Consider the following 115,343-nt stretch of genomic DNA (forward strand, 5'->3'; position numbering starts at 1 on the left):
ATCCTGGATTTATCCGGTCGGGGAGCGGGTTTTCTTTTCTTGCAGGCATGGGGCAGGGCAAACCCCTTGAATCATACCGTAGCCCGGATATTTCACGAGTCGGGTGCGCTCATGTGCAAGGCATCAGAGCAGCAGATGTAGTTTTTTACCTCAAGGCTCTGATAACGCAGCAGATGAGTGCACCCGTCTCGCCCGAAGGGTGAGAAAATCAAACAGCAAATCCTGATTTACATTTTGCATTTTCAGAATAGCTGATTTTTCCGTTGTAACATCCTGAAGTCATGTAGCTTTCATCTTGGGTGTTTGTTTTCTCATGAAATATCCGGGTTAGGCCGCGATGCCCATAAGCTGCTTGGCCATCTCAACGCACTTGGAGGCGTCTGCGGCGTAGCCGTCGCAGCCGGACTCTTCAGCAAACTGGGGGTTCAGGGGGGCACCGCCCACGAGGACCTTGTAGTTGTCACGCACGCCCTTGGATTTGAGGAGCTCAACGAACTCGGGGATAAAGGCCATGCAGGTGGTCATGAGGGTGGAGAGGCCCACGATGTCGGCGTTGTTCTCTTCTGCTGCGGCAAAGATCTCTTCCTTGGACTTGTCGCAGCCCAGGTCGATGACCTCAAAGCCGGCGGAGCGCAGCATCAGGGCCACAATGTTCTTGCCGATGTCGTGGAGGTCGTCCTTGACGGTGGCCATGACCACCTTGCCCAGCTTCTCATCGGCGTTGCCGGAGGCGAGCATGGCGGGCTCGATGATGGCAACGGCGGAGTCTGCAGCGCGGCCTGCCAGCATGAGCTCGGGCAGGAAGCAGTCGCCGTTGGTGAACTTCTCGCCCATGATGTCGAGGCCGGCGCGGATGCCGTTGGTGATGAGGTCCACGGGCTCTACGCCCTCGGCAATGGCCTGGGTGGCGGTGTCGGCAGCGGCGGCTGCGTTGAGGGAGGTGATGGCATCGCGAAGGTTGTCAAAATGGGTCTGGGACATGGTGTACTCCTTTGTTTCTTACCTGATCGGGTGTTTTTTTATTTATGGCCCGGAATGGGGTTGGGCATTCCGGTATGCCGTCTGTGGTCTGAAGGGGCCAGGCCGCCGGGCCGGCCCCTGAGGGTTGTGTGTCGGTCTTACTTGATGGGCACGCCCAGCTCCACGAGGTCGGCTTTCACCTCCTCGTACATCTTCTGGTAGAACGCCTTGGGAGTATTGGTGTCCAGGTCGAAGAGCTCGGGGTAGGTCATGCCCAGGTCGGGAGTGTCCAGGGTGTGCTCGTATTTTTCAAGGAGCTTGGCCACGATGGGGCTTGCCTGGGCCCTGGTGAGCTGGCTGGCCGCATCGGCCATCTCGGTGTGGAATCTGGCCTCAAGGGGGGTCATCCCGTCCATTTTGACGCCCGCAGCGGGGAAGGGGGTGCCGGTGGTGACCCCGGAGGTGACCCCGGTGAGGATGTAGGCGGCTGACTGGTAGAAGTACTCCTTGGTGCCTGCCCCTGCGGCTGAGTAGCCGGAGTTGTAGGTGGGCAGGTAGATGTTGCGGGAGATGGCCTGTGACCCGAGGCCCAGTCCCCAGAGGAGCGGGCGTGAGGTGGAGATGGCGCCTTTGAGGGTTACGGGGAAGTTGAGGAAGTACTGGGCGCCCAGCATGCAGGACATCATGGCGTAGGCGGTGACACCCACAGCGATGCCTTCGGGGCCGCCGCAGTAGCCGCCCAGAAGGGTGCTGGCCTCACCGGCGATGTTGCCGCCGATCTCCTGAAGGAAGCAGATCTTGTTCAGGGTATCCATCTTCAGCTTGTACTCGGGGTAGAAGGCGCAGAGCCAGCCGTCGGAGGTCCGGGTGCCGCAGTTGGGGTGACTGGCCGCCAGGGTGCTGACCGGGCCGCCGGAGGCGGGAACCACGTTGAATACGGGGAAGCCGGGACGACCGGCGTTCTCGGTGGCCTTGCGGGCCAGTTTCATGTTGTGGATGCAGGCCATGACCTCGGAGGGGTGAAAGGGCACGTTGGGGTCGCCCTGGCCGTCGGGGTCGTTCATCAGCGTGGGGATGGCCATGGAGTCTGCTCGGTCAATGCGGGCATACCCTTCCACAAGCTTGAGGAAGAGGTCGTCGTTGCTGGTGTAGATGCCGGAGCCGATGTGGCACCAGGGTCGGGAATTTTCGTCGGGCTTGCGGCATCGCCACTCCCTGCGGCTCTCCTTCTCACCGCCGATGCAGCGGGGGCGGGCCGACTCGCTGATGGCATAAAGGACTTCCTCTTTGGTGAATTTCACCACACGGCCCGTGTCCTGGCAGTACATGCCGGAATTGACAAAGAACTCAAGGGCAGCCTCGAAGACGCGGTCGGCCAGGTCGTCATCGGACGAGACGGGGTCCTCGGGGTTGTACTTGATGTTGTATTTCTGGGCCATCTGCATCATGGCAGGGAAAACGACATTGATATCGTAATCGTTTTCATTCATTTCTTCGCCGTTGAGGCATCGTCGGTAGATGTCGATGATTTTCATGGGCCTGTCTCCTCCCAGAGAGAGTGTTGAGTCTATCCAGCCGGTGTCCGTACGGCCTGATTTTTACGGCAGTGGACCGCTTCCACTGTCGCATGGTCGCTGCTGGGTGTGTCCTGCCGAGATGTCTCCCTCTGAAGTTGAGGGGGAACGGGGCTGCCCGCCGTTGTGTCGCGGAGTGTCCGGCGCCGCGAAGGCGAAGGGGCTGGCCGGAGGGGCCATGCCGGGTCCCTTCTCACGTGGCTGGGCGCTTGGTTGCCGTCTCTCGGGGACGGTTTGTTTTTTTATGAAGGATTTTATAAAATAATCCCTGTTTTCTTGTCAAGCAATTCGTTGCTTAAAATAGATATTTTTTTGTTTTACGATTTGGGCAACAGAATATGCAATTCACCTTATATCAATGGTTTATATGAATAAGTCATAGCAATGCAGAAATTGCTTAACCATTGGTCTTTGTGTGCTCTTTGTGAGTGATATTGGGGGCCCTTACGGGCCCCCAATATCGTCAGCCGTCGGGGTGTCCTGCCCTCCGGTGTCGGGGTGGCCAACACCGGGAGCTCGATAGTGGGCATGGGTGCTGCCCGTTGCCGACGGGCTCCCTATGCTTCGCTGAGCTTGCCTTCCACAAAGGCGTTGACCGCCTTTTCCCGGTCTGCGTCCAGGAGGCTTTCCGGGGCCTCGGCAAGGAGTTTTTCCCAGCGTTCACGGGCCATGGTACTGAAATCTTTGGCACCTGCGTCGGCCCAGTTCTGGTAGGCCTCCTGGGTGGAGACCGTGGGGCGCCAGGTGTTTCGAAAGTTTGTCACGGTGGTGGGCTCCATGAAGTAGGTTCCCCTCGGGCCCGCGTGGACGATCTCGGAGACCGTGGTGTCCTTGTCCCACTCCTTAAGGCCCTCCAGGAGGCGAAGAACCCTGGAAAAGGCTTCCTCTCCGAGCATGATTTTTTCAAAGGAGGTGGAGTTCAGGGAGTCCAGGGATCCGAAGCAGCCGTGGATCCAGTGGGCACCGGCCATGACGGCGTGAATGAGGGTCTGCATGGTCTCCATGCCGGCCTGTGCGTCCACCACCTTGGCGTCGGTGATGCCTGCCATGATGCGCACGGGGATCTTGTAACGCTCGACGGCCATCTGGATGCTGAGGCCGTTGATCATGTTGGCTTCCGGGGAACCGTTGGCGTAAAGTCCGGACTTCATATCCGGTCGGCAGGAGGCAGGGCCCATGATGTAGGGCGTTCCCGGGTTCACGAGTTGAAGCAGGACGTTTCCGGCCAGCATCTCTGCGTTTTGCATGACCGCAGCGCCCATGATGCTCATGGGGGCGGAGATACCGCTCATGGCGCAGGTCAGGGTGCAGATGGCCTGCTTTTTCTTGGCGTGCTCGATCATGGTCTGCAGGGGAAAGGCCGCGTAGGTGAGGGGGCTCACCGGGTTGATGCTGGCAAACATGCAGGTGTGGTTGTCCAGGTAACCCTTTTCGCCCTTGGCGATCTCAAAGAGCTCAAAGTACTCCTGGACCTCTTCGGTGGTACCCACAAAGCTGCGAAGGGGCTTGTCCGTGTGGCGGACCATTTCCCGGAAGACGTGCAGGTGGGGCTTTTTCACCGGAATGTCCGCCGGTTCCACGGGCCACCCGCCTCCGATGTCACAGATGTCGCTGGACTGGATGAGGGTGAAGAATTTGGTCAGGTCGTCCATGGTGCAGTCGCGGTAGCCGGTCTTGATGTCGTGGATGCGCACCGCGCCGAAGCTGGGGTCTGTGTGGGGGCGGGTCTGGCCTTCGCCCACCAGGAAGGATTTCTCTTCGTTGCGGCCGTGGAACATAAAAGAGCTGGGGGCCTGTTCAATGGTCTTTTCAAGGATGGCCCGGGGGATCTTGATGCGCCATCCGTCCACCTCGCATCCCCCGTCTTTCATGATCTGGCGGGCGGTTTCATCTTCAAAGTCCACGCCGCAGGTCTCAAGGACCTCCACGGTGGCTTCGTGGATCTGGTCGAGCATTTCATCATCCGCAAGTCTGAATCTGTTGGCTTTCAGCATTTAAAAACAACCTCCTCCTCAAATGGTGCGCGGGGTGTGTCGGCTTTCTGGGGCGTTGTTGCCGTCTCCGCGCTGATGAACGTCTTTTTTATAAAAGTTCGCAGTCGGATCCAGTCTGCGGGAACCACCGGCATCGTTGGCGGTCTGTTCCTTACTCCTGCTGGCTCCGGTTCATCCGAAAGGGTCTTCCCGGTGGTGCGTATGGGGGAAGTTGAAAAGTTTCGAAGTTTTACTACAAACTCGAATCTGTCTCCCATGGTCGCCGTGGCTCGCTGGATGGGATGCGTCGGCCCAGTGTGACTCTGATCGGGACCCGAAGCTTGCTTTTTCCAGTGTTTACGTGCCTTCGGCCGGTTGCTGCCGCCGGGATGACCGAGGCCCTCTTTATTCCTTTGTGGCGGTCTCGGTGTTCCCTTGGTGTTTGACTATTTTATATGAGCAACAACCATGCCAGAAATGGGTGTTTGAACATCTTTGTGGCAATGGAAAGGGAGTAAAGGGTCAGAGGGCACAAGGGCTGATGAAAAGGCGCTGGGGTGCTGAGGGATGCGGCGCAATGGCATCTGGGGATTTTTGCAAGGGAGGGGGCGAAAAGAGGAGGGGGGAGATGGGCTCTCCCCCCTTTGGTCAGGACGGGGTGTGCGGCAGGTGCCGTGCTTCACTGGCAACGCCCCTGCGGCACATCACCTTGGGTGGGTTACTTTTTACCGAGGGCCTTGAGGACCATGTCCAGGTTCTCTTTGCCGCCGATGAAGTCGTAGTACTCGGGCCATACGTTGTCCATGGCCAGTTTTTTCCACTGGGCTTCGTCTTCGAGGGTGCTGACTTCAACACCGCCTTTGATCATGCCCTCTTTGGCGTTGGCTGCTTCCAGGATCTGGTAGGCGATCCAGTACTGCTGAGTCTCCTGGGCTGCACGGGCGATAAGCTCTTTGGTTTTGGCGTCCCACTTCTTCCAGGTGCGCTCTCCCACGAGCATGGGCTGCAGGGAGTACTGGTAGTGCACCTCGGTCAGGTAGCTCTGAACTTCGTGGAACTTGGAGGTGTAGTTAACGATGTAGGGGTTGTCCTGGCCGTCAACAACGCCCTGCTGCAGGGCGGTGAAGGTCTCGGACCAGGCCATGGGAACGGGGTTGGCTCCCCAGGACTTGTAGGTGGCCATGAGGATTTTGTTCTGGGGGATTCGAATCTTCATCCCCTTGATGTCAGCAAGTTTCTTCACGGGCTGCTTGGAGTTGGTGATGAAACGGAAGTTGGAGTATCCCCAGTGCAGGATACGGAATCCGCCTTTTTTGGTACACAGCTCGTTCCAGTGGGTGGCAAGGCCGCCGGTGGTTGCCTTGATGGCATCGTAGTGGTTCTCGATGAGGTACGGCATGGTCAGGGTGCCGAGCTCTTTGACAAAGGGTACGGCGTTGCCGATACCCACGTAGCAGAGATCAAGGGTCCCGCGACGGACGTTCTGAAGCATTTCGGTTTCCGTGCCGAGCTGGCCCCCCGGAAAAAGCTGCACCTCAATTTCGCCATTGGACTCGGATTCCACCGCCTGCTTGAAGAACCGGGCACCGTAGCCCTGGTCCGAATCCGGGGCATCTCCCATGCCGACTCGGATTACCTGTTTGGCGGATGCACCCTGTGCGGTCATGACCATGGCGAATACTGCGATGGCAGCGATACATAATTTCCTGAACATCACTTCCTCCTAACGTAGTTGTTGACTCATTGCCTTACCGGGGAACCGGGTGATTCCAGGCACCCAATCACGCATCTTGCCTGGGTGCGTGCCGGGGAGTCCGGACTTCCGGAAAAAGGCCTCCGGTCCTTGGAATGCCAAGGACGTCTTCCCGTGCGGGCCAGCCCCGCACACAGGAAGGGTGGAAAAAGGTTCGAAAAGCTGAACGGCCGGATTCGAAGATCGTTTCGTGGTGGCGTGCATCACGGGCAGTCTGGATGCATGAAAACGATTGTGAATCGAGGCGGCGTGCCAGCCGAACCTGACCATCAGCGCCTGCGTGCGCTGAATCTTCGTTGAGTGCGCCGCAGGCGAAAAGGCAGTTGCCGGGAGGTGAATGGCCCGGCGTCCTTCCTAAATGGATAGCTTGATAGTGAGCAATATCCGTACCAGGGGAACATTATTTGTCCTTCGTACGGGTGTGTCGGAGGGGGTGGGGCTTGACAGTTCCCGGAGCCGGTCATGGGAAGCGACAGTGAATATGAGTCAAAACAGGGTTTCGGGCGTAACGGGTCTCTTTGGCAGGATGGCGGGGAGTGCCTGGAAACATGCGTGTTTTCAATGGCCGCCCCCAGCCGTGGTTAAGGGCCGGTAATCCTTGATGTAGTAATTCTTCTACTATTTCGAAACGCCCCTAAGTTCTGTCGCGTGGCCGGAGATTCTCGGGGTGAGGAAACGTCGCAAATTCATGGTGCGGGAAGCGCCCTGCCGATTTTGTGTGCCGTTTTTTGTCGCGGGGGGCGTCGGGGTTCAGTGGCATGTGTCAGTCTGGGAAGGAAAGAAGAAACCCGGCCTCTGGGAAGGGGCCGGGTTTACTCAGCGGGTCGCTTTGGATGTGCATTGGAAGACGGGGGTGTGTGCACCGGGGGAACTTAATCCTCGATAAAGACCATGCGGTTCATGTACTCGCCGCTGAATCCCTTGTGGGCCGACAGCTCGATGTGGCGGGTGTTGCGGCGGATGGCATCGGCCGTCTCCACGGCCCTGGCTTCGGTGACATAACGGAGGGCACCGAAGGAGGCGGCGTTGCCCAGCACCGATATCTTGTTGAGAAGCCCGTGGGGAATCATGCCGATGCGTGCGGCGCTCTCCGGGTGGATGGCCGATCCGAAGCCGCCGGCCAGGTAGAGGGTGTCGATGTCGTCACAGGTGATGCCCGCCTCCTGCATGAGGATCTCGATGCCGGCCCGCAGCGCGGCCTTGGCCAGCTGGACCTCCCGGATGTCCTTCTGGGTGAGGGCCACCTCCGGGGTGAGGTGAAGGCGAATTTCGTTTTTCTCTCCGTCGATGCTTTCGGCCAGGGAGCCTGTTGCCTGGAGCCGTCCCGTGGGGTCCATGGCCCCTTCCTCCAGAAGCAGGGCGATGGCGTCGATGACGCCGGAGCCGCAGAGCCCTGTGGCTTTGCGGTCGTCAATGACGGTGAGGCCCACGCCCTCGTCGGTTTTGAACACCGAGTCGATGGCGCCGGGCTGGCCCGGCATGCCGCAGCTTAAGTTGGCGCCTTCAAAACAGGGCCCGGCCGCAGCGGAGCAGGCATAGCAGACGCCGTTTGCGTAAAGGACGGTCTCGGCGTTGGTACCGATGTCGGCCAGCAGGAAGGTCTCTTCCTTGCCAATGGCCCCGGTGGCCAGAAGCGAGGCGACAATGTCGGCACCGATGTAGGCGGAGACCCCCGGAAGAAGGAAGGCGCGCCCGTCCGAGAGGATGCCCAGGTCCCGGGCGGGCATGTGCATCCCGTTTAAGGTGGCGGGGATAAAGGGGGCCTTGCTGATGAACTCCGGGGAGATGCCGCAGAGCAGGTGCATCATGGTGGTGTTGCCGGCCAGGGCGATGAGGCTGACGTCCCTGACGCCGGCGGCGGAAAGAAGCCCTGCCAGTAGGGTGTTGAGTTGGTCGGTCACGGCGGCGGTGAGGGGTTCGGTGCCGTGCTCCATGCTGTACTGGATGCGGGTCATCACATCGGCGCCGAAGGGGGCCTGGGCGTTGTGGGAGCCGCTGACTCCCACGGTGCTTCCGGTGTTCAGGTCCACGAGCATGGCAGCAACCGTGGTGGTTCCGATATCCACGATGAGGCCCAGGTGGCTCTCTTCGTCGCTGATGCCCACCAGGGTCTCTCCGTGGAGGACGGCCTGCCCGGCGAATCCGTGGCGGCGAAGAAAATCAGGGAGCGTGCACAGCTGGGACAGGGGCAGGGCATGGTCCCCGGCGCCGGCGGCGGCCATGAGGCGGTCCAGGTCCGGGGACTGATCCAGGATGGCCGGGGCCTCTGCCCGGAACGGGCGCTTGGTCAAGACAGGCACATGGTCGTAGGTTTGCGTGCGAAAGCGGGTCAGGACTTTGAGGTTCTGGCGGTCCGCAACGGTGATGCGCATGCCCTCTTCGGGCCAGGTGTAGCAGGCAAGGCGAATACCGGCGTCCAACTCCATGGGCGTTAAAAGGCTTCGCTCTTCGTCCGTGGGGCTGGTGCTGCAGATGATCTTGCACTTTCCGCATTTGCCGATACCGCAAGGGGCCACGATGAGCCGGGCTTCCCGCAGGGCGGCGACGAGGGGTTTGTCTTTGGGGACCTCAAGGACGGTCTCTTTTTTGTCGTGGGAGACGGTGATGGTAACGGTCATGGTCGTATTCCTGGGGACACAAGGTCCTTGGGCGGGATTCTCGGTCGGAAACGGCCACGGTAGAGCAGGTGTGGGGCTTGGGATGGAGAATGCCCTTGCGTTGTGCGGGTGGTGCGGGCTTGGGTCTGCCCTGGTACGCCACACCCGTCGGTCGGTAAAACGAAACGTTCAAGAACGCCGCGGGGGCGCAGGGCCTCCCGCGGCGTGGTACGGTTACTTCATAGCTGCGTTGATTTCTGCGGTCAAGGTCTCACTGGTGGGAATCAGGGAGATGTGCTTGATTTCGCCGTGAACGAGCATGGCCGGTGCGTTGGCCAGGCCGATTTTGCTCATGAACGCCACGTTTTCAGGGTACATGATGGAGCGCTCCACCACCTTGACCTTGTCGCCGAAGGGGGCGGCGGCATCGTTGGCGGATGCCACCATGTACCCGCAGGCAGCACAGGTCTGGGAGTCGATGGTGACCACCTCGATGAGGACGTGGTCCAGGCTGTCGTAGTCGGGCAGCTCAACTTCCGGAAGTTCATCTTTTTTGATGTAGGTGGAAAGGGCCTTGCGTACCGCCTCTTTGTTGTGGACGGCCATGCCAACGCCCACGATGTTTTCCGGGGGCACGCCGAAGGGCATGTCGCAGCCCGGGGCGAGGATGAAGTCTTTGGTGCCCAGGGAGTCCATCAGGTCGATGGCGGCCTGCTGGTTGTCCTGCTGGGTGCCGAAGAGCATGGTGATGGTGAGCTGGAGGTTGCCGGAGATGAGGATGCCGTGCTCGTCGGTGACCTTTTTGGCTTCCACGATGTCCACGTTCTCGTCGATGGCAACCGCATCCGGGCGGGTCTTGCACATGGCCGGGATGTTCTTGGTGGCGTCACCGCAGACAAAGAAGCTTGAGGGGACCTGGCGCTCACGGGCCTTGGCAAAGAACGCGGTAAAGGGCTCGGTCAGGTACTGCTCAAAGGAGGCCGGAGAGATCTGGGAGACCAGGGGGTCCACGGCGCCGATGACATCACATCCCGCATCGATGAGAAAGCCTGCGTACTCGCTGACCACCTCTTCACAGTAGTTGATGAGCTCTTTCACCTTTTCGGGCTGGTCGTACATGTCCATGAAGATGTTGGTGCCGCGAAGGTGGGACGCCAGGGTGAAGGGGCCGCAGACCAGGCCGTAAAGGGCGATGTTGGGCTTGGCTTTCTTGAGGCGCCTGGTGGCCTCCATGATGATGGGGATGCGGCCGTCCTCTTTGGTCAGGCGTTGTGTGGGGACGGTAAAATCGTTTGCAAGGGGGTGGCTGCAGACCGTGGGGGGGGTGTTGGGGTACCACTTGAGGTCGCATCCGAGGATTTCGGCCTCTACCTGGAGGTCGAACATCACGGGCAGTCCGTCCGGTGCGTATTGCGCTTCGGCTTCCAGAAGGCATTCGACCAGTTTGTCGACATCTTTGAAAATTTCATCGGCAGCATACCCTTTGAGGTTTGCGATCTGGGCGCCTGTGTAAGGGACCCAGGGTGTGCGGGGAACCTCTTCGTGGTTGAGTGCTTTTAAGATAAGAGATTTGCCGTCCATACTACACCTCCTGAAATCTAAACGTGTTGGCTTTTTTGGTCACATCCGACGCCGATGGGCGGGCGGTTGAAAATGTTCCCTCGGCTCGTTTGACTAAGTTTATGAGTCTTTTTTCTGTGGCCGTCAAGTTCTTTTATGAAAAAAATCTAATAAAATGTTAAAACATTTTTTATAAAATATTTTACGCAAATCTTAAAGGGGTTGCGCGGTGCCTCGACGGTTTGTGGTGCTGGCGCTTAACTGAATATCTCCTTCTGAATATCTGTTCTTGTGGGCTCTCTGTCTACTCCTGTCGGTCGAATTGAGTACATGTGCCCGCCCCTTCGCTGGAATGGGGTAGGGGTGTTTCGAAATGTTCGAACAATTTCGAGGCCGGTGGGCCATGCCGCTGACGCTGTTTCATTCAAGGGGCCCCATGGTGGAGCCTCATGCGTGTACCCCACCGGAAGCGGCTATGGACCCGGGACGGCTTGGCTATCCGTCGATTCACCCTGAGGGCCCTTCTGGTGTCCGAGCCATTACTGTACCTCCGGGGAGGTGGCTCTTCCATGGTTCGCCTATTGGGATATTCAAAAAATGTGCCGAAAATCTCCGTAAACGTGGTCCAGCCCCTGGTGAAAGGTTGGGGAAATTCCTTTATGGTGGTATGTATATTATAATATGGGAAATCTTGAAATGTTTTTCGCAATATAGAAAGCAGGGTCGCTTATACCATTAAATATATGTGGTGGGTGGGCCATGTGGTATGATGTTCCTCTAGCGCTGTTGCTCCTGTGGGCAATGGGAGGTGGTCCGGAGCGGAAATGGAACGTGGATCGCTGTTTCGTGTTCGGACAGTCGCCGTACAGGGGAGGGAACGTTTCGCATGTCGGTAGCATCTGTCTGGATCTATTCTGGATATTTCGTTCTGAATTTGAAGCTGATCAAAATGTTTTAACGAAAGTTTAAAGAAATTTTTAAAAAGATTTTATAAAATCATTGACAATGTTCATCTGGACTGGCTAATTTACTCCATACCGACGGGAAATTTCTGACATCCAATATACAAAGCGATCTACTTACGGAGATTTTTTGCAATGGAGTACATTAAAAAAGCAGAACTCAGCTTTGAAGAAGTAAGCGACCAGAAGCGCGTCATCGTTGAAGGGATCCTCAAGGACATTGAGGCCCGCGGCGAAGAGGCGGTTCGCGAACTGGCCAAGAAATTCGACAACTGGGAAGGTGATTTCATCCTTTCCGAAGAGAAGAAGCAGGCCCTCATCGCCCAGGTTCCCCAGCGTGTTAAGGACGACCTCAAGTTTGCCTACGATCAGGTGTTTGGCTTTGCCCAGGCCCAGCGTGAGAGCATCGTTGAGTTCGAGAAAGAGACCCTCGAAGGCGTTCGCCTCGGCCAGAAGGTCATCCCCATGGAAGTGGCCGGTTGCTACGTTCCCGGCGGTCGTTTCGCCCACGCCTGCTCCGCCATCATGAGTGTGGCCACTGCCAAGGCTGCCGGCGTCAAAACCGTTGTTGCCTGCTCCCCCCCCCGTGGTGAGAGCATCGCTCCTGCCGTTGTTTACGCCATGGAACTTGCCGGCGCTGATATCATCATCGAGATGGGTGGTGTTCAGGCCATTGCCACCATGGCCTTCGGTCTCTTCAGCGGCAAGCCCGCAAACATCCTCGTAGGCCCCGGCAACGCCTTTGTTGCTGAAGCCAAAGCCATTCTGGCCGGTACCGGCCGCTGCGCCATCGACGTTTTCGCCGGCCCCACCGAGTCCTCAGTGATCGCCGACAAGACCGCCGATCCCATGACCGTAGCCATCGACCTGGTTTCCCAGGCAGAGCACGGCCTCGACTCTCCCGTATGGCTCCACACCGACTGCCGCGAGCTGGCCGAGAAGGTCAACGAGCTGATGCCCAAAGTCATCGCCGACATGCCCGATCCCGACACCCCCGCCACCTCCTGGAGGGATTTCGGTGAGATCGTTCTCTGCGAAGACCGTGAAGAGGTTGCCAAAGTCAGCGATCAGTACGCTTCCGAGCACGTACAGGTCATGGCCGAAGACCTCGACTGGTGGACCCAGCGTCTCACCAACTACGGTTCACTCTTCCTCGGCGAAGGTTCCACCGTACCCCAGGGTGACAAGTGCTCCGGCACCAACCACATCCTTCCCACCAAGAAGGCCGGTTACATGTCCGGTGGCCTGAACGTACACAAGTTCCTGAAGATCATGACCTACCAGGAGATCAAGCCCGAGGCCAACAAGGTCGTCAGCGGTGCTGCTTCCCGTCTCTCCCGCGTGGAGGGCATGGAAGGCCACGCCCGCGCCTGCGACTGGCGTCTGCGCAAGTTCTTCCCCAACGAAGAGTGGGACTTTGAAGTGTACAACCAGACCAAGTACTAAGGTCTGTTCGGCTTTGAGCCGATGGTAGACGATATGGGGCGGGGAGCGTTGGCTCGCTTCCCGCCCCTGATTTTGAGATATTCAGGAGGTCGCATGGGAAACGCATCCGTCAAACGGTTTACCAAGGAATTTACTCAGCAGGAACCCATCAGTGAAGCGTCCATTGAACGTGCCGTGGAGATCATGCGCACGGGCAAGCTTCACCGTTACAATGTCAGCGCCGGTGAGAAGGGCGAAGCCGCTCTTCTTGAAGAGGAGTTTGCAGCCTATATGGGCGCAAAGTACTGCCTCTCCTGCGCCTCATGCGGCATGGCCATGTACCTCGCATTGAAAAGCGTTGGGGTTGAGCCCGGAGACAAGATCCTCTGCAACGCTTACACCCTGGCTCCGGTTCCCGGCGCCATCCACAACGCCGGTGCCGAAATCGTTCTTGTCGAGATCACCGACGACTACACCATTGACCTGGTGGACCTGGAGAAGAAAGCGGCAGACCCCGATGTGAAATGGTTCCTCATCTCTCACATGCGCGGTCACCTTACCGATATGGATCGCCTGATGGAGATCTGTGAAAAGCACGGGCTTGTCCTCATCGAGGACTGCGCTCACACCATGGGAGCGTACTGGGACGGCAAGAAGTCCGGCTCCTTCGGCAAGGTGGGCTGCTTCAGCACCCAGACCTACAAGCACATGAACTCCGGGGAAGGCGGCCTGTTGACCACCGACGATCCCGATGTCATTGCCCGCGCCATCATCCATTCCGGTTCTTACATGCTCTACGAGAAGCACACCTCACGTCCCGGCATGGAAGTGTTCGAAAAGGTCAAAAAGCTTACCCCCAACTATTCAAGCCGCATGGACAACCTTCGGGCCTCCCTCCTTCGTTTTCAGCTTCGCGACCTGGACAACCAGTGCAAACGCTGGAACGAGAGGTATCAGGTCCTTGAAGAGGGATTCAATTCAATCCCCGGGATGACCTGCCCCAAGCGTCCTGAAAAAGAGACCTACGTAGGAAGCTCCATTCAGTTTTCCCTTGTGGGACAGGACGAGACCACCATCCGCAACTTCCTTGCAGCTGCCCTGAAACGCGGCGTGGAATTGAAGTGGTTCGGTGATTCCGAGCCCGTCGGATTTACCAGCGCCTACGGGAGCTGGAAATACTTCGGCAATCTTCCGGAACTCAAAGAGACCAACCGCGTTCTCGCTGTTATGTGCGATATGCGGGTACCCCTGACCTTTGACCTGGACGACTGTCGGCTGATTGTAGAGATTCTTCGGGATGTTGCCGAAGAGACCCTCTCTTAGATCAGCAGTGTGGGACAGGAAGGGCTCCCCCCTTCGCCCCTCCTGTCCTAATTTGTTTTTGATTGAAAAGGGTGGATGCGTGATCCTTGCTCGATTGGGTGTCTGAGGATCCGGTGATTGAGTTTTTTGCATGCTGATGCGGACATGTGGGGCCCGGTAAGGGTCACACGGCGTTCCCCTGGATTTGAGGGGCAGCGAAACCGCCTCAGCTTAACATAGGGTACCGTCCACGTTTTTGCCGCCCGGCCCCGAAGTCAGTGGCCAGGCCGGCAGAGACCATGGCGATGGCGCAAACGCCATATGAGACGGCACCTGTCATGCGGCAGCATCATGGTTGATGATGTCTCGATCCGCAGCACGGGTCGAGGGCAGCATGAAAAAAGAAAACGGTCTTTCCACAAGGGGAGGGCCGTGCAGGCGAAGTTGGAATGGGTTGTTTCCCGTCTCCGTTTTTAAGGGCACTGCGTGATTCACCACAGCATGCACAGCCCACGGCGTAAAAAAACGGTAACAAAACGCTTGCCAGCTGAGACTCAGCATGTCACGTTTTGCGTGCGGGGGTGGCCCGCATGCGAAGATGTCCCCTGGCAACAGGGGACCCGTCTCCTTCATTGGGGTCCAGGGACCGGATTACTCTATATGTGTCAAATGTATACATTTGATATGTGTAACTTGAGCTCCGGCCTCCAGGGAAGGGTGGCGGAACCTTTGACACAACGAAGTTAGGAGGAAGTGATGTTCAGGAAATTATGTATCACCGCCATCGCAGTTCTCGCCATGGTGATGACCGTTCAGGGTGCATCCGCCAAGCAGATTTTCCGAGTAGGGATGGGCGATGCCATTGAATCCGATCAGGGCGCTATGGCTAAGCAGTTCAAGTGGATTGTCGAGTCCCTTTCCAACGGTGAAATCGAAGTTCAGCTGTTCCCCAACGGTGCGCTTGGAACCGAGACCGAGATGCTCCAGAACTCTCGTCGCGGTACCCTTGACATGGCGTTCATCGGTGTGGGCAACGCTGTGCCTTTCGTGAAGCAGCTCGGTACCCTCACCATGCCCTACCTTATCGAAAGCCACTACGATGCCATCCAGGCAACCACCGGCGGCCTCGGTGCTCACTGGAACGAACTGGCTATTAAAAAAGGTGGTTTCCGTATCTTGGGTTGGACCTACTCCAACTTCCGCTACATCACCAACTCCAAGCGTCCCGTTAAGAAGCTTGCTGATGTGAAGGGCCTCAAGATCAGGATCCCCCAGAACAAAATCATCATGGCAACCCTCAAGTCCTGGGACGCAAACCCCGTTCCCATGGCTTGGTCTGAGACCTTCACCGGCCTTCAGCAGGGTGTAGTCGACGGTCAGGAAAACCCCTACATCGTAAACTACACCACCAAGTTCCATGAAGTTCAGGACTACCTGACCGAAGTACACTACCAGTACTCTCTGCAGCCCCTCATCGTGGGTGAGCGTTCCTGGAAGAAGTACGACGAGAAGACCCGTGCACTCCTCACCCGTGCAGGTATCGAAGCGCAGCAGTACTGCATCGCTTTCCAGATCCTCGAAGCTGAGCATGCCAAGCAGGGCATGATCAAGGGTGGTGTTGAAGTCAGCACTCTCGAAGACGAAGCCGAGTGGAAAAAACTGGCCATCGAAAAAGTATGGCCTGAGTACTACGACTTCATCGGTGGCAAAGAGAACGTCGACCTGGTTCTCAAGGCTCTCGGTAAGCAGTAGTAACTGATTAGAAAAGGCGGCAAAAGGGACTCTACTATCCCTTTTGCCGCCCGGAGCTCAACCGGGTGAGGAGATGAAGCCCCATGTTTGCAAAGCGCTTGCTTAAATTTTTAGATAATATTGAAAGCTATATATGCCAGATTTTGCTTAGCTTCTTTGTTGTCATTCTTTTTCTTCAGATCGCACTTCGAGTCTGTTTCAACTACGTTATTCCCTGGAGTGAAGAGATTTCCCGATTTGCGTTTGTCTGGTTCGTCTTTTTCGGCGCAGCCTATGCAGCTCGACTGGCAGCTCACAACCGCGTGATGATTCAGTTCAAGCTGCTTCCCAAGGTGGTGCAGGACATCGCCATGGTGGTGACAGACCTGATCTGGATTTGTTTCAACGTGGTGATGATCAAAAAGAGTATCGAGGTCATTCGAGATCTGACCGAGTTTCCCTTTCATTCTCCCGCCCTTGAATGGTCCATGGCCTATGTCTACTGGATTTTCCCCATCAGTTTTGCCCTGATGACCATTCGAATCATCCAGGTGGACATCATGAAATACATTCTCAAAATCGAAATCAAGGATGTTGATTCCGTGGATCTTGAAGAAACCCAAAAAATGCTCTCTGAAGCAGAAAAGTCTTAGGAGGAAAAGGACATGTCGGCTGCAGGTATTCTGTTCATTTCTTTCGCTGCTCTGCTTTTTATGGGCGCGCCCATCATGGTGTCACTCGGCGTGGCAGCCATGGCGGCTTTCTTTACGGTGGGGCAGGACCTTTCTACCCTCGTACAGGTTGCATTTTCTTCGGTTAACCAGTTCCCCATCATGGCCCTTCCGGCCTTTGTGCTCTCCGGAGCGCTGATGGAGAGTGCGGGCATCTCACGTCGACTCGTGAAGGTGGCCGAGTCCATGGTCGGGTCCCTTGACAGTGGCCTTGCCATCTCCACCACGTTGGCCTGTATCTTCTTCGGTGCGATTTCCGGCTCCGGCCCTGCAACGACAGCGGCTGTGGGCATGCTCATGATTCCGGCCATGATCAAGCGCGGGTACGATCCCGGCTACGCATCGGCTGCAACCGCCGCATCCGGCGGTGTGGGCATCATCATTCCCCCCAGTATCCCCATGGTTATCTATGGCGTTACTGCCCAGGAATCCATTACCGAGATGTTCATGGCGGGCGTTGTTCCCGGCCTCCTCATCTCCGTGGGCCTCATCATCGTTCATGTGTTCCGCTGCCGCGGCAAAGGGTACGGCCAGGGCATGCCCAGCCTCTCTATGAAGCACGTTGGCAAGACCATGAAAGAGGGCTTCTGGTCCATCCTGGCGCCCGTGGTTATTCTCGGCGGCATCTACTCCGGTATGTTTACCCCCACCGAGTCAGCCATTGTGGCCATCTTCTACACGCTTTTCGTGGGCATCTTCATCTACAAGGAGCTCACCATCAAAGGACTCATGGAGTCCCTTGAGACCACCAGCTGGCTTACCGGTCGAGTGCTTGTGATCATGTTCACCGCTTACGCCTTCGGTCGCCTCCTGGTTCAGTACCGAATTCCCGACATGATTGCCGAGCTGCTGCTCTCCGTGACCTCCGACGTCCATGTTATCTGGCTGTTGGTTGTTCTCTTCCTCCTCTTCATGGGGATGTTCATGGAGACCCTGGCCATCATCATGCTGGTAACACCTGTTCTTCTGCCCATCATGACCGGCCTCGGCGTGGATCCCATCCACTTCGGTATCGTTCTGGTCTGCTGCTGCGGCGTTGGTTTCTCCACACCGCCTCTGGGAGAGAACATGTTCATCGCCTCCGGTATCGGCGGGGTGACACTGGAAGAGATCTCGGTGAAGGCTCTTCCCTTCTGCGCCATTACCATCGGTGTGATTCTCATCATGGCTTACTGCCCCAGCATCGTGATGTGGCTGCCCCGGGCCATGGGATTCTAATCCACCGGGCCTTTTCTTTGATAACACGCGCCGACTCGGTCGGCGCCTATATATAACGTGCAACCAAAACGTGTTCACGCGGCTTTAGCGGAACAACGTACAACATGGAGTGAACCCATGAGCAAAAAAGCAATTCATACGGACAATGCGCCCGCCGCAGTCGGTCCCTATTCCCAGGCAGTGGTTGCCGGTGGACTTCTCTTTACTTCCGGCCAGCTTCCCATCGACCCTGCCACCGGCAAAATGCCCGAAGGATCCATCGAAGCGCGCGCCCATGCTTCTTTCAAGAACCTGGCCGCCATCGCTGAAGAAGCCGGCACCACCCTTGCCAAGACCGTGAAGACCACCGTCTACCTGGCAAACATCGCTGATTTCCAGGCGGTAAACGCCGTCTACGCCGAGTACTTCCCCGAGCCCTTCCCCGCTCGCAGCGCCTTCCAGGTTGCTGCGCTGCCCTTGGGCGCCGATATCGAAGTCGAAGCGATCATCGCACTGTAAAAAGAAAAAGAGTTTCGGGCGACGATGGTGTTCATCTCGCCCGACTGACGGACCTTGCAGATAGATCCGGTAAATATTCATTACTTATTAGTAAGGACTAAACGAAAATGAATTTCACTAAATTTCCCCGTCGTGGTTACCTCCAGGGTCAGACTCCCATTGAGCCCATGAAAAACCTCAGCAAAGCCCTCGGCGGCAAAGTGAACCTTTTCGTCAAGCGTGACGACCTGCTCCCCGGTGCTTCCGGCGGCAACAAGACCCGTAAGCTTGACTTCTGCATTGCCGACGCTCTGGAAAAGGGTGCTGACACCATCATTACCTGTGGTGCCATCCAGTCCAACCACTGCCGTCTGACTGCTTCCTGGGCCGCCAAAGAAGGCCTCGAGTGCCACCTCGTCCTCGAAGAGCGCGTTAAAGGTACTTACAAAGAAGACGGCAGCGGCAACAACTTCCTCTTCGAACTCCTTGGCGTTAAAACCAAGCGTGTTGTTGAGGGTGGTTCCGACATGATGGCTGAGATGGAAAAAACCGCAGCCGAGCTCAAAGCTGCCGGTAAAAAACCCTACATCGTCCCCGGCGGTGCTTCCAACGCCATCGGCGCCCTGGGTTATGCCGCATGTGCCGAAGAGATGATGGACCAGCTCAACACCATGGGCCTTACGATCGACCACGTGGTTGTTCCCTCCGGCTCCGCTGGTACCCACGCTGGTATGGTTGTCGGTATGACCGGCACCAACGCCAACATCCCCGTTTCCGGTATTGACGTATCCAAGCCTGCAGCCGATCAGGAGCCTGGTGTTTACAAGCTGGCTCAGGAAACTGCTGAGCTGCTGGGCATCAAAGGCGGCATTGAGCGTGACGCCGTTAAGTGCTACGGCGAGTACGTTGGCCCCGGCTACTCCGTACCCTCCGATGCCATGGTAGAAGCAGTGAAGCTCTTCGCTGCCGAGGAAGCCATCCTCCTCGACCCCGTCTACACCGGTAAAGTTGCCGCAGGTCTCATTGACCTCGTACGCAAAGGCGCCTTCCCCGAAGGTTCCAACGTGCTGTTCCTGCACACCGGCGGTTCCCCCGCCCTCTACGCATACCTCGACACGTTTCGTGCGTAGCGTGTTAGGATGACCACTGTTCCGTAACGGATCAGTGTGCAGCCTGTGCTTTTCCTGCCGGGGCGGCTTTGGGCCGTCCCGGCATTTCGTTTATGGGGCTTTGGTTTGTATGGGAGACCATACGACGTGATGCCGGATGGCTGCCAAGCGGCCGATCCGGTCTTTGGGAGACAAGATGGAAAAAACGTGTCAGCAGCCCGGAGCGGAGAAAATTCCGGGAATCCTGGGAGGCATGGGGCCTGAAGCGACGGTTGACCTGATGCAGCGCATCATCGCCCTGACCCCTGCTTTGGATGATGTCGATCACCTGCGATGCATCGTGGACAACAACCCCAAGGTGCCTTCACGCATGAAGGCCATCATCGACGGGGACGGGGAAGATCCCGGTCCCTGCATGGCCGACATGGGCAAGCGCCTCGAAGCCTGGGGAGCCGATTTTCTCGTGATCCCCTGCAACACGGCTCACCATTATTATTACAATGTGGCCGATGCGGTCTCTATTCCCGTGGTCCATCTCGTGGACCTTGTGGTGGAGACGGTGGTGACCAACAACCCCGGTATCAAAAAGGCGGGGGTCCTTGCCTCCACGGCCGTTTTGATCACGAAACTCTACGAGACCCGCTTTGCCGCGCGTGGCGTGGACGTGGTTTACCCCGACGCACCGGTCCAGGATCAGCTCCTGGGGGTGATCCGTCGTGTCAAGGCCGGTGAGACCGGCGACAAAGTCCGGCAGGACTTTTCGGACATCTGTGCCCACCTGGCATCCAAGGGCGCTGAGGTCGGAATTCTCGGATGCACGGAACTGGGCATCATCGGCGGGGGCGAGCTGCCCATTCGCAGCGTGGATGCAGCCGATGTCCTTGCCCGGGAGATTGTGGCCGTTGCCCGTGAGGGGAAGATGCCCCACACCGAGTTATCCGCACCTTGACAAAGAGGGCTGTACGAAATAAACAAGGGTGTGTTAAAAAGGAGAGTTTGACGCAATCTATCTTGCCCTTGCGACCCTTTCTCACACCCTTGTCGTTTGCCGCGTTACCAGCGGCGGGGTAATATGCTCCCTGGGGAGTAACCCATTTTTTCCGGGCCGCCTGTTCCGGGCAGGACCCTTTTTTGTTTTACTTACGTCGCGTATTTAAGATTCCGACTGGCAGGAGAAAAGACTTTGGACAACAATGTATCTTCGATGAAGTCCCTTGTGGCTTATGAAAAGATTCGTGATATGATTCTTACGGGTGTGAAGTTGCCCGGCACCCGGCTCGTGCTGTCGGACCTTGAAACGGAGTTGGGCATCGGCAGAGGGCCCATCCGGGAAGCCCTGATGCGCCTTGACCGATCTGGTCTGGTGAAGAACATTCCCTACAAGGGCGCCGTGGTGGCCAGCCCGCCTTCGCGCAAAGAGATTTCCATTATCTTCGACATGCGCGTGGACCTGGAATCCCAGCTCGCCGTGGAGGCGATGCACAACATCACCCCCGAAAAGATCGCCGAACTCGAAGAACTCCACAGCCGCATGGCCAGTGTGGACGCGGATTTTTACACCCTGGATCGCGAGTTTCACAAGACCATCTACGAGGCGTCCAATCTTCCCCACCTCTGCTCCATCGTGTACAAGCTCATCGAATCCGTGGAGACTTTTCTCAATCTTTACCGCCAGGAGATCACCGACTGCCACAAGTTCTCTTTCGAGCATGGCCAGATCCTTGCGGCCATTAAGGCCAAGGATGAGGAGCAGGTTCGTTCCGTGCTCCAGAGCAACATCCGAAGCGGCCTTGAGGTAGTGGAACGCTCTTTTTCCCGTCTCATTCGAAAGCCGGTATAACCAGTCTTCCCGGGTGCGCCTGACGTGCGTCCGGTTTTTATCGGCTGCTGCCGCTCCTGCACGTTACGCTATGGCAATGGCGGCACCGACCGGACCATTGGAATGTTTTTTGCCGTTGCTGTCTGCTGAACCGTTGCTTCTTAAGTTGGCAGACCTTCCTTTGAAAGATGTGCTGAACGGGTTGCCCTGGGGCAGCCCTGATTGGGGGCGGCCATGAGCAAACGCATCCTCTTCATTGCCATCGTGCTGGTTCTTGTTGTCGCTGTCTGGTCTCTCCGCAGGCCGGGCACGCACCGGTCTGTCCGCAACGCCCCTCCCATCCATTCCACCATCGTGGCCTTCGGCGACAGCCTCACCTCCGGGGTCGGCGCCGGGCAAGGCGGCTCCTACCCTGACCAGCTTTCAGCACGTATCGGACGGGAGGTCATCAACCTGGGGGTCCCCGGGGAGACGACCCGAAGCGCCATGGCACGGCTTGATGATGTGCTGGGGTACGAACCCGGCATCGTGCTTATCACCCTTGGGGGCAATGACCTGAAAAACGGGGTGGACAGGGATCAGGCCTTTCAAAACCTGGCGTCCATCATCGGGGTGCTCCAAGAGAGCGGGGCCATGGTGATCCTGGGAGGCATCGACATCCCTTTCTGGGGGCGCGACTTTGGCGCGGGGTACCGGGAGACAGCCGACGCCATGGGGGCGGTGCTGGTGCCCGACATCTTCGAGGGTATTCTGGGCAAGCCAGGCCTCATGAGCGACAGGATTCACCCCAACGACAAGGGGTACGGCATCATGGCAGACCACTTTTTTAAGGCACTCAAGCCTTATCTTACCCGGTAAGTTTTCCACTTACGCGACGACAGCCATTGAGCCCTTGACCTTATATCTTCCATTTTTTATCCCTTAGCCCTTAGCCCTTAGCCCTTAGCCCTTAGCCCTTAGCCCTTAGCCCTTAGCCCTTAGCCCCTTTCCTTCTCCGCTTTTTCCCCCAGTTTCCTTTAACCCGCTTTCCTTTTGCCATTTCTATCTGCTCTTCCAGGGGGACGGTGCGGTCGTGCTGTTTAGCGATATCGTAGCCTTCCTGGGTCAGGTACGAGGCATACCCCATGGTGTCGTGGTCGGTAATGCCCAGGGTGGACAGTCGCTTCAGGGCCACGGCCACCGCAGCCTTGCCCAGGCCCAGGGCTTCTGCCAGGTCCTTGTTTTCGACGATTCCCGGTGGCCCGTTCCGGTCCCAGGCAAGGGCCAGGTGCCCCAGGACCTCCCATTGCACCACCCGTCCTTCGTCCTCCAGCATGGCGGCGAGGCTGCGGACCTTGGCTTCCAGCTCTTCGTATGTGGGTTTGTTTTCCATGGTTTCAGTGTATCACAGGAGGCAGGGGCGTTTCCTGGCTGTTTTTCAGGTTAAGATGGCAGCCTCCGGCGGCCCTGCCGGGGGCAACTTATTTTTTGAATGCATTGGCCCTGATAAGCTTTGCCCTCAGGTGACCGGGCAGGGTACCCCATGGTATACTGGGCGTATCATGCGCCCGGAATTGGGCAAAGGGAGGCTTTCAATGAACATCAGATGGAAACGAGTATGGGCCTTTGTGCTGGCCCTGGTTATATGGAGTGCCCCGGCATGGGCGGCCCAGGTGGAGCGCAGGGGAGACCGTGTGTGGATCGTGGACCGCCTGGGCGACCGGTGGGAGGTGACCCACGCCGAGACCCTGGGCTTTGAGCCGGAGAAGTTCCAATACGGCATCGGAAAGGATGCCATCGTTCCCCTGGATGAGAGGGCTTTCTCCTCGGCACCGGCTGATGTCCGGGACCGGGAGAGGGTCATCGGGTTTGGTTCGGATGAGGAGGCCCGGGCTGTTTCGGTGAGGATCCTGGCGCGCCATGAGATCCTGAATACCAGACTGAAAGACGTCTGGGTTGCGGCGGCATACTGACCGCTCGTGGACCTGTCGGCTGTGTACAGCCGAGAACTGAACGGAGAGCCCCTGACCCTTGCCCCTTCGGGGTGGACCTATGGGGATACCTTTGTTCTCTATGACAAGGAGAGCGGCAGCCTGTGGTACCCCGACGGAAAGGGGCTCCTGGCCATTGACGGGCCCCATGCCGGAAAACGGCTCCCGGAGATTGGCCATGAGGACACCTCGTGGTACCTGTGGGAAAAGGCCCACCCCAAGACCCGGATCGCCGATTGAGGCGAACGGCGTGGTCGGACGGAATAAAAACCCGTCCCCTGAGACAGGGGGCGGGTTTTTTCGTGTCAGTGCCCTTAAGGGCTACTTCCTGTAATGGTTGTCGAAGTAGTCCCGGGTTTCGCTGATGATGACGGGGGTCAGTGCCAGAAGGGCGATGAGGTTGGGGAAGGCCATGAGGCCGTTGAAGATGTCGGCCAGGGTCCATACCAGGTCGAGCTTCAGGGTGGCCCCGATGCCCACGAAGATCACGAAGATCACGCGGTAGGGCATGATGGCTTTTTCCCCGAGCAGGTATTCAATGGATTTTTCACCGTAATAGCACCAGCCGAGGATGGTGGAGTAGGCAAAGAGGATGAGGCCGATGGTGACGATGAGGCCCCCGCCGGGCAGGGCGCCCTGAAAGGCGAAGGTGGTGAGCTCGGCGCCGTTTTTGCCGCTGGACCAGGTGCCGGTGATGATCAGGACCAGGCCGGTCATGGAGCAGACGATGATGGTGTCGATGAAGGTCTGGGTCATGGAGACCAGGGCCTGGGTGACTGAGTGCTTGGTCTGGGCTGCGGCGGCTGCGATGGGCGCGCTGCCGAGGCCGGATTCGTTGGAGAAGACCCCGCGGGCAACGCCCATGCGGATGGCCAGCATGACGCCCGCGCCGAGGAACCCGCCGGTGGCGGCGGTGGGGTTGAAGGCCTGGGTGATGATCAGGGTCAGGGCCGAGGGGATTGCCTTGGCGTTGAGGATGAGGATAACAAGGGAGCCGACAATGTAGAAGACGATCATGATGGGAACCAGCACGCTGGTGACCTTGCCGATGCTCTTGATGCCGCCGATGACCACAAGGCCCACGAAGATCATGAGGATAACGCCGGTGACGCCTACGGGGATGTTAAAGGTGGCGTGTACCGCATCGGCCACGGAGTTGGACTGAACCATGTTGCCGATGCCGAAGGCTGCAATGGAGGCGAACAGGGCAAAAAGAACCCCCATCCAATTCCATCCGAGGCCGTTGGCGATGTAGTACATGGGGCCGCCGCACATGTTGCCGTTTTCATCCTTTTCACGGTACTTCACGGCGAGAACGGCCTCCGCGTATTTGGTGGCCATGCCCACCAGGCCGGTGACCCACATCCAGAACATGGCGCCGGGGCCACCCACGGCGATGGCCGTGGCCACACCCGCGATGTTACCGGTGCCCACTGTGGCGGAGAGTGCCGTCATCAGGGCCTGGAAATGGGAGATGTCACCGTCGCCTTCATCTCCTTCTTCCCTGCGCTTGACAAGGGCCAGGTAGAGGGAGTGAAGCAGGGTGGTGAACTGAATTCCCCGAAGGGAGATGGTCAGCCACAGCCCTGTGCCCACGAGCAGGACAAGCAGGGGGACGCCCCAGATAATGCTATCGATTTTGTTCAGTAACTCGATAAAGTTCTCCATAAAATTCCTCCAGTGGTGGTGTGAGATTGCCTATATGCACCGGGCGGTGCCTCCCGTCCGGGATATATGGTGCCTTAGCCATGGCGGCTTCACAACCCGCAGAAAGAAAAAGAAGTTATCGGAAGGCCGGGTGCCGGAGCGTTAACTTCTCGCATGGAATAGAGAAATGAAATATGTGAGGTGGGCGGGCGGAGAGCCTGTCGTCTCCATATGAGAAAGAACTGTGTTGCGGCGATGTTCTTAAGGGAAACGGAAGTTAGTAGACCATGAATTGAAAAAATAATCAATATCCGCTTTTAAATATGGATAAAATTGCCGATGGGGGGGCGGCCAGGCAGGTGGCTGGTTTGTCTTTGTGAGCAAGTCGGGTGCGCTGACTCGCATGACGATATGCTCGCTTCGGGTAGAGCCCGGTATGCCCCAGGGGCGGGCCCCCTGTGGGGGGGGCCGGCCCTGGGGTCTGGTGGGGGGGATGTCGGTTGGTTATTTCAGGAGGTCATCGGCCGGGGTGTACGCCAGCCCAAAGGCGTCGGAGACCCCTTTGTACGTGATTTTGCCCTCGGCCATGTTAAGCCCGAGCTTGATGCCGTCGTTGTCCCTGCACGCCTGTTTCCAGCCTTTGTTTGCGATTTCCACCGCGTAGGGCAGGGTGGCGTTGGTCAGGGCGATGGTGCTGGTGATGGGAACAGCTCCGGGCATATTGGCCACGCAGTAATGGATGATGCCGTCCACCTCGTAGATGGGGTTGCCGTGGGTGGTGGGTTTGGAGGTTTCGAAGCATCCGCCCTGGTCGATGGCCACGTCCACGATGACGGCTCCGGGTTTCATGGTGCCGAGCATCTCACGGGTGATGAGCTTGGGCGCCTTGGCCCCGGGAATGAGGACGGCTCCCACCACCACGTCCGCCTCGCGGATCAGTTCACGCACCGTTGCCGGAGAGCTCATCATGGGGAAGCAGTTTTTGGGCATCACCTCGCCCAGATGGCGGAGGCGGTCCAGGTTCATGTCCAGCAGGTAGACCTTGGCACCGAGTCCGCAGGCCATCTGGGCTGCGTTGGTGCCCACGATCCCCCCGCCGATGACCACCACCGTTGCCGGGGGCACGCCCGTGACCCCGCCCAGGAGGATCCCCCGTCCCCCATGGACCCGCTCCAGGTACTTGGCAGCCTCCTGGACGGACATGCGTCCCGCCACCTCGCTCATGGGGGTGAGAAGGGGCAGCCCCCCCGAGGTGTCTTCGATGGTTTCGTACGCGATGGCGACGGAATCTGTTTTGAGAAAGTCCCGTGTGAGCCCCTCGTCGGCGGCAAAGTGCATGTAGGTGAAGACGATCTGACCTTTTTTCACCATGGCGTATTCGGACGGCTGGGGCTCCTTGACGTGCATGACCATGTCGGACCGGCTGAAGACTTCGGCCGGGGTGGCGACGATCTCCGCCCCGGCTTCCACATACATGGCATCGGAAAAGCCGCTGCCCACGCCGGCGCTTTGTTCCACGAGCAGGGTGTGCCCGTTGGCGGTCATCACTTCAACCCCGGAGGGGGTCATGGCGACACGATTTTCCTCTGACTTGATCTCTTTGAGGATACCTACGATCATTGAAACCTCCATGGGACCGGCCACGGCCGGCCTGTTGTTCGGCGGGGATGAGCCCCGCCGGGGATTGTGAACGTCGGGTGAGGACGGCCCCGCAGGGGAGGGGGGCGTCCGGTCATGGAAACAGAGAAGAGCAAAAACGCTGCCACGAATGAACAGAGTGGAAAAAAAGAGGCTGCAAGGCGGGAATACCGCCCGGTGTATCGGAGCCAATGGGCGGGCGCAAGGCCTGAGAACAGGGACGTTGCGTCCGTCGCCAGCCCAGGGATAGGAGAACCGGAAAAAAGCGCAGAGGGGCTTCCGGGTGGTGGTGGGGGCAGGGCTAAGATGGTTTGAAATCGCACCGTATTAGCTCCATTTAGATCGGTTATTCTTTGAAAACAATATGTTGCGTTAGTGGTACGAATACGTTCCGATGGATTGTTTTGTTTCCACGCGGATGCCGTACTTTTTGATCCTGTTGAGCAGGGCGGTGTGGGTGAGGTTGAGGTGAGCGGCGGCTTTACGGATGCTTCCGGCATCCTTCAGGGCCCGGATGATCAGGTCGGTCTCAAACTGGGCGGTGAGCTCTCGCAGCCCGCCTTGGGGATCGGGAGACTCGGCATCGGCTGCGGGGGCAAGGTTGGCCTCGTGGCTGAAGAGGATGTTGGCGTGCTTGACGATGCGGCCGTCCCCTAAAATGGCGCCCCGCTCTATGACGTTTTTCAGTTCGCGGACGTTTCCCGGCCAGTGGTGGCCCATGAGTTTTTCCATGGCCGCTTCGGAGATGGTCTGGCGGGGGTTGTTGAGTTTTTCGGTGAGCAGGTCGAGGAAATGGGGGGCAAGGAGGCCAATGTCCTCCCGGCGCTCCCGCAGGGGAGGGATGTGAACGGGAACCACGTTGATGCGGTAGTAGAGGTCCTCGCGAAAGAGGCGTTTTTGGACCATCTCCTCTAAATTTTTGTTGGTGGCGGTGATGATGCGGGTGTCCACGGGGATCTCCCGGGTACCCCCGATGCGCCGGACCAGGCCCTCCTGTAGCACCCGGAGGATCTTGGCCTGCGGACCGGGGGGCATCTCACCGATCTCATCGAGAAAAAGGGTTCCCCCGCTGGCCACCTCAAAGAGGCCGGGTTTGCCCTTTTTCCGGGCCCCGGTGAAGGCCCCTTCGGCGTAGCCGAAGAGTTCGCTCTCTAAGAGGGGCTCGGGCATGGCCGCACAGTTGATGGCGATGAAAGGGCCGGTGCGGCCGCTTTCAAAGTGGATGGCCCCGGCAAAGAGCTCTTTGCCTGTGCCGCTCTCGCCCCGGACGGAGACCGTGGCGTCGGTGGGGGCGATGCGCCGGGCCAGCAGCACGGCGTTCTTGATGCCCTGGCTGGTGCCCAGGATGCAGTTGAAGCTGGCGGTGGTGGGGGAGGCGACCTCGCGTGCCATTTTCTGCACCTCCCTGAGCTCCTTCATGAGCACCACGGTGCCCACGGAACGTCCCCCTGCATCGTGGATGGGTTGGGCCGAGGCGTAGAACTCCACACGCCCGTCGGGGGTGACCACGGACTCCCGGCGGCTCAAGGGGCGTTTCTGGGCCATGCACTCCAGCAGGATGTTGCCGTCGGGCTTGATGTCCCGGATGTTTTTGCCGAGGAGCTGGGCCGCGTCGTGGCCCAGGATGCGGCAGGCCACGGGGTTGATGGTGGTGACAAGGCCCTTTTCGTTGGTGGCGATGATGCCTTCGGAGACCCCGTCAAAGACGGCCTGGTGGTGTTTTTCCCTGCGCTCCCGGGGGAGGGTGCGGACAAGGCGGACAGACAGGGCTCCGGGCAGCCCGTGGAAGGCGGTGACCAGTGAGGCCGAAGACGGGTGGGGGCCTGTGGGGCGGGTCAGTTCGATGTAGACGATGGCGGCTTCTCCGTCCTGGATGACTTCCATGGACAGGATGTTGAGCCCTTTGTCCGTGACTTCGCGCGTGAGATCGGCCACGACGCCGATGCGGTCGGAAAATTTAAGCTCCAGTTTCAAACTCTCAGCAGAGTGGGTCATGGGCCGCCGTCTGGTTGGAGGTTGGGTGTTATGCACTTTAAAAAATTCTGTTTTTTACTATAGCACAGACGCGAAGGGCCGCAAGCTTTAGGTTTTTGGGAGAAACGGGCAAGGATTTTTCGCTATCGTGGCACCTCCTCCCTTGCCGCCGGAGGTGCTCAGATGAATTCTGATTCCGAGAATGTTACGACACTGAGTCCACACCGTTACAGAACGTGTGACAATACCCGTATAGTCACACGCTTTGGTGGCGGGCGCAGCCCGCGGCGAACGCCATTGCGATTTGCCCTGAGGAACGAAGGGCGAAGCGCAATGGCAATCAGCTTTCGAGGTGGCTCACCTCGCCGCCGGAGGCATGCTTTTTGTGTTTTTCGACTACCCGTGCAGGGCGTTGCCGGACGCTTTTAACGCGACTTCCAGCATGGCCTCGGTCAGGGTGGGGTGGGCGTGGATGGTTTTGGCCAGGTCCGTGACGGTGAGCCCTTTGTTGACGGCAAGGGTGCCTTCGGCGATGAGGTCGGTGGCGTGGGGCCCTGCAATGTGGACGCCCAGGACTTTTCCGGTGTCTGTCTCCGAGACGATGGAGGCCTGGCCCGCGAGTTCGCCTAAGACCTGGGCCTTGCCGATGGCGCGGAAGAGGACGGTGTCGGTGCGCACGTCGAGCCCTTGGTCGCGGGCCTGGGCTTCGGTGAGGCCGGTGCAGGCCACCTCGGGCATGGTGAAGATGGCGTTGGGAACGGCCGTGTAGTCCATGGTGCGATCCTCGCCCATGATGTTTTCGGCAGCCACCATCCCTTCGGCCGAGGCCACGTGGGCCAGCATGATGCGCTCCGGTCCGGTGATGTCGCCGATGGCGTAGATGGACGGGTCGCTGGTGCGCATGCCGTCGTCCACCCGGATCCAGCCGCGCTCGTCCACGGTGACCCCGGTGTGTTCCAGGCCGATGTCCGAGGAGTTGGGGCTGCGGCCCACGCAGAAGGCCACCATGGCAACCTCTTCGGTGAGGATCTCCTTTTCTTTGGCTGTGGGGCTGTCGGCAAAGGGGGAAGGACCGATGGTGACCCGGGCGCCCTCGCCCGTGGTGTCCACGCCGATGACCGTGCGGTTGGTGTAGAGGGTGATCTTTTTCTTTTTCATCTCCCGGGTGAGGAGTTTGGAACATGCGTCGTCCACGGAGTCGATGGGCAGGACCCGGTCCATGCCTTCGATGAGGGTGACCTTGGACCCCAGGGCGTTCAGGATAAAGGCAAACTCACAGCCGATGACGCCCCCGCCTACGATGGCGATGCTTTCCGGGACCTCGGAGAGGCTCAGGATCTCGTTGCTGGAGACCACGCGTTTGCCGTCGAAGGGAAAGGCTGACAAGGCCATTGGCACGGTACCCGTGGCGATGATAAGATTATCCCAGTACAGATCGCTGGTTTCACCGTTTTCATCGGTTACGGCGAGGCTTCCTTTTCCGGTAATTCTGGCCGAACCGCGGACCCAGGTGACCCCGGCCCGTTGGAAAAGCGCCAGAATGCCCTTCTGCTGGGTGGCGATGATCGAGCGCTTGCGCTCCATGAGGCGCGCCATGTTCACGGTGACGCCTCCCACCTGTTCAAGCCCGAAGGTTTCGCTTTGGGCCATCTTCTCCATCAGGTCGGCACTGGTTTTCATGATTTTCGAGGGGATGCACCCCCAGTTGAGACAGGTGCCGCCGGCGCCCTCTTTTTCAACGACAGTAACCTCGGCGCCTAAGGCCGCGGCTTTCAGGGCAGCCACATAGCCGCCGGGTCCGGCTCCGATAACGATGATTCGTTTTGCCATGCCTTTTCTCCTTGGTGCGGATGCCCCGCTTCCTGTCATCCCTGGGATGTGCAGGCCGCTGTGGGGAGGGGAACGGTCGGTGGGAAGCGGCTCGGCCCGCGGGGCATCGGTTGAGGAAATCTGAACTTGTTGCTTTGAGTGTTATTAGGGAATACATCAAAAAAAGTCAACATCATTGCTGGAAACATGAATGTTCTAAAAAATTATTGACAGAAAGTGAAAAAATTATGTTTACTGACGAGCGAAAGAACACAACGGACAAGCGAGAGTCTATGAACATCGACGAGACCCACATCGCCATCATGAAGCTGCTTCGGGACGGACGGCGCTCTTTCAAGAAGATCGCCGAAGAACTTTCCATCACCGAAAACACGGTCCGGGCAAGGGTCAGGCGCCTTCAGGATGAGGGAGTCCTTGATGTAACCGGTCTTGTGAACCCCGAATCCCTTCGGGGGCACCGGGTGGTGATTGTGGGGATGAACATCAGCCACGTCAATCTCGTGGACAAGGGAGAAGAGATCAGTCGCCTCAAAGGGGTGGTGTCGGTGAGTGTTGTCACCGGCCGATACGATCTGATCGTTCAGGTTCTGTTTAAGGAGGGCTACGGGCTCCTCGAATTTTATACCGAAGAGCTCTCCAAGGTAAAGGATATCCAGTCCGTTGAAACCTTTGTGGTGTACAAGGGGTACAACTTAAAGGTGCCCTATCTGTTGTAAATGAATCAGAAGGTGGTGGCCCGCCATGGGGCGGACCCACCGGGCGGTCCGGGGCGTTCCGGCGGAAGGAGGGTGGTTCCCCTTCAGCCGGTGTGCCGCCTTCGAGAACTCTGGCAGGTGGTGATGATGTCTCGGGTTTTCAAGAAAAGGACAGGTTTCATCAGGTGGTTTACCGCTGTATCCTTTCACGCTTTTATCCTTTCCCTCTCTCGATTTTTCTCCTCTCTCGGCGTTTCAGCGATTGACTCAGCATGTCTCCTCGTTACTGACCCTGCATTGCATTTGTCCGGGGTGGATTCCGTGTCACGATGATGTCAACCGGAAAGGAGATGCGTATGGATTCGACGGTGAAAAAGACCCCCCTGCACGCCTGGCACTGTGACCATGGTGCCAATATGGCCGATTTTGGCGGCTACGAGATGCCTCTGTGGTACGGAGGCGGAACCCGGGAGGAGCACATGGCCGTGCTCACCTCTGCCGGGCTCTTTGATACCAGCCATATGGCCGTGATCCTCGTGGACGGCGGGGGGGCTCGCGACCTGCTCCAGGAGTGCTTCAGCAAAGACCTCGACCACTGCATCGGAAAGGATCCGGGGCCCCTGGTGCCGGGCAGGGCCGTGTACGGTGCGTTTTTAAACGAAAAAGGCCATGTCATCGACGATGCCCTGGTCTACAAGATGGCGTCCGATCGCTTTATGGTCTGCGTCAACGCAGGCATGGGCGGTGCCATCGCCATGGAGCTGGAGCGGTTTTCAGACGGGCGGCTGAGCCTCATCACCGATCTTACCGACAGCCTGGGCAAAATCGACATCCAGGGCCCGGGCGCCGCAAAAATCCTGGGGGCCGTCCTCAAGGACCCCGAAGCGGTCTTTGACTCCATGCCCTACTTCTCTTTTAAGGGCCATTTTGATGATCGCGCTCCCCGTGCCGGGCAGGTCAAGCTCCTCGACGGCACGCCCATTCTTCTCTCCCGTACCGGTTACACCGGTGAATTCGGATTTGAACTCTTTGTGATCCCGGAGAAAACCGAGGCCGTGTGGACGGCCCTTCTTAAAGCCGGAAAAGACGCAGGCATTCGCCCCTGTGGCCTCGCCTCCCGGGATTCGTTGCGCACCGGGGCCGTGCTCCCCCTTTCCCATCAGGACATCGGAGGGTGGGCTTTCATTAATCACCCCTGGGATTTTGCCTTACCCTGGAACGCTGAAAAGACGGCGTTTACGAAAGGCTTCCGTGGTGATGGCGCGTTGCTTGCCCCTTCGGAGGTATTTTATACTGCGGCCTTTGCAGGCTTTGACCCACGGAAGGTTTCCGCCGGGGAGGAGAGCTGCGTGCTCACCGAGGACGGAGAAGCCATCGGCACCATCCTTACCTGCACCACAGATGTGGCCCTGGGACGCCACCAAGGGAACATCGTGTCATCGGTTTCGGGCTCGTTGCCCGAAGGTGCAAAGGTACGAGGGCTCTCCTGCGGATTCGTAAAGCTTACCCGGGCCCTGGCCCCCGGGACCACCGTGGTGCTTACCCACGGCAAACGCAAGGTGCCGGTGGAGATTGTCTCGGACATCCGCCCCGGACGCACCGCACGGCGCCCCATACGCGAGATGCTGTAACGACGGGACTCCGGATCGCCGGAGCCCTGTCTCGATCCCGGGCCCCTGGCTCGGATATATCACCCACATGAGACAACCCGTTCGCCGGACCGGCCGTGTCACCCGTCGGTTGGCCCGGGGCAGGACGCAAACCCTGCAAAGGAGACCCCATGAAAGAGATCAGTCAGCTTGTGTTGCCGGAAGATGTCAAGTACGCCACCGACCACGAATGGACCAGGACCGAGGGTGACGAGGTTGTCATCGGTATCACGGATTACGCCCAGGACCAGCTCGGCGACATTGTGTTCGTGGAGCTTCCCCAGGTGGGGGACAGCTTTGAAAAGGGCGAGGAGTTCGGCACCGTGGAGTCGGTGAAGGCTGTCTCCGAGCTGTACATGCCCATCGGCGGTGAGATCGTGGCCGTCAACGAAGCCCTTGAAGACGACCCGGCCCTGGTCAACGGCGAACCTTACGGCCAGGGGTGGCTGATCCGCGTGAAACCGGCGGACCTGTCCGAGGTGGAGGCGCTGCTCGACAAAGCTGCGTACCTGGGGCTTTTCGACGCCTGAGGGGCTGGCAACACTGTGTCACCCCCATGAACGGCGCGGGCCATCCCGTGGCTCGGGCCGTGCATGGGAAGGGGGAGTGCCCCTACCCGGATTTTTCCAGCATAAGAGGAGTTTTGCGATGCGTTATTTGCCCCATACCCCGGAAGACATCCACGAGATGCTCAAGGTCATCGGTGTCGATACCGTGGACGACCTCTTCCACACCATTCCTGCCGCGTGCAGGAGTTCAAAACCCATGGACCTTCCCCCGGCCATGAGCGAGTGGGACCTGAATGCCCACATGGATTCCCTGGCCGCCACCATGGCATCCTCCAGTGAATACCGCGTGTTCATCGGGGCGGGAAGCTACAACCACCATATCCCTTCGTCCGTTCCCTACCTTCTCTCCCGCTCTGAATTTGCAACGGCCTATACCCCCTACCAGCCTGAAATCAGCCAGGGGACCCTCCAGGGAATCTACGAGTTCCAGACCCTGGTCACCCGCCTCCTGGGCATGGACGTTGCCACGGCATCCCACTACGATGGCGCCACAGGACTCTCCGAAGCCCTGTTGATGGCCGTGAAAAAGACAAAACGCAAGAAGGTGGCCGTTTCCACCCTCTGCCATCCCTTTCATCGGGAGGTGATCCGCACGTACATGGATCCTGCCGGGGTGGAGGTGGTGGAGGTGCCCTATACCGCGGAAGGGCGCACAGACCTTGCGGCCCTTGAGGCCATGGGTGATGTCGCCGCTGTTGCCGTTCAGTCCCCCAACTTCTTCGGGGTGGTGGAAGACCTGAAGAGCTTTTCCGATGCCATCCATGCCCAGAAAGGCGTGATGATCGCCTCCTTTACCGAGGCCATCGCCTGGGGCCTGATGAAAAATCCCGGCAGCCAGGGCGTGGACATCGTGGCAGGAGACGGCCAGAGCCTGGGGATCCCCAAATCCTTCGGCGGGCCCGGCCTGGGCCTTCTGGCCAGCACCAAGGCCCATATGCGCCAGCTCCCCGGACGGCTCGTGGGGACCACCACGGACTTAGACGGCAAACGGGGCTTCGTACTCACCCTGGCGGCCCGTGAACAGCATATCAGGCGGGAGAAAGCCACCTCCAACATCTGTTCCAACAATGGCCTCTGCGCCATGAACGCGGCCATGTACATGGCCTCCCTGGGGGGCAGCGGTTTCCGGCGCCTGGCCCAGATCAACCACAACAAAGCCGAGTACCTGAAAAAGGCCCTGGCCGGGGCAGGAATAGAGATTCCCTTTGCATCACCTACCTTCAATGAGTTTGTAGTGAAGTTCCCGGAAGGGTTTGAAGCCACCTACGAGCGCCTCCTGGCCAAGATGGTGGTGGCGGGCCTTCCCCTGGAACGTTTTTACCCGGAACTTCAAGGGCACTATCTCCTCTGCGTGACGGAGACCCTCTCGAAGACCGATCTGGACCAGCTGGTCAAGGAGGTGACGGCATGAGCGGCTACAGACAAGGCGATTCCGGCCTGATACTCAACGAGCCTTTGCTCTGGGAAAAAGGGAAGAAAGGGCGCTGCGGGTATTCCCTGCCCGAGTGCGATGTGGACGAGGTCTCCTTTGAAGGGGAGCTGGCAGGGGACGGCCCCGACTTTCCCGACCTCTCCGAGGTGGAAGTCGTGCGCCACTACACCCGCCTGTCCACCTGGAACTTCGGCGTGGATACCGGCATGTACCCCCTGGGGTCCTGCACCATGAAGTACAACCCAAAGGTGAATGAGCGCCAGGCAAACCTCACCGGCTTTGCCGACGCCCACCCCCTCCTGCCGGAGGTGCGGACACAAGGGGCCTTAAAGCTCATGTACGACCTGGAGCACTTTCTCAAGGAACTCACCGGCATGGACGCGGTGACCCTCCAGCCCGCGGCCGGTGCCCACGGCGAGCTCACCGGCATCCTCATGATCTACGCCTACCACAAGAAGAAGGGGCAGGTTCGCACGAAAATGCTGGTCCCCGACACCGCCCACGGCACCAACCCGGCCAGCGGCGCTCTCTGCGGCTACACCCCGGTGGCGGTTCCCGTCAACGGCGAGGGGATCATGCGGGTGGAAGACGTCCGGGAACTCATGGACGAAGACACCGCAGGCATCATGGTGACCAACCCCAACACCCTGGGGCTCTTTGAAGAGAACATCCGGGAGATCTGCGAGATCGTCCATGACAAAGGCGGCCTGGTTTACGGGGACGGCGCCAACCTGAACGCCATCATGGGCTATGTGAAGATGGGCGAGATCGGCGTGGACGTCATGCACTTCAACCTCCACAAGACCTTTTCCACGCCCCACGGCGGCGGCGGGCCCGGCTCCGGCCCCGTGGCCGTCAACAAGACCCTTGAGCCCTTCCTCCCCGTTCCCCGGGTGGAAAAAATCAAGGACACCTATCGCCTGGTGACGGACTATCCCGACTCCATCGGGCGCATGATGACCTTCTACGGCCACTTCGGTGTCATGGTGAGGGCCTACAGCTACATCCTCTCCATGGGAGCCGAAGGGCTCAAAGAGGCCAGCGCCCACGCCGTCCTCAACGCCAATTACATCAAGGAGCGCCTCAAGGACACCTTCCACCTGGCCTTCGACAAGACCTGCATGCACGAATGCGTCTTCTCCGATGCCCGCCAGGAAGAGCACGGCGTCACCACTCTGGACATCGCCAAACGGCTCATCGACTACGGCTTCCATCCCCCCACCATCTACTTTCCCCTGGTGGTGCACGGCGCCCTCATGATCGAGCCCACGGAGACGGAGACCAAAGAGGACATCGATAACTTCATCGATACCCTGAAAGCCATCGCCAAAGAGGCCAAGGAGTCCCCCGAACTCCTGAAAAACGCCCCCACGCGAAGCAAAGTCAGGCGTCTCGACGAAACCGCTGCGGCTCGAAAGCCGTGCCTTTGCGGATAGCTTAGAGGCGTTGAACTGCAGAAAAGCAGCCTCCGGCGGCGAGGTGAGCCACCTCGAAAGCTGATAGCCCTTGCACTTTTTCCTTCGTTCCTCAGGAAAAAGTGCAAGGGCCTTCGGCTCGGGCTTCGCCCGACTCATAGGGTGGTGATATCCTGAATGTTTATGACATGCGTAACGAACCCGCTTATGACTCGCGGCCCTGTTTAGCGGCGTGATCTAATAAACGGTGAAAGGTCGATAGAAATGGAGCGCCGCACTCCTGTGCGGCTTTTTCGCCCGTCGGGACCCGTGCCGCACAGGAGTGCGGCGCTCCAGGGGATAAGGGGGCCGGGGGGGGCTTGATGCGGTTGTGGGAGGGGCGAGTGATGAATAACGCAAAAATCCTTGAGTTGCCGTTAACCGCCTATGAAGAGGTGTATGGCCTGCAAAAGCGGTTGGTGTCCATGCGCCTTTCCGGTGAGCTTGACGACGATGTGGTGATCCTGGTGGAGCACCCGCCGGTGTACACCTTGGGAAAACGGGGCGGGCGCGAGAACATCGTGGTCTCCGAAGCATTTTTGAACGAGCAGGGAATCTCCGTGGTCCAGACCGAGCGCGGTGGCAACATCACCTGGCACGGTCCTGGGCAGCTTGTGGCCTATCCCATCGTGAACCTGGATGAGGCGCGCATGGGCGTGGCCGATTTTGTGGGGGCCCTGGAGCAAGTGATGATCGAGACCCTGGATGCCTTGGGCGTCTCTGCCCGGTCCGATGCGGTGAATCGCGGTGTCTGGGTGGGAGACGCCAAGATCGGGAGTGTGGGGATCCGGGTGAACCACGGGGTCTCCTTCCACGGGCTGGCCCTCAACGTGGCCCCGGACCTTACCTTCTTTTCATGGATCAACCCCTGCGGGCTTTCCGTTGCCATGACCACGGCCGAACAGGAGCTGGGCTGCAAGGTGAGCATGACCGTTGCACGGAGTGAGATGAAGCGGGTCTTTGGGGCGCTTTTTTCCGAAGGGTTGGTTGAAATGACTCTTAATGAGTTGAATGGCTACTCGTCGGCTTTATGTGGGGCTTGGACTTGAGAGGGAAGCATGTCGAGTAGGACGTATCCTGTTCCTTTGAAGCTTGTGAGTCAGTCCGCACAACCCGTCAGCTTTTATGTCGGGCGAAGCCCGAGCCGAAGGCCCTTGCGCTTTGCCCCGAGGAACGAGGGACGAAGCGCAAGGGCAATCCGCTTTCGAGGTGGCTCACCTCGCCGCCGGAGGCATGTTTTTTGCGCTTTTGTTTTTTTGATGAAGGGAGATGGGTATGGACAGAGATGTGTGTCGGGATAGTGTAAAGGCGTATCAGCGTAAGAGAAAGCCGGTGTGGCTCCGGCGCAGCCTGCCCACCTCGCCGGAGTACGAGAAGGTGAGGCGGCTCATTGGGTCGTCGTCGCTCCATACGGTGTGCCAGGAGGCGAAGTGCCCCAATCAGTGGGAGTGTTTTTCCAGCCGTACGGCCACCTTCATGATCCTTGGGGAGGTGTGTACCCGGGGGTGCCGGTTTTGTGCGGTGGCAGGGGGCAAGCCGTTGCCGCCGGACCCGGAAGAGCCCGGGCGTGTTGCCGAGGCGGCCAAAGAGCTCAACCTCTCCTATGTGGTGGTGACTTCCGTGACCCGGGACGATCTGGAGGATGGCGGTTCCTCGGCCTTTGCGGCCACCATCCGTGCCCTGCGGGAGGCCATTGACGGGGTGTATGTGGAGGTTCTGATTCCGGATTTCCAAGGAAGCGAAGAAAACCTGCAGTGCGTCATCGACGCAAAACCGGACGTGCTCAACCACAACATCGAGACCGTGCCCCGGCTTTACGATACGGTTCGGCCCCAGGCCATCTACCAGCGGTCCCTGGATGTGTTTCGGTATGCCGCCAAGGCAGCCCCCTCTATGCCGCTGAAGTCGGGCATCATGCTGGGCCTGGGGGAGACCGACGCCGAGGTGGAGGCCACCTTGTCCGACCTTCTGGCCGCCGGGTGCTCCATCCTCACCATTGGCCAGTACCTGCAGCCCTCAAAGGACCACCTTCCCGTGGAGACCTACGTCACCCCGGAAGCCTTTGACGCATGGAAAACAAAAGCCCTTGCCATGGGCTTCGCCGATGTGGCCAGTGGTCCCTTTGTGCGCAGCTCCTACAAGGCAAAGGAGTTGTTCCAAAGCAACGGATGATCGCAAATGCTCCGGGGCTTCGCCCCTTCACATTTGCTGACGGGCTTCGCCCGTGTTGAGTATCGAGGCCAAGGGGCAATACGTTGGATCAGTGGCTCTTTCGTTCCCAGGCTCCGCCTGGGAATGCTATACGGAGGCTCTGCCTCCACGCTTGAGATCGCTTCCCTGTACATACTGCCAGTACGCCGCTATGCATCACTCCGGCAAGGCGGAGCCTTGCAACCGACACTCCCAGGCAGAGCCTGGGAGCGAGAAAAAGAATAAAAACGATGCCTCCGGCGGCCAGGGGATAAATCCCCTGGACCCCAGGATCGAAAATGCTCCGGGCTTCTCCCCTTCACATTTGCTGACGGGCTTCGCCCGTGTTGAGCATCGGGGCCAAGGGGCAATATGTCGGATCAGTGGCTCTTTCGTTCCCAGGCTCCGCCTGGGAATGCTCTACGGAGGCTCTGCCTCCACGCTTGAGATCGCTTTCCTGTAGATACTGCCAGTACGCCGCTATGCATCACTCCGGCAAGGCGGAGCCTTGCAATCGACACTCCCAGGCAGAGCCTGGGAGCGAGAAAAAGAATAATAACAATACTCCGGTGCTTCGTCCGTGAATCAGGGCAATGGGCTTTTGATGCTTTTCATGGATAAGAAAACGCCATGAAGATCGCAGAATCTTTTCTTTAAAACCTGTTTATCCAACTTTTCAAAAGTTGGGCCCCCGGCAGGGCCGCCGGAGGCAGCCATGACATCCAAAAATCCCCCTGTCGCACAAGCGGCAGGGGGATTTTGGTTTGGGTGCGGATCAGGCTGTTTTGGGATAGCTTTCGGTACTGAAGGGGGCGACCCAGGACTGGAATCGTTTGATGAGGGTTTCGCCTCGGCTTAAGGGAAACCCGTCTTCCGTGGGTTCGGGGCGGACGGTGACGCCGTCCACGCAGCCGTTTTCCACCAGCCAGTGGGTGGTGGGTGCGGGGTCGCAGAGGTCGAGGAGTTCCTCGCCGGTGAGGGCTTCCATCATGGCGATGACGCCGTAGACGCCCCAGTTGGAGACCGAGGAGACCACCAGCTCGTGGCAGGGGGTCACCGAGGGAATGATGGGAAGGGACGAAAGGGAGGTAAGGACATTGCCCATGCCGATCTCGTTGCCGCCGTCGCCAAAGGCCACGGAGAAGAGGTCGTCTCTGTTAAAGAGGCCGTCCACCTTGGCTGCATGGGCGGTGATGTCCGAGCCGCGCATGTTGTGGTAGCTGCCCTGCGCGGACGCACCGGGGCGCTCAACGGAGACGACGGCTCCGGGGCGGTGGGTGTCCATGAGCTTTGCGATATGGGGTGCGGTCTCTTCCGGGGTGGCAATGGGCAGTTCGGTGATCTGGAAGCGTTTTCCGAGGAGGGTGGACAGGGGCGGCGCCCCGACAAAGACGGGGCATCCGTTTAAATACTCAAGCACGCGGTAGAGGGCAATGGCCCCTACGGGCCCGTCGGTCTCAAATGTGCCTGAGACGGGAAATCCGGTGGTGATGAGCACCGGGCCGGGGCTGTCCAGGATGCCCTGGGCGGCCCGGAGCAGATAGCCCGGGTCAAGGGCTTGGGCTGCCTGCTCAATGCCCCGCGCCCCTCCTTTGAGGAGCTCTTCTTCCATGCGTGTCGACAGGTTGTCCAGAGGTGTCATTCCAGCTCCGGGTTTGGGTGGTTCATGCCGCCTGTGGTCACTTTTTGAAAAAAGCGTGCCGCTTTATTCCTTTGATCCAGCGCTAAAAACAAACCCACGAAGTCTCATATATCAACATCGTTTTCAATATTTATTTTGATCTGTTTGTCAAACTTTTCAAAAGTTTGGCCCCCGGCAGGGCCGCCGGAGGCATTTTTTGCTACAGCAAGGCGTCGGCAAACTCTTCGGCGTCAAAGGGGCGCAGGTCGTCGGCCTGTTCCCCGATGCCGATGTACTTCAGGGGCACGCCCAGGGTACTTGTGATGCCGATGACGATGCCGCCTTTGGCGGTGCCGTCGAGTTTGGTGAGGGCCACGCCGTCGATGCCCACGGCTTCGTGGAAGAGCTGGGCCTGGGTGAGGGCGTTCTGGCCGGTGGTGGCGTCCACCACCATGAGGGTCTCGTGGGGGCCGTCCTCAATGGTTTTGGAGACGCTGCGCCGGATTTTCTTGAGCTCTTCCATGAGGTTCTTTTTGGTGTGGAGGCGCCCTGCGGTATCGATGATGACGATGTCGGCGTTTCGTGACACGGCGGCCTGGACCCCGTCAAAGGCCACGGCAGCCGGGTCGGAGTTGTCCTTGTGGCGCACGATGTCCGCGCCGGAGCGGTCGGCCCAGACGGTGAGCTGCTCCGAGGCGGCGGCACGGAAGGTGTCCCCTGCCACGATGATCACTTTTTTGCCTTCGCGGACAAAGCGAGTGGCCAGCTTGCCGATGGTGGTGGTTTTGCCCACGCCGTTGACCCCCACGACCATCATGACGTGGGGTTTTTTCATGGTCTCTTCAGGGGGCACATCAAAGGAGATGCGCTCCAGGAGAAGGGCTTTCAGGGCTGCTTTCAGCTCGGCGGAGTTGGAGATCTCCGAGGCTTTTTCCGAGAGGGTCTCGATGATCTCCATGGTGGTGCGCACGCCCACGTCGGAGGTGATGAGGAGCTCTTCCAGCTCTTCGAGGAGGTCGTCGTCCAGGACGCGTCCCCCCTTAAACAGGGCATCCACGCCGCTTGAAAGGGCGTTGCGGGTTTTGGACAGGCCGCTCTTGAGGCTCTTCATCACCCCGGTTCCCTCGGGGGCAGGCTCGGGAGCTGCCGCGGGTTTGGGGGCCGAGGCTTTGGGCGCTGCCTGGGGTTCCGGTTTTGCCGTGACTGCTGGTTCGGCAGGGGAAGGGGTGGCTTCCGCAGGCATACCGGGCTGTTTTTTCGGGGCCTTGAGGGCCGCTCTTACCACCAGGAGGAAGAGGATGAGAATCACCGCGCTTGCGGGGATCATCCACCAGAGGGCCTCTTTGTAGGGGGCAAGGGCGGGAATGGCCGCGGCAACTGTTTCGGCAAGGCGTTCAAGGGCTGATTTTACCGGGGCAAAATAAGGAGACACTGTCTCCGTAAGAACCGTCATATCCATATCCATCGTCCTGTGTTCTGATTCGGGGCGTAAAAAAAGGGGCTTGGAAACACATGGCAGCACACGGGCGCATCCCTCGGGGCGCCGGGGATGCCGACGGCCATGGGGGCGGATCGGCTGATTTCCAGGACCCTGTCATAAATCCCGGTAATGTATCAGGGGAGGCAGCTCTTGTAAATATCCGCAACCTCGCTTTGGTGACTCAAGGAGCTGATAAAAAACAAACGGGCAGGTCATCGGTAAATGCCGCAGTGATTTTTCCCGAGGAACGAGGGGGAAAGCGCTGCGGTAACCAGCTTTCAAGGTGGCTCACCTTGCCGCCGGAGGCATCGCTTTTGCTAAACTGATGCCGTGTCCAGCTCTTCGAATTCCGTGGGGAGTTCTTTGCCGCAGAGGTTGACGGAGACCACCTTGGAGACCCCTTTTTTCTCCATGGTGACGCCGATGAGAATGTCGGCGTGCTCCATGGTGATCTTGTTGTGGGTGATCACCAGGATCTGGGATTTTTCGGCGATCATGGTCACCAGGTTGTTGAACCGCTGGACGTTGGCGTCGTCCAGGGGGGCGTCGATTTCGTCCATGACGCAGAAGGAGGAGGGCTTCAGGAGAAAAATGGAGAAGACAAAGGCGATGGCGGACAGGGCTTTTTCCCCGCCGGAGAGCAGTGAGAGGCGCGCCTGTTTTTTACCCGGGGGCTGGATCATGAGCTCCACGCCGGTCTCCATGGGTTTGGTGGGCTCAGTGAGGACCAGCCGGGCGGAGCCCCCTTCAAAAAGACGGGGGAAGATCTCGTCGAGTTTTTCGTTGATGCGGTGAAAGGTGTCGATGAACCGCTCCTGGGTGATGCGGTTGATCTTGCGGATGATGGCCTCAAGGTCGTCCAGGGAGGCGTTGAGGTCCGTCTGCTGTTCCGTAAGGAAGCCGTGGCGTTCGTTGACCTCGTCGTACTGGGCCACGGCAGCGGGGTTGACGTCTCCGAGGCGGGCAATTTTTCGTTTGAGCCCGGCCAGTTTGTCCGTAAGGTCTTTTTTGTCGGAGGTGCCGTCGAGGACGTCCTGGATGGCCTCTTCAAAGGCGGGGATGAGCTGGTCGATGGGGGCACGGTACTGTTCGGCGACCCGCGTTTTCAGTTCGTCTCCCCGGGTAAGGACCCCGGCCAGCTCCACCTCTTCTTTTCGGAGGGCTTCGGCCAGCTCGTCATGGAGCCCGGCCAGTTCCCGGGTCTCTTTCTCTTTTTCGGCCATGTCCGCTTCGATGCGGGACAGGCGGTGGCGGGTGACGGCAAGGGCTTCTTCTTCAGCGGTGACATTTTTAAAGGCCTTTTCAAGGCCCGCTTCCAGTTTGGCGGCCCGTTCCAGGGAGGCGGCGGACTCCCGGGTCTTTTTTTCAATTCCCTGGGTGAGGCGGAGGGATCGCTCTTCGCCCTCCTTGAGGAAGTCGGTGAGGCGCTTTAAGGTGGCCCGATGGTTTTCGTGTTTGGCCTCTTCCCGGGCCAGGGAGAGTTTCAGCTCCACGATGGCCTGTTCAGCCTCAGAAAGATGTTCCCGGGCCTTGGCGAGTTCTTCCTTTGCCGCCTCCTCTCCCTTGGTAAGGGCAGCCAGCTCTCCCTGGACGGAATCGAGTTTTTGGCGGGCCTCATCCATCTCCTCTTCCAACTCCCCCAAGTCGCCTGAGAGCTGTTCGGTCTCCAGGTCCATGAGGGTGAGGTGCTTTTTGCCCTGCTTGATCTGTTCATCGGCCAGGAGGCACTCCCGCTCCTTTTCGGAGCGCATGCGAAGCAGCCCGCCCATTTCGGATTCCGCCTGCTTCAGGGCCTCTTTTCGCGCATCAAGCTGTGTCTGGAGCCCGCTGCGAAGGCTGCGGGCCGTGTTTAGCTCGTTCCCCACGACAGAGAGTTTCTCCCTGGCCTCGGCCATGTCCGATCGCCGCTTGAGAAGGGACGCGGAGGTGCCGGGCGTACCGGCGATGACCGCCCCGGTAAAGTCCACGAGGCTGCCGTCCGGTGTGGCCACGGCCACCCAGTGGTCGCAGGCGGCCCGGGCTGAGGCGGCAGCGGCCAGGTCATCGGCCACGAAGAGCCGGGAGAGAAGGGCAGGCAGGGGCGCTGAAAGGGGGCCGTCTGCGACCATGAGTTCCGTCAGGGGCCGGCAGCCCGGCAGGGCGGGGCCGTCATAGGCGGACATGGCGTCATGGCCCGGGGGAAGAAAGCCGCAACGGCTGCCGCCGTTTTCTTCCATGGCGTGGGCGCCGTGGAGGGCGGTGTCCCGGGAATCCACGAGAATATAGGTGAGGAGGCTTCCCAGGGCGGCCTCGGCTGCGGCTTCGTACCCTTTTTCCACCTGGAGGAGATTTGCCACCACGCCTTGGGAACTTGATCCCAGGGCTTCCAGGCGATTCATGCCCTCTTTGACGCCGTCCCCGTATCCGTCGAAGTTTTTAACCATGGCTTCCATGGTATCGAGGTAGGAGCGAACGCGGCTCTCTTCAATCTCTTTGGCCTTGATGGTGTCGTCGGCCTGGTCCGCCTCTTTTTTCAGGATGTTGATGCCGTCCCGGAGGTCGTCCATGTGTTCCCGCAGTTCAGCGGTCTGGCCTTTGAATTCGGCCATTTCAGCTTCCAGGGCCCGGCCTTTTTCCGTGGCCGTGGCCAGGGCGGTCCTTGCCGAGGCCATGTCTTCGTCTCGCCGTTTGAGCTTTCGGTCGGCGTTTTCGTGGAGTTTCTGCGCGGAGGTGAAGGCGTGGCGCACCGAGGCTTCACGGGCCACAAGGGCCATGTGTCGGGATGAGGCCTTGTGGCTCTCCTGTTCAAGGTCGGAGAGGCGAGAGCGTGCCGTGTTTTTTCGGTGCTCGGCTTCCTCCATCTCTTTGTCCAGGCCGGTGACCACCTGGTCCAGGTCTCCGTGGGCAAGGCGCAGGGACCGGATCTCTTCGGTGAGTTCGCGGGTTTTCCGCCCGGCCTCGGCCAGGAGGCGGGTGTCCTCTTCCACTTCGGTTTTGAGGGAGGCGGCCCTGTCTTTCTGGTGGCCGATTTCGGTTTCGTCCCGGTCGGCAACTCGCTTTAACTCATAGATCTTTCGGTTTGTGGCCTCAATGGTGTCGGTGGTCTCCTGGGCGTGGAGTTTCAGGCGGGACATGGCGTTTGCCAGGGCATCCCGTTTTGTCACCGCGGCCTTGGTGCGCTCTTTGGTTCGCTCTGTGGAGGAGACCAGCTCTTTGGCCCGCTGGCCCAGCTGGAGGTACTCCACCCCGGCAAGGGTGAGGTCCAGGTCCCGGATGTTTTGCTGGAGTTCTTTGAAGAGCAGGGCTTTTTTTGCCTGGCGCTTGAGGGAGGCGAGCTGGTTTGTAAGCTCTGCGAGGATATCGCCCACGCGCTCCAGGTTTTCCCGGGTGGATTTGATTTTGGATTCGGTATCCCTTTTGCGCGCCTTGTATTTGGTGACGTCCGCCGCCTCTTCGATGAAGACCCGGCGCTCCTCGGGGCTGGCGTCGGTGAGGGCGCCGATGTTGCCCTGCTGGATTACGGCAAAGGCGTTTTTACCGGTGCCGGTGCCCAGAAAGAGGGTCTGGATGTCTTTGAGCCGGGCGGGTTGCCGGTTGATGAGGTAGTTGCTCTCCCCGGTGCGAAAGATGCGCCGGGTGACGGTGATCTCGCTGTACTCGTTGAAGGGGCCGACCACGCTGCCGTCTTCGTTGTCGATGGTGAGGGAGACCTCGGCCATGTTCATGGGGGCGTTTCCGGCAGATCCGGCAAAGATGATGTCTTCGGAGGTTTTCCCCCGGAGCTTTCGGACGTTTTGTTCGCCCATGACCCACCGCAGGGCATCCACCACGTTGCTCTTGCCACACCCGTTGGGCCCTACCACCCCGGTGGTTCCGGGAGGGAACACAATGCGTGTTTTTCCCATGAACGATTTGAACCCGGTGATCTCGAGTTTTTTGAGTTTCATTGGTGGTGATGATTCCGTGGGGTTGGTGAAATGAGCGGCTCGGCTCAAGGGCCGGGCGAGCCGAAGGGTTGCTGCCGTTACGTCAGCTATCACATACCATTCCCCCGTGGGGATGTAAAGCTGGCGGAACCGCCTGAATCTCTTCGATGATTTATTTTAAAGCGCCTGGCCTCGGCCCCGGTGACAGGCCAATTTGATGGATTGCTTCTTGCATCCTGTTTTAACTGTCTGCTATAGCAATACTTAATAAAGCAGGCCGGAATGTATTGTGCCTGCCATAAGACTGGCCCCCACACGACTCGAACGTGTGCGGGTTTTTACTTTATGATGCCCACAGGGGCGGTGATGCGCCGCCCCTTTATACGGATCGGCCTGTACCCGCCGAATCGAGCGATTATACGGAGACACTTATGTCTGAAAAACCTGTGATGAGCCTGGATGACCTCCTTATAAACGACTGCGCAAGACAGATCATTGACGGAGACAGCCTGGATGTCATGGAACGACGAGCCTACACCCCGCCCCAGTGCGAGGTGTTTGAGAACGGGCCCACCGCCCTGGAACCCCAGAACCAGTATCGGTTTGACATCAACAAGGCGGCGAGTGAGCAGTTGCCGCACCTGATTGACAACCGGGTGGAGAAGGTTGTTCCGGCGTCCGGTGGCGAGGTTGACGGGTACACCCGCCCCAGGACCATCGGTATTGTCTTTTCCGGTGGGCCGGCCCCCGGGGGCCACAACGTCATTGCCGGGCTGTACGACGCCGCCAAAAAAGCGAACCCCGAAAACCGGGTTTACGGCTTCATCCTCGGCCAGGACGGGATCATTGAGGGCAATGTCTGCGAGCTTACCGACGAGAGGGTGAACAAGTATCGGAACCTGGGCGGCTTCTGCATGATCAAGACCGGCCGCACCAAGATCGACACCCGCACCAAGATGCGCCTGTCCATTGCCACCTGCAAGAAGCTGGGCCTTGATGCCCTGGTGGTGGTGGGGGGGGACGACTCCAACACCAATGCCGCGTTCATGGCCGAGGCCATGATCGATGAAGGCATTCAGGTGATCGGGGTGCCCAAGACCATTGACGGTGACATCCAGGTCAAAGATGCCGACGGCAAGAGCCTGTGTGCCATCTCCTTCGGCTTTCACAGCGCGGCCCGCTCCTTTGCCAGAAATATCGGTGATCTCTGCACCGACGGAAGCTCCGATGTCAAGTACTGGCACTTCTGCAAGGTCATGGGTCGTGTGGCCAGTCATCTCGCTTTGGAGGTGGCCCTTCAGACCCACGCCAACCTGACCCTCATCGGTGAGGACCTGGCCGAGTACGTGGATCACGACCGTGTTGAAAAAGCCCGTGCCGAAGGCACCGTGGATTACACCGCCTACGGCATGACCCTGCGCCATCTTTCCCGCGTGGTGTGCGACGCCATCGTCCGCCGCGCTGCCGTGGGGAAAAACTACGGGGTGGTGGTGATCCCCGAAGGGGTTCTGGAGTTCATCAACGAGGTCCAGGTCTTTATCATCAAGCTCAACACCATCATCTCCGAATACAACGACGTCCACGACACCGACTTCCATTCGGACTTCATCAGCCTGGACGCCAAGCTGGAGTACCTGAGGCGTCTGGTGAGGGGGATCCGCAAGACCGGCCCCGCGACCATCTGGAACGCCCGTGACGACGAGCTTTTCAGCGATATCCCCGAGTTTTTCAAGGCCGGTCTCCTCATGGAACGGGACAGCCACGGCAACTTCCAGTTCTCCCAGGTGGAGACCGACCGGGTGATCCTGGAGCTTGTCAAGGACTACCTGGGCATCCTCAAGGAGAAGGGGCGCTACAAGGTGGGCATTGAAGACTCCTATTTCAGCAATACGCTCGCCCGTGCCGGCCTCAGCGATGAATCCTACGGGCCCGTGCTGTTCCGCAACTACGGGGTGGGGCGCTTCCTTCTGGTCAAGGAGGAGCTGATCTCCCTGAAGACCCTGAAGCAGGCCCTGGTGAGGGCGGAACTTCTGGAGGAAGAAGATCCGGTGCCCGCAGCCATCGTGAAGATCTACGAAAAATCCGTTCCCAAGCTCAAGGTGCAGACCCATTTTTACGGCTACGACGGCAGGGGCTCGGACCCCACCAAGTTCGACTGCACCTACACCTACAACCTGGGGCTCACCGCCTTCAGCCTCATTGCCGGGGGCAGCACCGGGCAGATGGTGGGGATCAGGAACCTGGAGAAGCCCTTTGAGGAGTGGGAGCCCATCGGGATTCCCGTTGCTCCCCTCATGCATCTGGAGGAGCGGGGCGGAAAAATGAAGCTGGTGCTGGAAAAGAGTGTGGTGGAGCTGGACTCCAACGCCTTCCGCCTGGTCAAGGCCATGCGGGAGAAATGGATGGCCGCCAGCACCGGGCCGGATCCGTACAGAAAGCCCGGGGCCATTCGGTTCAGGGGGGAACTGGAAGAGGATAAACCCATGACCCTCAGCCTGAACTCCCTGTAGCCTGGCGCATTGCCATAGATAAAAGATGTCTTCGGCGGCCCTGCGGGGTGTCGGTGGCATGGCCTGTATGAATGATAAGAAAGCCCCTGGAGCCGGTTTGGTTTCAGGGGCTTTTTTTGTATGGCGGAGAATTGCTTTCCCCTACGCTTTGTGAAGATAAAGGACGATGGCGGTTTTTCTTGGGTTTTGTCTCTGGAATTCCTGACTGAGTCAAGGGAATCGTTGCCGGTGAATCGTCTCTTTCCACGGGGGAAGGCACGGAGGCGCGGCCCTGGTTTTGCAAGGGGGGTGTTGGTTTCGAAAAATGGAGTGGCAGGTTGTTTAACAATACGAAAGCAGGCCGGGCCCGAGCTTTATTCTTGACATTTTTCCGGGGGCTTTATAGATTCCGTCTTACTAAAATCGATAAATATATATAAAAACAGTAGACGATTCCTTATCCCGTGCTTTCGCATTGTTTGATCTGTTTTAACGTGCAGGCATGGGTTTTGTGCGTTTGTCGTGCGAAAAAAGGTATTCTGGTTCGGTTGCGGCTGGAGCCTGCTGTTTTTCATGATTTCACTATATTGCGCTGTTTGATCCGGTCCTGCCGGGTGGGCAGGCAGGAGCGACACCCCCATGAAATCCATTGATCTGAACTGCGACATGGGCGAGAGCTTTGGCTCGTATCGCATCGGGGCCGACGAAGCGGTCATGCCCCATATTACATCGGCAAACATCGCCTGCGGCTGGCACGCCGGGGACCCCTCCGTCATGGAACGAACCGTCCGGATGGCTGTGGAACAAGGCGTTAAGACCGGAGCCCACCCCGGGTATCCCGACCCCATGGGGTTCGGGCGGCGCTTTATGGAGCTTTCCTTTGAGGAGCTTCGCAACGCCATCGTCTATCAGGTGGGGGCGTTACGGGGCTTTTGCTCCACCCACGGAATCGATATTAGCCATGTGAAACCCCACGGCGCCCTTTACAACAACGCCATGGTCGACGAGACCGTGGCCCGGGGCATTGCCGAGGGTGTGGCCTCTATCGACTCGGGCATTCCCGTTTTTGTCCTGGCCGGGAAAAAGGGGCAGAACATGGCCCGCATCTGCCGGGAGAACGGTCTGCGCGTGGTTTTTGAGGCCTTTCCCGACAGGGCGTACACCCCGGAAGGGAACCTGGCGCCGCGCACCATGGAAGGGGCGGTGAAAACCGATCCTTCGGAGATCGCTGAACGGGCCCTGATGATGGCCGAAGAGCAGCGGGTGGTGGACACCGACGGCAACACCATCGAGATTGAAGCAGAGACCCTCTGCCTTCATGGCGACACGCCGGAAGCAGCAATCCTGGTGCGCTCCATTCGCAGCACCCTTGAAACATCCGGAGTGATCGTAAAAGCAGTATGAGTACGTGTGAAGATACCCAGCCCGACGGGTTGTTGAATAAACCGATTTTCCGGTGCGTGGGGGACCGGGGGCTTCTCATGGAGCTCTCCGCCACCATCAACCCGGAGGCCAGCCAGAAGATCCGTGCCCTGTGCGAGTCCCTTGCCATCTGTGCGCCGGTGGGCGTGGTGGAGGTGATTCCCACCTACCGATCGCTGATCGTCTCTTATGACCCCGTGAAAAAAGGCCCCGAGCTCCTTGAGAGATACCTCAGGGCCCTTCATGAACGGATGGGGCAAACCGAAGCCCTTGAGCCCAGAGTGGTGGAGGTGCCGGTGTGCTACGGCGGTGATTTCGGGGAGGACCTTGCCTACGTGGCATCCCACAACGGGCTTTCCGAAGACGAAGTGATCCGGATTCACGCCGAGCCCCTCTACCCGGTCTACATGCTGGGGTTTACGCCGGGGTTCCCCTATCTGGGGGGGCTTTCCGAGACGATCCACACACCGCGCCTGGCCACGCCCCGCACCAGGGTACCGGCAGGGTCCGTGGGGATCGCCAACAACCAGACCGGGATCTACCCCATGGAGAGCCCCGGGGGGTGGCAGCTCATCGGCCGGTGCCCCATTCGCCTTTTTGACCCGAACCGGAGGGACCCCTTTTACATCAAGGCGGGGGATATGTTGCGGTTTGTCCCTGTTTCCGCAGCGGTTTTTGCGGCCATGGAAGCCGGGGAGGTGAGGGCATGAGCACTTCCGTTGCAGTTTTCCGCGTCAAGGAGCCCGGTCCCATGACCACGGTCCAGGATCTGGGGCGATACGGATATCAGCGCTTCGGCGTGCCGCCTTCAGGGGCCCTGGATACCCGCGCGGCGGTGTTGGCCAACCTTCTGGTGGGCAACCCGGACGGTGCCGCTGTTCTGGAGATGACCTTCTGCGGTGCCACCCTGGAGATTCTTTCTCCCTGCACCCTGGCCCTTTGCGGGGCCACCATGGACGTGAAGGTCAACGGTGCCTCCGTGCCCTGCTGGCGATCCTTTGCTGTTTCGTCCGGCGATGTGGTGGCTGTGGGCATGGCCTCTTCGGGCTGCCGGGGGTACCTGGCTGTCTCCGGGGGTATTGACGTGCCTGAGGTCATGGGCAGCCGCAGCTGCTATGTGGGGGGCAAGTTCGGGGGATACGAAGGCCGGGTCCTGGCCCATGGGGACATGATCCGCGGGTTTGTTCCCGGGGCGAAGGTGCCCCTGCGGCAGATTCCCGAGGCCTTCAGACCCGTATACGGCTCCTCCATTGAACTTCGGGCGGTGGCCGGGCCCCAGGACGACTTTTTTGATGAGGGGCTGTCCCTGTTTTTCAGCCGGGAGTTTACCGTCACCAACCAGGCAAACCGCATGGGGTATCGTCTGGAAGGCCCCAAGGTGATCCGAAAGGAGGGGATGCCCAAGAGCATCATCTCCGAGCCAAGCCTTCCGGGTGGCGTCCAGGTGCCCGAAGGGGGCGACCCCATTATCCTCCTGCGGGAGCAGACCGTGGGGGGCTACGCCAAGATCGCTTCGGTGATCTCCGACGACATTTCCCGGGTGGCCCAGGCGCTGCCCGGACAGACCATCCGATTTCAGAGAGTTTCCGTGGAGGAGGCCCACAGAATTACCGTGGCGCGCCATGAGAAGCTCTTGGCCCTCAAGGGAATGGATTTGGCCCTGTAACGGGGCGGGCTCGGAACAGGCATGAGATGACAAGCCCCGAGCCCTGTGTGACCGTAGTCGATGCACAAGCCAAGGCCGTGCATCGGGAAGAATGAACCCATTAAACTGAACATTTAAGGAGTGTTTGATTCATGAAGAGTATAAAGACACTGTTTGTTGTGACGATTTTCGTCCTTTTTACCGGCAGCGCTGCCATGGCCGAAGCCATGAAGCTGGATTTAAACGCCGTCTACGGCGCCACCAGCTTCCATACCCAGGGTGCCATGGATTTTGCCAAGCGTGTTGAAGCCCACTCCAACGGTTCTGTTCTCATCACGGTTCACCCCGGCGGCAGCCTTGGTTTTAAGGGGCCCGAGCTTTTGAAGGTGGTCAAGGACGGCCAGGTTCCCATGTCCGACATCCTTATGGGTGTTGTGGCCGGCAGCGCCCATGTGTTCGGCGTCAGCTCCCTTCCCCGCCTGGTCAAGTCCTATGACGAAGCCAAAGCCCTGTACGCAGACTGCAAGCCCCTCTATGAAAAATCCGCCCGCAGGTGGAACCAGAAACTTCTTTATGCCGCGCCCTGGCCCCCCAGCGGCCTGGTCACCAAAAAAGCCATTGTCACCCGTGCCGATATCGACGGCATCAAGACCCGGACTTACGACAAGAACGGCGCCGAGTTCCTTCGCGCCCTGGGCGCCATGCCCCTGTCCATGCCCTGGGGCGAGGTGTACGCCTCCCTCCGCACCGGCATGATCGATTCGGTCCTGACCTCTTCCGAATCCGCCAAGAATGGTAAATTCTGGGAAGTCCTCAGCCACTTTGAGCCCATCAACTACGCCTACCCCCTGAACATGGTCACCATCAACCTCGACTACTGGAATGCCCTGTCCAAGGACCAGCAGGCGGCCATGCTGAAAGCCGCGTCCGAAACCGAAGCCGCCCAGTGGGCTGCCTCCCAGGCGCGAAGCGAAGAGGCCCTGAAGGCGATTGCCGCCGAGGGCATCACCGTGACTCCCGAGAGGCCCGAGCTTACCGCCGAGCTGGATGCCGCCGCCCTGGCCATCCAGAAGAAGTTTCTCAAGAAGGCCAAAAAAGCCGAGAAGGCCCTTTTAAACACTTACATAAAGTAGACCATGAAAAAACTCATCTCACTTAGTGATGCGTGCTCCAAGGCCGGGGGCTATGTCTCCGGCCTGTTCATGCTTCTCATCGTGGCGCTGATTACCGTGGAGATCTGTGCGAGGACCCTTTTTGACGCCTCCACCCTCATCGGTGACGAGTACAGTGCCTACTTTTTTGTTGTGGTGGTCATGATGGGGCTCTCTTTTTCCATGAAAGAGGGGGCCCACATCCGGATCTCCCTGTTGCGGGGTAAGCTGCCCGAACCGGCCCTTACGGTGCTGGACCTGGCAGTGTTGGCCGGGGCCATTGCCCTCACCGGTTTTGCGCTTTACCATGCCGTTCTCATGACCTATGACGTCTGGGACCTGGGCATGACGGCCGACTCCATCTCCGAAACCCCCATTTATATTCCCCAGCTGGTCATCCCGGTGGGCCTTTTGCTGCTGATCCTGCAGCTTACCGGTGATTTTTTGAGGAGGTTGTCATCGTTTCAGATCCGCTAATTCTAACCTTTTTGCTGTTCGGAGTGATGTTTCTGCTCCTGTTGTCCGGCCTCTGGATCGGCTTTTCCCTTATGGGGGCCGGGGTGATGGGGATGTTGATGTTCAAGCTCAATCTGCCCCCCACCATTTCAGTCTGGGACAAGATCGGCGGCCTTCTGGCCAACTCCATCTGGAACAGCACCAACTCCTGGTCCCTGACGGCCCTGCCGCTTTTTATCCTCATGGGGGAGATCCTCTACCGCACCCAGATCTCCACCCGGCTGCTCAATGGCCTTCAGCCATGGCTGGCAGGGATTCCCGGACGCCTGCTCCACATCAACGTGGTAGCCTGCTCGCTCTTTGCCGCGGTGTCTGGGTCCAGTGCCGCCACCACGGCCACCGTGGGCAAGATCACCCTGGATGAGCTCTCCAAGAGGGGCTACGACCGCAGCATCGCCATCGGCTCTTTGGCCGGGGCCGGGACCCTGGGGTTTCTCATTCCGCCCAGCCTGATCATGATTATCTACGGGATCCTTTCGGATACCTCCATCGGCAAGCTCTTCATTGCCGGGGTCATCCCCGGCCTGTGCCTGGCATCGGCCTACGCCGCCTACATCATGGTGCGCGCCATGATCGACCCCAACGTCATGCCGAAAGAAGAGGAGAGCCACACCTTCAAAGAGAAGATCGCGGCCTCCCGGGAGCTGTTTCCCGTGCTGCTGCTCATCATCGTGGTGTTAGGCGGAATCTACATGGGGATCACCACCCCCACGGAGGCAGCTGCCATCGGTGTGGTGGGGGCCCTGATCCTTGCGGTGTGGTTCAAGAACCTGACCGTGGAAAACTTCCGGGAGGCGGTGCTCTCCGCCGTGAAGACCACCTCCATGATCTCTTTTATCATCGTGGGAGCGGCCTTTCTCTCCCAGGTGGTGGGGTTTGTGGGTATTGCCCGTGCCTTGAGTCTTTACATCACGGGCCTGGGGCTCTCTCCCTATGTGCTGATCTTTGTCATCGCCATCATGTACCTCTTCCTGGGCATGATCCTGGACGGGATTTCCATTGTGGTCATGACCCTTCCCATCGTGCTGCCCATCGTGGTGGCCGCAGGATTCCACCCCCTGTGGTTCGGGATTTTTCTCGTTTTCATGGTGGAACTCTCCCAGATCACGCCCCCGGTGGGCTTCAGCATCTTTGTCATCGAAGGGATCTCAGGCGAGAAGGTGGGGGACATCCTTAAGGCCACCTTCCCCTTTTTCGTCATCATGATCCTCATGGTGATCGCCATTACGGCCTTTCCGGATATTGTCTTCTACCTGCCCAACCAGATGGTGGACTAACCGTCAAGGCAGTCTGGCAGTTTAAAAAATCAAAAGGGAGCGTCCCTGGTTTTCAAACCTGGGAGCGCTCCCTTTTTTTGTGTCAGTGCTTTGAAGGGGTATTCAGGCAGGTTGAGGTTCGGACCATGAGGTCAGTCCGGATTTTCTCACAGCAGAGGCCGATATTCTTCCGGGTGAGCCTGATGCCGAAGCCTTCCGGCATTGAAGGGGAGGGCGTCCCAAAGATCCTGTCGAGGATCAGGTTCCCCACCTCGGGTTTGTAGTGGCTGGCTTCAAAATACCAACGCATGCCATCCACCGAGGTTGTTTCGGGAAATGGGTCCGTTGTGATGGGGTTGTATCCACAGAACTGCCATACCTCCACATCGGATCGGTTTGCGCTGGGACCCCCATGGGCGATGTCCACCACTTTTCGTATCCAGGTTTCAAAATCGTCGTAGACACCGCATGCGGCCATGCGATCCAGGATTTCTGCGTGAAAAGGGGACACGAAGAGGATGAGCCGGATATTCCGGGCCCGGCATTCGTTGACGATGCGCTCCAGATAGAACCAGCCCCTGCCTTGGTCCACGGGGACGGTTGACACCTCTCGAAAGGAACGTTCGGCCTGGTCCAGATAAGATAGGTACTTTTCGGGCGTCTGCCGTTTAGGTGGGGTTGGCCTGAAGCCGTTGGACAGGACGCGGTGAGATTGAGACCATTTTTCTTTATGGGTCGCCAGGGAATCTTTCAGGGTCTGGAAGCCCAGGGCGCTTTGCAGCGCACTGACCGGTGTAAAATCATCGTTGGTTAAATCGTTTACTTTTCGTTCCATGGTAAAGTCCAGGCCGATGATGATGGTGGACAGTGTTTTTTTGTCCCACATGAACCGCAACACCGTGTGCATGTTTTCCAGGGAGCACCCGGAAAAGGAGGCATTGTAGATGTTGCCGTCCGGTGCGGGATAGTCTGGGTTAATGCCCATCCAGGCCCTGGAATTTCCCATGACCAATGTCTGATAGTCCCCATGGCGTACCCGGTTGATGGTGACGTTGGCCCAGGTCCTTCGGGAAGGAAACACCACCAGCCGTTCTTCATCCGTTCCCTTTATTCCCAGAAACACTTCATTGGGGTCTGCCCGGAAGTTAATGGCCCCGATGCCTCCGAGAAAAAGGGCGGTGAGCAGGCACAGGCGTGTCAGGTAGGAGGTGAACATGGGGGACTCTCTTTTCAAAAATGGAAATAGATGAAATCACCGCTGCCGCAGCCACCCGGATCCACCACCTGGCTGATCATCAGCGCCAGACCAAGGGCCATCCCAACGAGCACGGCTGCAGAAGGTTCCCTGTACCATCGGCTCCATGAAGATCCGTCATGCGTTCGGTGGGGGGGGCCGGATCCGATGCGGGTGGAAAGGTCATAGACATTGGGGCAGGCAAAGGCTATCCCCAGGGCCATAATCAGGGTGCCGGAGAAAACCCATTTGGACTGGGCCAGGACGATGCCGTCAAAAACCCCGTGGAATTTGATCCCGAAAACTGAGAGCCACCCCAGGGCAGGCTCCAGGGCTCTGGGCAGGGACACAAGGCCACACCCTGCCATGGCCTTGAAAAGAGCCATGGCCTGGTCCAGGCTCTGGCACCGGAACACCACGGATACAACAAGGCAAAAAAGAGCCGTTGCGGCTGTTCCCCAATATTTATGTGTCTTCGTTGCTTTCTTTTTGGGGAAAACCGATCCGTGGAGGAAAAACAGAACCATCATCACTCCGTTAAGAAACCCCCACAGAAGAAAATTCCAGGAGGCGCCGTGCCAGAGGCCGGAGAGGCAGAATGTTAGAAGGGTCGCCGTGCACACGGACCACCGCGTCCTGGCCATCGGGCTTCCTATGGGCATTTTTTTCATGGCTGCCATCATGGGAAGCATCAGGTAATCGGCGAGGAAACGATAGAGGCTCATGTGCCAGCGTAAAAAGAGCTGGGGCAGGTTCCGACTTCGGTAGGGGGAGTCAAAATTTACGGGCAGGGTCAGGCCGAACATCCGTGCAATGCCCAGGGCCATGTCTGAATAGGCGCTGAAGTCAAAGTAGAGCTGAAGGTAAAACCCCACGCTGCCCAGCCAGGCAGCGCCCATGGATACCTCCTGCCCCAGGGCTGCGGCGTTAAAGATGGATCCCACCATGGGTGCCAGGCTGTCTGCAATGAGCACTTTTTTCAGTACCCCCAGGGTAAAGACAAAGGAGCCCACGGCAAGATGCTCAACATGAAACCTGAAGGTCTCTTTCCGCTTCAGCTGGGGAACCAGCTCCTGGTACCGGACAATGGGGCCGGCAATGAGCTGGGGGAAAAAACTGACGAACAGGGCGTAACGAAACAGCCGCGTCTCTTTGATTTTTCCCTTGTACGTGTCCACGAGAAAGGCGATCTGCTGAAGGGTAAAAAATGACAGGCCCAGTGGAATAAGGATGTCCATAAAGGCGCTCCGGCTGCCCGAAGGGGCCTCAACGAAGAGCAGCCCCTGGCACTTGTAATAGACCAGAACGCCCAGGTTCAGCACGATCCCTGACCACAGCAGCCCTTTTTTGACCTTGGCCCCGACCCTTTCTCCTGCAAAGGCCCTGGCCAGGTAAAAGTTGGCCCCGATGGATATAAGGAGAAGGACCAGGTTGGCGGACGTGCCCAGGGTATAAAAGACGAGGGAAGAGGCAAGCAGCCAGCCCCGGGCATATCCGGCGTTTTTCCGGCCGAGGAGAAAATAGCCGGTTAGGGCCACAGGCAAAAAGAGAAAGATGAATTCAGGAGCGTAAAACAGCATCACGCCTCTTTTCGGATGAGGTAATCACCGATCACCAGGGCATCCAGGCCTGTGGTAAAGAACAGGCCCACGGCATCCTCCAGGCTGTGAACCAGGGGCTTTCCCATGATGTTCATGCTGGTGTTTAAGACCAGGGGGATGCCGGTCAATTGATGGAAGTGGGTGATGAGGCCATGGAATGCCGGGTTGGCCTCCCCATGGACCGTCTGCAATCTTCCGGTGCCGTCTTTATGGACCACGGCCGGAACATCGTCGACCTTGCTCGATTGAAAGGGCAGGGTAAAAGACATGTAGGGGGACTCCATTCCGAACTGAAACCAGCGATGGGTTTCGGACGCCAGCACCGCCGGAGCAAAGGGCCTGAAATCCTCCCGAAACTTGACCTCCCTGTTGATGCGGTCCTTGAGGGTGCCGTTGCGGGGATCCGCCAGGATGGATCTGTTCCCCAGGGCCCTTGGGCCATACTCGGCCCGGCCCTGGACCCAGCCCAGGATCTGGCCCCGGGAGAGGCGTTGGGCTGCTTTTTCATGGATGGTGCCGGGGTGGTGGGAGATCCTGCCGGGGGGGAAAGAGCGTGTCAGCCGTGTCATGGCTTTTGGGTCCATCTCGGAGCCAAGGTAGGGGGAGGCCCAGGGACCATGGTTTTTTTGTGCTTTGTGTCCGCGGCGATCGTTCATAAAGGCCAGCATTGCGGCACCGGCGGCATTGCCGTCGTCTGCCGGCGAACAGGGAACATGGACGGCTTCGAACCCGGTCTTCCGAAGGATTTTGCCGTTGAAGGAGGAGTTCAGCGCGCAGCCGCCCCCCAACACCAGGTTTGTCGATCCGCCACGGTGATATACCCCCTGGAGTAGCGCCAGCATCCGCTCTTCAAACACCTGCTGGCCGGTACAGGCCATATCTTCCCTTGTAAACCCGCCCCCGCCTTCAAGGCGACGGAGCACTTGGGCCAGGTCCCGTTTCCTGCCCTGGAGCAGTTGCCCGTTGTCGTAGCGGACCAGGGAGGCCAGCTCCTTTTCCAGCTGGGCGCGGTGTTGACCGTAGGCGGCCAGTCCCATGACCTTGCCCTCCTCGCCCTTGCGCCAGTCAAACCCGCACCACTCGGTCAGTTTGGCGTAATAGGCTCCGAGGCTTCCCGGTCCCCAGGACCGTCCCAGGGGGGTTAAGGCCTCCTGATCGTAAAGGTAGCTGGAAACCGACCCGATCTCCCCTTCACCATCGGCGATCACGCATAGGGCCCGGTTAAAGGGGGAGGTGAAGCAGGCATTGGCCGCATGGGTCAGGTGATGGTCATAGGAACGGATCTCGATTTTGTCACAATCGAAATAGTGGGACAGAAGATAGGACAGGTGAGTGCCGCAGCCTTCATAGGCTTTTTTCTGGGACCACATCAGCCATTGGCCGTCTGATTCCCGGAGCAGAGACTCTCCTTGTCGGTTGCCCGGGCTGAGGGAAGGGGGCGCATCAAATGGTTTGCCCAACAACCCGGGGGTACGCCAGCAGGTGGCGACGACCACCCCTTCACGGGGGTCGCAATGGGCCCGGAGGACATCCCGGAGGTATCCCCCGTGATCCGGGGGCAGGTCCCAGGCCCTTTTCTGCTGAAAATAGCGCTCCAAGGCCTGGGCAAAGACCAGGTCTCCTTCCGGCGAGACAACGGCAACGGCCGGGTCGTGGCAGGTGTTGGCAAGGCCGATGTAATAGGGCATGGTCAGGCCTCTTCTCTTTGAGGGACGGCCAGCACCATTCCCCGAAGGGTTCTGGTTTCGAACAGGACCGTGGGGTCCAGCTCCAGGCCCAGCCAGTCTTCCAGCCAGCCTCCAAGGGCTAATAGATCCATGGAGCTCAGTCCGTAATGGGTGTCCAAAGGGACGTCAACAAGGATTTCATCCGGTGTCACTCGCAATTGTGCTGACAGTCGATTTTTGAGGAACTGCAGGATTTCCGGCTCTGTTTTCATCTCTCCTCCCATGTGAACTGTGTCTGGCAATGAATTCCCAACGTACCGCAGAGACCCTTTACGGCAGCGGTCTCAAAGGCTTTCTAACCACAGTAGTCTTCGCAACACGTTTCAAATACCGTGATATCTTCTCCTTTTTTGACGTGTTCAAGAAGGCACGACGGCACCAGCTTGCCCTGGTACACCATGGCATCGGGGCAGCCCCGGCACAGGTTCCATCCCTGGGAAAGCCGGACCGGAAGATTCACCACAATCACTGTCTGAATGGATACACCCTGGTGATCGAGTATGGGGGAACGCTTATCAAATGGGGTAAATTTATACCGGCCCCGGGTTTGAAAATGGTTCTCCTGAATGGACTGAAACATGCTTGGCGTCACGGTTTTCCAGGGTTTCCCGTTTCGAAAAACCGTGGATGCATACAGCCATCCGAAGTCATCATTGTACAGTTTGGGGATCCAGGCACACCAGATCAGGCGAAGTTCTTTGCGGATCTTCTCCAGAAGGCCATGCAGGTTCTCCTGGTGACGCTCCTTATCGGGGCTCAGGATCTCCTCCCTGTAGACGGTCAGGGTGACCGTATCGATGATGTCGGCATGTTCTCTGAAAAACGGTCCCAACACCTCCAGGTCGGAGACGGTTTGTTCGGAAACAGGCATGATGAACCCAAGATGAATATCGGAGACCTTTCGAAACATTCGGCAGAAGTCGGCTCGGAGCTGATTGACCTGGGCTTCGTCCTCTCCCCGTCCCTGGAATTTGTCCACATGGAGCTGAATGCAATCCACTCCGATCTTCTTTAAGTGGTTCAGCTTGGCTTCATCCAAAAGCAACCCGTTGGTCAAAAGCCCGACCTTCACATCCTGGCTTTTGATATGGGCCACCAGGGCATCCAGCTCCGGGTAGAGCAGGGGTTCTCCCCCTGCAATGGAGATGGTCTGGACGTTTCGTTTCTTTATGAGGAACGCAACCTGCTCCTTGAGGTCGTCAAGATCCGCATGGGAGGGGGCATACCCGTTTTCCGAAACGCCCCGATAGCAGCCGGGGCAGCGGAGCTGGCACTGGGTTGTCGGTTCGATCCATCCGTTTGCATTGTTACGGCCCGACCAGGGAATCGTGTAAAGACCTTTCGGGTGAAAGGCTTTTTGGGCAGTCATGGCTCTCCTCCATTCGGTTTTTTGTAAGGCAGGGATGGGACGACGGGCCAAAGGGCAGGGGCAGGCGGCGATCCATGTACTGCTGGCGGCACCGGTGCCTTTTGATTTTTCCGCTGGTTGTCCTGGGTAACTTTCCTCGCAAGCTGAATACCAGGTCATATAAGGGGATTTCGTGGGTCTCCATGACGGCACGGCAGGCTGCATCAACCATGTCCTGCCGTGTCTCCGGTGATGCCTCCGATGCGATTTCACAGGCCGCCACCGGGTGCTCGCCATGGCCTGTCTCGACCGGGAACAGGGCGCATCCCCCCGACCGAAACCCCTCATGGCACATGGAAATCGTGTGTTCCATGTCTTCGGCAAAATAGTTTTCTCCGTTGATGATGAGAACATCCTTGAGCCGCCCTGCAACATAGAGTTCTCCGTCTTTTAATAAACCGAGATCGCCGGTGCGAAACCAGAGGCGTGCCGAGTTGTCCCCCCTGACGAAGAATTGCGCCGTAAGCCCCGGATTCTTCCAGTATCCTCTGGCAACGCTGCTTCCGCTGACCCAGATCTCTCCAATCTCACCATCGTTCAAATCGACTCCGGAGTCGGGGTCGACGATCCTGATCTGGTGATCTCCCGTGGCAGATCCGCAGCTTACCATGTCCCCGGAAAGGAACAGGTGCCCCTTCCCGGGTGCTTTGCGGGCTTTGGAATGCGGACGTGATACGTAGGTTTTTCCTGCGGGTTTAACCGAGACAATCAAGGTCGCCTCGGCCAGGCCGTAACCTGGAGAAAAGGCGGAGCGTCTGAACCCTGCCGACTTAAACCTGGCATAAAAGAGTTCAAGGGTGGAACGCCTCACCGGCTCGGATCCGGAATAGGCAGTGCTCCAGGAGCTTAGATCCAGTCCGGCAACATCCCGGTCCGGGATTTCCCGAGTGCAGAGTTCGTAGGCGAAATTCGGCGCCCCGGAAAACGTGCCGCCATGGGTTGACATGGCCCGAAGCCAGGACACCGGTTTCATGATAAAGGACAAGGGGTCGAGAAGTACCGACGTGCAGCCCAGGACCACAGGCTGGACAACGTGGGCCACAAGTCCCATGTCATGGAACAGGGGCAGCCAGGAGACGCTGACACTTTGGCGGGACAGCCCGAAATGGCGGGAAAAGGCCAGGGTGTTTTCCAAAAGGTTGCCGTGGCTGATCATCACCCCCTTGGGGGTGCCTGTGCTGCCGGACGTATACTGGAGGAAGGCCAGGTCATGGGGGGCAGGGGCGATGTGCGTCCATTGGCCAGTTCCTTCCGATGCAAGGTCCTCCACCGATATCCAGCGATAAGTTCCTGGGGAAAAAAGGCTCTCCTTTTCACTCCGGGCAATCCGGTCCACGATATGACGGTCGGCAAGGAGGTGATCTGCCCCGGAGTCGCCGGCCACTGCCCGGACCCTCTGCCAGGACCTTCCATGGCGGGGTACTGGCATTGGCACGGGGATCACACCGGCATAGATACATCCCAAAAAGCCCACGACGAGGCTGATCCTGTTTTCCATCAGCATGACCATGGGGCGACCGGACAGGCCCATGGACTGCAACCTGAAGGCAACGCAGCGTGCCTGGGCATCCAGTTCCCTGAAGGAAATGGATGCCAGCTCACTGCCGTCTCTGCCAAGGGATACAAAAGCCTTTTTCTCCGGCATGGAGACGGCCTTTTCCTGAAGTGCCCGGATCAGGTTACTCACCTTTTACCTCATCACATATTCAGTTGATGAAAGGAAACCTTCTGCCAGCGATAAACATGAGGCGTAGGTTATGGCCCCATGGCTTTACGGGAGGATGAGAAAACAATCCTTACCAGCGTATATCTACAGCTCCGGAGATGGCCGGCGCGCGCTGTTGAAAAATATGTGGTTTACGATGTGTAGAAAACTATGTCCGTTCTGGCGTTGTGGACAGTTCATCTGTCCTGGGCGTAACGGGCCTGCAGCTTCTTTTTACTTGGATCCGACAGAGTTGAAGGAAGGAGGTCAGCGGTCGGAACGTCTGTATGGCTTACCATATCGTCGCCTGAGGTGAATTGATTCGCTGCGTGCTACGGGTCGAAAAGAGAACAAGGAAGCAACTCGCTTACGTGAATATATCCGAGACATGCGAAGGGTATGGAGAATATTTTCCGGATTTGCGAGTCATGGTTAACGTATGGCTATCAAAGCAAATGTAGTTTTGTGTTGTCAAGGAAAAATCCCTGTCTGCCCATGAGGAAAAAGGCGTCGAAGTAGCAGGGTGACAGGAATTGTTTGTTTGAAATCAAGTATTCTTCTGAATTGCTTCTTCCACCCTTGAATGGCCTGAGGAAATAGAAATACTCCATCCGTTTCGGCCTTTGCCTGGAGGCTTGTTAATACGTGAAAATCTCCAGCTTTTTTGCTCGGCCTCTCTAATGATAATTTTCTTTTTTTGTTGATTTTTTTTGTGTTGTGTGCTTTCATGGAGAACATAAAAATACTTTTCGAGTAAATGCCAAGCAACCCTCGTTCCGTAGCTTTTGAACCCTTTCATTATGCGAACGGAACACGATTTATGCCCTCCTTATTCGTCTCTTCAAAGGTGACGATGTGATGCAACCCAGTTCTTTAGTGTCTGCTAACGAAGGCCGCTTCTCTTTTATGGTGGAACCTTCACTCGCAGGGTTGCCTCAGGTGAACCTTCTGTAAGTCACACCTTTGAAATGTTAGACAAACAGCCCTCAAGAAAAAATTAAGCTAAACTGCGCCGATAGAACCGGTGCGTCCAAATCCTGCGGTTTTTTTACGGCGTGTCTCTTTTGCTTTTTTCTTTGAAGAGGCCGCGTATGAAATCGTCATGATTCTGTTACTTTACTTGATCCGGATGCTTCACGGGTCGAGTGCTCCCTTATTCAAGGCATCAAAGCATGAGATCCCGTGGTTTATCTTAACGCTCTGATACCGCAAAGGATGGGTGCACCCGGCTCGCCCGAAGGGTGGGAAAATCGACCAGGAAACGATGAACGCCATGTTGCATGTTTCACGAGTCTTAACTTTTCTCATGAAATATCCGGGTTCGCGTCCCGCCGAAGATGGGCCCAATGGTCTGTCTTCCTGACAAAAACAACGAATGAATCAGGTTTTTTCAAAAGGGGGTGAATGCATGGATCCTTACATAGGAGAAATTCGACTTTTCGGAGGGAACTTCGCGCCCAGGAACTGGTTTCTGTGCGACGGGAGACTCCTTGCGGTGTCACAGTACGTCTCTTTGTTTTCGATTATTGGTAACGCGTACGGTGGTGATGGCGTGAGTAGCTTTGCCCTTCCGGATTTGAGGGGCAGGACTCCGGTGGGCCTGGGCCAGGGGCCGGGCCTTTCCATCTATTGGACCATGGGCATGAGTGCCGGCCAGGAAGCGGTCACCTTGAACCAGGCAACCATGCCGTCCCACGGCCACAGCACCCAAAATTCCATTTCAGTGGCCTTGAAGGCAACCAGGTTAAAAGGGCAGGACACTGCCCCTGATAACGGCAGCTTTCTGGCAGCAGGCGACAACGTGGAAACATCCCCGGCCCACAGCATTGAAAACTACATCTCACCCCCCGGTCAGGACAAGCAGGTGGCATTGAAGGGGGCGGCGATCAACAGCCAGGTTGTGGCATCGGATACCGGTGGAAGCACCGCGCATCAGAATATGCAACCGTGGGTAGCAACAACCTATATCATTTGCTGGGATGGCATCTACCCACCCAGATCTTAGAAAGGAGGCCCCATGTCTGAACCGTTTATTGGTGAAATACGTTTGTTCACAGGTAATTATGCGCCGAGATACTGGGCCCTATGCAACGGTGCCATCCTCAGCGTCAGTCAGCACACCAGCCTTTTTGCCGTGCTGGGCAGCTATTTTGGAGGAAATGGCCGGACAACCTTCGCGTTGCCCGACATGAAAGACAGGGCGGTGATTGGCACGGGCATGGGGCCCGGGCTCAGTGACCGACGAATCGGGTTTACTGGAGGGCAGTTCACAGCGGGCATCGCCCAGAACCAAATGCCTCTCCATTCGCATGATGTGGACGTCAACGCCGGAATCCTGTTCCATGCGGGAACGGAAAACGGCGTAAACCACGAACCCGAGGAGGGGAACTACATCGCCGTAAGCTTTGGAGACGAAACCGGAACACAGGTGAACTGGTACTCGGAGACCGATGATGACCTTGTGCAGCTTGGCGGCGTAAAGACTTCGGGAAGCACAACGGTCTTGAATACTGGCAGTGGTCAGAACCATGTCAATGAGCAGCCTGGGCTTGGAGTGAACTTTATCATCGCCCTGGAAGGTATTTTTCCCACTAGGTCGTAAAGGAGGTCGGTATGGCTGATCCATTTCTTGGTGAAATACGCATGTTCTCAGGTAGTTTTGCTCCCAGAAACTATGCCTGGTGCGACGGGAGCCTGGTGACGATATCTGAATTTCCTGCGTTGTTCGCGGTTTTGGGGACGCGCTACGGCGGTGATGGAAGGACGAACTTTGCCTTGCCGGATTTAAGGGGTCGACTTCCCGTGGGGTGCGGAGATGTTTACTCCCTGGGGCTGGCAAGGGGGCTGGAGTTCGTTAAACTGGCCGAGAATAACCTGCCTCCCCATAACCACGGCGTCACAGAACAGACCGTGGCAAGCATCCAGGCAACCACCCAAAAGGGCGGCCAGGCCGTTCCAACCACGAATTCACGTCTCGCAGCCGGTTGGAGTTCAACTTTTAACTTGGATCTGGAGAATTACCTGAACGCAGGGGCCACGGAAGACGTTTCCCTGGGAGGCATCGATGCTTCTGTTACTTCCGTGCTGAGCTCATCCGGTGCGTCCCAGAAGCATCACAACATTCAACCCTGTTTGAGCATGGGATATATCATTGCGGTCAAGGGTACCTTTCCGCCCCGGGCCAACTAATGGGAGGTGATATGAACTCTTCAAAAACAGTGAAAGAACTGGCCGAACTGGCCCATACGGATTTCGCGGAGGGCGTGGAGGTGTCTATTCACCATCCCAACGGCCTTATTCAAGGGGTGTTAAAAGAGATCAACCCGTTGCGGTGCTCGGAAGAGTCACCGGGAAGGAAGCAGCCTTTTTCACTTCTTTTTCAATGTGACAAGGCCTCCCCTGCGTATCAGGCCACAGTCCAGCTGAACCTCGGCGAATTCTGTCTGGAGCATGTGATGATCACCCCTGTCCAGGGAGAAGAAGACAGCCCGTACATGTTTTACGAAGCTGTGTTTAATTGATCTATAAACAAGCAAACACAGGTGCTGAAAAAGATCATGATGCGTACCATGCCTTCACAGGCCCTTTCCTTTCGTCCGGTGGACAAAAAGGATATGGAATTCCTTTTCCAGGTCTACGCCTCCACCCGGTTGGAAGAGATGTCTTCAACCGGGTGGGGCGAACCGGAGATCCATGCCTTTTTGCGTGACCAGTTCTCCCTCCAGCATGCCCATTACACACGCCACCATACCGAAGGGAAATTTTCCGTCATTCTTTTGGATATGGTGCCTGTGGGGCGTTTGTACCTGGATGCTTCCGGGAACGAGATCCGGATCATGGACATCGCTCTTCTGCCCCGGTTCAGGAAACAGGGCATCGGCACCCGGATTTTTCAAGATCTTATCGCCCGGGCAGACAGGGAGGCCCTTGGGCTGAGTCTGCATGTGGAACGGCATAACCCCATCCTGGCCTGGTATCACCGACTGGGGTTCGAAACCAGAAAGGATCTTGGCGTCTATCTTTATCTGGAACGGGTTCCCAAGGCTCGTGCAGCACGATAGGTGACATTTTGCCGGCTGTTTTTCTGTTCTGAATGGCATTGTACTACGTGAAAGTGGTCTCCCGGTTCAACCCTGGGGACCGCTTCTTTTTTTACGCCCGGCAACGTTTTCACACCCTTGGCGATGCCGTGAGTGCTGAGTTAAACCCGTCACTTCCTGGAGACACATTCCACCACGCCCATAAAAAGTACGATGGTACAGAGCAGTTTTATCCACAAGTGTGTGTAGGCCATGTGGAAGTGATCAAAGGCAAAGTGCATGGCAAGGGCAGAGAAGAGGAACAGAAGGACAGAAAAGGCCATGCCGAAGATCTCCTCTTCCCGGATGCGGAACAGACCGGAGACCTTGCCGCCGATTTGCATCAGCGGGGTCCGGACAAGCATGAAAAAGAGAATCAGCGGAACGATGCACGGCACGAGAAGGAGTACGCGAAAGGCCTGTGTCGCGATGTCCCGGGGAGAGCGCCTGATAAGCCAGTACAATGCGGAAAAGTAGATAAAGAAAAGGACAATCATACGAGTGTTGCTCTCTGGTTGCATGTCAAAGGGGCCTGGTTCACCGCGCGGGATGCCCTCTCGCCGCTTGCCAGGGCCCCTTCCAGGTACCCGGCCAGGTGGTGGGCGGTTTCGGTGCCGGCAAAGTGGAACCGGTTGTCCCAGATGGTGGTTTTCCCAGACGGCAGATGAAACTCAGGGTGGTTGTGGGCGGCTCTGAGGTCGTATTCGGTGGCTGTAAAGGGCTCCCTGGACCAATCCTGATAGTAAAAGGCCGTGGGGTGTGCTGCCTTCTCTCCGAAAAGTGTGCCCAGCTGAGCCAGCATGGAGGGTACCATGGCCTCCTTCTCTTTTCTCCGAAGGGCGGGCGTGGCAAGGAAACCGGTGAGGCCGAAGGGGGGCCCCGTTTCAGTGGAACCGTCGTGGATTTCCCCCAACGGGCCATAATAACTGAACCCCTGGCCGGAGAGACCCAGTTGTCGCCAGGCGGCTTCGTCATACAGGGCAAAGAATTTGGCGTGGCCGGCCATCCAGGTGTTGGCCCGGAGCATGGATTGGGTGAGGTCGTGGGGCAGATCCGGTGTAAAGAGGATGGACCGTGCGGCCAGCCGGGGCGGCATGGCCAGAATGACGCGGGAGGCTTTGATGCGGCACTGAGGCGGCTCATCAAGCACGCCCACGCTCACAAGGATGCCGTCTTCCTGCCTTTCGATGTCGCACACCGGATGGCTTAGCCTTACCGTCCCTTGGGGAAGGCGTTTATACAATCCCTCCACAAGGGCGCTCATGCCGCCGTGAAGTCGCCAGCCCGGAGGATCCATGGGCTGTCCCTCCATGGTGATGACCTTACCGTCCCGGGTCTGGAAACGGCAGTACCCTGTTTCAAACTGGGGGTAGCCCGTAAGGTGAAGGGCGTTGATAAGGGCACAGACCCTCGGGTTGAGGGCGGGCCAGTACCACGAGGGGCCGAGGTCCGCCGAGAAACCGTTTGGTCCGGTGCAGAGGATTCGCCCCCCGATACGGCCCCGGGCTTCCAGCAGAAGCACCTCTTTCTTCTCGGCAGCCAGGATACAGGCTGCGTAGAGTCCGCTTAACCCTCCGCCGATGATGAGGGTGTCTGTTTCTTCTATGACGGTTTTTTTCTCAATGACCATGGGAGCAGTTCTTTGATAGTGACGTAATTCGTCATGCGCTTAGACCGGATGTTTCATGAAAAAACGATGGAGCCAAAGTGATAAGAGATCATTTCAGCTTATGCTTCCGGTGCCCCTTGCGGGGGCAAGCTTTTGAAAAGTTAAACAAACAGGCCTTGATGGTTTTCCTTGACTAACGTTTGGGCCTTGATCTTCAAAGAAATCGAGAAAGATCGACTGAACCGGAGTGCGGCGCTCCAGAGGATCATCCCTTAATCGCCAGGTTCCTGCGTAACACATGCTGACGGGTGGTAAAATCTCTAAGTGGAAAAAAGGGGCTTTGTTCCCTGGCCCGTGGCTTTGGAGGCCGATTTTCAGCAGGGAGTCTCCTGAAGGGCCTGCCACAGGGTTTGGTAGACGCCTTCCTGGGACACCAGCTGGCGATGGGGCCCCTCCTGGACAATGCCCCCTTGGTCCATGACGAGGATTCGGTCGCATGACGTGAGGGTGGAGAGTCTGTGGGCAACGGCAATGATGATGCGGTTTTTCCGAAGGCCCATCAGGTTCGTGTGGATGATGCTCTCGGTTGCCGGGTCCACGGCCGAGGTGGCCTCATCGAGGATGAGCACCTCGGGGTCCCTGAGCAGGGCCCGTGCCAGGGAGAGACGCTGCTTCTGCCCTCCGGAAAGGGTGTCTCCCTGATCTCCCAGGATGGTGTGGAGCCCCTGGGGAAGGGCGCGGACCATTTCTTCGGCTCCGGCCTGTCGAAGGGCCTGTTGGATCTCCGCGTCTGTGGCTTCGGGGCTTCCCAGGCAGAGGTTGTCCAGGACCGTTCCGTGAAAGAGAAAGGGGTGCTGGGAGACGTAGCCCACATGTTTGCGAAAGCTGGCGGCGGCAAGTTCTTCCAGGTTCTGTCCATTGATGGCGATTTGGCCGGAATTCGGACCGTAAAAGCGGAGCAGCAGCTTGATGAGGCTGCTTTTGCCTGCGCCGGTGGGGCCTGCAATGCCAATGAATTCGCCCTTGTTGATGGTAAAGGAGAGGTCGGAGAAGAGTTCCGGATGGTTGGGGTAGCGGAACCGGATCTTGTGGAAACGGACGGTCTCGGGGAGGCCCTGAAGGTCCGTGGCGTCGGCCGGGTCCGCAAGGCGGGGCTTAACGAAAAGAAGCTCGCGGACCCTTGTGGCCGCGGCCTTGGCCTGCTGAAACTGGTTGATGAGAAAGGTTAGGGTGAAGATGGGGACCACAAGGCGCATGCCCATGAGGACGCAGGTGGTGTAGGCGCCGAGGCTGGGGCCGCCGGGCTGCTGCGTCAGCCAGCCACCTCCGCCGATGAGAAGGGCAAAGGAGAGCCCGGCGATGCCGTAAATGACCGGGATAAAGTTTCGTCTGGTTTTTGCCGCGGCCACGGCCGTGTCACGATAGAAGGCAGACTCTTTTTTCAGGCGTTCCGTTTCTGCCTGCTCTGCGCAGTAGGCCCGGAGCACGGGAATACCCTGGAGGCTGTTTTCAAGGGTCCCGGCAAAGCGGCCCACGGCCCGTCGTGATGTAAGGTACTGGGGCTGGACTCTGCGAGAAAAAAGGCGCATGGCCAGAAAGGCAAGGGGCAGGGGAAAAGCCAGGATCAGGGCCAGCCGGCCGTCGAGCCATAAAAGGTAACCGTAGGTGCCCGCAAAGGAGATGACCACGCGCACCAGATTGGCGATGGTCTCTGAGAAAAACACGTTGAGCACGTCCACGTCGTTGGTGACAACCGAGAGGAGGTCCCCCTTGCTGCGCGCATCAATAAACTCGGTGTCCACGGAGAGGATCTTGGCAAAGAGCTTCATCCTGATGTCGTGGCGGATGAACTGGGCCACGGCAGCCAAAAGGTAATCACTTGAGCTTTGAAAGATGGCCAGGCCGCCAAAGGCGCAGAAGATCGCCAGCCCGTATGCCAGAAAGCCGGTTGCTCCGTCGGGGCTCGACGTGATGTGATTGACCGCATATCCTGCTATAATCATGGGCAGAAGATCGCAGACGCGGGCAGCCGTGCTGCAGCCGATACCGACGGCAACACGGGTTCGATACATGGAGGCGTACCCGGCAAGAAGGCGCAGCCAGGGCGGAAGAGAGAAGAGGCGCATAACGTGAAAACCTGTGTGTCCTGAGGTTCAAAAGGTTGGCCTCGGCAGCAGGGCCGCCGGAGGCATCAATGAACTGAACCGTTATCTGTATTTTGATATTACATGTTGTCAAATGGTGGCGGATTGACTAATCACCATTGCGGAGTACCAACCCCAAGGAGAGATCATGATTACAAAAGAGACCCCGCTGACATCTACCCTCGAAGATTACCTTGCCGCCATTTTCAGACTGGTCCAGAAAAACGGGGACGCCCGCTCCAACGCCATTGCAGACGATCTGGGGGTCACCCGGTCCACCGTGACCACGGCCCTGAAATCCCTTGCCGCCCGGGAGCTGATCGAATACAGGCCCTACAGCCCCATCACACTCACCCCCTCCGGCTGGGAACTGGGTAAGCGCATCGCCCACCGCAACGTGATCCTCCGCGACTTTTTCGGGCGCGTGCTGCAACTCCCTGATGAGGAGGCCGAGGCCACAGCATGCCGGGTGGAGCACGCCGTCACCGACGACGTGGTGCTCCAGCTTGGCCGCTTTATCCTCTATTTAAAGGAAGCAGGCTGCGACATCGACACGTGGCAGGAAAAATTCACCCTGCCGGAGAATCACGCGTCCAAGTCTTCCTGAAGGAGTTAAAAACAAGAAACGCCTCCCGCCGGAGGCTTTTTTGTTCGCTCCCAGGCTCTGCGTGGGGGTGTCGGCTGCAAGGCTCCGCCTTGCCGCTGTGAAGCATCGCGTCCTAATGGATAAAACGTTCAGAGTGAAGCGATTCCAATCGCGGAGGCAGAGCCTCCGTGCATCATTCCCAGGCGGAGCCTGGGAAAGAAAGTCCTTGAATCTGTCTTGACTTCACCCGGAATAACTCTGGCGGGTCGCTTTTTGAAAAAAGCTCCGCAAAAAAGTTCCGGTCTCTTACTCGTTAAGCCTAAAGCCGCTGGTAAATCAAGGTACTAGAATAAAACGAAATAGCACTTAAAGCCTGTTTGTCAAACTTTTCAAAAGTTTGGCCCCCGGCAGGGCCGCCGGAGGCGTTTTTTTGGTTTTTATACGTTCAAGCACTGCCGAAAAAACGCTTTGGCCTGTTCAAAATCCTCTTCGTTGGGGTGTTTTTTCGCTTCTTCGATGCGCGCCTTGCGCTCGTCTGTCATGGGATGCTGGTCTGAGGCCACCTTGGCCATCATCTCCAGCACCTTGGGGTCCACACGGCCCTGGCAGAGAAACTGCCCTATCACCTCGTTTCCTTCCATGAGAGTTTCTGCCTTTGCCCGGCAATCGTTTGCGTGGTCCGAGTCCGGGTAGGCCCCCAGGGTCCCGAAGAGTCCCACCTTTTTCCCTTTAATTTTCTCCATGAACGCCTTGGCCTTTGCATCGGGCATGCCTTTGTCCACCCAGTAGCCGATGGCGATGACATCGTAGTCGTCCACGGCGGGTGCCTCTTCAACGGGGGCCAGGGTGCAGGGCTCGGGAAACGCCTCTTTGACGGCTTCGGCAACGGCTCGGGTGTTTCCGGTTCGGGATGAATAGACGATGAGTGATTTCATGGCTTTTTACTCCTTGCTGGTCAGTTGGTTGCGAAGGGCGTGGAACCCGGCTTTTACAGAAGGGATGAGGGTGCGCTTCTCCCTTCCTGCGTAGACGGCGAACATATGGTCGCCGTTGGTGTCGTAGAACTGCACGGAGAGGCTCTCCAGGCCGAAGAAGGGTTTTTCGAGAAAACAGATGGCCCCGAGTTTTTCCACTTTAAGGTGCCCGCCCAGGGGGTTCTTTTTTTCCATAAGGTTGAAGTACCCGTGGCCGTATGTGCCTTTAGGGAGCTTTCCCTTTACCTCGATGACGGATGTGGGGCTCTGGCGGAGAAAGGTGATTTTTTCCCAGCCGGTCATGGCCTCCCAGACGGTGTCGAAGTGTGCGGCCTCCACAAACGTGCCCATGGGGGCAGGAAGGGCCGAGACCACTGCCGCCTCGGAGATGTGGAGTTGGGCTGCCATCTGGCTGGGCATGGTGCTGGGGTTTTCGTCGATCATTTCCTGAATCCGGGCTTTGATGTCCGGGGTTACGCTGTCTTCAAACATGGTGAGGACTCCTGTTGGTCTTGTGAAAAGGGAAGGCGCAGGGCCACATCGCAGGCGAGGTGGAGAAGCTCCAGATCGTGGGTGATGACCACCACGCTGGTACCGCTGTCTGCCGCTTCGCGCATCATGGCCGCGATGCGCTCCATGTTGTGGCCGTCCAGTCCGCTGGTGGGCTCGTCTAGGATAAAAATATCCGGTTGTTGGGCCAGGCCGCAGGCAATGACCAGTCGCTGCTTTTCTCCGCCTGATAGGGACTGGGGATGGCGTTTCGCCAGGTGGGCGAGGCCGAAGCGGTCCAGAAAGGCGATGAGCGTGTCGCGATTTTCGTTGCGGATCCGGTGGGTGCCCGAGGCCATGGCCACCTCCTGGAGCACCGAGTTCATGTGGAGCTGGTGGTCCGTGTTCTGAAGGACAATGCCCGCGTGGTTCAGCAGGTGTTTTTGTTTGATCCTGTCTCCGCCGATGGCGATGTTTCCGCTTCGGGGCTTGGTGAGGCCCGTGAGAAGCCGGGCAAGGGTGGTTTTGCCGGTGCCGTTGTCTCCAATGATTCCCGTGACCCCCTGGGGCAGGGCAAAGGAGGCGTTGTCGTAGAGGGTTGGGCCGTTTCCATGGCCGAAGGTGAGCCCCTGGACCTCCAGGTGGCCGCTTTTCGGAAGGGGGGGCAGGCTCTGCCTGGTATCCGGGACATGGTGGGCGCGCAGGCCGTAGCGGGCACGCAGTGCCGCGTCCCCCAGCATGTCGAATTCTCCTTGGGCAACGATTTCCCCATCGTCCATCACCACCACGTGATCGGCCACACCTTCCAGCCAGTAGAGTCGGTGGTCCACCACCAGCACGGCGATTCCCCTGTTTTTGAGGTCGCGTATCAACTGGGCCAGGGCGTCGGTGCTCTCGGGGTCCAGGTTGGCCGAGGGCTCGTCCAGTACCACCATGGAGGGGGACAGGGAGAGGATGTCGGCCAGGGCCACTTTCTGTTTCTGGCCCTCGGAGAGGTCGTGGATGGATGAATCCAGGATGTGTGTGATGTTGAGCTGCTCAGCGGTTTGTTTCACGACCTCTTGGATCTCTTCCGGCGGTTTGCCGAGCCATTCGTGGGCAAAGGCGATCTCGTCGTCCACGTTGAGGGCAAAAAACTGCATCTCCGGGTCCTGGAACACGGTGCCCACCTCAGCGGAGAGTTGGGCCAGGGTCTTTCCTGTGCTCGATATCCCGTTTAGACGGATTTCTCCTTCCAGTGTGCCCTGGAAAAAGTGCGGGCAGAGCCCGTTGACCAGCCGGATGAGGGTGGATTTTCCGCAGCCGCTGGCGCCGGTGACCAAGGTCACTTCGCCCGGGTTGACCGCAAGGGAGAGGTCCCGCACGGCGGGTGTCTCCTGAAATGGGTAGGTGTAGCTGACGTGTTGCAGTTCGATCATGGCATGAATCCTGTGGTGGCTGTTCCCCAGCGCAGTTGAAGATACGCGCCGGTGAGGAGGATAAGGACAAGGCCGATAAACGCCACGGCATCTGCCCGGGAAAAGGCCTGGGTTTTGTAGCTCACCATGGTGTTGGTCCGGGAGACGCCCTTGAGCTCGGCGGCAATACCCAAATCGTCGGAACTGCGCAGGGCCCGGAAGAGAATGGGGGCCACCAGGAGCCGGACGGAAAGGACCGGGTGCCGGGCGATAAAAGAGGGGCGCAGGTGATAGCCCCGGATGCGCATGGATTCGTGGATCTGCTGCACGTCCCGGATAAAGGTGGGGACAAAGCGGATCATCACCGCTGCCGGAATGTAGATCCAGATGGGAAGCCGGAAGCTCTTCAGGGCCGTGAGAACCGTCTGGATGCGTGAGGAGAGGGCCAGGGCCAGCACCGTATTGATCATGATGACCGTTCGCAGGAACGGCACCGCCATGGCACCGATTCCGGAAGCGGGGATCATCGGGGCCATGTGGTGAATAAGGGCCATGAATCCCAGGGCCATCACCCACATGAGTCCGATGGCCACGTAGCAGACGGCCACGACCCCGTATCGGCCCAGCTCCAGAACGTAAAGGGCGCTTGCCAGGGCGAGGAAGCCCATGGCAAGGGGCGAATTGATAAAGATGACGGCCACTGAGGCCACCAGGCTGATGAGGATTTTGGTGCGGACGTCGAGCCTGTGGACATGGCTTTTCGCCTGCACGGCATCAGCTGCGAATAATGCACGCATGGCGCAGCTCCTTGACGAAAAAGGCACCGGAGAAAAGGCCCAGGAAGGCCCCGATATACCCGATGCCGACAATGATGGCGGACATGATGACCATCTCCTGCTGTTCTCGCATGTAGAGCCAGGAAGCCCCCACGGAACTCACCTTGAAGACGATGTCGTAGAACCCTACCCCGATGATGAGATTGGCGCTTCTGGCGTATCCTCCTAAAATCATGATAACGGCTTCGGCCACGATCCCTGCCAGGACCATGGCGGGGATGAGCACCAGGGAGCCGCCCATGAGCAAAAGGGAGACCAGGATGTTGACCAGGAGGAACAGGGTGAGTGCACCGAATTTTCTGACCTTGTAGAGAAGGACGATGGCCAGCGTGGTGAACAACAGGTTTTTGAGAATCAGGGTGATGGGGTTCATCCCTCCACCCACAAGGGCCACCAGCAGGCTCGTCACCTTGGTGACGGCGGCAAAGATACCGATGGTCACGAGGTCCCGCATCTCCCAGTAGGGTGTTTTTTCCATGGGTGTCCTTAAAGCCTCCCGGTTTTTTGACAGAGCCGGGAGGTGGTGTTTGAAGGTTATCAGAAGGAGACGCCCACCCGGGCCACGGCGTGGAACCCGGCCTCTTCAAGGCTGTTGCGGGCCGTCTGGTACGACTCGTCCAACAGGTTGTTGAGGTTCAGGGAGACATGGTACTGCCGGTCTTTTCCGAATTCGCTGCCAAAGGCGATGTTGAGGGTCTGCCAGGAGCCTTTGGTTTTAATTTCCGTTTTTCCGGGGTTGTCGTCGTCTGTTTGTTCCAGCTCGGACTCCGTTGCCGCGCGCATCCAGAGATCGGCCCAGACGGTGGCGGGGCGGGTGGCAAGGTTTGTCTCGTAGCGCAGGCCGAAGCGTCCGGAAAGCTCGGGGGTGTCGGTTTTCCAGGTGGAGAGTTCCTCGGTCTCAAATTTTCGTTTCATCCAGGCACCCGAGGCATAAGGCGTAAGGTGAAGGGGCAGGATGGTGTAGTCGATGGTGGCTTCGACGCCGTGGGTTTTTGCTTTGTCCACGTTGTCGTATGTGTAGATGTTGCCGCTGACGGGTGTTGAGTGAATGTAGTCGTCGGCGAGGTTGTAAAAGACCGCGAGGTCCATGCCCCAGGTATTGGTGTCTAACCGAGCCCCGATTTCGTAGTTGGTTGAGGTCTCCGGGGAGAGGTCGGGGTTGGCCAGGGTGGTTCGGCCGCCGTGGTTTGTGCCCATGAAGAGCTTGTCAAGGCCGGGGAACCTGTACCCCTGGGAGATGTTGCCCCGCAGGGTCAGGCCTTTGATACCGTTCCAGGTCAGGCCACCGCTGAAGACCGGGTGGCTGTCCCTGGTGCTTCCGATCTTGGCACCGGGGGCGTTGCTCTCTTCCAACTCCGACTCCACCCAGGTCTGGCGACCGCCGAAGGTGAGGAGAAGATCCTTTGGCAGGATCCATTCATCCTGGAGGAAGAGGGCATGGGTTGTCATGTTGGCATCGTTGGTGGTGGTAGCGGGGTCCGTGGAAGGCCCGGCAGGACCCATGGGAGGCGGAGGAAGGATGCGTCCGCCCAGGTCATCAAAGTCCAGGGTGCTCTCGGCGTCCAGGGTGTCGTGGGTGTAAGCATACCCTGCGATGAGGTAGTGGTTGGGCGACGGCACGATGTCGACCTGGGCGGTGGCCCCGTAGGTCTTCTGGTCGTTATAGGTGTCCAGGGCCTGTTTGTAGGTGCCCATGGGGCCCATGTTGATGACCATGCGCTGCTCGAACTCTTTTTCCGTTTTCTGGGCATAGGCATCCATGTGGATCTTGGGGACGGCGGTTGAAAGGTCCTTGATGTCAAAGGTCACAGATGCTTTTTGCCTGGTCCATTCGGGCAGGTGCAGGTCAAAGGGGTTTCCGTCTGATACCGTGGGCGGGGACTCGATTTCACTGGTGTAGTCTTCCACCTTAACCCCCATGGCAAGCTTGCCTGTTTCGTAACCCAGGAACACACTGCCTGCCGTGGCTTCGGACCCGGAGTCTTCAGTGGTGCCGCTGGGTGTTTCCCGGTCACCCTGGTCGGAGCGGGTGCCGTTGATACGATAACTAAAGCTGTCCTTGCGTCCGTACAGGGCCAGGCTCTCTTCAAAACCTTCCGTGGAGGAGTTGTAGGTGACGTTGGCTGACGCCTGGATGGGCCTGGTGCCCCCTTTTTTGGTGATGATGTTCACCGCCCCGCCGATGGCCTCGGAACCGTAAAGAACCGAGGCCGGCCCCTTCATCACCTCAATGCGCTCAATCTGGTTGGGGTCGATGAGAAGGGGCGCTCCGTCCATGGATTTCTGTTCGGTGATTTTCTGGCCGTCAACCATGATGAGCACCCGCGACCCGGATTCGCCACGGATATTGATGCGCTTGGCCCCGGACAGGCTCTGGTCGTAGATCTCAACCCCAGGGACATCCTGGAGGATGTCCGCGACGGAGGTGTAGCCGTGGCGGATGATCTCTTCTTCCGTGACCACGCTCAGGGATGAGGGGATTTCGCTTAATTCTCGTTCGGTTCGGGTGGCCGTGACCTTCATCTCCGAGGTGGTCTCCACAGGCTCGGCAAAGGTGGAGACCGCTGTTCCCAGGATAAGAGATGCGCTCAAGGCACCGGTTATCAGGGGAGAGCGCAAGACTGAAAACAATCGCATCATGATTCCTCCGTAAAAATAGTGTCGTACAGGTAGTTGATGGTTAGCTGCGCCATGGTGACCTGCCAGAACTGCCCGGCGGTCGTCAGGCGACACCATCCGTTTCGGTGGGTGAGGAGCCCGGCACGTTCCCACTGCTCGTAAAGGGTGCCCAGGGTCTCAGCCAGGGGGAGCCCGAACCGTTTTCCGAGGTCTCCAAGGTTGATCCTGCAGAGTTCCAGCTCGCTGGTAATGGTTTTTTCCAGTTCGGCGTGGGCGGTCTGGCGCTGCATCGTGACAAGGGGCTTTCGTCCGTCGTCGAGCACTGCCTTGCGCCATACGTCGTAATCCGTTTCCAGGAAGAAGAAATGGCCGTGGGCGCTGCCTCCGGCACCGGGCCCGAAGGGCAGGCAGCAGGAGGGGCTTTTCATCATGTGGTTGTAGATGTTCCGCTCCCGTGGGGTGCGGCCCCAGTGGTTGACGGATAGCCGAGTGTACTGGGCGTCGGCCATGAGCTCCGTACCCCGTGCGTACATGCGCGCCCGGGTGGCCAGATCCGCCCCCGGGGGGAAGCGCCCTTTGTCGATGGCCTTGCTCAAGGGGGTGCCGGGAAAAACCTTGAGCTGATAAAGGTCCACGCCGTCGAGCCCGAGGCCCTGGAAGATGCGGATGTCCTCTTCCCACAGCTCCATGGTCTGGTTGGGAAACCCGTAGATCAGGTCGATGATGACGGCGGCCTGGTCGTAGTCCCTCAGCCGTGCAAGGGCGGTGAGGGCCGTGTCCCGGTCTGCCAGGCGGTGCATGGATTGCCGAAGCTCCGTGTCAAAGGTCTGGACCCCGATGGAGAAGCGGTTGGCACCACCCTCCAGGCAAGCCTCCATTTTTTCCGGCCCGAAGTTCCAGATGCGTCCTTCAACGGTGAGTTCACAGTCGTTTGCAAGGGGAAGGTTTTCCCGAATGGCATCAAGGATGCGCTTGAGGTCCGGGGCTTCCAGGGAGGTGGGCGTGCCCCCGCCGATGTAGACGGCATGGATGGGGGCGCTTGCCTGAAGGGGGCTCTCTGCCCGAGCCCGGAGCTCGGCGATGAGGGCGTCTGCGTAGGCCCTGCTCTGGCCTTCGTCGTAGCGTTTTCGGTAGAATCCGCAGTAGAGGCAGTGGCTTTCACAGAACGGCACATGGATGTAGGCCGCGGTTTTGCCGTGTCGGGATTTTTGTGTCAGTGACGCATAGGTGGCGGCAATCTCTTCCTCTGCCACGGGTGTTGCCTTGCCTCCGGGGTGGACGGTGGTGCTCGTTGAAAAGGCATCGGTAAGGGGATTGCCGGTTTCGTTGGCGTGGTAGCTGTCGATGTCGGGCAGTGCGGTCCCGAACGGGGATGATTGGACAAGTGGTGTCATGGCGGGTTTCCCTGAAGGCTTCTATGTGATTGCGAGTTAGAGTGTTCAAACTTTTTGGAAGGGAGCCTACAGAGGGTAAGAATATCTGTCAAGAAGAAATTCGTGCCATTTGTAAAAAATTACGGCAAGGCTAACTTTTTATGTAAAAAGCTTCACAGGTTGGTGCCATCACGTCTTGAACGGTTGACTCCTTTCGAGATGCCTCTTGCTTGTAGGGTGTACTCTGTGCACCATGTTCGGATACCAAGGGCGTTGGCGTTGCCGAGGGTATGGGGGATTGGGCGGTGGTTTTTTGTGCACGGAGTGCACTCTACGGTCCGTCGTATTTCGAGGTGCTCGGATTATTCAGCCGGGGTCGTGGTTCAGCTCTTTCGAGAGACCACCGTGGGGTGTTTCATAAACAAAAAACCCCGCACGCTAAGCGTGCAGGGTTTATTATTTTGGGGATGTACCTGGCGGCACATGAAACCGGAAAGGACCTTTGCGTGGGGCGCTATTTCTCCATGCGCGGCGGCTTGTAGCTGCAGAGGGGCTCTTCGGTGAGGTAGCTGCCCGTGGCCTCGAAGGCCCTGGCCCGGCACCCGCCGCAGACCCGCTTGTATTCGCAGGGGCCGCATTTGCCTTCCAGGAGGTCGTAGTCCCGGAGCTCTTTGAAGACCTTGGAGTTATTCCAGATCTCGGCAAAGGATTGCTCCTTGACGTTGCCGCAGTCTGTATGGAGGAACCCGCAGGGCTGCACCGTACCTGTGTGGGAGACAAAGCAGAACCCGATACCACCCAGGCAGCCGCGTGTCACTGCATCCAGGCCGTGGGTCTCGAAGGTGACCTTTTCTCCGTCCTCTTTGGCCCGCTGGCGAAGGATCCGGTAGTAGTGAGGGGCGCAGGTGGCCTTGAGCTGGAGGGAGGTCTTGTTCCGCTGGTCGTAGAACCAGTTGAGGGTCTCCTCGTATTCCTTGGCGTTGATCTCGCTGTCGGCGATGTATTTTCCCCTGCCAGTGGGCACCAGAAGGAAGATGTGGTGGGCCACGGCCCCGATCTCCTCGGCCTTGGCCAGGATGTCCGGGATCTGGGAGAGGTTGTCCTTGGTGATGGTGGTGTTGATCTGGAACTCCAGGCCCGCTGCCTTGGCGTATTCCACTGCCTGCATGACGCTGTCGTAGGCGCCGTCCACGCCGCGGAACCCGTCGTGGAACTCCTTGGTGGCGCCGTCCAGGCTCAGGCTGATGCGCACAATGCCCGACTCCACCATCTTTTTTGCGTTCTCAGCGGTGACCAGGGTGCCGTTGGGGGCCATGGTCATGCGCATGCCGAGCTTGTTGCCGTAAGCGGCGATTTCAAAGATATCCTCGCGCATGAGGGGCTCGCCGCCGGTCAGGATGATGATGGGCTTGCTCACCTCGGCAATCTGGTCCAGGAGTCTGAAGGCGGCTTCGGTATCCAGCTCCCCGGGGTAGGGGCCGTTTTCGGCTGCGGCGCGACAGTGCACGCAGGTGAGGTTGCAGCGCCGGGTCGTCTCCCAGGCCACCAGCCTCAACTCCGCCTCTTTTTTTCCGTGCCCGCCGCCGTGACCGTGGGGGGCTCCGTGCTTCATATGCTCATGCATCTTGGTCGTGTCCATGTTGTATCGTGCCTCCGGCGGGTCGCTTTTTGAAAAAAGCTCCGCAAAAACATTCCGGTTGCAACACCGAAGTAAGCAAGTCTGATGCGCGCAGTGTAACGGCATAGGTAAACAGCCGGCATCGCGCGTGCTTAAGTCCTGTTTGTCAAACTTTTCAAAAGTTTGGCCCCCGGCAGGGCCGCCGGAGGCGCTTTTTCAGGCCTCTATTTCCCGCCAAGCTCCCGGGCAGCTTCCAGGGCGTGGTAGGTGAGGATGATGTCCGCTCCTGCCCGTTTAATGGAGGTCAGGGTTTCCATCATCACCTTGGTGCCGTCGATCCAGCCGAGCTGGTCCGCGGCCTTGATCATGGCGTATTCGCCGCTGACGTTGTAGGCGGCCATGGGCAGGTCCACCTCGTCCCGGACCTTGGAGATGACGTCCAGGTAGGAGAGGGCCGGTTTTACCATGATGATGTCCGCGCCTTCCTGCACGTCCATGGTGGCCTCCCGGATGCCTTCCAGAACGTTGGCCGGGTCCATCTGGTAGGTGCGCCGGTCACCGAAGGTGGGGGCGGAGTGGGCGGCGGCCCGGAAGGGACCGTAGTAGGCGGAACAGTACTTCACGGCGTAGCTCATGATGGGAATCTCGCCCATGTCTTCCTGGTCCAGGGCGTCCCGGATTTCACCCACGCGGCCGTCCATCATGTCCGAGGGGGCCACCATGTCGGCACCGGCCTTGGCATGGGAGACGGCGATACGGGCAAGGAGATCGAGGCTCATGTCGTTGTCGATCTTTCCCTTTTCCACCACGCCGCAGTGGCCGTGGTCCGTGTACTGGCAGAGGCAGACATCGGTGATGACGGTGAGCTCGGGGACCTTGTTCTTCACCTCGCGCACCGCCTTCTGGACAATGCCGTTTTTGGCGTAGGCTGAGGTTCCCAGGGGGTCTTTCTTGTCGGGGATGCCGAAGATCATCACTGCGGGGATCCCAAGGTCACAGGCCTCTTTGGCCACCTTGACGAGGTTGTCCACGGAGAACTGGTAATGTCCGGGCATGGAGTCGATGGGGTTTTTCACGCCTTTTCCGCCGATGGCGAAGAGGGGCAGGATCAGGTCGTCGACGGAGAGGGAGGTTTCGCGGATCATGCGGCGCAGGCTGGATGACGCTCTCAGGCGTCGTCCTCGGTATTGGGGGAACAGCATCGGGTACTCCTTACGGCGAAGGCGAGGGCCGGTACTCCGGCTCTCAAGGTGACGGCGGCTCACCGGAAGTGGCCGCCGTTTGCTTGCCGTCGCCTTCGGCATGGGGCTTGCGGGTCAGAGACGGCAGCCTCTGCCCGGGCCCGGTATGGTTATTCGGTCAAGCCGATCTCTTCATCGGTTAAGTAGCATTCGGGATCCGGGGCCCAGACATCGCCGGTGGCGGCTTCGGCGCGGACGCGGAAGTTGCCGGCACAGATATCGAGCCACTTACACTTGGCGCACCTGCCGGTGACGTGCTTTTTCTTCTCCTTGAGTTTCAGGAGAAGGTCGTCCTCGGGGTTGGTCCAGATTTCGGAGAAGGGGCGCTGGCGCACGTTGCCGAAGCTGTGGTGACGCCAGAACTGGTCGGCGTAAACAGAGCCGTCCCAGCTGACGCAGCCGATGCCGTGGCCGGAGCTGTTGCCTTCGTTCATCTGGAGGAGTTCAAGCACTTCCTTGGCGCGCTCGGGGTCCTCTTCCAGCATGCGCAGGTAGATGTGGGGACCGTCGGCGTGGTTGTCCACGGTGAGGACTTCCTTGGGCTTGCCAGCATCGTGGAGGCGCTTGGCTTCGGTGGCGATGAGGTCCACGGCCTTTCGGGTCTCTTCGTGGGAGAGCACCTCGTCGCCGATCTTGACACCACGTCCGGCGTACACCAGGTGGTAGAAGCAGATACGGGGGATGTCCATCTCTTCGAGGAGCTTGAAAACCTCGGGGATGTCCCGGACGTTCATGCGGTTCATGGTGAAGCGCAGGCCCACCTTGATGCCCGCCTCCTGGCAGTTTCGTATGCCCTCAAGGCTGGCCTGGAAGGCGCCCTTTTCTCCGCGGAAGTGATCATGGGTCTCTTCCATGCCGTCCATGCTGATGCCCACGTAGGAGAGGCCGATGCGCTTGAGGTTCTGGGCCACCTCTTTGGTGATGAGGGTGCCGTTGGTGGAGATGACGGCGCGCATCCCCTTGGAAACGGCGTACTCGGCAAGCTCCGGCATGTCCTTTCGCATGAGGGGCTCACCGCCGGAGAAAAGGATCACCGGGGCACCGAAGGCCGCCAGGTCGTCGATGAGGGCCTTGCCCTCTTCGGTGGTCATTTCGTTGTCTTCGCCGGTCGCCTTGGCCTTGGCGTAACAGTGGATGCATTTGAGGTTGCATGCCCGGGTGCAGTTCCAGACCACCACAGGCTTTTTGTCTTTGGAAAACTGAAGCAGGTGGGAAGGAAGGCTCCCGGAATGGCGTCCGTAGCGCAGGGCGTCTGAGGGTTCCACGGTTCCGCAGTAGAGTTTGGATATTCCGATCATCTACGTATACTCTCCGGTTGTGACAGCAAAGGCCCTCAAAACGGGGCCTTTGTTGGTATCTCGTTTGAATGGTGTCGAATCCCAGGGCGAAACGAGGGCTGCCGACAGGGACTCGTTATGTCTTAGTGTTGTCGGGAAGGCGGATGGCGTCGGTTTTTCCCACGAGCTCCTCTTTGATGAGGTCGTCCAGGAAGGTTTCCGGCGACAACAGGGCCTCCCGTGTGATGAAGAAGTGAGTCTTGCCGGTTTTTTCCCGGATCAGGGAGAGGCCGAGCTCAAAATCTCCACTGATTTTAGCAAACAACTCGTCGAAGGTGGCTCCGGATGTCAGGATCTGGTCCATGAGGAAATCCACCGCCTCTTCATCAAACAGGACATGCATACCAAATTTCGAGAAAAAATTCACCTCAAGTTTTTTAACCTCTTCATAATGTGAATGAATTTTCTCAATGGCGCGTCCCGTGGAGATTCCGCTTGCGATACAGAGCGTTGACGCCAGGTCTGTTCGCCAGGGCGTCATGGGCAGCAGGTGGCCCACGGTGAGTTGATCCCAGTGGTTGGTGATGTACCCGGACAGGGATTCTGTTTCCAGTGCCTCCAGATGCCGGAAGCGTGCACTCCACTCGTCGGCCATGGCAGGGTCCGACAGGGATCGCAGGGTCTCCTCGGGCTCCAATGCGGCTTCGACCGTGGCGGGGAACTCTTTCAGGCCCGTGGAGGGCAGGCGGGTCTCAAAGGGGAGGAGCACATCCTCCACAGCGCTCACGAGGCCTCGGGCCCCGGTGTTTTCAAGGTGGGCACGCCGCGCGATCTCCCGGAGGATCTCATCGTCGAACCGGATGCTGATGCCGTAGGAGGAAAAATCGAGTTTTTTGCTCAGGATCACCGGGTTGTTGGGATTTTTGAGGATCTCAAAGAGATCGTCCTCGGAGAGGGACTCCAGGGTGGTGCGTACGGGCAGGCGCCCCACAAACTCGGACTCGAAGCCGAACTCCACCAGGTCTTCGGTGCGAAGCTCGCGGAAGATGGCGTCGGTGTCCGCGTTGTCGTGGAGGGTGGCGCCGAACCCGATGCTTTTTTTCCGGTTGCGCTTTTCGATGATCTCGGACAGGCCGTTGAAGGCGCCGCTCATGATAAAGAGGATGTTGCCGGTGTTGATCACCTGCTTTTCCAGGTTGCCGGTCTTCTGGTAGCGCTCCATCTCCTTGAGCATGGAGACGGGGTCATGGGGGACCTTGAGCTCCACGTCGGTCTCTTCCATGGGCTTGAGGAGAGCCCTCTGGACACCGGTGCGGGAGATGTCGGCTCCGACGAGGTTGGGGGAGGAGGCGATTTTGTCCACTTCGTCGATATAGACGATGCCGCATTCGGCCCGCTCAATATCATCGTCGGCTTCACGCACGAGGTCCCGGATCAGGTCCTCGACGTTACCGCCCACGTAGCCCGCCTCGGTGAACTTAGTGGCGTCCCCCTTGACAAAGGGGACCCCGATCTTGTCGGCGATGAGCTTGATCATGTAGGTCTTGCCCACGCCGGTGGGGCCGATCATCAGGACGTTGTTTTTGATGCCCCCCACAATTCCGGAGGTCTTTCGCCCCTCGTCCCCTAAATGGCGGATTCGATTGAAATGGGTACAGATTTTTGTTGCCAGAACGGCTTTGGCCCTCTCCTGACGGATGATGAACTGGTCCAGATAGGCCACCAGGTCTTCAGGCTTCATGTCGAAGTCGAGTTGAAAACCCTTCTTCTCCGCTCTGACGCTCTTGCCTTCGGTTTTGTCCCGCTCGGGTTTCGAGAAGGGAGAGACGATCTTTACGTTTCCGCCAAACTTTTGATTGAGGAAATTACCGATCTCCTTTTCGAGTTCCTTGGGGTCGGGTATGTTTTCATTATAATGGCTCATGGTCACACCAATATAAACACGGGCTGGTGAATTGCAAGGGGGCGGGGCGGCCCTGGCGCCCCTGGTTCTGTTTCTCAAGAAGGCGATCTGCTGTAAAAACAGGCTTGAAGGGGAGCCCTTCACTCTTTGACGGGGGTAGCCCGGATATTTGCCGGGTCGCGTGCCCCTCATCTTTAAGGCGTCAGGGCTGCAGGAGGTGTGACCTGCCTCAAAATCCTGATAACGCAAAAAAGGTGGGGGCCGTTTGGGATGTCTGGCTTTATCTCGACAATTACCAGGAATGACCCGTGTCTTGTGTTGCCGGCGGCGCTTTTTTATGGACTGTTCGGGTAAGGGCCGCATGGGGTGGTAAAAGAGGCGGGCAGGGGTGGTGCTGCCGGGACAGGTGTGTTAGAAACCCTCGTTGAACGTGTCGTGATAATCAAATGATCCGGCGGTGACACGGCTGAGCCGAATCCCATGCAGAGCAGGGGAGAGAGCCGCCGTCGCAAGATGCAATATGCACGGGGAAAGGCAGCTCCTTTTTTCCCGGAACCCACCGTTTTGGCATAAAGATAAACTGCTCGCGTGCCGATATGAGTAGACATATGTATGTGTGCACTGCGTGATAACCTCTTCCAGAAAAAGAGAAAAGGGGGTGGCATTGAACCGGGACTCTGACCGAACGGTTCTTGTAGTACATGGCGATGAACAGAGCCTGGCCCGTGCCCGGCGGCTCCTCGAATCAGAAGGCATCCATGTTGAAGAACAGGTGCCTGAAAGGGGTTCGTCCGATGATCGTGTACGATATGAAGAGTTGTTCAAGACAAGCCGCGACGGCATTTTGTTTACGGACTTGAACGGGCGCATCGAAGATGCCAACCCTGCGTTTCTCGACATGGTCGGATACCCCCTTGAGGAGGTATGCGATCGCTTCGAGCAACAGATAACACCGGAAAAGTGGCGACTGCTGGAGTCACGCATCGTGGCACCGGCTCTCCTTGCCAAGGGCGAATCCGGGGAGTACGAAAAGGAGTACATTAAAAAAGGGGGGAGCCGGGTGCCTACCCAGGTTCGGAGCTGGCTGTTGCGCAACAGCCAGGGGGAACCCTTCCGAAAGCTGACCCTGGTCAGGGACACCTCGGCCCGTAAGTCCATGGAAGAGCAGCTCAGGCAGGCCCAGAAAATGGAAGCTCTGGGGACCCTTGCCGGGGGCATCGCCCACGACTTCAACAACGTGCTGGCCGCCATCCTGGGGTACATTGAGCTTGCCCGTTTCGATGTGGACGAGTCCAACCCGGCGCGAAAGAGCATCGACCAGATCTACAAAGCCTCCCAGCGCGCCAGAAACCTGGTGGGCCATATTCTCTCCTTCAGCAGGCAGACCGTCCATGAGAAGAAGCCTGTCTTTATGCAGCAGATTATCGGGGAATCCTTAGAGCTCCTCAGGGCAAGCCTTCCCAGCACCATCGAGATCAAGCAGTCCATGACCTCCAAGGTCTACCCCATTGACGCAGACTCCACCCAGATTCACCAGATCCTCATGAACCTGTGCACCAACGCGGCCCACGCCATGGCCGACGGAGGGACCCTGTCGATTCTGTTGGACGTGGTCACCTTAAATGAGGTGGACGTGCATGAGTTCATCGAACTGGAGCCCGGTGCGTACATGAAGCTCTCCGTGGGGGATACGGGATGCGGTATGAATCTTGAGGTGAAAAAACGCATCTTCGATCCCTATTTTACCACCAAAGGTAAGGGGCAGGGGACCGGCATGGGACTCTCGGTTGTCCACGGCATCCTCAAGGTCCACGGCGGGGCGATTCGCGTGGAGAGCGAGGAGGGAGAGGGCAGTGTATTCCACCTCTACTTTCCGGTCTCCGAAGGACGTGCCGGTGAAGAACCCAAGGTTGCGGCGGGGCTTGCCCGCGGCCAGGAGAACATCCTTTTTGTGGACGACGAGCCGGACCTGGCCGAGATGGTCGGGGCCATGCTGGAGCGTCTGGGCTACACGGTAACGGCCGTTACGGACAGCCGGGAGGCCCTCGACCTTTTTTCCGAATCCCCTGAAGCCTTTGACCTGGTGGTGACGGACCTGACCATGCCCAAGATGACGGGGGTCGCCCTGGCACGCAAGGTCAAAGCCCTGCGACCGGAGGTGCCGGTGATTATCTGCACCGGGTACAGCGACAGCTTTTCGGCAGGGGAAGTGTCGGACGCGGGGATCGATTTTCTACTCATGAAGCCCCTTGAAATCAGGGAGCTTTCCGCATCCATCCGCAATGCCCTTACAGGCAGGGGGACAGATGAAACCTTGTCATCTCATTAACGGATTGGTTTGTGCCCTGGGCCTGTTGCTGGCCTCGCGAAGCGCGGTTGCGGAGAGCTTTGACTTCCGCAGCGTTCGCTGGGGCATGAACCGGTTCGAGGTGATGGCCTCTGAAAAAATCGCCCCGAAACGCATGGGGCGGCACGAACTGCTTTACAGCGTCTCCCTGTTCAGGCGGCCCGCGTACCTGGTGTATCGGCTGGCCGGGGATCGCCTCGTGGGCGTTCGCTATGTTCTTCCTGTTAAGATATCGGATTCCCTTGATAAGCTCGAAGGACTTGTCTCCCTGAAATACGGCGTGGCCCGCCGGGAGACAGGGAAAGAGGGGGCCCAGAGGGTCTGGGCCGTAACGGATCGGACCGTCCGCCTCTTTATTCCCAAAAAAGGGCAGGCCGTTATCGATATTGTCTCCAGAGGGGCTTCCGCCGCCTCATCCGCAGAGCTGGCAAGCCTTCGAAGCGCTGCGCGTGATGCGGTTGTGAGTAGTCTGTAACACGAACGGTATTGACACCTTGGGAGGAAATTAGTAGTGCACAAAGGATAACAATGTTAATTCCATACGGTTGGTATTCTGTATGTGCACAATTTGTTTGGTAGTGCTGAGTGATGATTTTCACCACGAAAGGAAGGAAGGAGTGCAAGGAATGATGAGAATGGTTCTAAGGGGCATGTTGGTTGCTTCGATTCTCTGCCTGGTCGCGGGCAGTGTATCTGCAGAGCAGTTGAGAGTCATCGGCAATCGAAGCGTTCCCGTCGCTTCTCTTGAACAGCGGGAAATTCGGGATATCTACCTCGGGAAGAAGAAGGTATGGGAAAACGGCATGCGTGTTCAGTTTGTTATCCTTGGGAAAGGTGACACCCAGGACGCGTTTTTGAACAAATACCTCAAGAAAAATCACAGCACTTTTACGCGGTATTGGAAAAAGAAGGTGTTTACCGGAGGAGGCCAGGCACCCAAGAGTTTTGATAAAGAGCGGGACCTCGTGGAGTATGTTGAGAAGACAAAAGGGGCCATCGGCTTTGTCACTTCCGGTGCTGCCACGGACCAGGTGAAGATCTTGAGCGAAATGACCATCTAAACGTGTTTACGATTATATTTCACATACCTTTATCGATGCGGAGGCTAACAACAATGATGAAAAGAACGGCCATTTTGTTTACCGTGATTTTGGTGTTTCTATCGGCGCAGTCTGCCGGTGCCCTGGAGCTGGGCTCTGAGGGGCAGGTGAGTATTCACGGTTTCATTACCCAGGGGTACCTTCTCTCCTCGGACAACAAATTCTTCGGGGATACCGATAATGGCGGCACCTATCATTTCAACGAGCGCGGCATCAACTTCACCTCGGACGTCAGCGACCGGCTGCGTCTGGGTATCCAGTTCTTCTCCCGAGATTTCGGGTTTCTGGGGGATAACGAGGTAACCATCGATTGGGCCTATGCCGATTACTCCTTCACTGAGTGGGCCAACTTCAGGGCCGGTAAGCTCAAGATGACCCATGGTCTTTACAACACCAGCCGGGACGTGGACATGCTGCGTACCTCGGTGCTGCTTCCCCAGAGTGTGTACAACGAGGGGTGGCGAGACTCCATCAACGCCCTCAACGGCTTTGAGTACTACGGGTATGCCCCGGCCGGCAAGGTGGGCAGCTTTGAGTATCACATCATGGGCGGTGTCAACGAATTTGACGACGACGGTCCTGAGATCAGGCTCTTGGAGGACCAGTTTCCCATATACATGGGCGTGGACGTCTCCAACAACCAGGTGGACCGCACCTACGTGGGCAGCGTCCTCTGGGAGACTCCCCTGGAAGGGCTCTCCTTTGGCGTGAGCGGTTGGGAGATGAACTTCAATGCAGATATTACAAGTAATACAGCCATAACCGGTCGTGGTGAATCGAATATTGAAGTGACCCAAACCGGTTGGACCACCTCCCTGCAGTACGCTGTAGGGGACTTTGTCTTCTCCACCGAGTACAACCGTATCAACTATGAGTTCGAGGACCCCATCTATGTCCCCGACGGCAAGGACTTTGACAGCGAAGGCTATTACGGCATGATCACCTACCGGTTCACCGACTGGTTTGAGGTGGGCACCTATTACTCTGAGTACTATGCCAATCGGGATGACAAGGATGGTGAAAAAGCCGTTGAACAGTGGGTAAGCGCAACTCCCCAGGGTACAATGGGTGGTTATCCCCCCGGCCAGGAGCACCGCGCCTACCTCAAGGATCTGGCGCTTTCTCTTCGCTTTGACATCACCGAGAACTGGATCTTCAAGCTTGAGGGCCACAAGATGCGCGGGGGCGCCATCATGCTGAACTCCGACGGCAACACGGACTTTTACCCGTCACCCGGTTTTCCTGGCGGCCAGATCGAAGGCCCCAGCTACAAAAAAGACTGGGAGCTCTACACGGCGAAAGTCTCTTTCAGCTTCTGATGCCTTTGGGCCTCACGACGCTCTGATCGATATGCCGGCATCGGCCATGGTTATGGCGATGCCGGCATGATCGCTCTGTGGGACGCCCGGCTCCCGGTTATTTCGGGAAGGGCCTTCCGCGATGAACAACCCTGCCTCACAACACACACAACGGCCGCTTCTCTTTTGCGATGTTCTCCTTTTCGGCCGCCTTCATGGATACGATTCGTGACAAATGAAAGGACTCGGAAAAAAACAGAGATGCATACAGGCGGTGCACACCGGGCCGCATCTCCTCTGTCTTTTTTCGACGTAACTGCCAATGACCTTTTCGGGGGGTGTAATGACCAGACGAAGATTTCAATGGATCGCATGTGTTCTTGCCGTGTTTTTCATGATGCCGTGGCCTGCGGCGGCCAAGAAAATTGAGGATGTGGAGACGGCCTCGCGATTTGCCCAGGCTTTTGGCGGCAAGGCGCAGCCCGAACTCATGACCAACGCCCTCCGCAGCGTGGGCAAAACCCAGCGCCATCGCTACAAGCGGGATGTGACCCTGGAAAAGCCCCTGGACGTCAGGGTTCTGGGGGACCGCTACATGTCGGCAGCTTTTTCCGCCCGTGTGAAAAAAGCAGGCAGCGCCCGGGCCAAGGCCGAACCGGCCATCTATGTTCTTTTGTTCCAGAAGAAAGCCGACGGGGGGCTGGACCACCAGATGCAGCATCTTTTGATCCTGGCCGAGCCCGGGGTGATTGCCTCTTACGAGTCCATGGCCGATGCCGAACTTGCGACCCGTTTTCGTAAAATCGGGGCGGATGTGACGGTGGTGGCGGCAGCTCCGGTTCCCAAGCCCGATACCCCTGAGCCCGTGGCCGTCCTGTCCGGAGACAGCATCTGCCGGGGAAAGGTGGGGGAGTCGTTCATCGACGACTCCATTACCCGGGACAGTGAGCTGATGCAGCTCCTTGCCGGGTACGCCAGGAAGGAGGACATCCCCAAGGCGGTCCCTGTGGTGAAGGCCGGTGCCGGGTCCCCGGAGCTCCAGCTGCGGGTGGCGGAGCTGGAGGCCAGGGTAAGGGCCCTTGAAGGCCTCCTTGCCAACATCACCCGCAAAGGCGGCAACATTTATTTTAACGGGGTTAACCTTTACGTGACCAACGGCACGGGCAAGGCCGACAAGGTCAACGGAAAGGGGAACGTGGTGATCGGCTACGGGGCCACCGGCTCCGGGTCCCATAACCTGGTGGTGGGGGCAGCCAACCGCTTCGAGGGCTTCGGCAGCGTGGTTTCCGGTCGCGGCAACGCCGTAAGCGGCAACTGCAGTGCTGTTCTCGGGGGGGAGGGAAACAAGGCCAGCGGTGATTTTTCCATTGTTGCCGGTGGCAAAGGAAACAAAGCCCGGGGAACGTATGCCTCCATTCTGGGGGGGACGAAAAACACAGCCAAGGGTGAATACACCAGCATCAACGGCCAGCGAGGACGGACCAAAGGTGGGACAAATCCTCATTTCACAAGTGAAAAGACCAGCGAGTAAGGTGGAGAGAGACCATGGCGAGAGCAATCAGATCCGTTATTGTAATTTTTTTGACGGCAGTGTGGGCGGCAACTGCCCTGGCGGACGTGAAAACCTTTGATGAGCTGGAGCGGCGGCAGGGGGCGGTGGGGAGTTACAGAGCCCTGGTGATCGGTATCGACACCTACGCTGATTCGGTCATTGAGGGTTCGCCTGCCGCGGTGACCGGGGCTCGCCATGTGGCTGAAGCCCTTAAGGGCCGGGCAGGCTTCGACGTGAAGCTGCTGATCAATGAAGAGGCCGGTCGGGCCTCGGTGATGCGCGAGTTTCGCGGGCTGGCCCGGGGCATGGGGATCAACGACAGCGTGTTGATCTATTTCTCCGGCTCCTCCCATACGGACAAGGCTTCACGAAAGGCGTGGTGGCTACCAAGCGATGCCCGGTCCGACGATGCCGCCACCTGGATCGCGGACCATGAGATCCAGGACGCGGTGAACACCATGAAGGCCCGCGATGTCCTGATCCTGTCGGACGCGGCCCTGGGGGACACCATGTTCGGGGCTACCCACCGGCTGGCATCCCGCCGGGACGGCGAGTACTACGTGGGCCTCTTTAACAAGCGCAGCCGCTGGGCCATGATATCAGGCAACACCCTGCCCGTGGCCGATGAAGGGGGGATCAGCATCTTTGCACGCGGCGTGGCCACGGCCCTTTCGTCCAAAGGGCCGTGCCTGACCACCATGGAGATGTTCAGCGGCATGAAAAAAGAGCTGCGCGCCTCCGGGGTCCTGCCACCCCGTTGCCGGTCCATTCGCAACACCGGCGACCAGGGCGGAGAATTTGTCTTTTTGCTTGCCGCACCGGCGGCCCCTGCCCCTGTGGTGGTGAAGGCACCGCGTGTCGTCAAGCCCAAACCGGCGCCTGTGGCCGTGGTCAAGCTGGTTCCTCCCAAGCCGAAGCGCACCCCCCCGGAAGGGCGGCTCAAGGTGTCGGCCAACATCAACGGGGCCGAGCTTTATATCGACGGGAAAAAGCAGGGCACGACTCCGGTGGGTGATATTACCCTGAAGCCCGGAACCCATGAGGTGAGCCTGAGCAAAGAGGGCTACCTGGCCTGGAACGGCACCGTGGACATTCAGCGGGGCAAGGAGCGCAGTCTGATCGCCACCCTGACCAAGGAACCCCCAAAAAAGGGGCGGCTCTTTATTAAGGTGAGGCCCAAGGGCGCCTCGGTCCAGGTAGATGGAGCCTCTTTCAAGAGTGGTGCCGCCATCAGCGCCGGAACCCACACCGTCAAGGTGAGCGCGCCCCTGTTCAAGACCGGCAAGGCCAAGGCCGTGGTTTCATCAGGCAAGGACGCCTGGGTGGAGGTGTTTCTGACGCCCCGTGACGAGTTCAAAGGGGAGTGGGGGCGCTTTGTTTACATTGAGCCGGGCTCCTTTACCATGGGGAGTCCAGACACCGAGGCAAGGCGCAAGGCAGACGAGAGCGCCCACGCCGTAACCCTTACCCACGGTTTTTTTATGCAGGACAAGGAAGTCACCCTGGCCCAGTGGCAGGCCTTTGTGGATGACTCCGGGTACAAAAGCGAGGCCGAGACGGCCGGCGGTGCCTTTGTTCTGGAAGACTACATCTGGACCCAGAGCCGGGAGTATTCCTGGAAGAATCCCGGGTTCCCCCAGGGGGACGATCACCCGGTAACAGGGCTCACCTGTGCCGATATCGAGGCGTACCTGAAGTGGATCAACGGCCGATCCAGAAACGCCTACCGGCTGCCCACCGAGGCGGAGTGGGAGTACGCCGCCCGTGCCGGCGGGACGTCTGCGTTTTCATCCGGAGAGTGTCTGGGGTCGGCAGATGCCAATGTGGACGCCAACGCCAGCTGGGGGGGATGCCCGGCCGGGGCCGCCTCCAGCGGCACCATGCCCGTGGGAAGCTTTGAGCCCAACGCCTGGGGCCTTTACGACATGCACGGCAACGTGGCGGAATGGTGCGGGGACTGGTACGGTCGCTACCCGCGAAAGGCTGTGAAAAATCCGAAAGGGCCCTTCCGGCACGAACCGCGTGGTGCGAGGTGGCGGTTGGGCGACCTATGCCTACAACGCCCGGTGTGCCAAGCGGGAAGCCTCGGATCCGTCCCACGGCTGCAGCGAAGTGGGCATGCGCCTTGTGGTGGAGGTCCCGAAATAACCCTGGAGGGTCGGGGGTGTTCCGGGGCGAGTGATCCGGGTGTTTGCTTTGCCGACCCGGCCGCGCTGGTGCCCCGGCAAGGAATCCCTGCTGAGGATAGGCTTGAATACCACGGGGTTTCTGCATTCGGACCGAGTGAAAAAGGGTGGCGTATTTGATGAATACAGTTTATAGATGAGCTGTTGACGGCATTTCGGCCGTGGCATGCCCCTTTTCGCCCGGAAAACACGGGCGGGGCCATGCAAGGAGCGGGGATTTTCTCAGCCCATGCCGAAATGGTGTCGTGTGCTGCGTCTTTTTGGCTCGTATCCCCTGGGTTAACAGGGGAGAGCCCTTCAACAGCAACGGAGTGAGGCGCCGGCACAACGCAGGTAATCAACAGTCAGATACCGGGTGAACCAGATCCCCCCGCCAGGGGGCATGTCGGAGAGTATGATGAACGACAAGGGTGATATGGGCGTTCCTGAAGAGGAGAGCTTTGAGGCGTTGCTGGATGCGTATGGCGACGGATTGGGTGAGGAGCTGAAAAGCGGTGACAAGGTGGACGCAAAGGTGATCTCCATCGGAGAGAGCAGCGTTTACGTAGACACCGGAACAAAAAGCGATGGCGTTGTGGACCGCATGGAACTCACCGACGAAGACGGTGAACTGACCGTCGGGGTCGGTGACATGGTGACCCTTTATGTGGTCAGCGCCAACGAAAGTGAGGTGGTCCTCTCCAAGCAGATGTCCGGGGCCGGAACCATGGAGATGCTCTTTGATGCTTTTGCGGCAAAGACACCGGTGGAAGGGAAGGTCAACGAACAGATCAAAGGCGGTTTTTCCGTCTCCCTCATGGGCAAGCGGGCCTTCTGTCCCGTAAGCCAGATCGATACCTCCTTTGTTGAAAGCGGCGAGGAGTTCGTGGGCAAGAGCTTTCCCTTTCTCGTGACCCGCATCGAAGGGGAGGGCAAAAACATCGTCATCTCCAGGCGCAAGCTTCTGGAGGCAGAACTCGAAGAGGTTCGTGCCGCATTCCTCAAAGGCCTTTCCGAGGGCGATACCGTGGAAGCCAAGGTGATCAAACTGATGCCCTACGGTGCTTTCATGGAACTCCATGCCGGGGTGGAGGGCATGGCCCACATCTCCGAGCTCTCCTGGAGCCGTGTGCAGTCCTGTGAAGAGGCGGTGACCGTGGGAGACACTCTCCCCGTCAAGGTCCTGAAGATCGATGCTGTGGAGGGCAAAAACGCTCCCCGTATCGCCCTGTCTGTGAAGCAGGCGTCCCAGGATCCCTGGGAACTGGCCGGAGAGACCATCCGCGTGGGTGAGCAGTTCAGCGGCAAGGTCGTGCGCCTTGCGCCTTTTGGAGCCTTTGTGGAAGTGGCCCCCGGCACCGAAGGCTTGGTCCACGTCAGCGAGATGAGCTACACCAAACGAATTTTAAAGCCCGAGGACGCCGTGTCCCAGGGGGAGACTGTTCAGGTGGTGGTCAAGGCCATCGACCTGGAGAAAAAACGCCTCTCCCTTTCCATGCGCGACGCTCACGGAGATCCCTGGCAGGGCGCGGCCCTGAAATACCCCGTGGGATCCAAGGTCCAGGGCACCGTGGAGAAGAAAGAGAGCTACGGCATCTTCGTCAAACTGGAGCCCGGGGTCACCGGCCTGCTGCCCAAGTCCAAGCTGGCTGAAGCCGCGGACGCCGCAGCCCTGAGCGCCGCCAAGCCCGGTGCCGAGGTCACCCTCCTCGTGGAGGCCGTGGACGAAGAGAAGCGCCGCATTACCCTGGTTTCCACCGAAGCCGCCGACGGAGCATCCAACTGGAAAGGCTATGTGGAAAAGCCCAAGGCCAAATCCGACGCGGCCATGGGTACCATGGGCGAGCTTCTCATGGCGGCCATGAAGAAAAAGAAGTAGCGCAAGCATAAAGGCAAACACGACTGTTTTTTTACCGAATTTTCGTACATCCGGGCGATGGAAGGGCGAGCCCCTTCCATCGCCTGTTTTTGTCTGGAGGAGGGATTGTGAAAGCATCGTTTATGGAGATTATTCGCGAGCGGCGAAGCGTGAGGGCCTTTGAGGCCCGTCCCGTGGAAAAAAAGACCCAGGAACTCATCATGGAAGCTGCCCTGAGGAGCCCCTCGTCACGGAGCCTCAACCCCTGGCAGTTTGTGGTGGTGCAGGATGAAAAAAAACGGGAGGCCCTCGCCGGGGTCAAGCCCCACGGCGGCGGGTTCCTTGCCAAGGCCCCCCTGGCCATCGCCATTGTGGCAGACCCGGAACGCTGCGACGTGTGGGTGGAAGATACCGCCATCGCCGCCACTTACATCCAGCTTGTCGCAGAATCCCTGGGCCTGAAAAGCTGCTGGTGCCAGATTCGCCTGAGGGAGGACGGCAAAGGCGGCATGGCCGCTGACCGCGTCCGGGAGATCCTCTCCATCCCGGACGGCCTTGAAGTGGCCTCCATCATCGGTATCGGCTACCCCGCCGAAGAGAAGCCAGGTCACCTGCACAGCGAACTGGACTACGGCAAGGTTCACCACGAGGAATTTTAATAAAAAAGCATGCCTCCGGCGGCAAGGGGCTGAGCCCCTTGACCCCAGGTTCGGGAATGTTCTTTCGCCTTCGTTCCTCAGGCTCATCCCATTCCCTGACGGGCTGCGCCCGTGTTGTGGTTTTCATTCTTCGGGGGGCTTCTTGAAAATTGGAGCGCCGCACTCCGGTGCGGCTCTTTGGGAGGGTGTCGCCGCTCATGCCGCACGGAGTGCGGCGCTCCAAGGCTGCGGTGGTTCGGAGGAACGGTAGGTGCTTGTGGCTGGGAGCCCGGTGGCTTCCTTCAATTTGTACCTATCGCGTATGGTTTGCCCTCTGCCATGGCATACTACAGTGACTATGGAGAGCCGCACTCCAGTGCGGCTTTTTGGGAGGGTGTCGCCGTTCATGCCGCACGGAGTGCGGCGCTCCAAGGCTGCGGTGGTTTGGAGGGGCGTTAGGTTATTATGAGTGGATGTCCGGTGGCTTACTTCTCTCTGTACATATGGCAGATGGTTTGCCCTCAGCCATTGCATGCTCCAGTGATTATGGAGCGCCGCACTCCGGTGCGGCTCTTTGGGAGGGTGTCGTCGTTCATGCCGCACGGAGTGCGGCGCTCCAAGGCGACGGGGTCTCTGAGGAGCTGTAAGAACTTGTTGCTGGGTGTTAGGTGGTTTCCTTCAATCTGCACCCATCGCGTATGGTTTGCCCTCAGCCATTGCATGCTTCAGTGACTATGGAGCGCCGCACTCCAGTGCGGCTTTTTGGGAGGGTGTCGCTGCTCATGCCGCACGGAGTGCGGCGCTCCAAGGCTACGGGGGCTCGGAAGGGCTGTAGGGACTTGTTGCTGGGAGACCGGTGGGTTCCTTACTCTGAACCCATCACGTATGGTTTGCCCCCCTGCCATACTCCAGTGACTATGGAGCGCCGCACTTCGGTGCGGCTTTTTCGGAGGGGGTCGCCGTTCATGCCGCACGAAGTGCGGCGCTTCAAGGTAACGATTGTTTGGGTTGTTATTGGGATAGATGGATGGCCCGTCGTATGGCCATTTCATGCACGGGCGCAGCCCGTCAGCACATGTGATCGACCTGAGGAACGAAGGTCGGGAGCATGTGCACCCTGGGGTGCAGGGGATTTATCCCCTGCCCGCCGGAGGCATGCTTTCAACCTTTAGCCTATAACCTCTATCCTCTCTCACCCTTTTGTCATGGAGATGACCTGGTTGACGAGTTTTTCGATGCCCGGGGCGATATCGGCAATGCCCGGTCCGCACATGTAGGCGGGGGTGGTGACGAGTTTGTTGGCTTCGTCAATGCAGATACCGTCCACGGGTTGGGCTTCGTGGGATGCGCCGAAGGCTTTCAGGTTCTCAATGGTGGCGGCGTCGTCCCCGATGGTAACCGTGGGGCTGTGTGCGTCCAGGGCCTTGGCAAGGACAACCGGGGCGATGCAGATGGCTCCGATGGGTTTTCCTGCGGTGTAAAAGGCGCGGATGAGCATGGTCACGTCGTGGCGTACCTCAAGGTCGGCTCCCTTTTCCCCGTAGTTGCTGAGGTTTTTGATGGGGCCTGCGCCTCCGGGGATGATGAGGGCGTCGAGGTTCTCGACGTTGACATCGGTGATGGGGCGGATTTTTCCCCGTGCGATGCGGCCGGCCTCGGCAAGGACTTGCCTTTTTTCCCCGGTGGTTTCGCCCTTGGGGTGGTTGACGGTTTCGGTCTGGGTCATCTCAGGAGCCATGCAGACGGCCGTGGCCCCGGCCTTGTCGATGAACAGGAGGGAGAGGACGGATTCGTGGATTTCGGAGCCGTCCATGTTGCCGCAACCTGAAAGAAGAACACCTATTTTTTTCATCACTACCTCCAGTGGCTGTTCAAGGATTGAGAAGGCCTGCGCCCTCTCCGGGGACAACCTGGTTGAAATGCGTGGTCTACATGGGTATGGTATCGCTTCCGGTGGCCGTGTTTCCGCGGGGCAGCCGGAGAGTAAGGCCGTGAAAACTCTTACGATGACGCATCGGCTTCAACATCAAAAAGCGTTGTGTCGGGTGCCCCGTTTTTGTGGCTGAAATAGTCCGCCAGGATGCGTCCATGGTCAAAGACAATGGGCTCTGGCAGGTTGTCTATGGCAAAGACCCGGGCTTCGGCCGCGTCGTCGCCCCCCACCGGGGTGCTTGTGGCCGTGGCAAGGAAGACCACGGAGACGGTGTGGTGACGCGGGTCCCGTGCGGGGTCCGAGTAAGTATGGAACTGGCGTACAAGGGTGACGTCAAGGCCTGTCTCTTCCAGTGCTTCGCGCTTTGCGGCGTGCTCCACGGATTCGCCGTAGTCCACGAACCCCCCGGGCAAGGCCCAGCCGTGGGGCGGATTTTTCCGCCTGATCAGTACGATGCCCTCCGGTGTCTCAATGATGGCGTCCACGGTGAGAAATGGGTTTCTGGGGTGCTCTTTCATGGTGTGTCGCTGCCTCGCGGGGTGGGGTTTTCGTTTGATTTCGGATGATTGATGGCATGGAAGCTTTCCTGCGTCCTTGCCATACGTCCATATAAGAACAGGCACCGTTCCCTGTCAACCGTAAATCAATGGCTGGCGGCACGTATGAACCGGGCCTGAATATGAACAGATTATTTTTGATAGACAATAAGAGAGAAGGACATGGCTGGAATAGACGACAGATGGACGGCTCAGGTCGTGAAGGGGGCAGGGCGCCTGGGCGTGGAAATCGGCTCGGAAGCGGCGGGCCTTTTGGCGGCCTATGCCGCAGAGCTTTTGGCCTGGAACCGGAAGTGCAACCTCACGGCCATCACCGATCCCATGGAGGTGGCGGAAAAGCACATGGTGGACGCCCTTGCCGTGATGCCATACATCCCCAAGGGCTCCCGGCTTCTGGATATCGGTTCCGGGGGCGGCTTCCCGGGGATTCCGGCCCGCATTGCGGACCCCACCCTCTCCGTGACCCTGGTGGACGCGGTTCGAAAAAAGGTGAGTTTCTTAAAGCACGCGGCGCGGACCTTGAAGCTCAGCGGCGTGGAGGCCATCCATGCACGTGCTGAAGAGCTCAGCGAGGAAGAGGGCCGGGGGCAGGGCTATGATGTGGTGACCTCCCGGGCCTTTTCAGCCATGGATGTCTTTGTGCCCATGGCCCTTCCTTTCTTAAAACCCGGAGGGCGCATTGTTGCCATGAAGGGCAAAGGCTTTGAAGAGGACCTTGAAAGCCTCAAGGCCTGCGAAGCCGACTTTGCTGCCCGGGGGATTTCCCTTGCCACGGAGATGATCCGCTACGAGCTTCCTTTTTGCGGGGCACAGCGGGCTCTGTTCGTGATTACTATGAGCGACCTTCTTTAGACGCATTTAGATTTTGCCTCCGGCGGCCCTGCGGGAGGGCAATCTTTTGAAAAGTTTGCCAAACAGGTTTGTTTTTTTTGCGTCGCAATCGTCCATAGTCCCTCTCATTTTTTTGTTTTTCAAGGCGCCTCTCTTCAGTCCCGCAGGGGCTGAAGAGAGGCGCCTTGATTACCGGAACGTTTTGGCGGAGCTTTTTTCAAAAAGCGACCCGCCGGAGGCAACTGATTTGTTAAATGCGTTGGCCCTTTAAATGGGGTAATCCCATTGACATTGGGCGGTACTATGCCATAAAGTTGGTGGTTATTTTGATGTGACAGCTCCGAAACGTGGGTTTCGGGGCCTTGTTTGCTGCATATTTCCATGCAGGAAGCCCTGAAGGCCCCTTAGGAAAAAGGGCGGTACCAAAGGAAGGGACGTACGGTGTCCTTCATCCTTTTTCGTGCCGTTTTGTTTTTTTATCAGGGCCGGGCGATGCATGGTGCGTTTCATTTCATGAAGACCAAAGTATATCTTGGTGCGACTAAGAAGTTCCACACGCTGGAGGAGATAATGGATTACAAGAAAACGCTGAACCTGCCACAGACGCGGTTCGCCATGAAGGCCAACCTGCCGACCAAAGAGCCTCAGCAGCTCAAGGCGTGGGAGGAGAGCGGACTCTATGCAAAAATCAGGGAAGAGTCCAAGGGTCGTGAACAGTTTATTCTGCATGACGGCCCTCCGTATGCCAACGGTAACCTTCATATCGGACACGCCCTGAACAAAATCCTCAAGGATATTATTATCCGCTCCAAGCAGATGGATGGTTTTGACGTGCCCTACGTGCCCGGCTGGGATTGCCACGGCCTTCCCATCGAGCACAACGTGGACAAGAAACTGGGCTCCAAGAAAAAAGAGATGTCCAAGGCGGACATCCGCCGGAAGTGCCGCGAGTATGCGGGTAACTTCGTGAACATCCAGCGCGAGGAGTTCAAGCGTTTCGGTGTCATGGGTGAGTGGGAAGACCCCTACCTGACCATGAACTACCCCTTTGAGGCGCGCATCGCCAAGGAGTGCGGTGAATTTGCCGCCAACGGCGACATGTTCATCGGCAAAAAGCCTATCTATTGGTGCTGCAGCTGCCAGACCGCCCTTGCCGAAGCCGAGATCGAGTACGCGGATCATACCTCGCCGTCCATCTTCGTAAAGTTTCCCCTCAAGGGTGATGCAGCGGAGATCGATGCTTCCCTTGCGGGCAAAAAGGTCTCTTTTGTTATCTGGACCACTACTCCCTGGACGATCCCTGCAAACCTTGCGGTGTGCCTGAACGGTGAGTTCACCTACGCCTTTGTGGAAACCGACGGCGAGGTGATGGTGGTGGCCAAGGATCTTCTTGAAGGGCTCATGACTTCCTTCGGTAAAGAGTCTTACTCCGTCCTTTACGAGACCGACGGTGTTTCCCTTGAAAACAAGGTGTGCCGCCACCCCTTCATCGACAGGGATTCCGTGATCATTCTGGGAGACCACGTCACCCTGGAAGCAGGTACCGGCTGCGTGCACACCGCCCCCGGCCATGGTGCAGACGACTACATCACCGGCCTTAAATACGGCCTGGAGCCCTACTCACCCGTGGGCAACAACGGGTGCTATACCGAAGAAGTGGGAGAAGAGTTCGAAGGGAAATTCATCTTCAAGGCCAACGCCGAGCTCATCGAAAAGATGGATGCCTGCGGCGCCCTGGTGAAGCACAACGAGATGAGCCACTCCTATCCCCACTGCTGGCGCTGCAAAAAGCCGGTGATCTTCCGAGCAACGCCCCAGTGGTTCCTCTCCATGGACAACACCGGCCTGCGTGAAAAGGCCCTGGCCGAGATCGACAAGGTGGAATGGATTCCTTCCTGGGGCCGTGAGCGCATCCACGGGATGATCGCAAACCGCCCGGACTGGTGCCTCTCCCGTCAGCGATCCTGGGGTGTTCCCATCCCCGTGTTCTACTGCGAGAAGTGCGGCGAGGTCCATGCCGATCAGGCGTCCGTGGATAAGATCTACGATCTCTTCAAAGAGCACGGCGCAGACATCTGGTTCGAAAAAGAGGCGGCGGACCTGCTTCCCGAAGGCACCGTGTGCACCAAGTGCGGCCACGGCACCTTCACCAAGGACACCAACATCCTGGATGTCTGGTTTGACTCCGGAGTGACGCACTCTGCTGTCCTGAACGACCGTGACGGGCTCAGGCGCCCTGCGGATCTCTACCTTGAGGGTTCCGACCAGCACCGCGGGTGGTTCCACAGCTCCCTGCTCACCAGCGTGGGCAAAACCGGCAAAGCGCCTTACAAGGCGGTTCTTACCCACGGGTTCGTTGTGGACGCCAAGGGACACAAGATGTCCAAGTCCGTGGGCAACGTGGTGGCCCCCAAAGAGGTGATCAACAAGTACGGCGCGGAAGTGCTGCGTTTGTGGGTGGCATCCACGGATTACCGTGACGATGTGCGCATCTCCGACAACATTTTGAAGCAGCTCAGCGACGCTTACCGCAAGATCAGGAATTCCTGCCGTTACATGCTCGGGAACCTGAACGGGTTCAATCCGGACACCGACCGGGTGGCCTACGAGGACCTCCGGGACATCGACCGGTTCACCCTGGCCCGCCTGGCGGCCCTCATCGAGCGGGTGAACAAGGCTTACGAGACCTATGAGTTCCACACCATCTACCACAGCCTCAACAACTTCTGCACGGTGGACCTCTCCAGCTTCTACTTTGACATCGTTCGCGATGCCCTTTACGTGGAAGGCACGGATTCTGTTGTGAGAAGAGGTATTCAGACGGTGCTCTTCGATCTCGTGGACGCCATTGTCCGCATGATGGCTCCCATCCTCTGCTTCACCGCCGAGGAGATCTGGGGGCACGTGCCCGATTTCGAAGGCAAGAAAGAGAGCGTGCACCTCATGGCAGGTGCCGAGCCCAAGGCCGACTGGAAGAACGAGGCCATCATCGAGCGCTGGGAGCACCTGGTGACCCTGCGCGACGAGATGAACAAGGCCCTTGAAAAGGCCCGAAGCGAAAAGCTCATCGGCCAGAACCTCGACGCGGCCGTCACCGTGACGGCCAAAGGCGAGACCCTGGCGTTCCTTGAAAGCTTTGCTTCAGAGCTTAAGCAGGTGCTTATCGTCTCCGACTTCACCCTGGCAGAGGGCGACGCCCCGGAAGGCGCCTTTGTGAGTGAGGAAGTGGAAGGCCTCGCCGTTCAGGTTGCCTCCGCTGCGGGCGACAAATGCGAGCGATGCTGGACCTGGAGCCCCTCCGTGGGCGAAGACGGCGAACGGCCCACCCTGTGCAGCCGCTGCCGCGGGATCCTTGACCGCACCGCATAAAGCGTATAAAAGCTGAATAGAAAGGGCCGGTGGCATGCAAGCGTGCCCCGGCCCTTTTTTTAGGTTTGCACATGTGTGGTATTATGCAGGGCTGAGAGAAAAAGCAAAAAGCAATGCCTCCGGCGGGCAGGGGATAAATCCCCTGCACCCCAGGTTCGCAAATGCTCCGACCCTTCGTTCCTCAGGGACGTCACATTTGCTGACGGGTATTCAAGCATCCCATTCGCCGGAGACGGCACGCCTGTTATACCGAACGGGTAGGAATAATTCAGGCCAGCGGTTGGTTGGAAATGGTTCACGGAGTGCACCCTAAGGGCGTCCCGGGTGGATACGGTTAGAACCCCTTAGGATGGGCAAAGGTAGTGCCGTGCCCATCGGGCACGGATATAACCGCCCACGCCGGGGGACTGGTGCCCGGCATCAGATCTCTTGTGATTATCATTGTTGCGGGTACCCCCATGAAAGATGGGCACGCCTCGCGCTTTGCCCATCCTACATGATCGTGGACGAATAATAATGATGGTGGTGGCTTAGAAGGGCGACGCTCTGGCCACGCTGAATGGGTGGAAACAGTTCAGGCCGGTGCCTTGTTGAAAAGGGTTCACGGAGTGCATGCGCCCTACGGGCCAAAAGTATTTCGACATATTTCTTGATGCCCGTCTATGGGGTGTTGATCCTTCACGAATCAACCCGTACCGATGCGATGACCGCAACGCTTAGGGTGCACATTCACCAGAGACGACCCCGTGAGGATGCGCGATGTTGATGCATAGGGTCGGACAACCTGCGGCGCTACCCCCGGGCGTAGCCCGCCAGGGAATGTGAAGGGCCTGAGGAACGAAGGCACGGAGCATTCCTGATTTGGGGTCCAGGGGATCATCCCCTGGCCGCCGGAGGTACGATTTTAATCACTGAAAGGATAATTGGATGACATGGTTTAAGCAAAAATGGCCCCGGCTTTTGCTGGTGGCCGGGTTGGTGGTGCTTCTGGATCAGCTTTCCAAGCAGCTGGTGTTGCACTCCATGCCCGTGGGCAGCGGGTTTCCCCTGATCGACGGCTTTTTCGACATTGTCCATGTGAGGAACCCGGGCGGGGCCTTTGGGTTTCTCTCCGGCCAGAGCCAGGCGGTGCGGGAGTTTTTCTTCCTGTTCGTGACCGGCGTTGCCACCATCTTTATCCTGTGGGTATACAACACGATCCCCGAAACCCATCGGGTCTTGTCGTCGGGTCTTGCCATGGTGTTCGGCGGGGCCGTGGGAAATCTCATCGACCGGCTTCGGTTCGGCAACGTGGTGGACTTCATCGACTGGTACATTGGCGACATGCACTGGCCTGCCTTTAACCTGGCCGACAGCGCCATCTGTATCGGGGTGGGGATTCTCATTTTCCATATCCTTTTCAATCGCATGCCTGAGGAGAATTGATGCATCCGGTACTCTTTAAGATCGGTCCGGTGGTGGTTCACACCTATGGGTTGATGATGGCCTTGGCGTTTCTTGCGGCCATGGTGATTTCCAAACGCGAGGCCAGGGTGTTCGGCGAAGATCCCGACAAGATCGCCGATTTGATTTTTTATATTCTGCTCTGGGGAGTGATCGGCGCCCGGTTGTTTTATGTTGCCGTGAACCTCTCCTGGTTTGCCGCCCATCCCCTTGACGTGGTGAAGGTGTGGGAAGGCGGCCTTGTGTTTTACGGCGGGTTCATCGGCGGCCTGGGCGCGGCGCTTTATTGTGTGCGCAAGCGGCAGATCCCTTTCTGGAAGAGCTTCGATATCCTGACCCCGGCCCTTCCCTTTGGCCATTTTTTAGGGCGCATCGGGTGCTTCAACGCCGGGTGCTGTTACGGCAAGGTGTGTGACCTGCCCTGGGCCGTGACCTTTACGAACCCCGATTCCCTGGCGCCCCTTCACACCCCGCTTCATCCTACCCAGCTCTACGAGTCCCTTGCCAACCTGGCCCTGTTCGGGGTGATCATGGCGGTGCGCAAGAAAAAGCGATTCGAAGGGCAGCTTTTCTGGGGATATGTGGTGGCCTACGGCGTGATCCGTTTTCTTCTGGAGTTTGCCAGGGGGGATGAACGGGGCTCGTATCTGTTGGGGCTTTCACCGGCCCAGCAGGTGGGTGTTCTCTTATGCCTTTCGGGAGTGGTGATGCTCTTTGTCCTTTCCAGGCGGGGGCGCAGGGAGGTGGTTCGTGGCTGAGCTGGCGCATAATACCCTTCAAAAGGGGCTGGCCAAGGCATCGGACTCTCCTGTCTGGCTGATTTACGGGGAAGAGTTCCTTGTGGACCGTTCCCTGAAGGCCCTTGTGGGGACCCTGCTTCCCGGTGGTCTGGGGGATTCCTGCTGCGAAGTGGTGGAAGGCGATGCCGAACTTCGGGATGCCCTGGAGCAGGTGTCTACGTTTTCCCTTTTTTCCAGCGGCAAGGTGGTTGTGGTTCGTGATTCCCACATCTTTTATGCCAAAAAAGGGGAGAACAAGGAGCTTGCCAAGATCACCAAGGCCTTTGATGACGGCAAAATGAAGCTTGCGGCAAGGCGTCTTGCTCAGCTGCTCTCCAAGCTGAAGCTTCAGTTCAAGCACCTCTCCATGCCCAAGGGGCTGGACAAGCTCAAGGCCCTCTCCGAAGACGGCCAGGTGCCTCCCTGGGTGGGTGAAGTGGCGGCCTGGGCCGAAGCCAACAAAGTGGTGGTTCCCGAGCCCATGGACGACCAGAGCCTGGTGGAGCGCGCCATCCGCGCCGGGCTTCCTGCCGGGCATTACCTGGTGCTTACCACAGACCAGGCCGACAAGCGCAAAAGCCTCTTCAAAGCTTTTAAAGAGTGCGGCAGTATCGTGGATTGCTCGGCCCCAAAGGGTGAGCGCAAGGCCGACAAAGACCAGCAGAGCAAGATCATCGACGAAACCGTTAAAGCGGTGCTCTCCCGGTACGGGAAAAAGATGGAGCCCCGTGCGGTGAAGTATCTGGTGGAGATGGTGGGTTTTGACTTAAGGGCCCTTGTGGGAGATGTGGAAAAGCTCTGCTCCTTTGTGGGGGACAACCCGTCCATCACCTACGACGACGCCCGGCGCATCGCCAAAAAGACCAGGCAGGACCCCATCTATGAACTCACCGGCGCTATCTCAGAGCGTAACGGCCGGACAGCCCTGGCCTGCGTGCGCAACCTCCTTGCCAACGAGACCCACCCCCTTCAGGTGCTGGCCGCCCTGGTGAACCAGGTGCGCCGTCTTCTGCTGGCCCGGTCGTTTCTGGAAAGCCGTGAGGGCCGCTCCCTTGGTGGGCTCAGGGACTACAACCAGTTTCGTGCCAGCGGCATCAACGCCGTGAAAGCCGCCGACGAGATCATGGGAGGCCGGGTGGAGGCGTGGCAGGCATCGTTGGGCCTGTCCAAAAAAAAGAGCGATTTGCTGCTTAACCGCGGCGGAAGCCCGTATCCACTGTTTCTTCTCCTGCAGAACGCGGCAAGGTTCTCCATGGCCGAGCTGACCTCCATTCATTCGCTCCTGGCCGACTGCGACCGCACCATGAAAAGCAGCCCCGAAGACCCCACCGTGCTCCTTGACCGCATTATCCTGCGGATTTGTACCCGGGAGACGTAATTCGGGGGTCATTTAAAAACATGCCTCCGGCGGGCAGGGGATAAATCCCCTGCACCCCAGGCTCGCAAATGCTCCATCCCTTCGTTCCTCAGGGACGTCACATTTGCTGACGGGCTTCGCCCGGCGTGACCGCATGCAACCCCGGAATAGTTCATAGCCGCATTGGAGCGCCGCACTCCAGTGCGGCTTTTTCATTTCGTTCCCAGGCTCTACCTCCCCACATCCTAATGATTTAAATTTTTAACCATTGACGAGCGCTTGAGCGCAATCACGTCATGGCTCCATCCATGGTCATGCTGGAACGCCTTCACGGCATCTTGCAGGGCAATGGCTCAGACCTCTATCAATCAGGGAGAATGTGGGACCACACGTCATCCCGTAGGGTGCGCTTGCGCACCATTGCCTTTGCAAGCCAATACCGCTTGCCGTTCAAGCAAGGGGGCGATACCTCCATCACCCTTTTTTTGTCTGCGGGTTCGGTTTATCGGCGGTGCGCAAGCGCACCCTACCGTCGCTTGCCTCGTTTTTTATCGGAACGCAGCAATATCTCGAATGAAGAGTGTGGGAGATTCAAAGTGTTTCAAGGTGTTTCGTGTATACCTTGACATGCGCATCGGAAAAGAGCGCGAACACCACCTGTTCGATAGCCGGGTACCGATTCAGCGCTTCAACTGTTTCTCGAAGGGCAATGGCGCAGGCCTCCTCCACGGGGTATCGGTATACCCCGCAGCTGATGGCCGGGAAGGCGATGGAGGAGAGCCCGTGTTCGGCGGTTAGCGTGAAACTGTTTTTGTAGCAGGCGGCAAGGAGGTCGGGATCGCTTGGGTTGTTGCTGTAGACAGGACCCACGGTGTGGATCACGTGCCGGGCAGGGAGGCGGTAGCCTTTGGTGATTTTGGCCTCGCCCGTAGGGCAGCCCCCGAGGGTTTTGCATTCAGCCAGGAGCTCCGGGCCTGCGACCCGGTGGATGGCGCCGTCCACGCCCCCTCCGCCGAGCAGGGAGTTGTTGGCGGCGTTGACAATGGCATCCACATCAAGGGTGGTGATATCTGCTTGCCTGATAGCGATTTTTTGCGTAACATTTTTCATGGAAGTGCCTCGATTGGATAGGGTTCGTGATGGTTTTCAAGTGTAGGCAACCCTGTTCTGAAAGGCAAGGGTAGGAATTCGAATGGGATTGTCCCCGGGAGGTTCCTTCCGGCGGTAGGGCGTTTCTGCAACTGCCGGGACTTCCGAGGCTTTCGAAAGGGGATGCCATGACCGTGATTACCGTATCCAGGCAGGTAGGGAGCCATGGCGGCACCATCGCCGCGCGGCTCGCCGAAGAGAAGGGTTACCAACTTTTCAACAAGGAACGATTTCACCGTGAGGCCGAGGGGTTTGACGGTCATTTTTCCCGGGAGGTGGAGGCTCTGACCAACGAGAGTCCGCCCAAGCTGTTTGAGAAGTTGTTCCACAACCATTGCGTGTACGGCAATATCATCGCCGCCATGGTGTATGAAGCGGCGGCCGCAGACCACGTGGTGGTGGTGGGCAGGGGAGGGCAGTTTATCCTTGAGGGGCTTAAGTGTGTTCTCAATGTGCGCGTGGTCTCGCCCGTCGAAGAGCGGATCCGCAACTACGCCGGGTTCAAGGGTATTGAGATCGGCATGGCCGGGGACATCATCAAGGCCTCGGACCGTGAGCGCAGTTCCTTTATCAAATACCTACACAACCGGAACATCGCAGACCCGGATATCTACGACCTGATTATCAACACCCGGGTGGTCTCCAAAGACATGGCGGTAAGGCTTATTCATGAGACAGCCGAAGAGCTGAGCCGGCTTCATCCGGTGACAGCTGAGATCAAGATGGAGTTCCGGCAGATGGCCATCTGCAAGCGGGCGGAGCTGATGCTGATGATGGAGATGGGGGAATCCAACGCGGTGAAGGTGTCCCCTTGTGAAAGCGGCAAGGTGATGCTCACCGGCTATCTTCCCACCGAGGGAGAACGGATTTCTGCGGAAAACATCGTCCGGAGCGTCAAGGGAATCCACAAGGTGGATAACCGCATTGTGGTGTCCCAGTTTCCTGTGCGGCCCTGGTATTGATGGCGCGGGTGTCGGTATGACGGGTTGTATTGTTATGGCTGTAGATTGATTTCTGGCTGTATCGCATTTGGGGCTCACGCCGCGTCCGAAGGGCTTCCGGGGCCGTGAAGGGTGTGAGGTGTGGCTTTGACCAGAAAAATTCTGCGGGGCAGGGGCTACTTTTTTTTCCCGTTTTCACATATACAGGTGCTGCAACAGCAACGCATGATTCATTTCGGGCGGCATCGCAGGGAGGTGGCCCATCTCTGCTTCGGACCTGCAGACAAGGCCAAAGGCGCATGTGTCGTCGGGGATACGATCCAACCAACAGGAAGAGATTTTGAAAAAAGAACTGGTTATTACGATTGACGGGCCATCCGGTGCCGGCAAGACAACGGTGAGTAAGACGCTGGCAGCCAGGATCGGCTACCGATACATTGATACCGGGGCCCTCTATCGCGGGATTGCCCTTGAAACACTGGAACGTGGGATTGCAGCCGACGACGAGAAGGCCATGGAGGAGGCGTGCCGGACCATCGACCTTCGGTTTAGGATCGAAGACGGCGAGCTTCGTCTCTACTCCGGTTCGCGGGATATCTCCGAGTTGATCCGCACCCCTGAGATCTCCATGCGCGCTTCGGCCGTGTCTGCCCTTGCGCCGGTACGTGCCTTCTTGGCAGTCCTTCAGCGGCGTCTGGGGGAGGAGCGCTCGGTGGTGTTCGAGGGGCGGGACATGGGGACCGTGGTGTTTCCCGAGGCAGATGTGAAGTTTTTTCTTGATGCCGACACCGATATCCGTGCAGAACGCCGCTACCTTGAATTGAAGGCCCGGGGGGAAGACCTGGACTACGAAGAGGTGAAGCGGGACCTGATCACGCGGGACGCCAACGACAGCAGTCGCAAGCTGGCTCCGCTCAAGCCCGCGGAAGATGCCATCCATGTGGACGCAAGCCGCATCGACGTAGACGAAGTGGTGGAAAAGATGGCAAAGGTTGTGGCTGAGATAAGAGCATAATTTTTCGTTGAATTTTTTTGAACCAACTGATATGTTGACCCGGATTACGCTCTCATTCATAACCGGTGGGGGCGTAAAATACATTGTTTAGGGGGTTAATATTAATGTCATTCAGTACAAACGAAACCAAGGGTAATAGGGAAGTGAAAACAGATCTTTTTGGTGATGCAATCGACGGTAATCTTACCACAGACGGGGAAGAGAGTTACGAGGATTTTCTCAAACTTTATGAGGAGAGCTTCAAATCTTTTTCCGAAGGCGAACTCGCAATTGGTAAGATCATTGCCGTAGACAAAGATTACGTCCTTGTTGATGTCGGATACAAATCCGAAGGTCTCATTTCCATCCACGAATTCAAAAATGAGAACGGCGAAGTTAACGTTGCCATTGGCGATGAAGTGGAGGTCATGGTTGAGCTTTGGGACGAAGAGGAAGAGCGTGTTGTCCTCTCCAAAGACAAAGCGGCCAAGATCAAGGTATGGGAGAAGATCAAAGAGATCTACGACGCAGAAGGCACCGTGGAAGGTGTTATCGCCAGCCGCGTCAAGGGTGGCTTCTCCGTCGACGTTGGACTTCAGGCTTTCCTTCCCGGGTCCCAGGCCGACCTGCGACCCATCCGCAATCTCGACGAGATGGTTGGCAAGACCTATACCTTCAAGGTTCTCAAGTACAACAGAAAACGCAGCAACATCGTCCTCTCCCGCAGGGTTATCCTTGAGGAAGAGCGTGAAAAGACCCGTTCCAAAACCCTCGAGACCATCGAGGAAGGAAAGGTCATGGACGGCGTTGTCAAGAACATCACCGAGTACGGTGTCTTCGTGGACCTCGGCGGCGTGGACGGTCTCCTCCACATCACCGATATCTCCTGGGGCCGTGTCAAGCATCCTTCCGAGCTCTTCTCCGTTGGTGACAACATCACCGTGAAGATCCTCTCCTTCGATCTTGAGAAGGAGCGTGTCTCCCTGGGTATGAAGCAGCTTTCCGAGGATCCCTGGGCATCTGCCGCAGAGAAGTACCCCGTGGGCTCCAAAGTGGGCGGTCGCGTGGTCAGCCTCACTGATTACGGTGTATTCGTTGAGCTCGAAGAGGGCATCGAAGGCCTCGTTCACGTGTCTGAAATGTCCTGGACCCGAAAGATCCGTCACCCTTCCAAGATCATCTCCGTGGGCGAAGAGATCGAGGCCATTGTTCTCGACATCAAGCCCGACAACCGCCGTATCTCTCTGGGTATGAAGCAGGTTGCGGAGAACCCCTGGGAGGTCATCAGCGACAAGTATCCCGTGGGTACCATCATCGAAGGCAAGATCAAGAACATCACCGACTTCGGTCTCTTCATCGGCATCGACGACGAGATCGACGGCCTGGTCCACATCTCAGATATCTCCTGGACCAAGCGCATCAAGCACCCCTCCGAAGTTTACAAGAAGGGCGATGTGGTGCAGGCGGTTGTTCTGGATATCGACAAGCAGAGCGAGCGTTTCTCCCTCGGCATCAAGCAGATCCAGGAAGATCCCTGGAAGAGTGTTGGCGAGCGTTACGCCGTGGGCACCGAGATCAACGGTACCGTGACCAATGTGACCGACTTCGGCGTGTTTGTTGAGCTGGAAGAGGGTATCGAAGGTCTGGTTCACGTTTCCGAGATCAGCAAAGAGAAGATCAAGACCCCCGTTGGTACCTACAACGTGGGCGACTCTCTGGTTGCCAAGGTGATGAATATCAACAGTGACGAGCGTCGTATCGGTCTCTCCATCAAACGTCTCGAGATGGAAGACGACAAGGCGATTCTGAGCGAATACATCAGCAACTCCAAGAAGCCCACTTCTGACTTCGGCGAGATCCTCCGTGAAAACCTGGCGGATCAGCTGAAAGGCGAAGAAGAAGGCGGTGATGACGCTGCTGAGTAGGCATATCCCATACGATTTGCCTGCAGGCTTTCTAAGGAGGGCCTGATAAAAGTGTGAAAAATGCCCCGGTCATGACGTGAGTCTTTCCGGGGCATTTTTTTTGTCTGGCACAATGCCCAGCGGCCGATGTTTTCGGGATTTTCGGGTTTTGAGGTTTTGGTAGGGTTTGTATGCTGGGTAACTGAAATTTAGGGCAGGACTCAGAGGCTTTGGTGTGTTTGTCGGTCTTGGTTATAGTTTGGGCCAACAGAGTGTTATTGATGACGCCGTCCCAAAAGGCCGGCAGCCCGTAGGGTGCACTCTGTGCACCGTGTCCGGGGTACTCAAGGTTTCGATTATACTGAGGCGTTTGGAGTATGCCGGGTTTTGATTTTGGTGCACGGAGTGTATCCTAATATGATTGCCTGTGTGTCGATGATTTATCCCTTTTTCAAAATCCGATGCGCTCGGGTGCCGAGGTTTAGGTAAGGTGCGCCGTGCGCACCGTCGAGTGGCCGAAACCAAGCGCAGAGCTCTGGAATTGACGTGTGTCGATTTTTTAGAATTATTATCACCCTTATAATGTTCTTTTTATAGCAAAAGGTGAAACTATGTTTTCAAGACGTCATCCGATTCTGTTTTTTATCCTGATGTTGACCGGGATGTTTTCTGCGACCATTGTTGTGATCAGCGTAGGGGTGATGATTTCCCTGGCCCCCGAGGCGCCTGTGTTGGAGGAGGGGGTGGGGGTGGTGGAAATCACAGGCGTGATTTCCGACTCCCAGCAGGTGCTGGATGACCTGAAATATTTTCGAGATGCCGACGAGGTTAAGGCCATCGTTGTAAGGATTAATTCCCCCGGTGGCGGGGTTGGTCCGTCCCAGGAGATCTATCGCTCCCTCATGAGGACTCGTGAGCTCAAGCCGGTCATTACCTCCATGGGTGGCGTAGCCGCATCTGGCGGCTATTACGCTGCCGCCGCCACAGATGGCATCGTGGCCAATTCCGGGACGATCACCGGGAGCATAGGGGTTATTATGGGCTATACCAATTTTCGTCAAATTTTGGACAAAATTGGCCTTGAACCCGTGGTTTTCAAAAGCGGTGACATGAAGGATGCCGGATCCCCCACCCGTGAGATGACCGAACAAGAGCGAGCCTATCTCCAGAAACTCGTCACGTCCCTCCACAGTCAGTTTGTGCGTGACGTGGCCCAGGCCAGGGAGCTTGAAGTGCCAGAGGTGGCCAAGCTTGCCGACGGCCGTATCTATACCGGTGAAGAGGCGCTGGCGCTTGGCCTTGTGGACCGCCTCGGCAACCTCGAAGATGCCCTGGAATGGGCCGCAGATCTTGGAGGGCTCGAAGGAGAGCCCGAGCCCATCTATCCCCCACGTCCCAAAGAGAAGATGATCAATTATCTTCTTGATAACGCGGCGGTGCGGATTTCTTCGGCACTTCATCCGTCGGAAATGGGGCCGTCGTTTTTGTACAGGATGGGGAATTAAAACAGGTTTTAGAGTCTCAGCGAATAGCTGATGGAAAGGAAGGTGCTGGACTGGTAATTTACCACGGATGAGTCTGAAGTTGGAGAAGGCAGGCGGATAGCTTGGTTTTATGCATTTAATCTGTCCGTTGTTGGTCGTAGGGTGCATTTCCTGTGTCTGACCATCAAAGGGTAAAGGTTTTCAATTGCCCCCAAAGGTACCCTGTATTTGACGGGATTGAATCCAGGTAAGAGCATGCCCCCTGCTGACATATAGACTATCTATTCAAACATCGACACATTACCAGCGCCTTCCCGGATGATCTCGGGCTCGTCATTCAAAAGCGAAATAACGCTGGAGTCTATCTCCGGCACATCCCCCCCGTCGATGACGATATCCACCAGGTGGCCAAATGTATCGTCAATCATCCAGGCATTGTTAAGAATCTCTTCTTCTGGAAGCCCAGCTGACGTGGACAGGATCGGGTTTCCGAGTTCCCTGATAATTTCCATGCATATTTGGTTGTCAGGAACCCGGATCCCCGCAGTCTTTCGCTTTGTAAGCATCATTTTAGGGACCAGCTTGGTTCCCTCCAGAATAAACGTATATGGCCCTGGCAGCAGCTTTTTCAATGTTCGGTATGCATAGTTAGAGACTTTCGCGTAGTCGCTGATGTTCTTCAGGTCCGAACAGATAAAGCTGAAGGGCTTGCTCTTGTCTCTCTGTTTTAGAAGGTAGACCTTCTCAATGGCCTTTTTGTTCATGATGTCACAGCCGATGCCATAATGCGTGTCGGTGGGATAGGCGATAAGTCCGCCGCCCTTGAGACATTCAACGACACGGGAGATGTTGCGGGGCTGTGGGTTGGTTGGGTTAATGGTCAGAATCATAGCGCTTATGCCTTTACAGATATTGAATCAATTATATTCATGAAGCCCTTCGATTTGGACAACACATTAACCTAAGTGAATAGTCGTGTCATGTCAAAATAATATATCGTATTGATGTCGCTGATGCCAAAGTTTTTATGGAATGGGCAATGGCCGGTCATTTATTGTCATCGAGGCGGTATCGCATAGACCACCGCAAAATTTATTTTCGAGATGAGTGTACAATAATTGCTGTCGTGTCGGTTGATACGGTAGGGCTAAGCAACTGCTTGTATCATCACAATATGCGTGTCTTTTGCAATATATGCCCATCATTAAGTCTTGTTTTGGTAAGGGCAGTAGAAGGGTATAACTGTTGACATTGGTTCCTCTGAGAAGTAGTGTCATGACGTTTTAAACCTAAAGCAGACATCGGTAACTGCCGATGATTGTTTGGCCTACGCCACTGATTCTCAAACCCGCTTACTGTAAGTGGAGGGGCGGAGCTATGTACGTGCCTTTATACCGCAACAGCAATGCCAACAGCTTTCAGAATTAATTTATCAAATCTTCCAAATCTTCCAAAAACATGGAATCGAGAATGACTACTGAAACGAACAACGACCCCCAGCGATTCACTCATCCCATGCCGCCTATCCAGGCAATTCCCTATCCTGATGACGAAATTGATTTAAGAGAGATCTTTGCCACTCTCTGGGCACGGAAAAAACTTATTGGAATCGGTGTCCTTATAATTGTACTGGCGACCACAGCAATCGTTTTTACTATGCCCAATGTATATAGGGTTAAGACGCTTGTTAGGCCCGGAATTATTTCTCAGGGATCTCAGAGTAAGGTAACTTTTGCACAAAGTTTGGTCAGCTTGAAAGGACGACTTGATGCTGGGGAGTTCAGTGCGCAGATCAGCAAGTCTCTTCAGGGTAAATTTTCCCAATTAGCATACTCGCAGGATTTGCTTAAAGTAAATATACCTAAGGATTCCGAATCTTTAAGTATATCTTATGATACAACGGATCCCGAGTTTGGAAAAGCAATTTTAAGCCTTTTGATTGCTGAATTACAAAAAAAAGATAACGATACAGTTAATTCCATTGTTAAAACTTTGCGGTTAGAAATCGAAAATAACAAAAAGGTTTTGTTAGAATGTAAAATGATACAAGACAATATTACGTCCAGTATAGTTGATTTGCATAAACTGAACAATAATATTAAAAAAGAAATTTCAGACTTATCAGTTAAAAGAAAGAAATTTATTACTCAACCCTTGAAACGTATTTCTGAAGTAGATCCGTCTAATGTGAAGTTCCAAGACGCACTTTTTCATAACAGTATCGTGATTCAGAATAGGCAATACTTTTTAGATTTGAAGAGAGAGCAAAGAGCGATCAGTGCTGAGATCGGCTCTCTTGAGGATAGAAAACAATTCACAAACGAATTGGTTAAAGAGGCTCAGGGAAGTATCGATGACGATGCTCAGGCTCTCGAAAATATAGTGCTATTTCGAGAGCTTATTCCTGCAACAATTGATGGAAATCAAGTAAGCCCAAACCGAAAACTTATTATTTTTATGAGTTTTATTTGTGGCGTATTTTTCATGATATTTGGAATCTTTGTGCATGAGCATGTAGTGCCGCACAATGACTAAACCTTTTTATATTGTCATTGCTATTGATAGAGAAAAATAATGTTAAATATTGACGAAATAAAACTTGCAATTGTTGGCCTTGGTTATGTAGGGCTTCCCCTGGCCGCTGAATTCGGAAAAAAAATCGATGTTATCGGTTTTGATATTGATGAAGCGAGAATTGAAGAACTTAAATCTGGAAACGATTCTACCCTCGAAGTTGAACCAGAGCTTCTCAATCAAGCAGATAAACTTACTTTCGATTCAAACGTTGAGACTCTTAAGGCTGCTAATGTATTCATAGTTACTGTGCCTACTCCTATAGACGCACATAAGCAGCCAGATCTTATGCCGCTTGTGAAGGCCAGTGAGATGCTCGGGAAGATATTGAAAAAGGGTGATATCATAATCTATGAATCGACGGTTTACCCTGGTGCTACAGAAGAGGTATGCGTCCCTGAGTTGGAGCGGTGCTCAGGTTTAAGATTCAATAAGGACTTTTATGTCGGGTACAGTCCAGAGCGTATCAACCCCGGTGATAAGGAACACCGCGTTACCAATATTTTGAAAGTAACATCTGGCTCTACCTCAGAAGTTGCAGCTTTTGTGGATGAACTCTACAAGATGATTATTGAGGCCGGCACTCACAAAGCGAGCTCGATTCGTGTGGCGGAGGCTGCAAAAGTCATTGAAAATACCCAGCGCGATTTGAATATTGCATTGATAAATGAACTTTCCATCATTTTTAATAAATTGGGCATCGATACCGAGGAAGTCCTGAAAGCGGCTGGCACTAAATGGAACTTTTTACCGTTTCGACCCGGCCTTGTTGGTGGGCATTGCATTGGTGTCGATCCGTATTATCTAACATTCAAGGCTCAGGAGATTGGTTATCATCCCGACGTAATTCTTGCAGGTCGGCGAATTAATGATGGTATGGGTGCCTATGTTGTCGCCCAGGTAGTCAAGTTGATGGTGAAAAAACGGATTCAGGTCGAAGAAGCCAATATTCTTATTATGGGGTTGACCTTTAAAGAGAATTGCCCTGACCTTCGGAATACTCGGGTTGTGGATATCATTTCAGAGTTTGCGGATTACAACACCCGTGTTGATGTTTATGATCCCTGGGTTGACCCGGAAGAGGCCAAGCATGAATACGGTATTACACCTGTAGTTGAGCTGAGGAAGAAAAATTACGATGCCATTGTACTGGCTGTTGCTCATGATGAGTTTAAGACGATAAATGATATCCGAGAATTTGGAAAAGATGTCCATCTGCTTTATGATGTCAAATACCTTCTTGCAGCAGATAAGACAGATGGACGGTTATGATACTTCTGGTAAGTTGTGTTTGCTTTGCTCGGGGCACTTATCCTTACGATTTATATGACGGAGCAAAGCAATTTCACTGCCTTTAGTCTTAAATCTTTAATCGGTAATCTAATATAATGTCACGATATGAGAATGTAAAAAAAAATCTGTTGAACAATGAGTTTACTTGGCTGGTAACTGGTGTGGCTGGGTTTATCGGATCCAATCTACTTGAACACCTCCTGAAGCTCAATCAGAGAGTTGTCGGTCTTGAT

General features: G+C 57.6%; 93 protein-coding genes (1 of these 93 cut by a window edge). 54 read left to right on the forward strand and 39 right to left on the reverse strand.

Going from position 1 to position 115,343, the window contains the following annotated elements; translation table 11 throughout:
- Nucleotides 1-327: 327 nt before the first annotated feature.
- The 3 genes from ACOYW0_RS20780 to ACOYW0_RS20790 form a co-directional block, all read right to left on the reverse strand.
- A complete protein-coding gene (locus ACOYW0_RS20780) occupies nt 328-981 on the reverse strand; it encodes a cobalamin B12-binding domain-containing protein (protein WP_180143309.1) in 654 nt (217 codons plus the stop codon).
- A gap of 137 nt (nt 982-1,118) precedes the next feature.
- Nucleotides 1,119-2,495 carry a monomethylamine:corrinoid methyltransferase gene (locus ACOYW0_RS20785; RefSeq protein ID WP_482415681.1) on the reverse strand — a complete coding sequence of 459 codons (1,377 nt, stop codon included), beginning with the start codon at nt 2,493-2,495 and terminating at the stop codon, nt 1,119-1,121.
- Between the two features lie 596 nt (nt 2,496-3,091).
- Nucleotides 3,092-4,489, reverse strand: coding sequence for a trimethylamine methyltransferase family protein (locus ACOYW0_RS20790; RefSeq protein ID WP_482415682.1), 1,398 nt, complete (start codon nt 4,487-4,489; stop codon nt 3,092-3,094).
- Here ACOYW0_RS20790 and ACOYW0_RS20795 point away from each other — a divergent pair.
- Nucleotides 4,472-4,828 (forward strand): hypothetical protein, encoded by a 357-nt coding sequence (locus tag ACOYW0_RS20795; protein ID WP_482415683.1) that lies wholly within the window; start codon nt 4,472-4,474, stop codon nt 4,826-4,828. The genes ACOYW0_RS20790 and ACOYW0_RS20795 overlap by 18 nt on opposite strands.
- Before the next feature lie 397 nt (nt 4,829-5,225).
- Here the strand turns inward: ACOYW0_RS20795 and ACOYW0_RS20800 are convergent, their stop codons facing one another.
- The 3 genes from ACOYW0_RS20800 to ACOYW0_RS20810 all read right to left on the reverse strand — a co-directional run bounded on the left by ACOYW0_RS20800 (nt 5,226) and on the right by ACOYW0_RS20810 (nt 10,438).
- Nucleotides 5,226-6,221 carry a TRAP transporter substrate-binding protein gene (locus ACOYW0_RS20800; RefSeq protein WP_482415684.1) on the reverse strand — a complete coding sequence of 332 codons (996 nt, stop codon included), beginning with the start codon at nt 6,219-6,221 and terminating at the stop codon, nt 5,226-5,228.
- Nucleotides 6,222-7,132: 911 nt separating this feature from the next.
- The gene (locus ACOYW0_RS20805) at nt 7,133-8,878 is read right to left on the reverse strand and encodes an ASKHA domain-containing protein (protein WP_482415685.1); all 1,746 of its coding nucleotides are present in this window, start codon (nt 8,876-8,878) and stop codon (nt 7,133-7,135) included.
- A 213-nt stretch (nt 8,879-9,091) separates the two neighbouring features.
- On the reverse strand, nt 9,092-10,438 hold the full coding sequence (locus ACOYW0_RS20810) for a uroporphyrinogen decarboxylase family protein (RefSeq protein ID WP_482415686.1): 1,347 nt from the start codon (nt 10,436-10,438) through the stop codon (nt 9,092-9,094).
- A gap of 1,076 nt (nt 10,439-11,514) precedes the next feature.
- Here ACOYW0_RS20810 and hisD point away from each other — a divergent pair.
- From hisD to ACOYW0_RS20860, 10 genes are all read left to right on the forward strand, one after another.
- Entirely contained in the window at nt 11,515-12,825 is a 1,311-nt protein-coding gene (hisD, locus tag ACOYW0_RS20815) for a histidinol dehydrogenase (protein WP_482415687.1), read from the forward strand.
- 93 nt (nt 12,826-12,918) lie between these two features.
- Nucleotides 12,919-14,127: a DegT/DnrJ/EryC1/StrS family aminotransferase gene (locus ACOYW0_RS20820; RefSeq protein WP_482415688.1), complete on the forward strand. Its 1,209-nt coding sequence runs from the start codon at nt 12,919-12,921 to the stop codon at nt 14,125-14,127.
- 735 nt (nt 14,128-14,862) lie between these two features.
- Nucleotides 14,863-15,858 (forward strand): TRAP transporter substrate-binding protein, encoded by a 996-nt coding sequence (locus tag ACOYW0_RS20825; protein ID WP_482415689.1) that lies wholly within the window; start codon nt 14,863-14,865, stop codon nt 15,856-15,858.
- 83 nt (nt 15,859-15,941) lie between these two features.
- Nucleotides 15,942-16,490, forward strand: coding sequence for a TRAP transporter small permease (locus ACOYW0_RS20830; protein ID WP_482415690.1), 549 nt, complete (start codon nt 15,942-15,944; stop codon nt 16,488-16,490).
- Between the two features lie 12 nt (nt 16,491-16,502).
- A complete protein-coding gene (locus ACOYW0_RS20835; RefSeq protein WP_482415691.1) occupies nt 16,503-17,786 on the forward strand; it encodes a TRAP transporter large permease in 1,284 nt (427 codons plus the stop codon).
- 117 nt (nt 17,787-17,903) lie between these two features.
- The gene (locus tag ACOYW0_RS20840; RefSeq protein WP_180143332.1) at nt 17,904-18,284 is read left to right on the forward strand and encodes a RidA family protein; all 381 of its coding nucleotides are present in this window, start codon (nt 17,904-17,906) and stop codon (nt 18,282-18,284) included.
- A 107-nt stretch (nt 18,285-18,391) separates the two neighbouring features.
- Nucleotides 18,392-19,393 carry a D-cysteate sulfo-lyase gene (gene cuyA, locus ACOYW0_RS20845; RefSeq protein ID WP_482415692.1) on the forward strand — a complete coding sequence of 334 codons (1,002 nt, stop codon included), beginning with the start codon at nt 18,392-18,394 and terminating at the stop codon, nt 19,391-19,393.
- A 175-nt stretch (nt 19,394-19,568) separates the two neighbouring features.
- The gene (gene cuyB / locus ACOYW0_RS20850) at nt 19,569-20,321 is read left to right on the forward strand and encodes a cysteate racemase (RefSeq protein WP_482415693.1); all 753 of its coding nucleotides are present in this window, start codon (nt 19,569-19,571) and stop codon (nt 20,319-20,321) included.
- 255 nt (nt 20,322-20,576) lie between these two features.
- A complete protein-coding gene (locus ACOYW0_RS20855; protein ID WP_482418851.1) occupies nt 20,577-21,212 on the forward strand; it encodes a GntR family transcriptional regulator in 636 nt (211 codons plus the stop codon).
- A gap of 213 nt (nt 21,213-21,425) precedes the next feature.
- Nucleotides 21,426-22,049, forward strand: a complete 624-nt coding sequence (locus tag ACOYW0_RS20860) for an arylesterase (protein ID WP_482415694.1) — start codon at nt 21,426-21,428, stop codon at nt 22,047-22,049.
- Between the two features lie 112 nt (nt 22,050-22,161).
- Here ACOYW0_RS20860 and ACOYW0_RS20865 read toward each other — a convergent pair whose 3' ends face one another.
- Entirely contained in the window at nt 22,162-22,563 is a 402-nt protein-coding gene (locus tag ACOYW0_RS20865) for a helix-turn-helix domain-containing protein (protein ID WP_482415695.1), read from the reverse strand.
- A 202-nt stretch (nt 22,564-22,765) separates the two neighbouring features.
- On the opposite strand from ACOYW0_RS20865, the gene ACOYW0_RS20870 reads away from it, so the two are divergent.
- Nucleotides 22,766-23,143, forward strand: coding sequence for a DUF3179 domain-containing (seleno)protein (locus ACOYW0_RS20870; protein ID WP_482415696.1), 378 nt, complete (start codon nt 22,766-22,768; stop codon nt 23,141-23,143).
- A 6-nt stretch (nt 23,144-23,149) separates the two neighbouring features.
- Nucleotides 23,150-23,401 carry a DUF3179 domain-containing (seleno)protein gene (locus ACOYW0_RS20875; protein WP_482415697.1) on the forward strand — a complete coding sequence of 84 codons (252 nt, stop codon included), beginning with the start codon at nt 23,150-23,152 and terminating at the stop codon, nt 23,399-23,401.
- Nucleotides 23,402-23,482: 81 nt separating this feature from the next.
- On the opposite strand, the gene ACOYW0_RS20880 is transcribed toward ACOYW0_RS20875, so the two are convergent.
- Nucleotides 23,483-24,829 (reverse strand): alanine/glycine:cation symporter family protein, encoded by a 1,347-nt coding sequence (locus ACOYW0_RS20880; RefSeq protein ID WP_482415698.1) that lies wholly within the window; start codon nt 24,827-24,829, stop codon nt 23,483-23,485.
- A 483-nt stretch (nt 24,830-25,312) separates the two neighbouring features.
- On the reverse strand, nt 25,313-26,428 hold the full coding sequence (gene ald, locus ACOYW0_RS20885; protein WP_482415699.1) for an alanine dehydrogenase: 1,116 nt from the start codon (nt 26,426-26,428) through the stop codon (nt 25,313-25,315).
- A 114-nt stretch (nt 26,429-26,542) separates the two neighbouring features.
- Here ald and ACOYW0_RS20890 point away from each other — a divergent pair, with 114 nt between their 5' ends.
- Nucleotides 26,543-26,761, forward strand: a complete 219-nt coding sequence (locus ACOYW0_RS20890; RefSeq protein WP_482415700.1) for a hypothetical protein — start codon at nt 26,543-26,545, stop codon at nt 26,759-26,761.
- Between the two features lie 57 nt (nt 26,762-26,818).
- Here ACOYW0_RS20890 and ACOYW0_RS20895 read toward each other — a convergent pair whose 3' ends face one another.
- Both ACOYW0_RS20895 and lpdA read right to left on the reverse strand, forming a co-directional pair.
- A complete protein-coding gene (locus ACOYW0_RS20895; RefSeq protein WP_482415701.1) occupies nt 26,819-28,441 on the reverse strand; it encodes a sigma 54-interacting transcriptional regulator in 1,623 nt (540 codons plus the stop codon).
- A 375-nt stretch (nt 28,442-28,816) separates the two neighbouring features.
- Nucleotides 28,817-30,250: a dihydrolipoyl dehydrogenase gene (lpdA, locus tag ACOYW0_RS20900; RefSeq protein WP_482415702.1), complete on the reverse strand. Its 1,434-nt coding sequence runs from the start codon at nt 30,248-30,250 to the stop codon at nt 28,817-28,819.
- A 227-nt stretch (nt 30,251-30,477) separates the two neighbouring features.
- On the opposite strand from lpdA, the gene ACOYW0_RS20905 reads away from it, so the two are divergent.
- From ACOYW0_RS20905 to lipA, 7 genes are all read left to right on the forward strand, one after another.
- A complete protein-coding gene (locus ACOYW0_RS20905) occupies nt 30,478-30,966 on the forward strand; it encodes an Lrp/AsnC family transcriptional regulator (protein ID WP_246317827.1) in 489 nt (162 codons plus the stop codon).
- A 335-nt stretch (nt 30,967-31,301) separates the two neighbouring features.
- Nucleotides 31,302-32,576, forward strand: coding sequence for an aminomethyl transferase family protein (locus ACOYW0_RS20910; protein ID WP_482415703.1), 1,275 nt, complete (start codon nt 31,302-31,304; stop codon nt 32,574-32,576).
- Nucleotides 32,577-32,725: 149 nt separating this feature from the next.
- Nucleotides 32,726-33,124 (forward strand): glycine cleavage system protein GcvH, encoded by a 399-nt coding sequence (gene gcvH / locus ACOYW0_RS20915; RefSeq protein WP_482415704.1) that lies wholly within the window; start codon nt 32,726-32,728, stop codon nt 33,122-33,124.
- Nucleotides 33,125-33,242: 118 nt separating this feature from the next.
- Complete coding sequence (gene gcvPA / locus ACOYW0_RS20920; protein WP_482415705.1) at nt 33,243-34,574, forward strand: aminomethyl-transferring glycine dehydrogenase subunit GcvPA; 1,332 nt, start codon at nt 33,243-33,245, stop codon at nt 34,572-34,574.
- Complete coding sequence (gene gcvPB / locus ACOYW0_RS20925; RefSeq protein WP_482415706.1) at nt 34,571-36,031, forward strand: aminomethyl-transferring glycine dehydrogenase subunit GcvPB; 1,461 nt, start codon at nt 34,571-34,573, stop codon at nt 36,029-36,031. Before gcvPA ends, gcvPB begins: the two co-directional genes overlap by 4 nt.
- A gap of 365 nt (nt 36,032-36,396) precedes the next feature.
- Nucleotides 36,397-37,098 carry a lipoyl(octanoyl) transferase LipB gene (gene lipB / locus ACOYW0_RS20930; RefSeq protein WP_482415707.1) on the forward strand — a complete coding sequence of 234 codons (702 nt, stop codon included), beginning with the start codon at nt 36,397-36,399 and terminating at the stop codon, nt 37,096-37,098.
- A 226-nt stretch (nt 37,099-37,324) separates the two neighbouring features.
- A complete protein-coding gene (gene lipA, locus ACOYW0_RS20935; RefSeq protein ID WP_482415708.1) occupies nt 37,325-38,221 on the forward strand; it encodes a lipoyl synthase in 897 nt (298 codons plus the stop codon).
- A 793-nt stretch (nt 38,222-39,014) separates the two neighbouring features.
- On the opposite strand, the gene ACOYW0_RS20940 is transcribed toward lipA, so the two are convergent.
- The 3 genes from ACOYW0_RS20940 to smc form a co-directional block, all read right to left on the reverse strand.
- Nucleotides 39,015-39,881, reverse strand: a complete 867-nt coding sequence (locus ACOYW0_RS20940; RefSeq protein ID WP_482415709.1) for a glutamate cyclase domain-containing protein — start codon at nt 39,879-39,881, stop codon at nt 39,015-39,017.
- Nucleotides 39,882-40,080: 199 nt separating this feature from the next.
- Nucleotides 40,081-41,319 (reverse strand): signal recognition particle-docking protein FtsY, encoded by a 1,239-nt coding sequence (ftsY, locus tag ACOYW0_RS20945; protein WP_482415710.1) that lies wholly within the window; start codon nt 41,317-41,319, stop codon nt 40,081-40,083.
- Between the two features lie 338 nt (nt 41,320-41,657).
- Entirely contained in the window at nt 41,658-45,266 is a 3,609-nt protein-coding gene (smc, locus tag ACOYW0_RS20950) for a chromosome segregation protein SMC (protein ID WP_482415711.1), read from the reverse strand.
- A gap of 410 nt (nt 45,267-45,676) precedes the next feature.
- Here smc and ACOYW0_RS20955 point away from each other — a divergent pair, with 410 nt between their 5' ends.
- From ACOYW0_RS20955 to ACOYW0_RS20985, 7 genes are all read left to right on the forward strand, one after another.
- Nucleotides 45,677-47,755: a 6-phosphofructokinase gene (locus tag ACOYW0_RS20955; protein WP_482415712.1), complete on the forward strand. Its 2,079-nt coding sequence runs from the start codon at nt 45,677-45,679 to the stop codon at nt 47,753-47,755.
- A gap of 618 nt (nt 47,756-48,373) precedes the next feature.
- Entirely contained in the window at nt 48,374-49,138 is a 765-nt protein-coding gene (locus ACOYW0_RS20960) for a LamB/YcsF family protein (RefSeq protein ID WP_482415713.1), read from the forward strand.
- Entirely contained in the window at nt 49,135-49,866 is a 732-nt protein-coding gene (gene pxpB, locus ACOYW0_RS20965; protein WP_482415714.1) for a 5-oxoprolinase subunit PxpB, read from the forward strand. The genes ACOYW0_RS20960 and pxpB overlap by 4 nt, the downstream gene beginning before the upstream one ends.
- Entirely contained in the window at nt 49,863-50,822 is a 960-nt protein-coding gene (locus ACOYW0_RS20970; RefSeq protein ID WP_482415715.1) for a 5-oxoprolinase subunit C family protein, read from the forward strand. The genes pxpB and ACOYW0_RS20970 overlap by 4 nt, the downstream gene beginning before the upstream one ends.
- 131 nt (nt 50,823-50,953) lie before the next feature.
- Nucleotides 50,954-51,934 carry a TRAP transporter substrate-binding protein gene (locus ACOYW0_RS20975; RefSeq protein WP_482415716.1) on the forward strand — a complete coding sequence of 327 codons (981 nt, stop codon included), beginning with the start codon at nt 50,954-50,956 and terminating at the stop codon, nt 51,932-51,934.
- 3 nt (nt 51,935-51,937) lie between these two features.
- On the forward strand, nt 51,938-52,429 hold the full coding sequence (locus ACOYW0_RS20980; protein ID WP_482415717.1) for a TRAP transporter small permease subunit: 492 nt from the start codon (nt 51,938-51,940) through the stop codon (nt 52,427-52,429).
- Nucleotides 52,430-52,455: 26 nt separating this feature from the next.
- The gene (locus ACOYW0_RS20985) at nt 52,456-53,745 is read left to right on the forward strand and encodes a TRAP transporter large permease (RefSeq protein WP_482415718.1); all 1,290 of its coding nucleotides are present in this window, start codon (nt 52,456-52,458) and stop codon (nt 53,743-53,745) included.
- A gap of 82 nt (nt 53,746-53,827) precedes the next feature.
- Here ACOYW0_RS20985 and ACOYW0_RS20990 read toward each other — a convergent pair whose 3' ends face one another.
- The 7 genes from ACOYW0_RS20990 to ACOYW0_RS21020 all read right to left on the reverse strand — a co-directional run bounded on the left by ACOYW0_RS20990 (nt 53,828) and on the right by ACOYW0_RS21020 (nt 62,128).
- On the reverse strand, nt 53,828-54,940 hold the full coding sequence (locus ACOYW0_RS20990; RefSeq protein ID WP_482415719.1) for a hypothetical protein: 1,113 nt from the start codon (nt 54,938-54,940) through the stop codon (nt 53,828-53,830).
- Between the two features lie 14 nt (nt 54,941-54,954).
- Complete coding sequence (locus ACOYW0_RS20995; RefSeq protein WP_482415720.1) at nt 54,955-56,538, reverse strand: MBOAT family O-acyltransferase; 1,584 nt, start codon at nt 56,536-56,538, stop codon at nt 54,955-54,957.
- The gene (locus tag ACOYW0_RS21000; RefSeq protein ID WP_482415721.1) at nt 56,538-58,247 is read right to left on the reverse strand and encodes a carbamoyltransferase family protein; all 1,710 of its coding nucleotides are present in this window, start codon (nt 58,245-58,247) and stop codon (nt 56,538-56,540) included. The genes ACOYW0_RS20995 and ACOYW0_RS21000 overlap by 1 nt, the downstream gene beginning before the upstream one ends.
- A 2-nt stretch (nt 58,248-58,249) precedes the next feature.
- Nucleotides 58,250-58,498, reverse strand: coding sequence for an acyl carrier protein (locus ACOYW0_RS21005; RefSeq protein WP_482415722.1), 249 nt, complete (start codon nt 58,496-58,498; stop codon nt 58,250-58,252).
- 83 nt (nt 58,499-58,581) lie between these two features.
- A complete protein-coding gene (locus tag ACOYW0_RS21010; protein ID WP_482415723.1) occupies nt 58,582-59,655 on the reverse strand; it encodes a radical SAM protein in 1,074 nt (357 codons plus the stop codon).
- A complete protein-coding gene (locus tag ACOYW0_RS21015; RefSeq protein WP_482415724.1) occupies nt 59,594-61,381 on the reverse strand; it encodes a fatty acyl-AMP ligase in 1,788 nt (595 codons plus the stop codon). The genes ACOYW0_RS21010 and ACOYW0_RS21015 overlap by 62 nt, the downstream gene beginning before the upstream one ends.
- Nucleotides 61,382-61,870: 489 nt before the next feature.
- Nucleotides 61,871-62,128 carry a hypothetical protein gene (locus ACOYW0_RS21020; protein ID WP_482415725.1) on the reverse strand — a complete coding sequence of 86 codons (258 nt, stop codon included), beginning with the start codon at nt 62,126-62,128 and terminating at the stop codon, nt 61,871-61,873.
- 679 nt (nt 62,129-62,807) lie between these two features.
- On the opposite strand from ACOYW0_RS21020, the gene ACOYW0_RS21025 reads away from it, so the two are divergent.
- From ACOYW0_RS21025 to ACOYW0_RS21045, 5 genes are read left to right on the forward strand one after another with little or no spacing between them, the layout of a single operon-like run.
- Complete coding sequence (locus ACOYW0_RS21025; protein WP_482415726.1) at nt 62,808-63,404, forward strand: phage tail protein; 597 nt, start codon at nt 62,808-62,810, stop codon at nt 63,402-63,404.
- A gap of 12 nt (nt 63,405-63,416) precedes the next feature.
- Nucleotides 63,417-64,001, forward strand: coding sequence for a phage tail protein (locus ACOYW0_RS21030; RefSeq protein WP_482415727.1), 585 nt, complete (start codon nt 63,417-63,419; stop codon nt 63,999-64,001).
- 11 nt (nt 64,002-64,012) lie between these two features.
- The gene (locus tag ACOYW0_RS21035; RefSeq protein ID WP_482415728.1) at nt 64,013-64,588 is read left to right on the forward strand and encodes a phage tail protein; all 576 of its coding nucleotides are present in this window, start codon (nt 64,013-64,015) and stop codon (nt 64,586-64,588) included.
- 11 nt (nt 64,589-64,599) lie between these two features.
- Nucleotides 64,600-64,920 (forward strand): DUF6916 family protein, encoded by a 321-nt coding sequence (locus ACOYW0_RS21040; RefSeq protein ID WP_180143404.1) that lies wholly within the window; start codon nt 64,600-64,602, stop codon nt 64,918-64,920.
- A 36-nt stretch (nt 64,921-64,956) separates the two neighbouring features.
- Nucleotides 64,957-65,460 (forward strand): GNAT family N-acetyltransferase, encoded by a 504-nt coding sequence (locus ACOYW0_RS21045; protein ID WP_482415729.1) that lies wholly within the window; start codon nt 64,957-64,959, stop codon nt 65,458-65,460.
- Nucleotides 65,461-65,609: 149 nt separating this feature from the next.
- On the opposite strand, the gene ACOYW0_RS21050 is transcribed toward ACOYW0_RS21045, so the two are convergent.
- The 3 genes from ACOYW0_RS21050 to ACOYW0_RS21060 form a co-directional block, all read right to left on the reverse strand.
- The gene (locus tag ACOYW0_RS21050) at nt 65,610-65,975 is read right to left on the reverse strand and encodes a hypothetical protein (protein WP_482415730.1); all 366 of its coding nucleotides are present in this window, start codon (nt 65,973-65,975) and stop codon (nt 65,610-65,612) included.
- Nucleotides 65,972-67,108 carry a flavin monoamine oxidase family protein gene (locus tag ACOYW0_RS21055; protein ID WP_482415731.1) on the reverse strand — a complete coding sequence of 379 codons (1,137 nt, stop codon included), beginning with the start codon at nt 67,106-67,108 and terminating at the stop codon, nt 65,972-65,974. The genes ACOYW0_RS21050 and ACOYW0_RS21055 overlap by 4 nt, the downstream gene beginning before the upstream one ends.
- A gap of 353 nt (nt 67,109-67,461) precedes the next feature.
- Nucleotides 67,462-69,213: an ABC transporter ATP-binding protein gene (locus tag ACOYW0_RS21060; RefSeq protein ID WP_482415732.1), complete on the reverse strand. Its 1,752-nt coding sequence runs from the start codon at nt 69,211-69,213 to the stop codon at nt 67,462-67,464.
- Nucleotides 69,214-69,379: 166 nt separating this feature from the next.
- Between ACOYW0_RS21060 and ACOYW0_RS21065 the strand changes: the two genes are divergently transcribed.
- Complete coding sequence (locus tag ACOYW0_RS21065; protein ID WP_092212086.1) at nt 69,380-69,838, forward strand: metal-dependent transcriptional regulator; 459 nt, start codon at nt 69,380-69,382, stop codon at nt 69,836-69,838.
- Nucleotides 69,839-70,254: 416 nt separating this feature from the next.
- On the opposite strand, the gene ACOYW0_RS21070 is transcribed toward ACOYW0_RS21065, so the two are convergent.
- From ACOYW0_RS21070 to ACOYW0_RS21120, 11 genes are all read right to left on the reverse strand, one after another.
- Nucleotides 70,255-70,752: a flavodoxin family protein gene (locus tag ACOYW0_RS21070; protein WP_482415733.1), complete on the reverse strand. Its 498-nt coding sequence runs from the start codon at nt 70,750-70,752 to the stop codon at nt 70,255-70,257.
- Between the two features lie 6 nt (nt 70,753-70,758).
- Nucleotides 70,759-71,283, reverse strand: coding sequence for a heme utilization cystosolic carrier protein HutX (hutX, locus tag ACOYW0_RS21075; protein WP_482415734.1), 525 nt, complete (start codon nt 71,281-71,283; stop codon nt 70,759-70,761).
- Entirely contained in the window at nt 71,265-72,698 is a 1,434-nt protein-coding gene (locus ACOYW0_RS21080; RefSeq protein WP_482415735.1) for an ABC transporter ATP-binding protein, read from the reverse strand. The genes hutX and ACOYW0_RS21080 overlap by 19 nt, the downstream gene beginning before the upstream one ends.
- Nucleotides 72,695-73,474: an energy-coupling factor transporter transmembrane component T family protein gene (locus ACOYW0_RS21085; protein WP_482415736.1), complete on the reverse strand. Its 780-nt coding sequence runs from the start codon at nt 73,472-73,474 to the stop codon at nt 72,695-72,697. The genes ACOYW0_RS21080 and ACOYW0_RS21085 overlap by 4 nt, the downstream gene beginning before the upstream one ends.
- A complete protein-coding gene (locus ACOYW0_RS21090) occupies nt 73,452-73,991 on the reverse strand; it encodes an MptD family putative ECF transporter S component (protein ID WP_482415737.1) in 540 nt (179 codons plus the stop codon). Before ACOYW0_RS21090 ends, ACOYW0_RS21085 begins: the two co-directional genes overlap by 23 nt.
- Before the next feature lie 59 nt (nt 73,992-74,050).
- Nucleotides 74,051-76,153 carry a TonB-dependent receptor plug domain-containing protein gene (locus ACOYW0_RS21095; RefSeq protein ID WP_482415738.1) on the reverse strand — a complete coding sequence of 701 codons (2,103 nt, stop codon included), beginning with the start codon at nt 76,151-76,153 and terminating at the stop codon, nt 74,051-74,053.
- Nucleotides 76,150-77,526 (reverse strand): heme anaerobic degradation radical SAM methyltransferase ChuW/HutW, encoded by a 1,377-nt coding sequence (gene hutW, locus ACOYW0_RS21100; RefSeq protein WP_482415739.1) that lies wholly within the window; start codon nt 77,524-77,526, stop codon nt 76,150-76,152. Before hutW ends, ACOYW0_RS21095 begins: the two co-directional genes overlap by 4 nt.
- Before the next feature lie 493 nt (nt 77,527-78,019).
- Entirely contained in the window at nt 78,020-79,144 is a 1,125-nt protein-coding gene (ahbD, locus tag ACOYW0_RS21105; protein ID WP_482415740.1) for a heme b synthase, read from the reverse strand.
- Between the two features lie 203 nt (nt 79,145-79,347).
- Nucleotides 79,348-80,325, reverse strand: coding sequence for a porphobilinogen synthase (gene hemB, locus ACOYW0_RS21110; protein ID WP_482415741.1), 978 nt, complete (start codon nt 80,323-80,325; stop codon nt 79,348-79,350).
- A 149-nt stretch (nt 80,326-80,474) separates the two neighbouring features.
- Nucleotides 80,475-81,662 (reverse strand): 12,18-didecarboxysiroheme deacetylase, encoded by a 1,188-nt coding sequence (gene ahbC / locus ACOYW0_RS21115; RefSeq protein ID WP_482415742.1) that lies wholly within the window; start codon nt 81,660-81,662, stop codon nt 80,475-80,477.
- A gap of 115 nt (nt 81,663-81,777) precedes the next feature.
- Nucleotides 81,778-83,565, reverse strand: a complete 1,788-nt coding sequence (locus tag ACOYW0_RS21120; protein WP_482415743.1) for an AAA family ATPase — start codon at nt 83,563-83,565, stop codon at nt 81,778-81,780.
- 751 nt (nt 83,566-84,316) lie between these two features.
- On the opposite strand from ACOYW0_RS21120, the gene ACOYW0_RS21125 reads away from it, so the two are divergent.
- From ACOYW0_RS21125 to ACOYW0_RS21160, 8 genes are all read left to right on the forward strand, one after another.
- A complete protein-coding gene (locus tag ACOYW0_RS21125; protein WP_482418852.1) occupies nt 84,317-85,873 on the forward strand; it encodes a response regulator in 1,557 nt (518 codons plus the stop codon).
- Nucleotides 85,851-86,366: a hypothetical protein gene (locus tag ACOYW0_RS21130; RefSeq protein WP_482415744.1), complete on the forward strand. Its 516-nt coding sequence runs from the start codon at nt 85,851-85,853 to the stop codon at nt 86,364-86,366. Before ACOYW0_RS21125 ends, ACOYW0_RS21130 begins: the two co-directional genes overlap by 23 nt.
- A 151-nt stretch (nt 86,367-86,517) precedes the next feature.
- A complete protein-coding gene (locus ACOYW0_RS21135; protein WP_482415745.1) occupies nt 86,518-86,952 on the forward strand; it encodes a type 2 periplasmic-binding domain-containing protein in 435 nt (144 codons plus the stop codon).
- Nucleotides 86,953-87,005: 53 nt separating this feature from the next.
- Nucleotides 87,006-88,310 (forward strand): hypothetical protein, encoded by a 1,305-nt coding sequence (locus ACOYW0_RS21140; protein WP_482415746.1) that lies wholly within the window; start codon nt 87,006-87,008, stop codon nt 88,308-88,310.
- Between the two features lie 322 nt (nt 88,311-88,632).
- Complete coding sequence (locus tag ACOYW0_RS21145) at nt 88,633-89,820, forward strand: hypothetical protein (RefSeq protein WP_482415747.1); 1,188 nt, start codon at nt 88,633-88,635, stop codon at nt 89,818-89,820.
- A gap of 14 nt (nt 89,821-89,834) precedes the next feature.
- Nucleotides 89,835-92,147: an SUMF1/EgtB/PvdO family nonheme iron enzyme gene (locus ACOYW0_RS21150; RefSeq protein WP_482415748.1), complete on the forward strand. Its 2,313-nt coding sequence runs from the start codon at nt 89,835-89,837 to the stop codon at nt 92,145-92,147.
- 274 nt (nt 92,148-92,421) lie between these two features.
- The gene (locus tag ACOYW0_RS21155) at nt 92,422-93,885 is read left to right on the forward strand and encodes a 30S ribosomal protein S1 (RefSeq protein ID WP_482415749.1); all 1,464 of its coding nucleotides are present in this window, start codon (nt 92,422-92,424) and stop codon (nt 93,883-93,885) included.
- Between the two features lie 107 nt (nt 93,886-93,992).
- Nucleotides 93,993-94,523, forward strand: a complete 531-nt coding sequence (locus ACOYW0_RS21160) for a nitroreductase family protein (RefSeq protein WP_482415750.1) — start codon at nt 93,993-93,995, stop codon at nt 94,521-94,523.
- 1,171 nt (nt 94,524-95,694) lie between these two features.
- Here ACOYW0_RS21160 and elbB read toward each other — a convergent pair.
- Nucleotides 95,695-96,354, reverse strand: a complete 660-nt coding sequence (gene elbB, locus ACOYW0_RS21165) for an isoprenoid biosynthesis glyoxalase ElbB (protein WP_482415751.1) — start codon at nt 96,352-96,354, stop codon at nt 95,695-95,697.
- A 149-nt stretch (nt 96,355-96,503) separates the two neighbouring features.
- Nucleotides 96,504-96,953 carry an NUDIX domain-containing protein gene (locus ACOYW0_RS21170; RefSeq protein ID WP_482415752.1) on the reverse strand — a complete coding sequence of 150 codons (450 nt, stop codon included), beginning with the start codon at nt 96,951-96,953 and terminating at the stop codon, nt 96,504-96,506.
- Between the two features lie 201 nt (nt 96,954-97,154).
- On the opposite strand from ACOYW0_RS21170, the gene rsmG reads away from it, so the two are divergent.
- The 5 genes from rsmG to holA all read left to right on the forward strand — a co-directional run bounded on the left by rsmG (nt 97,155) and on the right by holA (nt 104,792).
- On the forward strand, nt 97,155-97,844 hold the full coding sequence (rsmG, locus tag ACOYW0_RS21175; RefSeq protein WP_482415753.1) for a 16S rRNA (guanine(527)-N(7))-methyltransferase RsmG: 690 nt from the start codon (nt 97,155-97,157) through the stop codon (nt 97,842-97,844).
- 549 nt (nt 97,845-98,393) lie between these two features.
- Nucleotides 98,394-101,192, forward strand: coding sequence for an isoleucine--tRNA ligase (gene ileS, locus ACOYW0_RS21180; protein ID WP_482415754.1), 2,799 nt, complete (start codon nt 98,394-98,396; stop codon nt 101,190-101,192).
- A 927-nt stretch (nt 101,193-102,119) separates the two neighbouring features.
- The gene (gene lspA, locus ACOYW0_RS21185) at nt 102,120-102,617 is read left to right on the forward strand and encodes a signal peptidase II (RefSeq protein ID WP_482415755.1); all 498 of its coding nucleotides are present in this window, start codon (nt 102,120-102,122) and stop codon (nt 102,615-102,617) included.
- Complete coding sequence (gene lgt / locus ACOYW0_RS21190) at nt 102,617-103,393, forward strand: prolipoprotein diacylglyceryl transferase (protein WP_482415756.1); 777 nt, start codon at nt 102,617-102,619, stop codon at nt 103,391-103,393. The genes lspA and lgt overlap by 1 nt, the downstream gene beginning before the upstream one ends.
- Nucleotides 103,386-104,792 (forward strand): DNA polymerase III subunit delta, encoded by a 1,407-nt coding sequence (gene holA, locus ACOYW0_RS21195; protein WP_482415757.1) that lies wholly within the window; start codon nt 103,386-103,388, stop codon nt 104,790-104,792. The genes lgt and holA overlap by 8 nt, the downstream gene beginning before the upstream one ends.
- A gap of 570 nt (nt 104,793-105,362) precedes the next feature.
- Here the strand turns inward: holA and ACOYW0_RS21200 are convergent.
- Nucleotides 105,363-105,881: an O-acetyl-ADP-ribose deacetylase gene (locus ACOYW0_RS21200; protein WP_482415758.1), complete on the reverse strand. Its 519-nt coding sequence runs from the start codon at nt 105,879-105,881 to the stop codon at nt 105,363-105,365.
- Between the two features lie 167 nt (nt 105,882-106,048).
- Here ACOYW0_RS21200 and ACOYW0_RS21205 point away from each other — a divergent pair, with 167 nt between their 5' ends.
- From ACOYW0_RS21205 to sppA, 4 genes are all read left to right on the forward strand, one after another.
- Nucleotides 106,049-106,882 (forward strand): cytidylate kinase family protein, encoded by an 834-nt coding sequence (locus ACOYW0_RS21205; protein ID WP_482415759.1) that lies wholly within the window; start codon nt 106,049-106,051, stop codon nt 106,880-106,882.
- A gap of 319 nt (nt 106,883-107,201) precedes the next feature.
- Nucleotides 107,202-107,876 carry a (d)CMP kinase gene (gene cmk / locus ACOYW0_RS21210; RefSeq protein WP_482415760.1) on the forward strand — a complete coding sequence of 225 codons (675 nt, stop codon included), beginning with the start codon at nt 107,202-107,204 and terminating at the stop codon, nt 107,874-107,876.
- Nucleotides 107,877-107,980: 104 nt separating this feature from the next.
- Nucleotides 107,981-109,780 (forward strand): 30S ribosomal protein S1, encoded by a 1,800-nt coding sequence (locus ACOYW0_RS21215; protein WP_180143487.1) that lies wholly within the window; start codon nt 107,981-107,983, stop codon nt 109,778-109,780.
- 731 nt (nt 109,781-110,511) lie between these two features.
- Nucleotides 110,512-111,264 carry a signal peptide peptidase SppA gene (gene sppA / locus ACOYW0_RS21220; RefSeq protein ID WP_482415761.1) on the forward strand — a complete coding sequence of 251 codons (753 nt, stop codon included), beginning with the start codon at nt 110,512-110,514 and terminating at the stop codon, nt 111,262-111,264.
- Between the two features lie 260 nt (nt 111,265-111,524).
- Here sppA and ACOYW0_RS21225 read toward each other — a convergent pair whose 3' ends face one another.
- Nucleotides 111,525-112,133, reverse strand: a complete 609-nt coding sequence (locus ACOYW0_RS21225) for an L-threonylcarbamoyladenylate synthase (protein WP_482415762.1) — start codon at nt 112,131-112,133, stop codon at nt 111,525-111,527.
- Nucleotides 112,134-112,713: 580 nt separating this feature from the next.
- Here ACOYW0_RS21225 and ACOYW0_RS21230 point away from each other — a divergent pair.
- From ACOYW0_RS21230 to ACOYW0_RS21240, 3 genes are all read left to right on the forward strand, one after another.
- Nucleotides 112,714-113,778 carry a Wzz/FepE/Etk N-terminal domain-containing protein gene (locus ACOYW0_RS21230; RefSeq protein ID WP_482415763.1) on the forward strand — a complete coding sequence of 355 codons (1,065 nt, stop codon included), beginning with the start codon at nt 112,714-112,716 and terminating at the stop codon, nt 113,776-113,778.
- 39 nt (nt 113,779-113,817) lie between these two features.
- Nucleotides 113,818-115,089, forward strand: a complete 1,272-nt coding sequence (gene tviB / locus ACOYW0_RS21235; RefSeq protein ID WP_482415764.1) for a Vi polysaccharide biosynthesis UDP-N-acetylglucosamine C-6 dehydrogenase TviB — start codon at nt 113,818-113,820, stop codon at nt 115,087-115,089.
- 116 nt (nt 115,090-115,205) lie between these two features.
- Nucleotides 115,206-115,343 carry the beginning of an NAD-dependent epimerase/dehydratase family protein gene (locus tag ACOYW0_RS21240; protein ID WP_482415765.1) on the forward strand. Its footprint extends 900 nt past the window's final position, so 138 of the gene's 1,038 nt are visible here — the first part of the coding sequence; it begins with the start codon at nt 115,206-115,208; its stop codon lies beyond the right edge, outside the window.

The sequence above is a fragment of the Desulfoluna sp. HI9BLuna genome (assembly GCF_056829775.1).

What these genes read in the sequence shown, in the direction of transcription:
- ACOYW0_RS20780 (WP_180143309.1), bottom strand. Translation starts at nt 981, where the DNA reads ATGTCCCAGACCCATTTTGACAACCTTCGCGATGCCATCACCTCCCTC.
- ACOYW0_RS20785 (WP_482415681.1), bottom strand. Translation starts at nt 2,495, where the DNA reads ATGAAAATCATCGACATCTACCGACGATGCCTCAACGGCGAAGAAATG.
- ACOYW0_RS20790 (WP_482415682.1), bottom strand. Translation starts at nt 4,489, where the DNA reads ATGCTCGACCAGATCCACGAAGCCACCGTGGAGGTCCTTGAGACCTGC.
- ACOYW0_RS20800 (WP_482415684.1), bottom strand. Translation starts at nt 6,221, where the DNA reads ATGTTCAGGAAATTATGTATCGCTGCCATCGCAGTATTCGCCATGGTC.
- ACOYW0_RS20805 (WP_482415685.1), bottom strand. Translation starts at nt 8,878, where the DNA reads ATGACCGTTACCATCACCGTCTCCCACGACAAAAAAGAGACCGTCCTT.
- ACOYW0_RS20810 (WP_482415686.1), bottom strand. Translation starts at nt 10,438, where the DNA reads ATGGACGGCAAATCTCTTATCTTAAAAGCACTCAACCACGAAGAGGTT.
- hisD (WP_482415687.1), top strand. Translation starts at nt 11,515, where the DNA reads ATGGAGTACATTAAAAAAGCAGAACTCAGCTTTGAAGAAGTAAGCGAC.
- ACOYW0_RS20820 (WP_482415688.1), top strand. Translation starts at nt 12,919, where the DNA reads ATGGGAAACGCATCCGTCAAACGGTTTACCAAGGAATTTACTCAGCAG.
- ACOYW0_RS20825 (WP_482415689.1), top strand. Translation starts at nt 14,863, where the DNA reads ATGTTCAGGAAATTATGTATCACCGCCATCGCAGTTCTCGCCATGGTG.
- ACOYW0_RS20830 (WP_482415690.1), top strand. Translation starts at nt 15,942, where the DNA reads ATGTTTGCAAAGCGCTTGCTTAAATTTTTAGATAATATTGAAAGCTAT.
- ACOYW0_RS20835 (WP_482415691.1), top strand. Translation starts at nt 16,503, where the DNA reads ATGTCGGCTGCAGGTATTCTGTTCATTTCTTTCGCTGCTCTGCTTTTT.
- ACOYW0_RS20840 (WP_180143332.1), top strand. Translation starts at nt 17,904, where the DNA reads ATGAGCAAAAAAGCAATTCATACGGACAATGCGCCCGCCGCAGTCGGT.
- cuyA (WP_482415692.1), top strand. Translation starts at nt 18,392, where the DNA reads ATGAATTTCACTAAATTTCCCCGTCGTGGTTACCTCCAGGGTCAGACT.
- cuyB (WP_482415693.1), top strand. Translation starts at nt 19,569, where the DNA reads ATGGAAAAAACGTGTCAGCAGCCCGGAGCGGAGAAAATTCCGGGAATC.
- ACOYW0_RS20855 (WP_482418851.1), top strand. Translation starts at nt 20,577, where the DNA reads ATGAAGTCCCTTGTGGCTTATGAAAAGATTCGTGATATGATTCTTACG.
- ACOYW0_RS20860 (WP_482415694.1), top strand. Translation starts at nt 21,426, where the DNA reads ATGAGCAAACGCATCCTCTTCATTGCCATCGTGCTGGTTCTTGTTGTC.
- ACOYW0_RS20865 (WP_482415695.1), bottom strand. Translation starts at nt 22,563, where the DNA reads ATGGAAAACAAACCCACATACGAAGAGCTGGAAGCCAAGGTCCGCAGC.
- ACOYW0_RS20870 (WP_482415696.1), top strand. Translation starts at nt 22,766, where the DNA reads ATGAACATCAGATGGAAACGAGTATGGGCCTTTGTGCTGGCCCTGGTT.
- ACOYW0_RS20880 (WP_482415698.1), bottom strand. Translation starts at nt 24,829, where the DNA reads ATGGAGAACTTTATCGAGTTACTGAACAAAATCGATAGCATTATCTGG.
- ald (WP_482415699.1), bottom strand. Translation starts at nt 26,428, where the DNA reads ATGATCGTAGGTATCCTCAAAGAGATCAAGTCAGAGGAAAATCGTGTC.
- ACOYW0_RS20890 (WP_482415700.1), top strand. Translation starts at nt 26,543, where the DNA reads ATGGAAACAGAGAAGAGCAAAAACGCTGCCACGAATGAACAGAGTGGA.
- ACOYW0_RS20895 (WP_482415701.1), bottom strand. Translation starts at nt 28,441, where the DNA reads ATGACCCACTCTGCTGAGAGTTTGAAACTGGAGCTTAAATTTTCCGAC.
- lpdA (WP_482415702.1), bottom strand. Translation starts at nt 30,250, where the DNA reads ATGGCAAAACGAATCATCGTTATCGGAGCCGGACCCGGCGGCTATGTG.
- ACOYW0_RS20905 (WP_246317827.1), top strand. Translation starts at nt 30,478, where the DNA reads ATGTTTACTGACGAGCGAAAGAACACAACGGACAAGCGAGAGTCTATG.
- ACOYW0_RS20910 (WP_482415703.1), top strand. Translation starts at nt 31,302, where the DNA reads ATGGATTCGACGGTGAAAAAGACCCCCCTGCACGCCTGGCACTGTGAC.
- gcvH (WP_482415704.1), top strand. Translation starts at nt 32,726, where the DNA reads ATGAAAGAGATCAGTCAGCTTGTGTTGCCGGAAGATGTCAAGTACGCC.
- gcvPA (WP_482415705.1), top strand. Translation starts at nt 33,243, where the DNA reads ATGCGTTATTTGCCCCATACCCCGGAAGACATCCACGAGATGCTCAAG.
- gcvPB (WP_482415706.1), top strand. Translation starts at nt 34,571, where the DNA reads ATGAGCGGCTACAGACAAGGCGATTCCGGCCTGATACTCAACGAGCCT.
- lipB (WP_482415707.1), top strand. Translation starts at nt 36,397, where the DNA reads ATGAATAACGCAAAAATCCTTGAGTTGCCGTTAACCGCCTATGAAGAG.
- lipA (WP_482415708.1), top strand. Translation starts at nt 37,325, where the DNA reads ATGGACAGAGATGTGTGTCGGGATAGTGTAAAGGCGTATCAGCGTAAG.
- ACOYW0_RS20940 (WP_482415709.1), bottom strand. Translation starts at nt 39,881, where the DNA reads ATGACACCTCTGGACAACCTGTCGACACGCATGGAAGAAGAGCTCCTC.
- ftsY (WP_482415710.1), bottom strand. Translation starts at nt 41,319, where the DNA reads ATGGATATGACGGTTCTTACGGAGACAGTGTCTCCTTATTTTGCCCCG.
- smc (WP_482415711.1), bottom strand. Translation starts at nt 45,266, where the DNA reads ATGAAACTCAAAAAACTCGAGATCACCGGGTTCAAATCGTTCATGGGA.
- ACOYW0_RS20955 (WP_482415712.1), top strand. Translation starts at nt 45,677, where the DNA reads ATGTCTGAAAAACCTGTGATGAGCCTGGATGACCTCCTTATAAACGAC.
- ACOYW0_RS20960 (WP_482415713.1), top strand. Translation starts at nt 48,374, where the DNA reads ATGAAATCCATTGATCTGAACTGCGACATGGGCGAGAGCTTTGGCTCG.
- pxpB (WP_482415714.1), top strand. Translation starts at nt 49,135, where the DNA reads ATGAGTACGTGTGAAGATACCCAGCCCGACGGGTTGTTGAATAAACCG.
- ACOYW0_RS20970 (WP_482415715.1), top strand. Translation starts at nt 49,863, where the DNA reads ATGAGCACTTCCGTTGCAGTTTTCCGCGTCAAGGAGCCCGGTCCCATG.
- ACOYW0_RS20975 (WP_482415716.1), top strand. Translation starts at nt 50,954, where the DNA reads ATGAAGAGTATAAAGACACTGTTTGTTGTGACGATTTTCGTCCTTTTT.
- ACOYW0_RS20980 (WP_482415717.1), top strand. Translation starts at nt 51,938, where the DNA reads ATGAAAAAACTCATCTCACTTAGTGATGCGTGCTCCAAGGCCGGGGGC.
- ACOYW0_RS20985 (WP_482415718.1), top strand. Translation starts at nt 52,456, where the DNA reads ATGTTTCTGCTCCTGTTGTCCGGCCTCTGGATCGGCTTTTCCCTTATG.
- ACOYW0_RS20990 (WP_482415719.1), bottom strand. Translation starts at nt 54,940, where the DNA reads ATGTTCACCTCCTACCTGACACGCCTGTGCCTGCTCACCGCCCTTTTT.
- ACOYW0_RS20995 (WP_482415720.1), bottom strand. Translation starts at nt 56,538, where the DNA reads ATGCTGTTTTACGCTCCTGAATTCATCTTTCTCTTTTTGCCTGTGGCC.
- ACOYW0_RS21000 (WP_482415721.1), bottom strand. Translation starts at nt 58,247, where the DNA reads ATGCCCTATTACATCGGCCTTGCCAACACCTGCCACGACCCGGCCGTT.
- ACOYW0_RS21005 (WP_482415722.1), bottom strand. Translation starts at nt 58,498, where the DNA reads ATGAAAACAGAGCCGGAAATCCTGCAGTTCCTCAAAAATCGACTGTCA.
- ACOYW0_RS21010 (WP_482415723.1), bottom strand. Translation starts at nt 59,655, where the DNA reads ATGACTGCCCAAAAAGCCTTTCACCCGAAAGGTCTTTACACGATTCCC.
- ACOYW0_RS21020 (WP_482415725.1), bottom strand. Translation starts at nt 62,128, where the DNA reads ATGAAAGCACACAACACAAAAAAAATCAACAAAAAAAGAAAATTATCA.
- ACOYW0_RS21025 (WP_482415726.1), top strand. Translation starts at nt 62,808, where the DNA reads ATGGATCCTTACATAGGAGAAATTCGACTTTTCGGAGGGAACTTCGCG.
- ACOYW0_RS21030 (WP_482415727.1), top strand. Translation starts at nt 63,417, where the DNA reads ATGTCTGAACCGTTTATTGGTGAAATACGTTTGTTCACAGGTAATTAT.
- ACOYW0_RS21035 (WP_482415728.1), top strand. Translation starts at nt 64,013, where the DNA reads ATGGCTGATCCATTTCTTGGTGAAATACGCATGTTCTCAGGTAGTTTT.
- ACOYW0_RS21040 (WP_180143404.1), top strand. Translation starts at nt 64,600, where the DNA reads ATGAACTCTTCAAAAACAGTGAAAGAACTGGCCGAACTGGCCCATACG.
- ACOYW0_RS21045 (WP_482415729.1), top strand. Translation starts at nt 64,957, where the DNA reads ATGATGCGTACCATGCCTTCACAGGCCCTTTCCTTTCGTCCGGTGGAC.
- ACOYW0_RS21050 (WP_482415730.1), bottom strand. Translation starts at nt 65,975, where the DNA reads ATGATTGTCCTTTTCTTTATCTACTTTTCCGCATTGTACTGGCTTATC.
- ACOYW0_RS21055 (WP_482415731.1), bottom strand. Translation starts at nt 67,108, where the DNA reads ATGGTCATTGAGAAAAAAACCGTCATAGAAGAAACAGACACCCTCATC.
- ACOYW0_RS21060 (WP_482415732.1), bottom strand. Translation starts at nt 69,213, where the DNA reads ATGCGCCTCTTCTCTCTTCCGCCCTGGCTGCGCCTTCTTGCCGGGTAC.
- ACOYW0_RS21065 (WP_092212086.1), top strand. Translation starts at nt 69,380, where the DNA reads ATGATTACAAAAGAGACCCCGCTGACATCTACCCTCGAAGATTACCTT.
- ACOYW0_RS21070 (WP_482415733.1), bottom strand. Translation starts at nt 70,752, where the DNA reads ATGAAATCACTCATCGTCTATTCATCCCGAACCGGAAACACCCGAGCC.
- hutX (WP_482415734.1), bottom strand. Translation starts at nt 71,283, where the DNA reads ATGTTTGAAGACAGCGTAACCCCGGACATCAAAGCCCGGATTCAGGAA.
- ACOYW0_RS21080 (WP_482415735.1), bottom strand. Translation starts at nt 72,698, where the DNA reads ATGATCGAACTGCAACACGTCAGCTACACCTACCCATTTCAGGAGACA.
- ACOYW0_RS21085 (WP_482415736.1), bottom strand. Translation starts at nt 73,474, where the DNA reads ATGCGTGCATTATTCGCAGCTGATGCCGTGCAGGCGAAAAGCCATGTC.
- ACOYW0_RS21090 (WP_482415737.1), bottom strand. Translation starts at nt 73,991, where the DNA reads ATGGAAAAAACACCCTACTGGGAGATGCGGGACCTCGTGACCATCGGT.
- ACOYW0_RS21095 (WP_482415738.1), bottom strand. Translation starts at nt 76,153, where the DNA reads ATGATGCGATTGTTTTCAGTCTTGCGCTCTCCCCTGATAACCGGTGCC.
- hutW (WP_482415739.1), bottom strand. Translation starts at nt 77,526, where the DNA reads ATGACACCACTTGTCCAATCATCCCCGTTCGGGACCGCACTGCCCGAC.
- ahbD (WP_482415740.1), bottom strand. Translation starts at nt 79,144, where the DNA reads ATGGACACGACCAAGATGCATGAGCATATGAAGCACGGAGCCCCCCAC.
- hemB (WP_482415741.1), bottom strand. Translation starts at nt 80,325, where the DNA reads ATGCTGTTCCCCCAATACCGAGGACGACGCCTGAGAGCGTCATCCAGC.
- ahbC (WP_482415742.1), bottom strand. Translation starts at nt 81,662, where the DNA reads ATGATCGGAATATCCAAACTCTACTGCGGAACCGTGGAACCCTCAGAC.
- ACOYW0_RS21120 (WP_482415743.1), bottom strand. Translation starts at nt 83,565, where the DNA reads ATGAGCCATTATAATGAAAACATACCCGACCCCAAGGAACTCGAAAAG.
- ACOYW0_RS21130 (WP_482415744.1), top strand. Translation starts at nt 85,851, where the DNA reads ATGAAACCTTGTCATCTCATTAACGGATTGGTTTGTGCCCTGGGCCTG.
- ACOYW0_RS21135 (WP_482415745.1), top strand. Translation starts at nt 86,518, where the DNA reads ATGATGAGAATGGTTCTAAGGGGCATGTTGGTTGCTTCGATTCTCTGC.
- ACOYW0_RS21140 (WP_482415746.1), top strand. Translation starts at nt 87,006, where the DNA reads ATGATGAAAAGAACGGCCATTTTGTTTACCGTGATTTTGGTGTTTCTA.
- ACOYW0_RS21145 (WP_482415747.1), top strand. Translation starts at nt 88,633, where the DNA reads ATGACCAGACGAAGATTTCAATGGATCGCATGTGTTCTTGCCGTGTTT.
- ACOYW0_RS21150 (WP_482415748.1), top strand. Translation starts at nt 89,835, where the DNA reads ATGGCGAGAGCAATCAGATCCGTTATTGTAATTTTTTTGACGGCAGTG.
- ACOYW0_RS21155 (WP_482415749.1), top strand. Translation starts at nt 92,422, where the DNA reads ATGATGAACGACAAGGGTGATATGGGCGTTCCTGAAGAGGAGAGCTTT.
- elbB (WP_482415751.1), bottom strand. Translation starts at nt 96,354, where the DNA reads ATGAAAAAAATAGGTGTTCTTCTTTCAGGTTGCGGCAACATGGACGGC.
- ACOYW0_RS21170 (WP_482415752.1), bottom strand. Translation starts at nt 96,953, where the DNA reads ATGAAAGAGCACCCCAGAAACCCATTTCTCACCGTGGACGCCATCATT.
- rsmG (WP_482415753.1), top strand. Translation starts at nt 97,155, where the DNA reads ATGGCTGGAATAGACGACAGATGGACGGCTCAGGTCGTGAAGGGGGCA.
- ileS (WP_482415754.1), top strand. Translation starts at nt 98,394, where the DNA reads ATGGATTACAAGAAAACGCTGAACCTGCCACAGACGCGGTTCGCCATG.
- lspA (WP_482415755.1), top strand. Translation starts at nt 102,120, where the DNA reads ATGACATGGTTTAAGCAAAAATGGCCCCGGCTTTTGCTGGTGGCCGGG.
- lgt (WP_482415756.1), top strand. Translation starts at nt 102,617, where the DNA reads ATGCATCCGGTACTCTTTAAGATCGGTCCGGTGGTGGTTCACACCTAT.
- ACOYW0_RS21200 (WP_482415758.1), bottom strand. Translation starts at nt 105,881, where the DNA reads ATGAAAAATGTTACGCAAAAAATCGCTATCAGGCAAGCAGATATCACC.
- ACOYW0_RS21205 (WP_482415759.1), top strand. Translation starts at nt 106,049, where the DNA reads ATGACCGTGATTACCGTATCCAGGCAGGTAGGGAGCCATGGCGGCACC.
- ACOYW0_RS21215 (WP_180143487.1), top strand. Translation starts at nt 107,981, where the DNA reads ATGTCATTCAGTACAAACGAAACCAAGGGTAATAGGGAAGTGAAAACA.
- ACOYW0_RS21225 (WP_482415762.1), bottom strand. Translation starts at nt 112,133, where the DNA reads ATGATTCTGACCATTAACCCAACCAACCCACAGCCCCGCAACATCTCC.
- ACOYW0_RS21230 (WP_482415763.1), top strand. Translation starts at nt 112,714, where the DNA reads ATGACTACTGAAACGAACAACGACCCCCAGCGATTCACTCATCCCATG.
- tviB (WP_482415764.1), top strand. Translation starts at nt 113,818, where the DNA reads ATGTTAAATATTGACGAAATAAAACTTGCAATTGTTGGCCTTGGTTAT.